Genomic DNA, 115,343 nt, shown 5'->3' on the forward strand with positions numbered 1-115,343 from the left:
GTTGTATATTTGCACCCGCTAAACGGATGAGTGACTACAAAACACGAGTTGCGTTGAGCGAAAAAGAGAGAACAAAAGTTCATTGATATATTGAATTGACAGTGTACAATACTAAAGGAAACTTTGGTGTTGAAACGAATAAACCGAGTAAAAATACCCTGAGAGATTTTTTTGGTCAAACTTGGATATAGTAGTTGTTTAAAATTATTTAAGATTAAACGATGAAGAGTTTGATCCTGGCTCAGGATGAACGCTAGCGGCAGGCCTAACACATGCAAGTCGAGGGGTAACAGGGAGTAGCTTGCTACTTTGCTGACGACCGGCGCACGGGTGCGTAACGCGTATACAATCTGCCTTGTACTGGGGGATAGCCTTTAGAAATGAAGATTAATACCCCATAGTATATGACTGTGGCATCACAGCCATATTAAAGGTTACGGTACAAGATGAGTATGCGTCCTATTAGCTAGATGGTGTGGTAACGGCACACCATGGCGACGATAGGTAGGGGCCCTGAGAGGGGGATCCCCCACACTGGTACTGAGACACGGACCAGACTCCTACGGGAGGCAGCAGTGAGGAATATTGGACAATGGAGGCAACTCTGATCCAGCCATGCCGCGTGCAGGAAGACTGCCCTATGGGTTGTAAACTGCTTTTATACGGGAAGAAACACCCCCACGTGTGGGGGCTTGACGGTACCGTAAGAATAAGCACCGGCTAACTCCGTGCCAGCAGCCGCGGTAATACGGAGGGTGCAAGCGTTATCCGGAATCATTGGGTTTAAAGGGTCCGTAGGCGGACGATTAAGTCAGAGGTGAAAGTCTGCAGCTCAACTGTAGAATTGCCTTTGATACTGGTTGTCTTGAATTATTGTGAAGTGGTTAGAATAAGTAGTGTAGCGGTGAAATGCATAGATATTACTTAGAATACCAATTGCGAAGGCAGATCACTAACAATATATTGACGCTGAGGGACGAAAGCGTGGGGAGCGAACAGGATTAGATACCCTGGTAGTCCACGCCGTAAACGATGGATACTAGCTGTTCGATTTTCGGATTGAGTGGCTAAGCGAAAGTGATAAGTATCCCACCTGGGGAGTACGTTCGCAAGAATGAAACTCAAAGGAATTGACGGGGGCCCGCACAAGCGGTGGAGCATGTGGTTTAATTCGATGATACGCGAGGAACCTTACCAGGGCTTAAATGTAGTGGGACAGGTCTAGAAATAGACCCTTCTTCGGACTCATTACAAGGTGCTGCATGGTTGTCGTCAGCTCGTGCCGTGAGGTGTCAGGTTAAGTCCTATAACGAGCGCAACCCCTGTTGTTAGTTGCCAGCGAGTAATGTCGGGAACTCTAACAAGACTGCCGGTGCAAACCGCGAGGAAGGTGGGGATGACGTCAAATCATCACGGCCCTTACGTCCTGGGCTACACACGTGCTACAATGGTAGGTACAGAGAGCAGCCACTGCGCGAGCAGGAGCGAATCTATAAAACCTATCACAGTTCGGATCGGAGTCTGCAACTCGACTCCGTGAAGCTGGAATCGCTAGTAATCGCATATCAGCCATGATGCGGTGAATACGTTCCCGGGCCTTGTACACACCGCCCGTCAAGCCATGGAAGCTGGGGGTACCTGAAGTCGGTGACCGTAAGGAGCTGCCTAGGGTAAAACTAGTAACTGGGGCTAAGTCGTAACAAGGTAGCCGTACCGGAAGGTGCGGCTGGAACACCTCCTTTCTAGAGAAAGACGACTATGATCTATATCATAAAACGGGTTTGTACTAAGATAACTTGCTTAAGAATTTTTACTTGGTTTACTGTCAATTTAAAAAAGTAGTATAAAGTACTTAGTACTTAGTATTTAGAGGGTTTTTGGCGATAAAATTTTTGCAAACACCTAAATACTAATTACTAACGACTAAGCACTACAATTAATGCAGTCTCATAGCTCAGCTGGTTAGAGCGCTACACTGATAATGTAGAGGTCGGCAGTTCGAGTCTGCCTGAGACTACGACGCAGCCTAGGGCTGCGAGTACTAAGTACCTAGTATTTAGTATTTAGAAGTTCATTGAAACTGAAATACTGGAAATTCTGGAAGTTGAGTGGGTAGACACTAACTACTAAATGCTCAATACTAATTACTAGTATATGGGGAATTAGCTCAGCTGGCTAGAGCGCCTGCCTTGCACGCAGGAGGTCATCGGTTCGACTCCGATATTCTCCACAGATAAATACTTTAAAAAAGTAGAATCGCAGCGCAGCAGCGTGTAGAAAGCTTACTTTCTTAAGCGCTACAAGCCAGATTCTTTTAAAGTATTTTCAAGATGGGAGTTTGAGGTTGGCTACCGCAGGTAGCACTCCGAAAAACGAGCAGCTTGATTCTTCGGAATTAGCTGTTACCATTTTGGGGATATTATTAAAGTATTTTCAAAATTGAAGTTTGAGGACGGCTGTCCAGCAGCACTCCGATATCAAGATTTTGACTCCCCCCGGAGTTTTAATTGAGTTATTGGCGATCATCTAAGAAACTGAAGATTTTGACAAAATATTTGGTCATTGACCTTATAAGGTATCCTAAACTACCTTTCAAGCGAGATCAGAAACGTTCATTGACATATTGGGAAAAGAAATACGAGAAAGCAAGTTATTTGTTTATAATCGATAAGGTTATAGACATCGAAAATAAATTTGAATCAAACTCATTAAGAGCAAAAAAGTACAATAAGCGAGATAAGGGCGTATGGGGGATGCCTAGGCTCTCAGAGGCGAAGAAGGACGTGATAAGCTGCGATAAGTTGCGGGGAGTGGCACATACACTTTGATCCGTGAATTTCCGAATGGGGCAACCCGGCTGTTTGAAGAACAGTCACCTTTAATTAGGAGCGAACCCGGAGAACTGAAACATCTAAGTACCCGGAGGAGAAGAAAACAATAGTGATTGCGTTAGTAGTGGCGAGCGAACGCGCAGTAGCCCAAACCAGTGTTGTTACGGCAATGCTGGGGTTGTAGGACTGCGATGTACTGTGCTGGATGAACTAGAACACGTTGGAAAGCGTGGCCAAAGACGGTGATAGCCCGGTATAGGTAAAGAAAGTTACAGTTAGCAGTATCCTGAGTAGTGCGGGGCACGTGAAACCCTGTATGAATTTGGCGGGACCATCCGCTAAGGCTAAATACTCCTGAGAGACCGATAGTGAACCAGTACCGTGAGGGAAAGGTGAAAAGAACCCTGAATAAGGGAGTGAAATAGAACCTGAAACCATACGCTTACAAGCGGTCGGAGCACGTTTACGTGTGACGGCGTGCCTTTTGCATAATGAGCCTACGAGTTACTTTTACTAGCGAGGTTAAGTTTTTAAGGAACGGATCCGTAGCGAAAGCGAGTCTGAATAGGGCGCTTTAGTTAGTAGTAGTAGACGCGAAACCGTGTGATCTACCCATGGGCAGGGTGAAGCTGTGGTAACACATAGTGGAGGCCCGAACCCGTTGACGTTGAAAAGTCTTGGGATGACCTGTGGGTAGGGGTGAAAGGCCAATCAAACTCGGAAATAGCTCGTACTCCCCGAAATGCATTTAGGTGCAGCGTTGATTTAGTTTTATAGAGGTAGAGCTACTGATTGGATGCGGGGGCTTCACCGCCTACCAATTCCTGACAAACTCCGAATGCTATAAAATGATGATCAGCAGTGAGGGCATGGGTGCTAAGGTCCATGTCCGAGAGGGAAAGAACCCAGACCATCAGCTAAGGTCCCCAAATGTATATTAAGTTGACAAAACGCGGTTGGATTGCATAGACAGCTAGGATGTTGGCTTGGAAGCAGCCATTCATTTAAAGAGTGCGTAACAGCTCACTAGTCGAGCGATCCGGCATGGATAATAATCGGGCATAAATATACTACCGAAGCTATGGCATCTGTAAAGATGGGTAGGGGAGCATTCTAGTTGTGTTGAAGGTGAACTGTGAGGTTTGCTGGAACGGCTAGAAAAGAAAATGTAGGCATAAGTAACGATAAAGGGGGCGAGAAACCCCCTCACCGAAAGACCAAGGTTTCCTCAGCTATGCTAATCAGCTGAGGGTTAGTCGGGACCTAACGCGAACCCGAAAGGGGTAGTGGATGGACAACCAGTTAATATTCTGGTACCTGCTCACGTTAAAAGTGACGGAGGCGTATATTTGGTGCGTGCTGACGGAATAGCACGTTGAAGCGAGTAGTAATACCGCGATAGTACACTAAGGCTACGGCTGCGGTGATAATCCAGAGAAGCGACTTCCAAGAAAAGCGAGTGAAGCAGCCCGTACCGTAAACCGACACAGGTGGTTGGGATGAGAATTCTAAGGTGCTCGAGAGATTCATGGCTAAGGAACTAGGCAAAATAGACCTGTAACTTCGGGAGAAAGGTCGCCAACAGCAATGTTGGCCGCAGTGAAGAGGTCCAGGCGACTGTTTATCAAAAACACAGGGCTCTGCTAAATTGAAAGATGATGTATAGGGCCTGACACCTGCCCGGTGCCGGAAGGTTAAGAGGAGATGTTAGCTTTTAGCGAAGCATTGAATTGAAGCCCCGGTAAACGGCGGCCGTAACTATAACGGTCCTAAGGTAGCGAAATTCCTTGTCGGGTAAGTTCCGACCTGCACGAATGGTGTAACGATCTGGACACTGTCTCAGCCATGAGCTCGGTGAAATTGTAGTATCGGTGAAGATGCCGATTACCCGCTACGGGACGAAAAGACCCCGTGAACCTTTACTATAGCTTAGTATTGACTTTGGATAAGTAATGTGTAGGATAGGTGGGAGACTTTGAAGTGGCGTCGCTAGGCGTTGTGGAGTCATTGTTGAAATACCACCCTTTACTTATTTGAAGCCTAACTCAGAAATGAGGACAGTGCTTGGTGGGTAGTTTGACTGGGGTGGTCGCCTCCAAAAGAGTAACGGAGGCTTCTAAAGGTTCCCTCAATACGGTTGGCAATCGTGTGTAGAGTGCAATGGCATAAGGGAGCTTGACTGAGAGACATACAGGTCGATCAGGTACGAAAGTAGAGCATAGTGATCCGGTGGTTCCGCATGGAAGGGCCATCGCTCAAAGGATAAAAGGTACTCCGGGGATAACAGGCTGATCTCCCCCAAGAGCTCACATCGACGGGGGGGTTTGGCACCTCGATGTCGGCTCGTCACATCCTGGGGCTGGAGAAGGTCCCAAGGGTTGGGCTGTTCGCCCATTAAAGTGGCACGCGAGCTGGGTTCAGAACGTCGTGAGACAGTTCGGTCTCTATCTGTAGTGGGCGCGAGAAATTTGAGTGAATCTGACTCTAGTACGAGAGGACCGAGTTGGACTAACCTCTGGTGTACCAGTTGTTCCGCCAGGAGCACTGCTGGGTAGCTACGTTGGGAAGGGATAAGCGCTGAAAGCATATAAGCGCGAAACCCATCACAAGATGAGATTTCTTTAAAGGGTCGTGGGAGACTACCACGTTGATAGGTCACAGGTGTAAAGGTGGTAACATCATAGCCGAGTGATACTAATAACCCGTAAGCTTATGTACGTCGACTTCCCTGATCTTCGGGTCAGGGAAGCCACTCTTTGCTTTAAAAAATTAATGCAGTTCAAATGAACTTGCTACACACTCTCGAATCTCTTTTTCCTTATATGTCAAAATATTAGTGTTTGCATCTTATTGCAAGCCAACGATTTAAGGTGGCTATAGCGATGGGGCTCACCTCTTACCATTCCGAACAGAGAAGTTAAGCCCATCTGCGCAGATGGTACTGCTATACCAAGTGGGAGAGTATGTCGCTGCCTTTTTTATCATAAAGTCCTTGTTCTTTTAGAGCAGGGACTTTTTTGTTGCGCATAATCTAAATCCAAGTGTATACCTTATTAACCTAAAAAGGCTAGCGACATGCCGGCCCCTCAGCGCTCGCCCGTCGCTAAAAATGTACACCGTACATTTTCTTTACGCTCCAGGGCCTTTTTTTCATTAAAGACCCGTTCTATTTTTAGGATGGGTCTTTTTGCTTGTATAAACTTCTCACATCAAGATATTGCAGTAAAAAGGCATATTGCAGCGCGGCAGGCTGGCAGCTCGGGTAATAGGTCTACCAGACAGCTTTGGCAAAAAAATATGACTAGAATTTACCGTGTTATTCGCTGAGTTAATTATCTGTTATAAGACAATAAGGAATAGTGTTGCGCTTAGATAAAGTAGGCAATAGCCATAGCTAAGATTACCGTGAGAAGCTTAATCAGATTAAAACTGTGATTCTTATTACTTTCAAACAATATGGTAGTGGAAACATGCAGAAAAATACCAACTACCAGGGCATTAAGATAGGGGAGATATTCTTGAATCTGAGTTGGGTGCTGACTCAAATAGCTGCCTAATGGGGTCATTAGTGCAAAACCACTTAAAAACAAGAGCGTGATCCACGATTTAAATCCAGATTTGATTAGAAAGATACCGAGTATAGCTGCAATAGGTACTTTATGAATCAATACTCCATAAAGCAAATGATCACTTGAAGCTACAGGTATCCCTTCAAGCAGCGCATGTATAGAAAGACTTATAAAAAGTGCGAAAGGAAAGTTTCGCTGATCGGAATCTATATGTATGTGCCCGTGTTCTGCTCCTTTAGAAAAGAAATCTAACACTAATTGAAGTAATATACCTCCCATTATGAAAATCCCCAGGGAATCTTTGGAACTTTGATACAACTCTGGCAAATACTCAAATACAGTGACAGAGAGTAAAAAGGCCCCACTAAAAGACAATAGCAGATTAAAACGCGAAGTTTCTCTGGTTTTCAAAGCATAGGCAACACCGTATCCTATAATTACCGATAAAAACAAGCTCAGGTACAACATCATTTAAATATCAGTATAAGACGTTCAGAAGTTTCTGGATCAAAGGAATCTAGCTGATAGTTTCCATAGGTTTTTGTCAACTCCACACCGGCAAGTTCGAAATAAGACTTGAATTGATCCAAGTCCATTGCAGAAACACGCTCGGCAAAAGAGTATTCCTTTCCTTGATCCTTAAAAGTAATAGTCTTGGTGATGAATTTATCATCGATTTTACGATTGATATTAAACCGAATACCGTCTATCGTTTTTTCTTCAGTTACCACCAGATGCTTCGCCACATAATTCACATTCAAGAAATCAATGACGCCAATTCCTTCAGAAGCCAAACTTTGTTTTATGGCACGTATTGCTCTCAAATTATCGTTAGCTCCTTCAAAATAACCAAAAGAGGTAAATAGATTAAATATGGCATCGAACTTTTGCTGAAACGGTAAACACATATCATGGATCACAAAGCGCAGCCCCGGTCTTTCATGCAACTTAGCAGCTTCAATATTCTTAGGCGATAGATCCGCTCCGGTCACTTGATAACCCATACCAGCTAAATAAATAGAATGTCTTCCGCGGCCGCAGGCCAAATCTAAAATTTGAGCAGTCTTAGGTAGGGCCAAAGCCTCCGTTAGATTATCCATAAAAACGGCTGCTTCGGAGTAATCCCGATCCTTATAAAGGATATGATAATAAGGCGAATTGAACCAGGAAGTATACCAAGATTCAGGAATCTCTTGCATGCAGATGGTTTAAAGGGCTAAAATAGTCTATTTTTGGGGCATCCTACAGCTAACTTATGGAAAAAAACTTTAATATGGTTGCTAAGACACTCTTCGGATTGGAAGAGGTATTGGCAGAAGAACTTAGAAAACTCGGGGCTTCCGGAGTGACTCCTGGGCGGAGATCGGTCAGTTTTATGGGCGACTTAGGCTTTATGTACAAGGCCAACCTCTGCTGTCGTACGGCGATAAAGATCCTTAAACCCATTTCCAGTTTTCCTGTATTTTCAGAAGACGACCTATACACAAAAGTTAAGCGTATCCCATGGGAGGATTTTATGGCTGCGGATGGGACCCTGGCCGTAGATGCTACGGTACATTCGCAGCAGTTCACGCATTCCAAATTCATCGCGCTCAAGACCAAGGATGCGATTGTTGATAGGTTTAGAGAACGCGAAAGCAGAAGACCTAACGTAGACTTGGCGCATCCCAATTTGCGGATCAATCTACATATAGATCGCAACCGCTGCACAGTATCTTTAGACAGTTCTGGCGGTTCGTTACACAAGCGCGGCTATAAAACCGCAATTACCTTAGCACCTCTAAACGAGGTCTTGGCGGCGGGAATTGTCTTGCTATCGGGTTGGCGTGGTCAATGTGATCTATTAGACCCTATGTGTGGTAGTGGAACCATACTCACAGAGGCTGCGATGATTGCTTGTAATATTCCACCGAATCTAAATCGCGATGAATTCGGCTTTGAGCATTGGCCCGATTATGACGAAGATCTTTTTGCGACCATTGAGCAGGCTGCACTTAATAAGATACGTGATTTTCAATACCGTATTCAAGGTTTTGACTTGGATGACAAGGCGCTGTCTGTGGCTCGATCTAATGTAAAGAATGCGAACCTAGGAGAGTTCATCAGTATTCAGAGGCAAGATTTCTTTAGCTCGGAGAAAAGCAGTGATCGCCCGAGTTTTATCATTTTTAACCCACCTTATGACGAACGCCTGACCATAGATGTAGAAGATTTCTATACCAAGATAGGCGATACTTTAAAGCGCGGATACCCCGGAACTCAAGCCTGGATGCTTTGCGGAAATTTAGAAGCGCTCAAATCGGTAGGACTGCGTCCTTCTAAAAAGATCAAACTTTTTAATGGGAAACTAGAAAGTCGTTTGGTACGGTACGAAATGTATTCCGGAAGTAAAAAGGCGAAGAAACAGGCTTAACGCTTAAAGATCGGTATCAGATAACTTATCGTATAGCCGTAACCCACACCGAAGCTCGATTCGTCATAGGTTCTGTTAAATCCGGGAATATAAAGGTTGTCAAAATTCTCTGGTTTGGTTTCACTAATGCGCCGTTTAAGCTGTACGTTCAAACTCAGGAATAGATTGTTAAAAAGTTCCGTCTTAACTCCAACCATTAGTTCTATCCAAGAAGCATTCAGACTTTCAAAGGTCTGAGGCTCCTCGCGCAGCTGAAACTCCTCATAACTCTGGTCAGTGGTGTAGATGCCGTAAGACAATAATTCTTGTTCAAAGGTTGAATATCCGTAGCGCAGTCCCGCAAAGATGCTGTTGTTTAGCCCTGGCCAATTGTCATAGGCATTAAAATCTGCTCCGATTTTAAAATAACTCCCGCGAGCAATTGAATTTAAATTCTCTTCAAGGCGTTCTTTTTCTTCTGTCCCAAGTTCTAGGGCGGCGTAAAATCGTTTGGAGATCCTAAAGTCCGCAGTGATCTCAAATCCTGTGTAGCCGTCTTCTATAGCGGTACGCAAAGGTTTGGCCAGATCAACTCCTAACCGTAAACCATATTTGTTGTCACGCTTTTTAAGGGCTAGGGTATCGGAAGGCGACTCCGTGGATTCCTGAGCGAAAACTGCAGCCGTGCTTAGTAGCATCAGACTAATGAAAAAGAGTGAGATGCGCTGCATTGTCGTCGCTAATTGTGGTTTGTAAAACTTCAAAACTAAAGAGCCAGTTGCTACCTTCCTCATTGATCAGTTGTCCACTTAGATCATTGTAATTGGTAATGAATCCGCAAGCGCGATTCAAATAAATATCTTCTGTAGTGTAAAGCAGATTGAATCGATCTGCGTTGGATTCGTCGGTTTCTGTGGTGTCTGCCTCTCGTACAAACAACAATTCGGTTCGCGTGTCAAAGTTGCGCAGAGGAATCGCTATGGAATCTGTGCTGCTCACGCTAAAAAGTACGATCTCTGAATTCTCCGCATCTCGCACCTCCAAATTTGGAACAGCCTTAGACAAAGTGCGATTTGCAAAATCCTTGAAGGTTATGATTAGCAGGGGAGTGGTCTGAGTATCTTCCGGACAAATATCATCTCGGGTACATCCCATGGCCAAAAGTAGGCAGCAAATAAGTGCTAGAGTTCTTTTCAAAAGAATAAACTATCGTTTGGTTAAAAGTACAACATTTTCTACATGATGCGTCTGCGGAAACATATCTACAGCTTGAGACTTTTGTACCTCATATTTTTCTGCAAGTAGTTGCAAATCTCGTGCCTGAGTTGAACTATTACAACTCACATATACGATCTTGGGTGCTTCTAATTTCAGTAACTGAGCAACCACATCTTTATGCATACCGTCACGAGGCGGATCTGTGATAACTACATCGGGTTGTCCGTGAGTAGCAATAAACTCCTCAGTAAAAACCTGCTTCATGTCTCCAACATAAAACTCACAGTTACTGATCTTATTGTGCTCGGCATTGGCCTTGGCAGCTTCGATAGCCTCTGGAACTGCCTCTACACCAATAACCTTGGCCGCTTGTTTTGAAACGAACTGTGCAATGGTCCCAGTGCCCGTATATAGGTCATACACTAGCTCGTTACCTTGGAGTCCGGCAAAGTCACGAGCTATCTTATAGAGTTCGTAAGCTTGCTCGGAGTTGGTCTGGTAAAAGGACTTGGCATTGATCTTAAATTCCAAGCCTTCCATTTTTTCGGTGATAAAGTCTTTTCCAGCGTAGCGCAAAATGTCTTGATCGTAAAGTGTGTCATTGGCTTTCTGATTGATCACATATAGCAGGGAGGTGATCTGTGGAAACTCCGCAGCAACTGCCTCTAGAACCATATAAATAGCTTCCTGATCATGGTCGTAGAACTGGATCAAGACCATAAATTCACCGCTGCTGGTATTGCGTATCATTAAGGTCCGCAGCAAGCCTTCTTGCGCTCTAGGATCAAAAAAGGCAAGACCTTTTTCTTTGGCAAAATCCCGAACAAAATTCCGAATCGCGTTAGAGGGGTCGGCTTGCAAGTGACATTTATCTATATCTAAGATCTTATCCCACATGCCCGGAATATGAAACCCTAAAGCGTTGCGATCTGCTATCTCCTGGCCGCTATTTATCTGTTCTAGTGTTAGCCATTTGTTATTGCTAAAAGAGAACTCCATTTTATTGCGATAGAAATAAGGCGTGTTGCAGCCCTTTATAGGTATGATCTCCTTAGGTTCAATGCCACCAAGACGCTTTAGGTTTTGGGTAACTTCTCGCTGCTTGTATTCCAATTGGAAGGGGTAACCCATATTTTGCCATTTGCATCCGCCACAGGTGCCAAAATAAGCACAGGCCGGCTCCACGCGCTTGTCCGAAAACTTGTCAAAGGAAATGGCTGTTCCGTGATAATATGCAGATCGTTTTTTGGTGGTCTGTACTGTGGCTATATCTCCCGGAACCGCATTGTCAATGAACACTACGCGTCCGTCTGGAGCTTTGGCAACTGCCTTTCCTTTTGCCCCTGCATCAATGACCTCTAGCCCTTCAAATACTTTTCTGTTGCGTTTTCTTGCCATGGGGGCAAAAGTAGTACAATTCCAACGTTTTTATGCTGACTTTTTCAACCCTCACGAACTAAATTTAGTAACTTGCTATCGCTTTAGGATGATTTCTCTCCTGCTGATAGATCTAGCCAAGAAGGAATTGCTCATGTATCAATTGAAAAATTATTAAAATGTCTGTTTTACAAGGATTGACATCGCAAGAGGCCATGGCTTTAGAAGACAAGTATGGCGCCCACAACTATCACCCATTACCAGTAGTATTGACCCGAGGCGAGGGTGTTTATGTCTGGGATGTAGAAGGAAAGAAATATTACGATTTCTTGTCGGCTTATTCGGCCGTTAACCAGGGCCACTGCCACCCTAAAATCGTCGGAGCACTAAAAAGTCAGGCAGATACGCTGACACTTACGTCGCGCGCATTCTACAACGATCTTTTAGGACGTTACGAAAAATACGCTACCGAGCTCTTCGGATTCGATAAATTGCTTCCGATGAACACAGGCGCAGAAGCCGTTGAGACTGCTGTTAAGATCTGTCGTAAATGGGCTTATGAGAAAAAGGGTATTGCCGAGAATGAGGCGCAAATTGTGGTTTGTGAAAACAACTTCCACGGCCGTACAACTACGATCATCTCTTTTTCAAATGATCCTGTGGCGCGCAAGAACTTTGGCCCTTATACACAAGGATTCATCAAGATCCCTTATGACGATATTGATGCCTTAGAAGCGGTGTTGAAAGACAATGATAAAATTGCCGGTTTTTTGGTAGAACCAATTCAAGGCGAGGCTGGGGTCTATGTCCCTGCCACCGATTATTTAAAAAAGGCCAAAGCCCTATGTGAGGCCAATAATGTTCTTTTTATCGCAGACGAGGTTCAGACCGGGATTGCAAGAACCGGACGCTTGCTGGCTACCTGCGGGAATTGCAGTTGTTCTGATAAGAACTGTAGCGGAACTCCAGAAGTGAAGCCAGACATGCTGATCTTAGGAAAGGCCTTAAGCGGTGGTGTATACCCGGTTTCGGCTGTATTAGCCAATGACGATATCATGGACGTGATTCGTCCAGGAAACCACGGTTCCACCTTTGGCGGGAACCCAATTGCTGCAGCCGTTGCCATGGCCGCACTAGAGGTTATACAAGATGAAGAACTCGCTGAAAACGCTTTTCAGCTTGGAGAGTTGTTCCGTTCGGAAATGAATAAGTATATTGCAAACAGTAAGATAGTGAAGCTAGTACGCGGAAAAGGTCTACTTAACGCCATTGTCATAGACGATCATGAAGAAGGAGACACCGCTTGGAACATTTGCTTGGCACTTAGAGATAACGGCCTATTGGCCAAGCCTACCCATGGAAACATTATACGTTTCGCTCCCCCATTGGTAATGAATAAAGAGCAGTTGTTGGATTGTGTAAGTATCATAACCAGCACGCTAAAAACTTTTGAGTAACCAATTTTTAAAAAACCTCACCTATAAAAAGAAAATTTCTCGGCCTATGTGCCGCTGCCTCGCTATTGGCATGTGCAGAACAACTGCAACCAGCTATAGAGAACCAGGCAATTGACAGTGCAAAGTTCGCAGCCCCCAGTGTCGCCACTCCAGACGCTACTTTAGACGGTACCAATTTGGGTATGTATCGCGGTATTTTTGTATCTGCGGATTCAAAATACCACGGGGAACTGATTATCAGTATAACTGATGTGGATACACCGCTTGCAGTAGTGGCCTTAGATAATGACAAGTCGCCGTATTTTGAGGGACAAGACTTGGGAGATGCGCAATATCGATTTAAATCGGACAATGCATTCTTTACTATAGATGTATCAGACAAAGACAATGTTATTGTCCTTGGGCCTGATCTGGAAAGCAGACCGATACATATTCGTTTGGTCAAAGATGAGGCTGCGAGCCGAGCCACAGTATCACTTGGTACTTTTGTAGATTCTGCAGATTCTAACTTTGCCGGCACCTGGGATTTTATCAGCACTTCGACCTCAGACATTACACAACCTATACCTTTTCCTCCATTTATTTATACCATCACAGTAGATAACATTGATGAATTGGTTATATGTTATGACAATGGAACTCCAGATGGGCGTATGTTCAACGACACTTCCCAAGAGAGTTTTACAGCTTCGGGATGCGGAGTGATCCCTGCGGGGACTTATGCGCCTTTCACCCTTGGGCCAATAGTTTTGGATTTGCCTTTAGTTGGGCCAACAGCCGTAGATGAGATCGCAGCCTTTGGTCAGACCACTGATATTTTAGGCAACAACTTGACCTGGAATCTTGGTTCTACTATAAATGGAGCAGTTCCCGGCGTGCAAGCTTATTTAGATCTAAGTTGTACAGATGTAGCTTCTGGAACTTGGTCTTGGAATGGAAGAAGTGGAACCATATTACTGTATTAACGTAAGGAATTTCTATTAGAAAAATCTAAATCTGGGTTAAAACCTTCAAAGAGTAGCTCGTCTATTTTTTGAAGGTTTTTTGTTTTAATTGACTTGTTTTCTCAAAAGAATCATTGAATGGAGCAGACAATCAGTGTTTTACCTTGAGAATCCATTAAAAACAGGAGATGAGCGAGACTTTTAATTATCATTTTCTTAAAAAATTGACATTTTTTTTCCATTAATCGACAAAAAACTTCGCTTAAATGATTATTTAAAATTTCCTTAACAATTTCATTGTCTTTTTCGAAAATGACTTTCTCTTGCCATTTGAAACTTTAGCGAACAAAAAAATATAACTTTTCTAAACCTCACAACACAAATGAAGAAATTTATTCTAATGTTTGCTCTAGGTGCAGTGATTTACTCTTGTAGTGAAGAAACAACTGAACTAGATCAAAATGAAACCAACGCATTTACAGAATCGGTGGATCCAAAAGCAACTCCAAGAGCTGAGTTTGACGATTCAGGCTTGGGAATGTACCACGGATTTATTGCCACTCTAGATTCTGACTTCAATGCCAAAATTTGGATTAATGCCGGAAACGACGGCAAATTCAATGCAACAGTTAAGACCTTAAACGGAGACAAATACTCATTTTTCTCTCACGAGGCAGATATGGCGGGAACTTCTTTTGCCTTTAAAGGTGTAAATGGAAATTTCAGCTTTGACATTTCAGATCCATCAAACCCAACTGTTAGTGATGTGACCATTAACGGGAAAGACGGTATCAGCCACGTGTACAAAGAATTTAGCACTCAGCGTGGTGTTGTATCTCTTGGCACCTATGTTGATAATACGGATTCCGCTTTTAATGGTGTGTGGAACTTATTAAGTGATGGTACGCCGCACCCTGCAGGAGCAGGAGTAGTTGTGACTGAGACTTTTGTGCTGTCACCAGCGGGTAACCCATTTACCGATACAACTACTGAGACTTTTAACTTTGCTTGTTTTGGACAAACAGGAATTCCAGGTTTGTTGTTGGTAACAACCGGGGTTGCTAACGAGATTTGGTTGTTTGAGCAATCTTCGATGTGGGGATCGTTTATGGCAACTTATGACATAGGAGTAAGCGCCATCTTAAGAGACAACAACAACCTTGGGTATGATTCATTCTCTAATGGAGATGGAACTCAGTGTCTTATTGCACAAGATCAAGGAACTTGGTCTTGGAACGGAAGAACTGGTACAGTGAGCTTCCCAAGTGATGTGCCACTACCAATTTTAGAATGTACTGATCCTATTAGCATTGCTGCCGATACAGGTGGACAGCTTTTGAACTACCGCAACAATGAGAGTGTAACGCGAGTTGTTACTACTGGAGACGGTTCTAACATGAGCTTGTATTTTACTGAATTTGATACTGAAGGTTGTTGTGATGACTTGTCTATATACGACGGTGCTGATGCATCTGCACCTTTAATTGGAACTTATTCTGGTTCCGAGCTTTTCCAAGTACAGGTAGACGGTACTACAGACTCACTTACTTTAGTCTTTAATTCTGATAGCTCCATAACGCGCACAGGATGGGCTGCAGAGGTATGTTAAACTGCGCCACCACCACTTGTGTGTGATGTAGACTACGTAGATTCTGGAGGAACTACTGGAAACTATAGTAATAATGAAGATGTAACACAAAGTTATGTTGCCCCCTTTGGACAAGTAGTGCTAGCCACTTCCCAAGTGTTCAACATTGAGAGCAATTGGGATTATATGCGTGTTTACAACGGTCCAATAGAAGACGCTGCTACAGAAGTAACTACTATTGGAGGTGTAACAGCGGTAACAGCCAATGGCAACTCTGGATTCACTGGAACTAGCTTGCAAGGTGAGGCTTTCCAAACCTCTGGACAAGACATTACTTTCGTATTCGAATCTGACGGTTCTGCTACTAGGGCAGGATGGGAGATCTGTATCCAATACGTAACTCCATTTACCGCGCCAGCAGCTTCAGACACCAAAGATCCTTCGGCTATCGACCTTCCATTTATGGAGGTAGAAGTTGAACCAACGACTTTGAAGAAATAAGAATTTCTTATTGATGTAATTCTGATAGAACACCCCCTTACTAAGGTTTGGGGGTGTCTTTTTTTAATTTCCCCGAAAGATGAGATCAATTATCCCATTGATAGTCGCTTTAATGTTAGGCATTAGCGCACAGAGTCAAGTATTATTTGAAGAATCCGCAGTCGCACTAGGCATAGATGAGATAAGAGATATCAGTGATGGTACAGGTGTTTCCTTTGTCGATTTTGACAATGATGGCTGGGACGATATCACTGTCTGTACCAATGCTGGAGAACCGGTAAGATTCTACAAGAATATTGAAGGAAGCTTTACCGAGATCAGTCTTGATCTTATAGATCCGCTAATTGCCTCTAAAAGCGTTACCTGGGTAGACTTTGACAACGATGGTGATAAAGATTTGTTTGTTGCTAGCGAAACTGCACCCAACACCTTTTATCGCAATGACAATTTTTCTTTTATCGATATAACAGCGGAGGCGGGACTACCAACGACCAACGTTTTCACAAATTCTGCTTCTTGGGGCGATTACGATAACGATGGCCTACTCGACGTATTCTTGGCCAATCGCGATCTGGCACAGGTAGAGGTGAATATGCTGTTTAAAAACAATGGCGATGGAACCTTTACCAATGTCAACTTAGAATCCAATATTGGGAATCGGTCTGTTTTGAGTTTCCAAGGTACTTTTTACGACATCAATAATGATGGTCAAATGGAGCTATATTTGATCAATGATCGATTGATCACCAAAAACGTGATGTACAAGAACAACGGCAGTGGGGTATTTTCAGATATCAGCTTCTTTTCTGGCTCAGACTATCAAATGAATGCCATGAGCTCGGCTATTGAAGATTACGACTATGACGGTTATGTGGATATGTATATCACTAACACTACCATCGATTCTAGCGATCCTGATCCAGGTAATTTTTTAATGAAGAACAACGGTGACGAGACGTTTACCAATACGGCAATTACCGCTGGAGTTCAGTTCGGTTACTTTTCATGGGGAGCCGTTTGGCTCGATGGAGACCTAGACGGTTATTTGGATCTTTACGTAAGCGGACAATTTGCCACAGATGGCGGTGGAATTCTTCCTGCGGCCTATTATGACAATCAGGGTGATGCCACTTTTGAACGGGTAATTGGTCAAGGCTTTGAGGATGATCTTGCGTTTTCTTATGGTAACGCCATGGGCGATGTTGACAATGATGGTTATCCGGATATAGTTGTTGCAAACAGAGATCTGTTTAAAGATTATTTGTGGCTCAACAAAACAGGCGAGCTTAACCCCAACAATTATTTCAAGGTTAAGTTAGAAGGTACTGTTAGCAATCAGGACCGGCAAACCATAAGTACGCTACAAGTTTATCCAAATCCTGTTACCGATCTGGTAAACATACAATTGTCAGATCAGCATATAACTGGGCTAAAACTTTACAATGCTCTAGGGCAATTGGTATTAAAGCAGGAATTAGATCGATTAACTACTGTATTGAACCTTGCGAATCTACAAGCAGGAGTCTACATGCTAAATATTCAGGGCGAGACCAATAACTTTACAAGCCGTTTGGTGAAACATTAGACTTATTAAGGTGCTAAATAACAGAAGGGAGAAAAGGGAATATTTCTGAGTCCCCAGAAAAGCAAAACAATAATCAAGACTACCTTTGGGAAAATTGGCTTATAAATGTAGTTGGTAAGTTGTTTATTGCTCAGCTCGTTGTAAACTGTAATTCCGAAGTTGTAAAGTACTACTCCGAGTGCTGGCAAGAATAAGAAATTATAAGAAGCCGTTTTGCCAAATTCTAAATGCACCAAACTGTGCAATGCACGTTGACTACCACAACCCGGGCAATAGACCCCTGTAAGGCTGTAGAAAGGGCATTTAGGGAACCAATCGAAATCCTCTGGGTTGTAAAAAAAATATACCAGCAGCAAAATTGCTACTGGTATACTTGCTAAAAGTATGTTCTTTTTACTAAAAGTCACCGGCGCTGCCTAGAATTGCAATTCCCATAACTAAATACAGGAAACCAACAATTACTACCCCTGCCAAGCCAATAATAAAGCCCCATAGGGTCCAGGTTTTAGCTTGTTTAGAGGCAGCTAATGCGCCTTCGTAGTTTCCTGCTTCATATTCAGAATTTACCTTGGCAGCGTTTACAATTCCAATGATCCCAAAGATCAGGCAGCAAAATATGGTTACTAGTATAGATTCTACTAGGTAATTTTTGGGTTTCTTTTGATTTTCTTCCATGGTTTGTTAGTTGATTGGTTATGACTAAATCGCCTTAGGGTTTGAAAATAATAAAAATCTCAAGCAAAAAAAAATCCCCACATAAAATGGGGATTTTAAATTTATTCGATCTTCTCTTATTTATTGAAGACGCGGATCTTTTCTGTCTTTACAGCACCGTCTTTAGTTTGTAATCTGAGTATATACACTCCATCGGCTAAAAGGCCAGTTGGATAAGCGTAGCGGGAGTCACCTCCAAGGTCGTTGCGTGTCCATAGGATACGGCCATTGATATCGTAAAGTGTAGCCGATTCTAAAACTAGAAGTTCATCATTTATAATTTCTAGCTGTTTAGTTGGATTGTTATGGAATACCTGCACTTTAGCTTCCACAGTGGCTGTTGCTGCCACCGCAGGATTATCCATTTTGGCAAAAGTGATAAAGAAACGGTCTTTATAAACACCAGGAGTCAATCCGTTGACTGTAGTGTACTCGTCTTTGGTAATAAGACTATACGTATTGTTTACAGCGTCGAATAGATACATGTCTTTGTTGAATTCCGAACGCTCTGTAATATAAAGTCTGAAGGTTGTTGAAGCCTCACCAACTTTAAAGGCCAAAGGAATCATGGCTTCTTGTTGGAAGGGTACGGTTTGAATAATGTATTCGTTGTCTGGATCGTCTGCTAGAGACCAGAAGATGTCATTTTCCAGATCTCTTGGACTTTTGGCGTCCATGCCTCTATCTTCTCCAAAAGTCGCTTTATCATAGAATAAAAGGGCCACTGGCGAAGCAAAGTTGTCATTCACAAAGGCTGTCAATCTAACAAAAGGGCGCTCTCTTAATCGCTCCGGATCTGCATCTTCAGTGTCAACCATTGCGGTAGAGTTACCAAAGGAAGCACTTTTGAATTCAGAAAAGTTTGCAGCTCCTTCAGGAACATATTCGCGGTAATCGTCTTTCATAGTAACCGTTCCGTCTACATCACCACGAACCATAAAGCCTTGGCCTATGGTGCATAACGGCGTTGAATCAAAGCCGTTCCACCGGTACCTGTCGGTGGTCCAGTAGATCCGTCTCAACCATAGGAGAGGAATATCGCTTGTTGATAGAATCCGTCTGCAGTGCCATCGGCGGTCCAAACCGCATAGCCACCTTGGTAAGCGTCTAAATAGTGCGAGTTCACAGCGTGATCTTGCTCCCAATAAAAGGCTTGGGCATCCACATCCGGGTTGTCATCAAAGAATTCTTGTAGATCTACAGCAGAAGGATAGGGGTTACCGATAAGTGTCAATTGGTCTGCAATAACACTATTGGTAATATCACCACTATTGGGTTTACCTCTAAAGTCGTACTCTTGCTGCGGAGTAGAAGGTAGGTCGGCTCCTACGTCAATGCCCTTCATGGTGAACCCTTGCCCGGGGTTTACCGTTTGAGAATTACCCACAAATATCCAATCTGAGTATGTTGTTCCGGCTATGAATTTCCAGATCCAACGTGTGGAAATGGTCAAAGGACTTGAAGTTCCGTTATAAGCGCCAGAATTTAAGGCCTGTGTACTTTCGATCACTCCAACAACATCATAAAATTTCGTTATTCCAAAATTCTCGTTGCCAACAGCGGCAGAAGCATTACCAACTGGAGAGGCCCAAAAGTTGTACTCGTAGCGGTCTGCAAAGCCTTGCTGGTATACAGAGAGAAACCCTGCACCTAGGTTTGCACCGGCTGCCGTATTCCTTGAATGAGCTGGCCATCACCTCTCAGGTAGATACTAGCTTCTGTGGCCGGATCGTTGGTGTTTAGTTCTAGATTGACCTCGTCATCTACATATAAAACTTGATCATTTACATAGATATAAGAGTCAGTAGATGAAGTAGGATTTGGTCTAACATAAAGCTGTGCCATAGCTGAAGTGAGACCAGCTACAAAACACGAAATAAACAATAGCTTTTTCATGATAATCATTAAGTTATGTTAGTACTCAAGGTGGGGGTACTGTAATTAGAGTAAACATAGGAAAAATCTAAGGTTCGAATACACTTTTTCGATAAATTGCAGGAAATTTCCGAGTAAGTAGGTTAAAATGGCAATAAAAAACAGAGAATCAGAGTTTTCCGTTGGTGATCTCGTAGAAGTTATAGAAGACAACATCCGTGGCAAGATCAAAGCTATAAACGGAGACATTGCTCTAGTAACAACCACCGATGGTTTTGATTTAGAATTCGAATGCAAGGCCTTGGTGCCACAGTTGGAGCAGCAGCCACTTAATCTATCCGCAGCACAACAAAAACAATGGGATTATAGTCGGGAAGCTAAGCAAAAAAACAAGCGAAAAATACAACCCAAACGCGAAAAGGTAATTCCACCAATGGAGGTCGATCTGCACATCGAAAAGTTGGTTAAAGAGCATTATCGACTCTTACCGCATGAGCATTTGGAGATCCAGTTAGAACGAGCCAAACGCAGTATAGACCTTGCAATTCAAAAACGGCTACCAAAACTGGTATTGATTCATGGAGTAGGAGAAGGGGTATTAAAAACTGAACTACAGTTTCTAATAGGTCGTTATGATGGCCTTAGATACGAACCCGCCGATTATCAAAAATACGGCCAGGGTGCTACCTTAATTAACATCAGTCAAAAAGCTAGTCGTTGGTAAAGACAGGCTCCACCAAAAAAGTGGCGTTGAAGGCATTGTCAATGGTTCCCAAAAACAAGGATTCTCTGATTAGTTCCTCAGATCCGTTGGTGAGTACAAGATCCAATAAGGTCACTGTAACCGACGTGGTAAGTGTAAATGCATGAGAGCGATACGCTTCTACAATAGTTTCAACAGCAACATCTGGATTCAAGAAATCAGGACCAACCGCAGGATCGGTAACGTCGTCTGACGGATCTAAATTGGCGTTGGTATCTTCATTACGGGTTAAGATCCCGTCTCCGTCGTCGTCCGGATCTAAATAATCTGGAATACCGTCGTTATCTGTATCCTTTGGGTTAGTATAAGGGTTGTCGTCTCCGTCTGCGTTCTCCGTATCTAGTTCGTTCGCCGTAGGTACATTGTCACCGTCGTCATCAAAATCGATATAATCTGGTATACTGTCGCCATCCGTATCAAGAGGGTTGGTAAATGGATCACCATCGCCATCTTCATCTAACTCGTCCAGTTCATTTGCTATATCGATTCCATCATTATCATCATTCACGGCAATCACCTCTAAAAGTGCATCTCCAGAATTTCCCGCAAAATCATTGATAATTTCAGGGGTAGAAGGAGTTACATTACTGCAAAAGAATTCCGAACCTATTTCCCCTGAATACGTCCGGTAGTTGACAAAATTCGTGCTTCCGTTGAGTGCATAAGTGCGGTCTTGAGTGCTTAGGTAAATCTCATCAGTAGTGCCTAAAACAAGTGAAATCGATTCTAAATTTGTATTGTTGATCTTGTAGAACACGTAGTCTCCGGTTTCTCCGCAGTTCTCCAATTGAATCTCGTCAAAATCAAAGGTAGTCACAATGATATCACCATCATCACAGGCTGTTGTATATACTAGTAGACTTAAAATCAGGAATAATTGAGCGGAAAATCGGTTCATATGAAGTAATAAAATACGTTCTCGGTATTGGGAACGAAAATAGTCGAAATATGTTATTTTTGCTATGGCGCGTTTTTAAACTTTTTAAATATAAGTTGAAAACGCTTCAACCATACTAACTATAACTAAACTTTAAGGCTCTGAAAACTGTATATCTAGATTCCGCAGCAACCACCCAACTGCGTCCGGAAGTTGTCGCGGCCATGACAGCGGTGCTTGCTGATTCCTTTGGGAATCCTTCATCGACACATCACAGCGGTCGCGCATCTAAATCACTGATAGAGAAAGCTCGAAAGGATATTGCCAAGCAGCTCAATGTACATCCGGGGGAGATTATCTTTACCTCAGGAGGAACAGAAGCTGATAACTTGATCCTTCAGTCTTGCGTGCGTGATCTGGGAGTGGAACGCATCATTTCATCTCCTATTGAGCATCACGCCGTATTGCATACTATAGAGGAGTTAGAGCAAGATCGTGGAATTCAAGCAGATTGGGTCCGCATTAAAAAATGTAGCAATATCGACTACGACCATTTGGCAGAACTTCTCGAAGATCGCTCCAAGACCACTTTGGTGAGTTTAATGCATATTAATAACGAGGTAGGGACAAAGTTAGATGTAGATCGCGTTAGTGAATTAGCTCGTAAAGCTGGGGCTTATTTTCATTCAGATACCGTGCAATCCATTGGTCATTACGAAGTGGATCTCGGAAATTCCGGAATCGATTTCGCCGCAGTAGCTGCGCATAAATTTCACGGCCCCAAAGGTGCGGGTTTTGCTTATATCCGCAAAGAAACCGGATTAAAACCCTTGATCTTTGGTGGTGCCCAAGAGCGGGGAATGCGGGCCGGAACTGAAGCTACTCATAATATTGTGGGTATGGCAAAAGCCATGGAGATCGCTTATGCGAATTTGGAGACCGAAAGAGCGCACATACAAGGAATTAAAGATCACTTCATTAAGCAACTTAAAGCAAACGTGCCTGGAGTGAGCTTTAATGGAAGCTGTGAAGATCCCTTAAAAAGCACCTATACCTTACTGAATGTCTGTTTGCCCTTGCCTCCACAAAAAGCGCTGATGTTACTTTTTCAGATGGACCTAAAGGGAATAGCTTGTTCTAAAGGAAGTGCTTGTCAAAGTGGTAGTTCTGGCGCCTCGCATGTGTTGTCGGCCTTTTTAAGCGAGGAAGATTTGAAAAAACCATCGCTGCGTTTCTCCTTTAGTGCTTTTACCACCAAAGAAGAGATAGACTTTGTGGTCAATGTCCTTAAAGAGTTCGTAGCTAGTTAGAATTTCATGCGTAACCTCAAGTTGAATACACGTGGGGTTAAGAAATTCGGGATAGAGAACTGTACTTTAGAATTCACATCTCTAACAAAGGTACTGGTAATGGAGTTTCTCACATCGAAGATGTTGAAGATCTCTGCTCCAAAACTCAATTCTTTAAAGTTGCTCAAAAAGCCAGATTCTCTTTTAAAATCTTCTTGATCTACCAATACATAAGACACACCAACATCTGCACGGCGATAGTCTCTAAGGCGTGTTTGGAAGTCATAAGGATCCGCGTAACTCGGAGATCCAGCTGGCAAACCAGTATTATAGACCAAATTCAAATAGGCTTTTAACTGTGGAATAACGGGAACATAGTCTTGAAATAAAATCGCTATTTTAAGACGTTGATCTGTAGGTCTAAAAATATAACCGCGATCGTCTATGTTCTCTTCAGTTTTCATGAATCCTAAACTCACCCAACTCTCGGTGCCTGGCACAAACTCTCCTGCTAAACGCATATCGAGTCCGTAAGCGTAGGCCACTGCGTTGTTTCTTGCTCGATATCGAATACGTACATTCTCTAAGGTGTACGGATTCACATCGGTTAGATCTTTGTAATAGAGCTCAGAATTTAAGGTAAATGGGCGCCCCCACAGATTAAAACTATAATCGTTACCCAGAACGATATGGATAGACTGTTGCGCCTTTACCCCCGGACGCACTGTTCCAGTAGAATCGCGTAATTCTCTGTAAAAAGGTGGTTGGTGGTAAAATCCTCCTGAAAGACGGAATAGCATGTCCATGTCCCAATCTGGTTTTATAGCCAGCTGTACACGTGGACTAACTACCGTTTGCGTTACCGATTCAATATTATCTCCCCCTACTGTCCAATTATGCGCTCTAACTCCTGCGTTGAGCCAAACGTCGCTGTTACCCCAAGTTGTTTTACGGCTCCATTGTGCATAACCAGAAAAACGATTGGTCTGCACATTGTTTTGTGCACGTATTGTATTGAACGGCACTATAGGCGTAGCGTTCGGATTGTAAGGCTGATCGTTTCTGAATTCAAACAAAGGCGGACGGATAGAGAAGCCAGCGGAGTCGATGATCTCGTATTCTTCAACACGATCTATGATATCTTCTCGGGTGTATTTAATTCCGTATTCGAACTTATTATCGCCTAGGGCGATATTCCCTTTGTGTTCTACATTCACTATTAAGGCGTCCAGATCATTACGAGCGTGGGTAAGCTGAGAGCCTATACCTTCGCTAAACTCAACCTCACCGAGGTTTTCATCGCCAATATTGTTATTTACCTGTCCTAAGCGATAATTGGCAAAGATGTCGAAATACTCTTGTTCCTGTGTTTGAAAGACGGAAGCGATGAATTTGGCCGTGTAATTCTCTGAAACCAGATAGGTTCCCTTTAAAGCTCCGAAGTAAGTGTCGTAGCGATCTTCTTCCTGACCCTCGTAAAAGATCAGAAGGGCAATAGGATCGGCAAGGGTTCCAAAGTTGGTCTGTCTGGTCTCCGGCTCAAAGCTGTATCTATTAATAGCAGCGTTTCCTAAAAAACTCAGATCGAACTTGCTGCTCACCTTGTAGTTCAAATACGCTTGCGCATCTGCAAAGCGCGGGCGGAAGTTGGTTTCGGTCTGCTTGGCATTAACAAATAAACTGTTGTCTCTGTAGCGCAAACCTACCATCCCACTAAAACGTCCATCCTTAGAAATACTTCCGGCAGAGACACTAGCCCCTAAAAAGCTGAAATCCGCACTGGCTTCAAATTCCGTAGGTTTCTTGTAGGTGATATCTAAAACAGAAGATAAACGATCGCCGTATTTAGCCTGAAAACCTCCTGCAGAGAAATCTACAGAAGAAGTAAGATCTGTATTGACAAAACTCAAACCTTCTTGTTGTCCGCTGCGGATCAAAAATGGTCGATACACCTCAATTTCGTTCACGTAGAGCAAGTTCTCGTCAAAATTACCACCGCGAACCGTGTACTGCGTACTGAGTTCATCGTTTCCACCAACTCCGGGCAGGGATTTGATCAGGTTTTCTACTCCGGCATTGGCACCGGGAATGCGACGTACAGTAGCTGGCGAGATGGTAGTAACACCTTGAACCTGCTTATTTTCGCGTCCGGTTATCACAACTTCAGTGATCTGCTCTACGTCTACTTGTAGCTGCGGATTGAATTCGTAATCTTCGTTGCGATCTAAATTCACTGTTACCTGTACTTGTTGGTGGCCAACGTGAGTAAAAGTGATCACAACATCTTGGTTGGCAGGGATCTCTAAATAATAAAAACCACTTAGGTCGGTTTGTGTTCCGCCGCCATCGACCAAAACATTTACCGAATCCAAAGGGTTGTTGTCTGGGTCAAAGACAATACCTCTTACGACAGCTGTTTGCGCTTGGATAAAATTAGTAAGCAGTAAAAAGAATAGGAAAAACGGGAGTCTAGAAGGTTTCAAACGCTTTGGTTATGATTGTTTTCTAAAAAAGGTTGCTTCAAATTTAGTACTATTTCCCACATTATCTACAACAACCAACTTCAATTTGTTTTCAGCATCGCTTATCACGGCATCGTCGAAATCATAAGTTAAAACGTCCTTTTTGTAATTATATTCCATAAGGATGAATTTGCCGTTTATCGTAGCGCGATAGGATTTGATTCCGCTATCCTCATCTTCAATTTTAATGCGCAGGTTCTTATTGTTGCTGATCCATTTCCCATCTTGAAAATTAACAGGCGTAATGGTAGGCGATTGCCTGTCTGATGCTAAGGCATAGGTGCCAAAAGTCCTGGTTCTGATAGAAAGCTTTTTTCCTTTGCGATAGGTAGTGTTGTAATAGGGTTCTCCTTTGTAATTGAGTCTACCTATATAGAGTTTGTCCAGATCAGCTTCAGCATAATTACTGGCATCAAAACTCAAAGTAATGTTTTTATGAATTGGGACTTCATCTACATGAAAATACAAGGTATCTGCCACTGCTTGAATGTCTAAGTAAACGTCCTCATACAAGCTATTACTCGGTATAAAGACCGAGAATTTCCCTTTGGTGATCGAGGTGTTCTCTACAGCGCTGACAAAATCTAGCCCTTCTTTATTACTTTCTTTTGGAGAGTTGCTGGGAGCCTCGCCTTCTATTGGAATGTCAATACGCACAGTGTTGTCCTGAAAATCTCTGACAACAATAGAATACACTCCTTGATAGCCAGGGGCAATGTCTATTAGACCGTCCGCATCTTGATTTTTAAAAAGGCTCAAGGGATTGTTAGGTGCTACAAATAGCCGTTGCACCCTGCTTTTGTTACGTTGCCAGTATCCGTAATCGATATATTGATTCAAATATCGGGTTTCGTTAAAACTGAAGCGATCAAAGAGCACATTGAGCTTAGATTCACCGTTAAAAGTGGTCTTTATCTGATAGACCCCATTCTTGTTAGAAGCACCGTTCATTTGGTCGTAGGCAGAAATACCAAACCCAATACGGCCTTGTGCTTTGACCTTTTCAGTTTTAAAAGAGCCATCTTTTTGCGGAATTAGTCTTAGCTTGACCGGATCGAAACCGTTGTTCACATGAGCACCCTCACCTTGAGGATAAGCAATTACGCTGTTAATAAGCGGTTTTTTATCATCGGGGATATCAATCCCAAATAGCATTGGGTTCATAGGGCGGGAGGCGCCATCTCTAATCTCGAAATGCAAATGCGGCCCGCCACTGCTTCCGCTGTTTCCTGAATAAGCGATAAGATCTCCTTTTTTTACAGCGAGCATTTGGGCCTCTGGGAAAAGCTCTATCTCGTAAGACTCCTTCTTGTATTGTTGTTTTTTAACATAATGCTGAATAGCTCCTGCATAATTACTCAAATGCGCATAAACAGTAGAGTAGCCGTTGTCGTGTTTAATGTACAATGCCTTTCCATAACCATAATGAGACACTTTGATACGACTCACAAAACCGTCAGCCGGCGCATAGACGGGGATACCTTCTCGCTGCTGTGTTTTTATATCTAAACCAGAGTGGAAATGGTTACTGCGGAGCTCACCAAAGCTGCCCGACAAAATAAGCGGGATCTCCATTGGGTTGGCAAAATAGTTCTCAGGCACCTCAGGCGCCTGTGAAAAAGCCGATGATATAATACAAAAGCAGAGGAGTAGCCTTAGCAAGGTTTGAGTCATAAGTTAAAGCTGTTATGAGGTTTTAATCCAGTTGTTCAATGATACGAAATATTCTAAAGCAGTGCCAATAGTAAAACCCTGAGTATATGAAAATGTAGCAAGCTTTTACCACTTGTGAAAAATAGGCATCCGCAGCTTTAAAAAAAATCTAAAAATATTGGCTTATTATCTGGGGTATGTTAACTTTGTGTAGTTAGCATTGAATGACTGGCCACTATGAGTGATCTTTCTCAAATTGTTGATTCCTTAGAAAATAGGATCAGTAAATTGCTTCACAGAAGCGATGTTCTGCGCAAAACCAATGCGGATTTGCAGCAAGAATTGACATCTTTAAGAAAACAAAAGCAAGAGATTCTTCAAGATATCAATACCTGGAAAGAAAAATATGAAACGCTCAAAACAGCCAATGCAATGCTTGGCAGCGACCAATATAAACGAGAAACAAAGCTCAAAATAAATGCATTAGTACGGGAACTGGATCATTGTATAGCCCAGATATCCGAATAAATATGGCTGAAACGCTAAAAATAAAGCTCTCTGTAGCAGATAGAGTATACCCGCTAACCATAAGCCCAGACAAAGAAGAGGGCTTGCGCAAAGCGGCTAAGAAGATCGAACAAATGATCCAGCGTTTTGAACAAAACTATGCGGTAAGAGATAAGCAAGATGTACTGGCAATGTGTGCCTTGCAGTTTGCGGCTCAAGTAGAGCAACGTTCTATAGATAAGGACAACAACCTAGAAGAGATCGAACAGAAGCTAGCTTCCTTAGATCGTTTACTTCAGGATCATATGTCCTAAACGTTCTTTAAATAACACTAGGTTACTGCCTACATTGATACATATTTGGTAAACTCAACAGGAATTCTTTAAAAAGGGTGAGTTGAAACTGTAAAAGCAAGCCGTCTTAGAACGGATCCTTGACCAGTTTGTTAGCCCTAAACTTGTTTTTAAGGAGTTTATACAATTTAAGCTATCGATGTAGGCTTTTTTTTAGGGATCCCAACTTCGAGTTTTCATTTCCTAAAAAATGGCCTTAGCCTGCTTTCCCTTCGTTATTCCGCTTACGCGTAGCGCTGCTATGCGTTGCGCAGAATGCCTCGGTTAACCATGCTAATGCTCATTTTCGGTTAAATAAAAACTCAAAGTTGCGCCCCTTAATTATATACTGAATAATCTGCTTTATCGGAGTGAATGGTTATTCTTAATCATACCATCAAATGGATACAACTATTATATATATTGCCTTAGGCCTTGGGGGGCTGATCATAGGTTTTCTTATCGCTAAAATGCTTGAAAAGTCTAAGGGTTCACAGTTGGTGAACGAAGCAAAAAAGACTGCAGGCGGAATCGTAAAAGAAGCAAAAAGCGAGGCAGAAAGTATCAAAAAAGACAAGATCCTTCAGGCCAAAGAGAAGTTCATCGAACTCAAAGCAGAGCACGAAAAGGTCATTCTCAATAGAGAAAAGAAAATATCAGAAGCGGAGAAGCGCACCCGTGATAAAGAATCTCAAGTATCCAGTGAGCTTTCTAAAAACAAAAAGCTCAACGCCTCTTTGGAAAGTAAAAAGAAAGAATACGAAGACCGCTTGAATTTCTTAGACAAGCGTCAGGCTGAGGTAGATAAAGTGCACCGAAGACAAGTAGAACAATTGGAGGTGATCTCGAGTCTGTCGGCAGAAGATGCCAAGGAACAACTTATAGAAAGCTTGCGTGAAGAGGCCAAAACAGATGCGATGGCTTACATTCAATCTGCCATAGAGGAAGCCAAGCTTACCGCCCAACAAGAAGCTAAGAAGGTCGTAATCAATACCATTCAACGCATCGGGACGGAAGAATCTATAGAAAACTGTGTCTCTGTATTCAACCTGGAAAGTGACGATGTAAAAGGCCGAATTATTGGTCGTGAAGGTAGAAATATCCGCGCTTTAGAAGCGGCTACTGGAGTAGAGATCATTGTAGATGATACTCCGGAGGCAATCATTCTTTCTTGTTTTGATTCGGTCCGCAGAGAAGTTGCTAGATTGTCCTTGCACAAATTGGTAACCGACGGTCGTATTCACCCTGCGCGTATTGAGGAAGTGGTTAAAAAGACCACCAAACAGATCAACGAAGAGATTGCAGAGGTTGGTAAGCGCACAGTGATCGATCTAGGTATTCACGGCTTGCATCCAGAGCTCATCAAGATCGTTGGGCGTATGAAATACCGTTCCTCTTATGGTCAGAATCTTTTACAGCACTCTCGTGAGGTGGCCAAACTCTGTGGCGTTATGGCCTCAGAATTAGGTTTAAACCCTAAGCTTGCCAAGCGAGCAGGTTTATTGCACGACATTGGTAAAGTGCCCGAAAACGAAACCGAAGTGCCTCACGCCTTATTGGGAATGCAATGGGCAGAGAAGTATGGCGAAAAGCCAGACGTCTGTAATGCAATTGGGGCCCACCACGACGAGATCGAAATGACTTCTTTACTTTCTCCCATTGTGCAAGTTTGTGATGCCATTTCTGGCGCAAGACCAGGAGCTCGAAGACAGGTCTTGGATTCTTATATTCAACGCCTTAAGGACTTGGAGGATATCGCTTTTGGATTCGGTGGTGTAACCAAGGCCTATGCAATTCAAGCGGGACGTGAATTACGCGTAATGGTAGAGTCTGAAAAGGTGAGTGATGATAAGGCAGCACAGTTGTCCTTTGAGATCTCTCAAAAGATACAGACAGACATGACCTATCCTGGGCAAGTAAAGGTTACGGTGATCCGAGAAACACGCGCCGTGAATATCGCGAAGTAATTATTTTGGTTTTCTAAGGATGCTCTCCAGCTTTTTACCACGGGCAAGCTCGTCAATAAGCTTATCCAAATAGCGCGAATTGCGTGTGGTCTCGTTGGTGATCTCTTCCACGCGATAGCCGCAGATAACTCCTGTGATCAAATGTGCATTCGGGTTTAGCGTGCAACCCGCAAAGAAATCTCTAAAGTTGGTTTTGTTTTCTGCATGCGCCAGAACTTGGGCTTTATCATAACCAGTAAGCCATTCCATGACCTGGTACATTTCCTCTTGTGTACGTCCTTTCTTTTCAACTTTGTTGATGTAATGCGGAAGTATAGAGCCAAAGACCATATTGGCGATCCGTTCATCGTGATGACTCGTGTCTGATTTGGCCATGGTTGTGCGTAATTGATCAGTTAAAGAACGATTTAATCATCGTAAATGTTCACATAACCCTTTTCTTGGTTCTCAAAGAATTTCCCATTCACATAACGGAAGTGACGATCCAATCCTGCGATTGTGTTCATATCCTCTTCTGAGAGTGATAGATCTGCAGCAGCGAGATTCTGTGCTTGTCGGCCTTTGTTAGTCGATTTAGGAATCACAGTATTCCCTCTGTTCACATGCCAACCCAACAGGACTTGAGCAGGGGTTACTTCATGCTTATCAGCTATGGCTTTTATCTCTGGAAGTTCAAACATATTGGGTTCATCTTCCGCTTTCATAGCATCAGATCGATCTGTAGAGCCTAAAGGAGAATAGGCCGTGATTAAGATCCCGTTGTCCTTGCAAAAGGAATGCAATTCTGGCTGTTGGAGTAGCGGATGCCCTTCTACTTGATTCATTTCTGGGGCCTCGGCGGCATTGGCCATCACGCGTTTAAGTTTTGGAATGCTAAAGTTAGATACGCCAATGTGTTTGGCCAAACCGTCTTTCTTGGCAGCTTCCATTGCTGACCAAGTTTCTTCCAATGGAATTTCATCCAGAGAAGCGTACTGGCTTGGATTCTCCGGAAAGGTCACCCCAGGCTGAAAAGCCACCGGCCAGTGAATCAAATACAGATCCAAATAATCTAGTCGAAGGTCTTTTAAGGTCTTTTCTAAGGCCGGACGTACATCGCTGCCTTTATGAGAATCATTCCACAATTTAGAGGTTACAAATAGCTCTTCTCGTGAGACCAATCCGCGGTCAAAAGCTTCCTGAAAAGCTTCACCAATTACCTCTTCATTCTGATATATTGCGGCACAGTCAATATGACGGTAACCCAATTCAATGGCGTCAAGTATTGCTTTTTTAACTACCTCCGGACTCGATTTCCAGGTTCCTAAGCCCAAGGCTGGTATACTTGTATCGTCTCTAAATTTTAGTGTTTTCATAGCTGTTTACTTCTAGGATGAAATTTACGGATAATTTCAGTCAAATGCGAACGGTCTACATGCATATAAACTTCTGTAGTGGTAATGCTTTCATGACCTAACATTTGTTGAATAGCCCGCAGATCTGCTCCATTCTCTAGCAGGTGGGTCGCAAAAGAATGTCTAAAGGTGTGTGGGGAAATACTCTTTTGAATTCCTGCGGATTCTGCCAAGCGTTTTACCAAGGTAAAGATCATGGCGCGTGTGAGTCCTTTTCCCCGGCGATTCAGAAACAAAGTGTCTTCGTGCCCGGGAGCAATACTGAGCTGAACGCGTTCTGTGGTTCTGTATAGATCAATGTACTTAACAGAGGCTTGACTCACCGGCACAAAGCGCTGCTTGTTACCCTTACCCGTAACTTTGATCACTCCTTCTTCAAAAAAGAGATCGGAGAGTTTTAGTTCTACCAACTCGGTAACGCGTAGACCACTGCCGTAAAGCGTTTCTAACATGGCGCGGTTTCTAGTTCCCTGCGGATGGCTTAGATCTACCGCCATAAGCAATTTATCTACTTCCTCTATAGAAAGCGTATCGGGTAATTTGCGTCCTATCTTAGGTGCTTCCAGTAGCTCTAAAGGATTGTCTTCGCGGTACTTCTCAAAAATGAGGTAGTTGAAAAACCCTTTCAAGCCAGAAATTATCCGGCTTTGAGTTCTCGGGTTCACCTCTTTAGCAATGGCATAGATAAATTCTTGAATCCGCTCCTGATCTATATCAATAGGGCCATCACTACAGGCGGTTTCATCCAACCAGCGCACTAACTTTTGTACATCAAGGGTGTAGTTGTTTATGGTATTGGAAGACAGTCCACGCTCTATCCTGAGGTAGGTAGCGTAATCTTTCAGGGCCGTTTTCCAATTCATCCAAAGTGTCGTTTACTGCTTAAAGATGCTAAGAAATCAACTAAAAATCTAATAAAGCCTAAAAGTTCTCGTTATATTTAAAAAACGAAAACAGACAAAAATGAAAAAACTTCTTTTAATCGCGTTGATAGGCCTTTGCGGACTATCTGCACAAGGACAAGGTTTAGACTTTGGTATTAAAGCAGGGGTGAACTTTGCCAATATCACAGACGCTACGGGACTCGATAATCGTACTGGCTTTGTTGGTGGACTATTCGTAGGAGCCAAACTTAGCGATAATCTAGGAATTCAGGTAGATGCACTTTACTCACAACAAGGTGCAGAATTCGATCTGGGCTCTTTTAATTTAGATTATATCAACATCCCTATGGTCCTTAAATACTATGTGGCTGGAGGTTTGAATATTCAACTTGGGCCTCAGTTCGGAGTACTCATAGACGATGACACCCAAACCGTAGTGGGTGAGGTTATTAACGATATCGCGACTAACGATTTTGACATCTCGGGCGTAGTTGGTCTTGGTTTAGACATTCCTTTCGGATTGCGCTTAGAAGGCCGTTATAATTTTGGACTTACCGATGTACCGGACGAGCCTGCTATAGACTTTGACAAAGGAAAGAACTCTGTGGTGACGTTGTCGTTAGGTTATTCCTTCCTGTAAGAGCTCCGCAGTAAATAAGAAATACTAAAGCGTCCTTTGGGGCGCTTTTTCTTTTTGTAAATTTGTGTAGTGTCGATTTAAAAAACACCTGCTATGAAAATGTTTAAATGTACTTTAATTGCCATGCTTATCACTGTTGCAAGCTGTGGTCAGCAAGGTTTGGAAGTAGGGGCGGCCTTTGGTTTACCCACTGGAGACGCTCGTTTCGCTGTAGCCGCAAATTTTGTGGTAGAAGGAGCCTATTGGGTTAATCTAGCCGACAAAGTAGCTTTAGGACCCAAAGTGGGGTATTCGTCCATGTCAGGAGATGAAGTGGTATTCTCAGATTTTTTGGAAGATGCACCGAATCAGAACTATCTGACAGTTGCTGCTGCTGGGCTGATTGAATTTGCAGACCGTTTTTGGGCAGGAGCAGACATCGGCTATGGTTTTGGCGCTAATGGATTCGATCAGAACGATCAGATCTTTGGAATACCTATAGAGAATGTGAACGGTTTCTACTACAGTCCCCGGTTGCGTTATCGATTTTCTGACAGATTGAACATAGAAGCAGCTTACCGCTCTATCTTGATCGACGATTATGACGCATCTTCTGTCACTGTTGGAGTGAATATCCAACTTTTAAAATAAGGACCTCATGACTATTTGTATCATTAACGGACCAAATTTAAACTTACTTGGAAAGCGAGAAACCAATGTATATGGCAGCTTGTCCTTTGAAGAGTTTTTAGATGAGCTCAAGGCCAAGTACCCTGAGGTAATTTTCGATTATTACCAATCTAATGTAGAAGGAGAATTGATAAACAAAATTCAGCAGGTAGGTTTTACCGCAGATGGCATACTGCTTAATGCAGGTGCTTACACCCATACTTCGGTTGGAATAGGCGATGCAGTGCGCGCTGTGAATACGCCAGTTGTAGAAGTGCATATCTCCAATACTTTCGCACGCGAAGAATTCCGTCACGATTCCTTTATTTCTGCTCATGCCAAAGGAGTAGTTATTGGATTTGGCCTACAGAGTTACGAACTCGGTTTACAGAGTTTTTTATAGCAGAAATTATTGACAACAAGCAATTGAATTCAAACATTTTGGTTTTCAGCTGAATTGAGATTAATCAAAATCGAATCAATTCATAAATATTCGCTTGGAATACTTTAACTGTATTTACGTTTTTGATAAATTAAATCGGGGAGGGGTTGATAGACCCCTTAAGAATTCGAATCAAGAAACTATCATCTTAAGCCAAAATCTAGAAGCAATAATATCCAAATTTCTTACGAGAATCATCGGTTTCGATTTAACATCCTACCATTAATTGAAACTTAGAGGTAATTCTAATTGGTCAAAAAAGTGCACATCAATTTTTCACAAGCACATAATTCAATCTTGGAGTATGTTGCAAATACTATCATTTCATAAATACGGTCAAAAAGAGTTTTTTAATAGCTGTAAAAATTGGTAGCTTGATTTGGGTAGGGGTTGGAAACCCCCAACAATTCGGTTACAAATAAATTTCCATTGCAACCACATTTATATCGACACAAGGCCTGAATAAAATCAACTTCCGCTCTAAACACAAAAAAGCACCCATTTCTGAGTGCTTTTGTTTAGTATTTTGTGACCATGGTGTACTAGAGATGTATCACTTCATCATATGCATCTGCAACGGCTTCCATTACCGCTTCACTCATAGTTGGGTGCGGGTGAACCGCTTTCAACACTTCGTGTCCTGTAGTCTCTAATTTACGACCCAATACCGCCTCGGCGATCATGTCCGTAACACCAGCTCCTATCATATGACAACCCAGCCATTCACCGTATTTAGCATCAAAGATAACCTTTACAAAACCGTCTTTATGCCCACCGGCGCTAGCTTTACCAGAAGCAGAGAATGGGAACTTCCCAACTTTAATATCATAGCCAGCATCTTTGGCTTGCTTTTCTGTCATTCCTACAGAAGCAATCTCTGGAGTTGCATAAGTACAACCAGGGATGTTTCCGTAATCGATAGGCTCTACGTGCATTCCTTTGATCTTTTCAACACAAGTAATACCTTCTGCGGAGGCCACGTGGGCTAGAGCAGGACCAGGTACAACATCGCCAATAGCGTAATAACCAGGAATGTTGGTCTGGTACCAGTCGTTCACAACGATCTTGTCACGATCGGTTACAATTCCGACGTCTTCCAAACCTATATTTTCAATGTTTGATTTGATCCCAACAGCAGACAATACAATGTCAGCCTCGAGGACTTCTTCGCCTTTCTTGGTTTTTATGGTGGCCTTAACTCCTTTCCCAGAGGTATCTACACTTTCTAAAGACGCATTGGTCATTACTTTGATACCCGCTTTCTTAAACGAACGCTCAAATTGCTTAGATACTTCCTCATCTTCTAATGGCACAAGGTTTGGCAAATACTCCACTATAGTTACTTCGGTCCCCATGGTGTTATAAAAGTGAGCGAACTCCACTCCAATAGCTCCAGATCCCACAACGATCATGCTCTTAGGTTGCTTGTCCAGGGTCATAGCTTGGCGATATCCAATCACTTTCTTTCCGTCTTGCGGTAAATTACCTAGTTCTCTAGAGCGAGCACCGGTAGCAATAATGATATGATCTGCTTTGTATTCAGTTCCGTTAACTTCTACCTTTTTTCCTGGTTTGAGTTTTCCGTGTCCTTCAATCACATCAATTTTGTTCTTCTTCATCAAGAACTGAACGCCTTTACTCATCCCATCAGCAACAGAACGGCTGCGCGCCACGACCTTTCCGAAATCCTTGTCTGCGTTATCCACAGTAAGGCCGTAATCTTCGGCATGTTTTAAGTATTCGAATACCTGAGCACTCTTAAGCAAGGCTTTGGTAGGGATACATCCCCAGTTCAAACAAACCCCACCCAGGCTTTCTTTTTCTACTACTGCAGTTTTAAAACCGAGTTGAGAAGCGCGGATAGCGGTTACATAACCCCCAGGGCCACTTCCCAGAACTATAACATCGTATTGCGTCATTTCGCTACTATTTTAAGGTGTTTTTTAGAGTCCTCAAAGTTACGAAATAACCTCAACCGAAGCCAACTTTTAAATCGAGAATTAAATTCGCACCAAGACGTATCCCTGTCGTGTCTTTTTGTAGTGCTTACCGTTCCAAGTGTAATAGCGCTGTCCGCGCACTACAACTATCTGGTGATTCTTTGGAGCAGTCTTTACCACAGTGACTTGGGTGCTAGGAGTTACCACCACAGATCTCGCACAAGAAGTAGTAAACAATAAAAGGGCAACAATAGCCAATAAAAAAGGTCTCATAAGCGTATAATTTGGTTATACCTACAAGACCTTTTGATGTTGTGAAGGTTTAACTAGTCCTGTCCGTCTTCGGGAATAAAATTCAGAGCTGCACCATTGATACAGTGGCGCTTACCAGTAGTGTCACTAGGGCCGTCGTTAAAGACATGGCCCAAATGTCCACCACAGGTAGCGCAGTGTTCTTCAGTACGTGCATAACCGATCTTGTAGTCCGTGGAGTATTCCACGTTCCCTTTGATCTCACGGTCAAAACTAGGCCAACCCGTACCGCTGTCAAACTTGTGATCCGATTTAAAAACTGGAGTTCCACATGCTGCACAAACATAAGTTCCTGCTTCGTAGTTCTTGTTCAATGGAGAGGTAAATGGACGTTCTGTCCCGGCTTGTCTCAGCACGTAATACTCCAATTCGGTCAATTCTGCTCGCCATTCGGAGTCAGTTTTAGTAACCGGATAAACCTTTGCTTCTTCTTTTTCTGATTTTTGCTGACCATTACACGCAAGTGTTACTGCGCAAAGGGCCATCATGGCAATTTTATTTAACATCTTTAATCAAGTTCTAATCGTTCTATGTTGTCTGTCGAGACGCTAAGGGCATCCATTACAGCTTCCATATCAAAGATATCGATATTTTCTCCAAAATCCGCAGGAACAACAGCAACTCTAAAGATCTGATTATCTGTAAAGACCGGGCCTAATAGATCCAAATTAAAATCAGCATAAAGATATACCGACATATCAACAGCGGTGTAGTCAAAGTTGTACACCAAGGTACCATCTGCAGTAAAGAAGGTCTGTGGCAATAAACTCCACACATCCAAGCCTTCTGGAGTGGTCTCTTCCAATAGGTAAACCAAGACCACATCGGAGTCAAATACCTGTAAACTGCTCGGGTATCCAAAGAAATTTCTGTAGTCATTACCGGCGTTGAAATTGGCATTTACCTCAAAAACAGTTCCTAGTAAACTGGTTCCGTCTAATCCTGGAGGTCCCGGAGGTCCTGGGTCTCCTTCGCAAGAAGTAAATACGGTTAGTGGTAAGGCTAGTAACAAGAGTAGTGCAATTCGTTTCATGTTGTTGTAGTTTTTGTTTTTTGCGTTTTTGATTTCTGATCCGCCCTAAAAGCAGTGGGAATTTATTCAACTATTCAAAAGTCGTTCCAAACTCGATAATCTAGTAAGAAATGCAATTAATCGAAATATTTTACTCACTGTCGATTTTCAAAAACATTGCTATACCAGCAATTCTGGTACTAAATTTGAATTGTAGATCTTTGAACAGATAATTTTTGTAACTTTTCTAATAGAAAATATACCATCTATGATATTCAAGAAATCACTAACTCTGGCTGCCTTTTGTGCCCTCATGGTAGCCTGTACTACTAATCCTTTCACTGGAAAAAAGACCTTGGCTTTGGTGCCAAATTCGCAAATACTACCTATGGCGTTTCAGCAATACGATCAGTTTTTATCTGAGAACAAGGTTGTAACAGGTACTGCGGAGGCCAATATGGTTAAAAATGTTGGTCAGAAAATCTCAACTGCAGCCGAGCGCTGGCTCAATGCGAACGGCTATGCCGGATATCTAAAAGACTACCAGTGGGAATTCAACTTGGTACAAGACGGAGCGGTAAATGCTTGGTGTATGCCGGGAGGGAAGATAGTATTCTACACGGGAATCATGCCTATCGCTTATGGCGAACGAGGCGTAGCGGCCATTATGGGTCATGAGGTTGCACACGCCTTGGCTAACCACGGCCAGCAGCGTATGAGTGCCGGACAGTTACAAGCCCTAGGAGCAGTTGCCGGAAACGTTGCCTTGAGCAAAGACCCTAAGAATCAGCAGATCTTTAATCAGGCCTATGGAATCGGATCTACCGTAGGGGTTATGCTTCCATTTAGTAGAAAACACGAGTCCGAAGCAGATCGTATAGGACTTACCATAATGGCTATAGCCGGTTATGAGCCTACCGAGGCGGTTCAACTTTGGAGACGCATGGCTGCGAATTCGGGCGGACAAGCCCCACCGGAATTCTTAAGTACGCACCCAAGTAATGAAACCCGAATTAACAATATCAAAGGTTGGGTGCCGGAAGCCAAGGCCGAAGCAGCTAAATTTGGAGTTACCTCTTTTAAATAGGTCTGCAGCCCAATAAATTTATTTAACTTAGAAGTCGCCTACACAAGGCGACTTTTTCGTTTGAGCAAACAACGACTAAACACCAACTGCATTGAAACAAACACTCCCTAAAGGCAGTAAGAAACTCATGCGTGCCTGGGCTTTCTACGACTGGGCCAATTCAGTTTACAGCTTAGTGATCGCCTCGGCTATTTTTCCAATCTACTACGGAGCCCTTTTCGAAATTGCCCAAGTAGATAGTGTAAACTTTTTAGGCTTTGAGATACCACAAACACCTTTTATAACTTATGTGACGGCTGCTGCGTTTTTGGTGGTTTCCATAATATCACCGATCCTATCTGGTATTGCAGATTACGTTGGGAACAAGAAGAATTTCATGAAGTTCTTTTGCTATCTGGGATCCCTGTCTTGTATGGCCTTGTACTTCTTTGATCTGGATTATCTCTACCTCAGTGCCACAGCCTATTTTTTGGCCCTAATTGGATTTTGGGGTAGTTTGGTGTTCTACAATTCTTACCTGCCAGATGTAGCCTATCCGGAGCAACAAGATCACCTGAGTGCTCAGGGCTTTTCCATGGGTTATATTGGGAGTGTACTTTTATTGGTGGTCAACCTGGTCATGGTGCTGGGAGCACCAGAAGGAGGAGAGATGGCGGCGATGAAATGGTCTTTCGTATTGGTGGGTGTATGGTGGATCTTGTTCAGTCAGTATTCTTTTTACCACTTACCCAAAGGGAACTCTGCCAGTGGTAAGATCCACAGAAAGATCTTAGGTAATGGCTACAAAGAACTAAGAGGTGTTTATCGGTCACTCTCTAGCAATCCTAGGCTTAAAAGGTTTTTGGCAGCTTTCTTTGTTTATTCTATGGCTGTGCAAACGGTAATGCTGGTGGCGACTTATTTTGGAGAACAAGAGATAGCTTGGGGTGGTAGTTCCGAAAAAACCATGGGACTTATAGTGAGTATATTAGTCATTCAACTGGTAGCGGTAATTGGTGCTACCCTTACGGCTAGGGCGTCAAAGAGTTTTGGCAATATTCAGACCTTAGTAGTCATCAATATCATTTGGGTTGCGATCTGTGTGGTCGCCTATTTTATCACTGAACCTTTTGAATTCTATGCTACGGCAGGAGTAGTTGGTTTGGTCATGGGTGGCATTCAGGCACTTTCCAGATCTACCTATTCTAAGTTCCTACCGGAGACAGAAGACACAACGTCTTATTTTAGTTTTTACGATGTAGCGGAGAAAATAGGTATTGTGATCGGGATGGGGGTTTACGGAGTGATAGATCAACTTACAGGTAGCATGAGAAACTCTGTCATTTTTCTAATCTTGTTCTTTGCTGTTGGCGTATTTCTACTCTTGCAGGTACCCAGAAAAGACCAGTCTGCAGAAAATAATTAAGTTTGCTTAAATAAATCGACCTACTATGATTAAGAAAATCTTGCCAGTCCTGGCGCTATGTATTTGCATTTTTGCTTGTGATAACGAACCTTTAGAAGGAGAATTTATAACCGATGATACCACAATGGATGAAGGATCTGACACAGATGATAGCGATACAGATGGCGATACCGATGGAACCGTTTCCTTCAATGCCGATGTTGATGGGGTAACAGTAAATCCAGACTCCTTAACTGCTTTCAGTATTGAATCAGGAGGTGTTACCAGTATAAATATTGGAGGGGTCAATACGGCTTCAGGAGCCTCTATGACATTAACTTTCAATGCTGCTCTAGAGGCGGGAACTTACGAGTTTAACAGTTTACCCTTACCAGGAAATACTATACTTACCTACGCGCCTGACCCTAGTGACGCAACTCTTATTTACAGTTCAGAAGCAGGAGGAACATTCGTTATTTCAGAAGTCACGGCAGAAGGCCGATTCACGGGTACCTTCTCGGCAACACTAAGCGTTTCAACAGACCCGAGTATTCCCGGTGTGGAAGTGACCAACGGAGCCTTTATTGTACAGCTTTAGCCCAATCAGAAAACAAAAACATAATAAAAAAGCCACGCTTGAACTGCGTGGCTTTTTTATTAGTTGATGAATGAAACCTTAGTTTCTGGCGCTGATGCTTCCAGAACCCGATACCTTCTTATCTACAGATGGGTTGCCGCCATAAGTGATATCGCCGGACCCATTAACTCTCGCCTTTAGATTAGCTTCTGCATAGACTTTGGCATCTCCGGAGCCAGAAATAGCTACTTCGGCATCTTGTGTACGGAACATGCGGCCGTCAAAGTCACCGCTACCGCTGATTTTTAAACTTGCGCTGTCTGCGCTCCCTTTTAGACGCATATCGCCAGAACCGGTAATCTTAAAAGTAGCCTTACGGGCATTTACTTCTAAGTTTACATCTCCGGAGCCAGTAATGGCGGCCTCAAAATTATCTGCGCTAATGGCATCTCTGGTCATTACGTCGCCAGAACCCGTTAGTTTAACGCCGCTAAGATCTTCAAAAGGAACAGTGACCTTGATAGGATTCTTAGACTTTAGGTAATAACCTTTTTTAACCTTAACAATTAGCTTGTCACCTTCGGTCTCTACTACGATATACTCGTGGAAGTTACTGTCTGCTTCTACGCTGATGCGACCTTCGGATCCGCTTACTAGGTAAACATCCATGGGTCCGACTGCTGCGATCACATCGTAGTCTCCAGTAGAAATAGTTTCTGTGGTCACATTGCCGTTTCCGTTTACCTTTTTGTTACCCCATTGGGCCTGTGCCGGTAGGGCACACAGTAAAAAAAGTACGCTTAATAGTTTGATTGTGGATTTCATGTTTTTTGATTTAGATGATTATTGTTTTTTTAGTGTTACGCCTCCATAAGAAGAGCGCACGTTTATCGTATTGCCGGAGTTTGCACTTCCGTGATAGCCTTGATAGCTTTTTTGACTTCCGTCTTTAGATTCCATTTTTACATTTAGATCATCCTTTCCGCTCAAGCTGGCATAAGATAGATTCACAATAAAGTCGAAATTGTATCCTGGGTCGTATCCCAATCGAATTCCCGCATAAGAGGACTTGATGGTCACATCTCCGGCAGTTGGCATTAAGCGATCTACCGTAATAGATCCATAATCCGAATTGATATTGAAGTTTCCAGAAACTCGGTCAAAGCTTGCGGGGATATAATCTCCATTTCCTGTGACTGTCCCTACATCGCCCACATTGAGCTTTCCGTAGTCGCAGTTGTAATTCAGTTCGCCTATCTTTTCAATACTACTTTTGGTATAATCTGCATTGAGCTCTAAGTATTCAATCTCGTCCAGGCTAAAGCTGCTGTAGTCTGCGTTGATACGCCCGCTCTTCATATAAGCAATAGATGAGTTGTTCGTATAGTCAAAGCTGAGTAGATTATTCTCGGCATTCAAACGTCCAATGTTTAGCTGTCCATAATCGCAAGAGATCTTTACATTACCGTCACTTTCATTCAGGTTGATGGCTCCGTAGTCGTTGCTCAGATCTAGTGAATTGGTCACTGGAACTTTCACCACATAGTTCACTTCTATAGATACGCCATTGTTCTTATTGTTCCACCAGCTCCAGGAACGCCCACCGCTACCAATTTTGGTTTTGGCGCTTACCAAAGAACCGTTGCCGGAAAACTCCACGTCTATATCGTCTAAGCGTTTTTGAACCTTCTCTTCGTTGTTTCCATTGGTTGTAATGGTTACTTCGATTACCGTGCGGTTCTGCCCCCAGGTCACTATGTCTAAGTTCCCGTAGGTATTGTCAATACGCAGGCCGGCATTAGCGTTTACTGTGTATTCTTTAGAGAGTTTTTTCTCCTTGGTGTATTTTCCTTTGAATTTGTCGTTGTTTCCAGCTACTGCCACTGCAGGCAATAACAAGAGTATTATTAGGGATTTAAATAGTGCTTTCATCAGTGTTAGATTGGTTGATTAATTCGATTCCTTCTATCGTAGAGATCACGTGTTGAAGCAGATCGATACGATTTTGAAAATTATTGATCATGGCGTGAATAACACGCTTGTCATTACCGCTTTCTACAAGGTCATCTTGGAGTTTCAAATATTCTTGCTCCAAGGTTTCCATTTGTAGCATAGCATCATTGATCAGGACTTTAGCTGCTTCGGATTCAAAGCTGCTCAAGCGTTCCAATTCGGTGTTTATCGCCGTGTTGAAAAATTCCTGAGTTTGAGCCATTTCTGGGGATACACTCGCCAAGCCTTCTGCTTCTGTCGCTGTCGGATTAAATACTCCAGTCAACAAAAAGGCTAGGGTTATCACTGCTGCAAAAGCAGAGACGATCTTCCAATAGGCAATCTTTGGCTTTCCGCTGCTCATAGGCTGCTCCTTATTCAGGCGCTGCATAAAGCGAGCGTTATGTCCTTCTGGAGTGCTTTTGGTGTCGAACTGGCCTTCTAAGCGCTCAAATAGGGCCTCTATATTGTCGTTTTCTTTCATACGCTAAGTTTCTGTCTTAAACTTTCTTTCGCTCTAGAGATCATAGTACGGCAATTTCCGTAGCTTATTTTCATGATCTCACAGATCTCTTCATGATCATATCCTTCTATCAGATGCAGGCTCAACACCTGTCTGTAATTGTCCTTTAAGGCACTTAAGCCTTCCATGACCGCTGCTACTTTTACTTGAGAATAATCTGCCTCTGTCAATGAGCTCGATTCTTCTACGGTTTCTGGTAGCTGGTCTACCGAAACATCGGTAAAACGTTTGTTTTTCTTGTATTGGGCAATACTGTTGTTTACCACTATGCGCTTCAACCAAGATCCGAAGGTAGCATCTCCTTTAAACGTGTCTAGCTTGTTAAAGGCAGCGATAAAAGATTCTTGCATAACGTCCTCGGCCTCCAGAGAATCCTTTACTATTCGAAAAGCAGTGTTGTACATCGCTTTCTGATATCGGTTATAGACCTCCAATTGCGCCAATTGATTACCGTCTCTGCAAAGACCCAAAAGGGCTTCAATGGGTTGGTCTGTATTTGGTTTGGTTAGTGCCAAGAAAAACTATTGTTTATGCTAAAGAAGGACTTACTGCTTTGATGTTACAGTTTACAACAAAAAAATTGTCGATTGGCACATTAATTGACTTAAAGTGATGGTCGTGTGTGCCGCTTAGCCTGTTATTTAGGGCCTTCGCCGCGAACATTAACCAAGAAATAGCTATTAAAAAGAATTCACCTACCACGTGGAGGTGACATTTTGACTTAACAACAATATATGTCGAAGCATCGATTTGTAAATATAGACAGTTTGTCATTGGACGATTTTAACGAAGAAGCGGAACTCATACCGCTATTGACCCCAGAGGATGAAGAAGCGATGAACAAGGAGGCCTTGCCGGAAGCCTTACCTATCTTGCCTTTGCGCAATACGGTCTTGTTTCCGGGGGTGGTGATTCCAATTACCGCAGGCCGCGATAAATCCATTAAGCTCATCAATGCTGCCAATAAAGGCAGTAAAGTGATCGGGGTGGTCGCTCAAAAGGACGAAGCCGTCGAAGATCCTACAACCAAGGACATACATCCGCAGGGAACTGTAGCGCGCATCTTGCGCGTGCTAAAAATGCCAGATGGGAACATTACCGTTATCATTCAAGGAAAGAAACGTTTCCAGATACGAGAGGTGGTACAAGAAGACCCGTATTTGCAAGCCAGTATCCAGGATGTGACAGAGACCCGTCCGCAGCCTGGCGATAGCGAATTCTTGGCCATTATAGAGTCTATCAAGGAATTGGCCTTAGACATTATTAAAGACAGCCCGAATATTCCTAGTGAGGCTTCATTTGCGATTCGCAACATAGAGAGTAGTTCCTTCTTGATCAATTTTGTCTGCTCTAATTTGAACGTTCCTGTTGCCGACAAGCAGAAGCTGTTAGAGATCGATGATCTCAAGGAGCGCGCTTTAGCTACTTTAAAGTATTTGAATGAGGAGCTGATGCGTCTTAATCTGCGCAACGACATTCAGAACAAGGTTCAGAGCGATCTGAATCAGCAGCAACGAGAATACTTCCTGCAACAACAAATAAAGACCATACAAGAAGAATTAGGAGGTGGCTCTTTAGAAGAAGAGATTGGCGCCATGCGTGAAAAGGCCAAGACCAAAAAGTGGGACGAGAAAGTTGCAGAGCACTTTGACAAAGAATTGGCCAAAATGCAACGCATGAATCCGCAAGTGGCAGAATACTCCATTCAACGGAATTATCTTGATCTGTTTTTAGAGTTGCCTTGGAACGAATTCTCTAAGGATAAATTCGATCTTAAACGCGCTCAGCGTATTTTGGACCGCGATCATTACGGATTAGACGATGTGAAGAAGCGTATCATTGAATACCTCGCAGTACTGAAATTGCGTAACGATATGAAGTCGCCTATTTTGTGTTTACACGGACCTCCTGGTGTAGGGAAGACCTCCCTTGGGAAATCTGTAGCCGAAGCCTTAGGGCGCGAATACGTTCGTATCTCTTTAGGAGGATTACGAGATGAGGCAGAGATCCGTGGGCACCGCAAGACCTATATCGGTGCCATGCCAGGGCGTATCATACAAAACATCAAAAAAGCGGGTACCAGTAATCCGGTCTTTGTTTTAGACGAGATCGATAAGCTAGCTTCCGGACATCAGGGAGATCCGTCTTCTGCGCTCTTAGAGGTATTGGATCCGGAGCAAAACTCAGCCTTTTACGACAACTTCTTAGAAATGGGCTTTGACCTTTCAAAGGTGATGTTCGTTGCAACTGCCAACAGTCTTGGACCAATACAGCCCGCCTTACGTGATCGTATGGAGATCATCAACCTAAGCGGTTATACCATAGAAGAGAAGGTAGAGATCGCTAAAAAACATTTACTGCCCAAGCAACTCTCCGAGCACGGTTTGGATCCGCAGCATTTAAAGATCAGGAAGCCGCAATTGGAGCAGATCGTAGAAGGCTACACCAGAGAATCTGGGGTTAGAGGCCTAGAGAAGCAAATAGCCAAGATGGTGCGCTATGCAGCCATGAACATTGCCATGGAACAGGACTACAAAGTAAAAGTAGACAAGCAGACTGTGCTTGATGTTTTGGGTATTCCAAAGTTAGAACGAGACAAATACGAGAACAATAAAGTAGCTGGGGTTGTGACTGGCTTGGCCTGGACCCGTGTTGGCGGGGATATTTTGTTTATTGAATCGATCTTGTCCAAAGGGAAGGGGACCATGAGTATTACCGGAAACCTCGGAAAGGTCATGAAGGAATCTGCCACCATTGCTTTGGAGTATATTAAATCCAATGCTGCCGATCTGGGAATAGCAGACGATATCTTTGACAAGTACAACGTACATATTCACGTGCCAGAAGGCGCCACACCAAAGGACGGCCCTAGTGCTGGGATAACCATGCTGACCTCTTTGGTTTCTTTGTTCACTCAACGTCGGGTTAAGCCATCGCTTGCTATGACAGGAGAGATCACTTTACGCGGAAAGGTATTGCCAGTAGGAGGGATCAAAGAAAAGATCTTGGCTGCCAAGCGGGCTCGTATCAAAGAGATCATTCTTTGCGAAGACAACAAGCGCGATGTGGAAGAGATCAATCCGCAGTATTTGAAAGGCGTAACATTTCACTACGTCAAAGAGATGGGCGAGGTGATCGACAAGGCCCTGCTGAAGCAAAAAGTGGTTAAAGCTAAAAAGCTGTAGTAGCAATTCGTTGGAATCGCCCAGATTGCAGGCCATTCGTTTTTTTCTGGCTCAAAAATAAATTATACTTGCAATCGTTAATGGAGTAACCGGTTTTTCCAATCCATGTCCAAAAGAATTGCTGTCTTTTTACTGATCCTTACTACTGCTGCCGCGAGCGCTCAGATTGGAGGCCGATATACGTATCAGTTTCTGAATCTGGTGAATTCTCCGCGACAAGCTGCCTTAGGCGGTAAAGTGGTCACCAATTACGACTGGGATCCGTCTCAAGCGCTTTACAATCCGGCGTCTATTAATCCGGAGATGGACAATCAGTTTCAACTCAATTATGTCAACTATTTTGACGACGTAAACTACGGAACAGCCTCTTATGCCTACCTCTGGGACAGACGCACCCAGGTTTTACACGCTGGGGTCACTTATATAAACTACGGCCAATTTGACGGTTTTGACGAGGCGGGTAATCCTACCAATAGTTTTAGTGGAGGCGAAGTGGCTCTTTCTGCGGGTTACGCCAGAAATATACCCTATACCGATTTTCACGTGGGTGCCAATGTAAAGCTTATCTCCTCTAAATTAGAGCAGTACAGCTCTTTTGGAGGCGCCTTGGATATCGCCATTATGTATGTGTATGAGCCTTGGGACTTACACATCGCGGCTGTGGCTCGGAATATCGGTACTCAGTTCACTCCCTTTAATGAGGTATACGAGCCCTTGCCGTTTGAGCTCATTTTCGGAATTTCTCAAACCCTGCAGAACATACCCATTCGCTGGCATTTTACCTTAGAGAATATGCAAGTCTGGAACATTGCCTTTGAGAATCCCAACAGATCCATCACAGATCTGGAAGGAGGTACGGTGACCGAAAACATCAACTTTTTCGACAATGCGATCCGCCATATGATCTTTGGTATTGAACTGTTTCCAGAGAGCGGTTTCAATATTCGTTTGGGTTACAATGTGCGCAGAGCGGAAGAACTTCGTATTTTAGAGCAAAGAGCTTTTGCCGGACTTAGCGCCGGTTTTGGAATAAAACTCAATAAGATCAGACTGAGCTACAGCTATTCGCAGTACAGTGCAGCAGCCAATGCCAGTTTCTTTGGTCTGAACATAGATCTGAATCGCTAATGCGCAAAATTACCATAGCCATAGACGGCTATTCTTCTACCGGAAAATCTACAGTAGCCAAGCAGTTGGCCGATTATCTGGGTTATGTTTACGTGGACACCGGAGCCATGTATAGAGCAATTACTTTATATGCTATTCGGGCGGGAATAATTACTGCGGAGGCATTAGATAAAGACCGCCTAATTGCGGCTTTATCAGAGATCACTGTGGCCTTTCATTACGATTCAGATTCCGCAACTTCTCAGGTTTTACTTAATGGCGAAAGAGTAGGGAGCGCCATCCGCACCCTAGAGGTCTCAGAACATGTAAGTCCAGTAGCTGCCATTCCTGAGGTGCGTAAAAAACTAGTTGCAATCCAACATCGAATGGGCCAAGAAGGCGGCATTGTAATGGACGGTCGCGATATCGGGACTGTGGTATTTCCAAACGCCGAGCTGAAGATTTTTATGACTGCGGATGCTGCGGAGCGCGCCAAACGCCGATACCTTGAACTTAAAGCCCGTGGTGATGACATTACTTACGATGAGGTCTATGACAACGTCACCGAGCGGGACCGAATAGACACCACAAGAGCCGATTCTCCGCTGGTAAAAGCAGTAGACGCCATTGAGATCGACAATACAGAAACCAACTTAGAAGATCAGTTCCACACCATTTTGCAATTGGCTAAAGACCGAATTGCGGGTAGGGTTTAGTTCTGCCCAATAGGCGGCGGTCCGTCTGGAATCAGAGCCTTGTATTCATAATCGCCTTTACGCTCTACGAATTCTGCTTTAACAGCTTCAACTTTTTCCGGATCTTCAAAAAGATCTACCATGGTCATGGCCATAGCGCGGGTAGCTTGCAGCATACCTTTATGCCCAATGCTCATTCCGCCACAGGCTACCACAGCCCAACTGTGCCAAGGAGTCCCTTTAGGAGCTACGGTCACCCCCAAGTTGATGTTGGCTACATTCCAGCTTACATCTCCAACGTCGGTAGAGCCACCTCCTGGATTCTCGCGAGTCTCAAGCAGCGGACTGATCTTGCTGTCCATGCCCACTTGCGGTTTGCCGGTCATTTCTTGGATCTTTTTACCAAAGGCAATTTCTTCTTGGGTGTACTCGATAGGGCCAAGTAGTTCTAAATTCTTTTGCATAATGGCTCCACCAGTGCGATTCACTAAAACTTCGTGAATTCCGGAGATCAGTGAAACTTTGTATTCCACATTGGCCATAATTGCGGCACCTTCGGCCATTTTCATTACCTGCTCGTAAACCGGCATCATACCCGCTCGGTCTGAATTTCTTACCCGCACCCAAAGTCTGGAATAATCCGGGACAACGTTCACCACTTGCCCGCCGTCTTGAATGTGGTAGTGCATGCGTACTGTGGGTTTAACGTGTTCTCTATAATAGTTTATTCCTTGGGTGTAGAGTTCCAAGGCATCAGAGGCCGAACGTCCGTTCCACGGGTCGGCAGCTGCGTGAGCGGCTTGTCCGTAGAATTCTACCATAAAGTCAACCAAGGCTAAAGAGCTCTGTACATCTGCCTCTGTGTTGGCACTAGGGTGCCAGCTAATATTCACATCTACACCATCCCAGGCGCCGGCTTCTATCATCCAGAGTTTACCAAAGAATTTTTCTTCGGCAGGAGTTCCCATGAATTTAACGGTTCCTGAGATCTTTCCGGCTTCCATCAATTCTTTAATAGCAATGGCCGCTCCCAGAGATGCAGTACCAAACATATTGTGTCCGCAGCCATGCCCGCCAGCACCTGCTTCCAAAGGCTCTTTGGTCGGTTGTGCCTTTTGAGAGATTCCTGGGAGAGCATCGAACTCACCTAATATACTGATCACTGGTTCTCCGCTACCGTAAGTAGCCACAAAAGCCGTTGGCATGCCGCCTATATTCTTTTCGACCTTAAAGCCGTTGGCTTCGGCATAGTCTGATAGGATTTTTGATGATTTGGTCTCTTGAAAAGCTAGTTCGGCGTTAGCCCAAATAGCATCTGAGATCTCAATAAGCTTTTTTTGGTGTTTAGCTACAGAGGCCATAATGGCTTGTTTGTTTTCGCTCATGCCTTGTTGAGCTACTGAATTACCTGCAAAAATCAGGCAGATGGCGAAGGTAAAAAGAACGCGCATATGGGTTGGATTTAGTGTTTGCTTAAAGATAAGCAATCTTTAAAAAATCCGAAGCAATACAAACCCTTGAAAAAGAGCGCAATAAAATTTAAGTATTCTTTGAAATTGTTAAAGAAAACAGTACTTTTGCCGTCCTTTTTGGCGGTATGGAAGCAACGAAAAGGAAAAACAAAGTAGAAAACTTCTGTGAGATTTGATCCGCAGCAAATGCTTCCCAGACACTTGCAGAATACAAACCCTTATTTTTCGACTGCTTGAGCAGCGAAGAATAAATTCAATTTATGGCTCAAAAAGCTAAAGAAGAAGCGGTAGTAGCAGAAGCTACTGAAGCTAAAAATGCCCCTGAGGCTCCAGCGGTATCTCCAGCTCAGGAGAACCCTGAAAAATTCCTAAAAGAATTCGACTGGCACAACTACGAAGAGGGTATCGACCCTATCGCAGATTCTAAACTCGAAGAGTTTGAGAAGCTAGTAGAAGAGAATTTTGTAGACACCTTAGATGATGAGGTTGTTGAAGGTGAGGTTATCCACATGACCGAGCGTGACGCGATCATCGACATCAACGCTAAAAGTGAAGGTGTTATCTCTCTAAATGAGTTCCGTTACAATCCGGACCTTAAAGTAGGAGACAAAGTAGAAGTATTGATCGATGTGCGTGAAGACAGCACAGGACAATTGATCCTGTCTCACCGTAAGGCGCGTACTATCAAAGCTTGGGATCGTGTAAACGAAGCTCATGACCAGGGTAGTATCGTTAACGGTTACGTGAAGTGTCGTACTAAAGGAGGTATGATCGTTGATGTATTCGGGATTGAGGCGTTCTTGCCTGGTTCTCAGATCGACGTGAAGCCTATCCGTGACTACGATATGTACGTAGGAAAAACTATGGAATTCAAAGTGGTTAAGATCAACCACGAATTCAAAAACGTAGTGGTTTCTCACAAAGCGCTTATCGAAGCAGATATCGAAGAGCAGAAGAAAGAGATCATTTCTCAATTGGAGAAGGGTCAAGTATTGGAAGGTGTTGTAAAGAACATCACATCTTACGGTGTATTCGTAGACCTTGGAGGTGTAGATGGACTAGTACACATTACCGACTTGTCTTGGTCTCGTATCAACCACCCAAGCGAGATCGTAGAATTGGATCAGACGCTGAACGTGGTAATCTTAGATTTCGACGAAAACAAAACACGTATCCAACTTGGATTGAAGCAGCTTAGCGCGCACCCATGGGATGCATTAGGTGAAGAAGTGAAGATCGGTGACAAAGTAAAAGGTAAAGTTGTTGTAATCGCAGATTACGGTGCATTTATCGAGGTTGCCGAAGGTGTTGAAGGTTTGATCCACGTATCTGAAATGAGCTGGTCTACACACTTGAGAAGTGCGCAAGACTTTGTAAATGTAGGAGACGAGGTCGAAGCTGTTATCTTGACACTAGATCGCGAAGAGCGTAAAATGAGTTTAGGTATCAAGCAATTGACTCCAGACCCATGGACTGATATCACGACCAAGTACCCGGTTGGATCTAAGCACAGTGGGATAGTTCGTAACTTCACTAACTTCGGTGTATTCGTAGAGTTGGAAGAAGGTATCGACGGATTGATCTATATCTCAGACCTTTCTTGGACAAAGAAAGTGAAGCACCCAAGCGAGTTCACCAATGTTGGTGATACGCTAGAGGTTGTTGTTTTGGAGTTGGATGTAGAAGGACGCAAGCTAAGCCTTGGTCACAAGCAGACTACAGAAAATCCTTGGGACAAATACGAGGATGAGTTTGGTGTAGGTACAAAACACACCACTGCCATCACTGAGATCGTAGACAAAGGAGCTACCATTACTTTTAACGAAGACATCGTAGCTTTTGTTCCACAACGTCATATGGAGAAGGAAGACGGTAGCAAGCTTAAGAAAGGCGAGGAAGCTGAATTCCAGATCATTGAGTTTAGTAAAGACTTTAAGCGTGTAGTTGCCTCTCACATGGTAATTCACCGCGAAGAAGAAGCCAAGAACGTTCGCGCTGCTCAAAAGAAGCAGACGGAGCAGGTTGATAAACCAACCCTTGGTGATGCTAACGCTAAGCTTCAAGAGTTGAAAGACAAGATGGACGGGAAGAAATAATTCCTGAACTCTTTTAAAATAGAAGCCCTCCGGTAACGGGGGGCTTTTTTTATTGAGGTTTTCCAGTAAGCACACATAATAAATTGGGTTTTTAGGCGGTTATTAAAAGAAAACTTCCATGAATAAAGTGTTGAGTAGCAAGGGGCTTACCCTAGCCAACTTAGTGATTGTTGCCTATTTTTCGCTCTTGTATCTGGTGAATTATTACCAATGGAAAAGTCAAGCCATTCAGGTGGTGGGAGAGCTGCTAACAATTCCTTTCTTGATCGCCTTGGTTGTATTTACAGCCATAGGTATAAAGTACCTCACTCAGCGGAAAAAACGTTCCTCTACAGTGGTAAGTATTATGTTACTTGGACTTTGTGCAATAGCAACGGTAAAGAGTTTCTTTTAATCGCTTCAGTAAGATGCCGATTTTTTAAACGTGGAGATTTAGCTATCTTTAATCACATCGACTAGCAAATCTCTACATGTATACCGGAAGAATTTATAGCTTTAAGGATATGGCGCGATGGATGCGCTTTGAATCCGTGTTTTTTTATCTTTAGTTTTTCAGACGAGCTTTAACTATTATCAGATGAAAACAATGACTTGCCGTCAACTGGGCGGTGCCTGTGATAAAACTTTTCAGGCCGCAACTTTTGAAGAGATGGTCGCTTTGAGCAAAGCACATGGCATGGAAATGTTTCAAAAGGGAGATCAAGCCCATTTGGACGCGATGCAGACGGTAAAGGCAATGATGTCAGAACCAGCCGCTATGAGGCGTTATTTCGATGAGAAACAAAAATTATTTGATGCTCTGCCAGACTTATATTAGAAAGCTGCTGTTAGGCTTATTGGTACTTTCCGCCATAGGCTGTAAAGAGCAGTCTAAGACCTGTGAGAGTTTTCATCAGGGTACATTTGAGATCAAACGACCTGCAGACAATTACGCCGTGCAAATAGCGCGCAAGGACAGTTTACAAATAGAGACCAATCTCAATACTGGAGCAGTAACCAAGGCGATCGTGCGTTGGGATAATATATGCAATTACCAACTGGAGTATATTGAATCTACAAGCGAACACGCCGTCAATCTAATAGGTAAAGTGCTTATTGTTCGTATTGTTTCCATCAGCGGAGATAGTTATACCTACGAGGCTGTCTTACGCGGAACCCAGACCGTGACAAAAGGAGTGATCACTGCCGTGGATTGAGCTTTTGTTCTTATCTTTAAGATATGGTTCGTTTTGGTATCATAGGATTAGGAAAGATCGCGGCTCGCTTTGCCCAAGATCTCACCCTGCATCCCAAAGCCAAATTACAAGCAGTGGCTTCTAGAAATGGAAGAAAGGCGCAGCAATTTGCAGATACCTACTCCGCAGCACGTCATTACGATAGCTACGAGAAATTACTGGCCGATCCAAAGGTCGACATAGTTTATATAGCCACACCCAACCATTTGCATTATAATCATACCATGCAGTCTCTGGATGCGGGAAAGCATGTCATTTGTGAAAAACCCTTTGCCTTAGATGCGGCGCAGGTCCGAAAGATGATCAACAAGGCCAAATCTAAAGAGCTTTTTCTCATGGAAGCCATGTGGACACGTTTCATTCCAGCTACAGAAAAAGTTTTGGAACTGATCGACGAAGGTGTATTAGGAGAACTTCAGTCTATACGTGCAGACTTTGGATTTGCTGCATCTCAAGATCCTAATGGAAGATTGTTTAACAGAGAGTTGGGAGGAGGATCATTGTTAGATATTGGGATTTATCCCGTATATCTGAGTTATCTCTTATTGGGAAAACCTGAGGCCATACACGCAGAGGCAAAAATGCATTATACCGGGGTAGATAGCAACTGCCATATTGAGTTTACCTATACTGATGAAAAATCTTCCATATTGGAATCGAGTTTTTTAGAAACCACACCTACAGAGGCCATAATAGAAGGAACACAAGGAGGGATCTATATGCATCCAAGATTCCATCATTGCGAAAAATTGAGTCTAGAGCAGGGAGGAACCTTAAAAGAAATAGAGGTTCCTTGCGTCGGATTAGGATACTATCATGAAATCGATGAAGTGATCAACTGTTTAGAGGCCGGTAAACTAGAATCCGCTAAGATGTCTCATAAAGATAGTCTGGCACTTATAGAGCTCTTAGATGCTGTGCGTTCCTTGATAGGTCTTCAGTATTAAATCATAAGTGTGTAAGCATTGCACAGCCCGAGAAAATGGTCTATTTTTGCATTAGAGTAGCAAACTATGAGTCAAAAAGTCCTGCTTAACCAAACCGAAGTGCACATTACTTTGCACCGTTTGGCCTGTCAGTTGCTCGAAAATCACTTGGACTTCTCCAACGCAGTTTTAATTGGTCTACAACCCAGAGGAGTGTTTCTCGCAGATCGCTTGGCGCAGATCCTTAAGGACGATTACGGGATCAAAGATCTGAAGTTGGGCTATCTAGACATCACCTTTTACAGAGACGACTTTAGACGTGGTGATAAGCCTTTGGCGGCCAATGCCACGAGTATAGAGTTCATTGTGGAGGATAAGAATGTGGTTATCATTGACGATGTGTTATACACCGGACGAAGTATCCGTGCGGCCTTGACAGCCATTCAAGCTTTCGGACGACCAAAGAATATCGAATTGCTTTGCCTGATAGACCGCAGGTTTAGCAGACATTTACCTATTCAGCCAGATTATCGCGGCAGGCAGGTAGATGCCATCAACGATGAAAAGGTAAAAGTTTGCTGGCAAGAGAATGAGGGCGAAGACGCCGTGTATCTAATTAATAAGTAACTGCATGAGTAGTTTAAGTGTCGATCACTTATTGGGAATCAAATACATCTCGGCAGAAGATATTCAGCTGATTTTTGAAACCGCCGATCAGTTCAAGGAAGTGATCAATAGGCCTATTAAGAAAGTGCCGTCACTTCGAGATATAACTATAGCCAATCTGTTTTTTGAGAACTCTACCCGAACAAGGCTTTCGTTCGAATTGGCAGAAAAGCGACTCTCTGCAGATGTGATCAACTTCTCTGCAGCGTCCTCATCTGTAAAGAAGGGGGAGACCTTAATAGACACTGTGAACAATATCTTGTCCATGAAGGTCGATATGGTCGTAATGCGACACCCAAATCCGGGTGCCGGACTCTTTTTGTCCAAGCATGTAAAGGCTAGTATAGTCAATGCAGGAGATGGTGCTCACGAGCATCCTACCCAGGCTCTTTTGGACTGTTTCTCCATACGGGAACGTTTGGGAGATGTGGCTGGAAAAAAGGTAGTGATCGTTGGAGATATCTTGCATTCTCGAGTAGCCTTATCTAATATTTTTGCTTTACAAAAGCTTGGAGCATCAGTTAAGGTGTGCGGCCCCAAAACGCTTATTCCTAAATACATAGATAAATTAGGAGTAGAGGTGGAGTTGAACTTAGAAAAAGCCCTTCAATGGTGTGATGTAGCCAATATGTTACGGGTACAGAACGAACGTATGGATAGCTCCTATTTCCCTTCTACACGAGAATACAGCTTGCAATACGGGCTCACCAAAGCCCATTTGGAAAAGTTAGATAAGGAGATCGTGATAATGCACCCCGGGCCTATAAATCGAGGGGTGGAGATCACCAGTGATGTTGCAGATTCTGAACAGGCTATTATCTTGGACCAAGTAGAAAACGGTGTAGCTGTGCGCATGGCGGTTATTTATCTTCTGGCCTCTAAAATCAATCGTGATGACCGTTAAAGAACAGGATACTTTTTTACTATTAACTGACGATTATAACGACCCAAAGGATTTTGCAGATTTTCTTACACGCGAAGTTCCGAAGACTTACGGCGATAAGAACTTGGTGATTGAGTTGACCAAATATGCAGATTTCACTTTAGGTCATTTACTGCATTTTTTAAAGGTCTCTAATACGCATCGGGCCAAAAAGCTATCCTTTGTAATGATTTGCACCGACGTTCCGGTAGATGATATACCTTTTGAAATGGTTGTTGTTCCTACGCTCACTGAAGCGGCAGATATCATTGAAATGGAAGCCATAGAGCGCGATCTGGGCTTTTAAACACTAGTACATTGAAACTTACCATCCTGGGTTGTTATTCTGCAACTCCTCGCACACATACACATCCAACAGCGCAAGTACTAGAGCTGAGAGGAAGCCATTTCCTAATTGACTGTGGTGAAGGTACTCAGGTACAGTTAAGACGCTCTAAGATCAAGTTTACACGGGTGCAACAGGTGTTCATTTCGCATTTGCATGGGGATCATTATTTTGGGTTGATCGGCTTGATCTCTACTTTTCAATTGTTGGGCAGACGCACGCCTTTAACCATTTACGCCCCAAAAGGCCTTAAGGAGGTGATTAGTCTACAATTGCGCTTGGGCAACTCCTGGCCGCAATTTGAACTCAATTTTGTGGAGCTTAGCAGCAAAGAATCAAGCTTGATCTATGAGGATGAGAGTGTTTCGGTTTACACCATACCACTAGATCATCGTATTTATACCAACGGATTCTTGTTTAAGGAGAAACCGGGTCCGCGAAAGCTAGATCCAAAGGCTGCAACAGCGGCGAATATAGACTCGGCTTATTTTAGAAAGCTTAAAATGGGGAAAGATGTACCCAATCGCAATGGAGTTCTAATAGATCACACCAAGGTCACTTTAGATCCAGATCCGGTAAAGTCATATGCCTATTGCAGCGACACCGCCTTTGCCCCTGAGATTGTACCCCTTATTCAAGATGTAGACGCCTTATATCACGAAAGCACTTTCTTGCAAGAGCACGAACATCTGTGCGAGGCTACCAAGCACAGTACAGCCAAACAGGCTGCCACCATAGCAAAGATGGCGGGTGTAGACCGGCTGATCTTAGGACATTACTCTACCCGTTATGAAGATCTCAGCGCTTTTAAAGCGGAGGCCCAAGAGGTTTTTACTGCTGTAGAACTAGCTGAGGATCTCAAAGAGTTTTCTTGGTAAATATCCGCAGAGAAAACACCTTAAAATACTTTTAATGCAAGCCGAATTCTCGTAACTTGCAGTAAAGCTTCACCCATGGATCAAGAGCTGTATAATTTCAGAAAGTCGTATGAAAAAGGTGCCCTCGACAAAGACAGTGTAGACCCTAATCCACTGCAACAGTTCCGCAGCTGGTTTCATCAAGTACAAGATGCCGGAGGCGTGGAGGAGGTCAACGCAATGACTTTAACCACCTTGAGTCTGGACGGCTATCCAAAAGGTCGGGTTGTGCTGCTAAAGAAGTACAACGAAAACGGTTTTTACTTTTACACCAACTACCACAGCGAAAAAGGGAAGGCTATCTTGGCCCATCCAAAAGTCTCGCTCGCTTTTTTTTGGCCCACTTTAGAACGTCAGGTTTTGATCAAGGGAAATGTTAGTACTACCAGCCGTATAGATACTGAAAACTACTGGGATTCTCGCCCATTGGGCAGTCGATTAGGGGCTATAGTCTCAGATCAAAGTAAAGAGATTCCCAACAGAGAGGTTTTAGAGGATCGGCTTAAAAAATTGGAAGCTACCTTCTCAGAAGGCGATACTGTTCCTTGCCCAGATCATTGGGGAGGGTTTTTAGTGTCCCCGGTAGAGATTGAATTCTGGCAGGGCCGACCAAACAGGCTACACGACAGAATTCTTTACAGATTACAAGAGGATATGAACTGGGAAATCGTAAGATTGTCCCCTTAATCTAGCAGTATGAAGACCTTGTATTTGGTGCGACATGCAAAATCTTCTTGGGAGCATAATCTCTCCGACAGGGAAAGGCCGTTAAAAGAACGAGGGCTTAACGATGCGGAGGCGATGGCCTTGGCTGTGTCTAAAGAAATAGCTACGCCACAGTTGTTTATATCTAGTCCTGCTAACAGAGCACATACAACCTTTTTGTTCTTTAAGGAGGCTTTTGGGGCGGCAGATGAGAAGTGTCTCGTAGATGAACGCTTATATGACTTTGGTGGCCAAGATGTGATGCAAGTAATTGCAGAGACCCCAGCGGAGCTGGAAACACTTATGATCTTTGGGCACAACCATGCTTTTACTAGTATAGTGAATATGCTCGGTGACAAATACATAGATAATTTGCCAACCTGTGGGTTTGCGGCCATTCGATTCCAACAGGACGATTGGGACAACTTAAGCGATGGCAAGACAATAATGACATTATTTCCAAAAGAAATTCGCTAATGAACGAACTTCAAGAACGATACATCAATAGGGAGATCAGTTGGCTCCAATTCAACGAACGCGTACTGCAAGAAGCTGCAGATACCACGGTACCCTTAATTGAACGGATCAGATTCTTAGGAATATTCTCGAACAACTTGGACGAATTCTTTAAAGTTCGTTATGCCTTTGTAAAGCGTATAGTAGATGCCGGAAAAGGCGGGCGCTCTGCCTTAAAGGGAATAGCGGCCCAGGATCTTTTGGAACAGATCACGGAGATCGTGATAGAGCATCAGTCCGAGAGTTTGAAAATCTTGGAAGGAATTTACAAAGAGCTTGAAAAAGAGAACATCTTTGTTATCGATGAAACACAGGTAAGTCAGCGGCAGCACGAATTCATAGCAGATTACTTTCAGAACAAGGTGAGTCCTGCTTTAGGGGTGATCATGCTGAGTGACAAGACAAGTTTTCCCAAAATGCAGGATGCCGCGGCCTATTTGATGGTGCGCATGGAAATGCGAGAAGACGAAAAGATACTGCACCAGAAGGTGAATTTCGCACTTATAGAGATCCCACGCTTTTTAGACCGATTCATTATTTTACCTCAAGAAGGGGACAAGCAATTCGTGATACTTTTGGACGATCTTATCCGCTATTCGCTGGGTACAATTTTCAGTTTGTTCAAATATGAATCCATAGAGGCGCATATGATCAAGATCACTAGAGATGCTGGTTTGGACATGGACAGTGATCTGAGTAAAAGCTTTATTGCCAAGATATCTAAAAGTGTTAAGGAACGATCTTCCGGAGAACCGGTGCGCTTTGTTTACGACAAATCCATTCAACAGGATACACTGAATTATCTACTGGAAAAAATGGAGGTAGACGCGACTGATAGTGTGATCCCAGGCGGACGTTACCACTACCGACGCGATTATATGAAGTTTCCGAGCTTTGGTAGGCAGGATCTGCTATACGATAAGATCAAACCCTTACCCGTACCAGGACTGCACGGCTCAGACAGTATACTCGACGCTATAGATGAAAAGGACGCGCTGCTTTATGCTCCTTATCACGATTTTACCTATGTGATCCGTTTCTTGCGAGAGGCAGCCTTGGATCCGCGAGTAGAAAAGATCAAGATCACCATCTACCGCTTGGCAGAGATCTCCCACATAGCCGGTTCCTTGATCAACGCCGCAAAGAACGGTAAAGAGGTCACAGTGCAGATCGAGTTGCAGGCGCGTTTTGACGAGGAAGCGAACATTCGTTATGCAGAACAAATGCAGCAAGAAGGGGTGCATCTTATATTCGGTGTCACTGGGCTAAAAGTACATAGTAAAGCTTGTGTCATAGAGCGTAATCACGGCAAGAAAAGCAAACGTTACGGCTTTATTAGTACGGGGAACTTCAATGAATCCACCGCTAAGATATATACCGATTACACCTTGTTTACGGCTAATCAAAAGATACTAAAGGAGGTCAATAAGGTATTTGATTTCTTGGAGGTAAACTACAAGATCAAAAAATACAATCACCTCATGGTCTCTCCGCATTATACGCGAAATGTGCTGTATAACCTTATTGAGGATGAGATAGAGAACCACCGCAATGGTTTGCCGAGTGGGATCAAGATAAAACTCAACAATTTGTCGGACTATCCTATGATAGACAAGCTCTACGAGGCTTCTCAGGCTGGAGTGCCAATAAAGTTAATCGCTAGGGGAATCTGTTGTTTGATCCCTGGGATGGTTGGCGTTAGCGAGAATATCGAGGTGATCAGTATAGTCGATAAGTTCCTAGAACACCCCAGAGTGTTTATCTTTGAAAACCAAGGCGATCCTAAGATTTACATCTCCTCGGCCGATTTTATGACCCGTAACCTCGACAGACGGGTAGAAATTGGCTGTCCAATTTACGATCCGGACATCAAGCAGGAGATCATGGACACTTTTGATATCAGCTGGCGAGACAATGTCAAGGCTAGGGTTATCAGCGAAAAACAAGACAACGCCTATAGAAAGCGCAACGGAGAAACTCCAATACGCTCACAATTTGAAATGTATTCTTATTACCAACAAAAGCTTGCGTCAAATTGATAGTTATTAAGAAATACGGAGCCATTGATATTGGGTCTAACGCTATAAGATTACTTATTGCGACGGTCACGCAATTGGATGACGGGCCGACCAATTTTAAAAAGACGTCCTTGGTTCGCGTTCCTATACGTTTAGGAGCAGATGTATTTGAACAGGGAGCTATATCCAAGGCCAATATTAATCGAATGATAGAGGCCATGAAGGCCTTTAAAATGCTCATGAATGTCCATAAGATAGAAGCCTACAGAGCCTGTGCGACCTCCGCTATGCGCGAAGCGCGTAACGGTCATGCCGTGGCGGAACGCATAGCTAACGAAGCCGGAATTCACATTCACATCATAGACGGTAAAGAGGAGGCGGCGATCATTGCCTCCACAGATCTTAAGACTCTGATCGACGACGAGCGCAACTTCTTGTATGTAGACGTAGGGGGGGGAAGCACAGAGTTCACGGTATATGGTGAAGGGAAAGTATTGGCTTCAAAATCTTTTAAACTAGGTACGGTACGTCTATTGAATGACCAGGTAGACGACGATCTTTGGGATCGTGTAAAACGCTGGATAAAGGCCAATACTTCGGAGCTAGACGATGTATCGCTGATCGGTTCGGGTGGAAACATCAACAGCATTTACAAGGAATCTGGAATAAAGATCGGTAGACCGCTGACTTATCTGTTTTTGAGTAATCATTACAAGATTCTTCAGAAGTTCACTTATGAGGAACGCATCGCTCGTCTTGGGATGAACCCTGACCGCGCGGATGTTATCATTCCTGCAACCCGTATTTACCTTTCGGCCATGAAGTGGGCCAAGGCAGATTATATCTATGTACCTAAGATTGGACTAGCGGACGGGATCATCAAGACTTTGCATCAAGAACACAGTGCGCATCAGCTGCAGGTAAAGTAATTAACCGTGTATGGTTTCTGATTTGCTAAGATCTTTCATGATCTCGGCTTCGAAATCTAAAAGCGCCTGCCATTTTTTGTCTACAGCTTCACGATCTCCGTACTTTCGGGCAAATTTTAAGAACATGGTGTAGTGATTGGCTTCAGAGGTCATCAATTTGCGGTAAAAGTCGGCTAGCTTTTCATCTTCCAATTCCTCACTAAGCAACCTAAAACGTTCACAACTACGGGCTTCTATTAGTGCCGCGTAAAGGAGTCTGTGTATCAATTGGTCGTTGCGACTTCCTCCTTTTGGAAAGAACTTCATAAGTTGATTTACATAGGCATCTTTGCGTTCTCTCCCCAGATGGCCTCCACGGGCTACTATACGATCGTGTACCATTTTAAAATGGCTCATTTCTTCTTGTGCCAAAAGGGTCATTTCTGCCACCAGTTCGGTGTATTCCGGATATCCGATAATCAGTGATATGGCCGTACTTGCTGCTTTTTGCTCGCAATAAGCGTGATCGGTAAGGATCTCGTCTATATTCTTTTCAACGATATTAACCCAACGTGGGTCCGTGGGTAGTTTAAGTCCTAACATAGCATTAAATTTCCAGGTCGAATTCTTGGCGCAAAGTATCCATTAACGGATTGATCTCTTTTAGCTTGTCGTATTTTTCTCTTGGAGTATACGCATATCGCTTTTGGATCTCTTCATTCACGCGAATATCGAGTTCTATATCGTAATTTTTAAGTCGCTTTCTTAAAAATGCCAACAGCTCGTGAGATGCAGATTCAAGTTCCACTTTTATAGTGGCATTCGGATATTCCAAGACCAAATGATTGTCTTGTTTCTGTGGCAGGGCCATGCTTAAGTGCGAAACCAAATTATAACGGCCCTTTTTCTCCATTTTAGCCGTGTAGGCTTTCCAATTCTCTTCTAAGGCTTCTTGAGAGAAATCTTCTTTTGGTAGGTCTGCAGCCTTGTCTTCTTTGGCGTTCTGTGCTTGTAGCTGCTGCTTTTCTTTGATAGACTTTAAAGACAGCGCAGATACTTTTTTGCCGGAGTTTGCTCCAATGTTCAGGGCTGGCTTTGCCTTGGGTGGGGGAGCAGTTTCTGGTTTTATGTCTGATTCTTGCTGCGGAGTTGCGAGTATTTCGTTTTGCTGCGGATTCGTTTGCTGCGGAGTTGCGAGTACTTCGCTTGGCTGGGGATTTGTTTGCTGCGGACTTGGTGCCGGCTTATTTTGTAGAGGAGCCTTAACAGGAGCTACTTTGGCTTTTGGCACATCCAGTCGCTCTACAGGGCGTACGGTCTTAAAGTGAGAGGCTGGAATTAGGTGGTCAGGAGACTTTTTTTTTTCTCCATCAAAAGTGATAGAGGCGAGTTGCATCAAACAGAGTTCAACCAATAAACGTTGATTTCTGCTACTGCGAAACTGCAGATCACAGCTGTTGGCCTTATCTATGGCTGTTATCAAAAATTGTTTGTCACAGCGCTGCGACTGGTCTAAATACTTGGCTTTGATGTCTGGGCCAACCTCTAATAGGTCGTTGGTTTGAGGTTGTTGTCCTACCAAAAGGTCTCTAAAATGAGATGCCAGACCGGCAATGAAGTGATGTCCGTCAAAGCCTTGGGAGAGAATGTTATCGTACTCCAAAAGCAATTCTGGTATCTTATTGGCTAAGATCAAATCGGTCACTTTAAAATAAGTGGTGTAATCCAGTACATTCAGATTTTCCGTAACTGCCTGACGGGTCAAATTCTTACCTGAAAAACTCACCACCCTATCAAATATAGACAAGGCGTCACGCAAGGCTCCATCGGCCTTTTGCGCAATGATCTGTAGGCCGTCTTCGTCCGCAGTAATACCTTCTGAGGCGGCTACGTGCATCAGATGCTCCTTGATGTCCTTAACGGTGATCCGCTTAAAATCAAAGATCTGACAGCGCGATAAAATGGTTGGTATGATCTTGTGCTTTTCTGTAGTTGCCAAAATAAAGATAGCGTGCTTAGGTGGTTCTTCCAGTGTTTTTAAGAAAGCGTTGAAAGCCGCTGCAGAAAGCATATGCACCTCGTCAATGATATAGACCTTGAACTTACCTACCTGAGGTGGGATCCGTACCTGATCGATCAAACTTCTGATGTCATCTACAGAGTTGTTAGAGGCTGCATCTAGTTCAAAGATATTGAAGGCAAAATCCTCGTCTTCCGCCGTGTTATCATCAGCATTAATACGCTTGGCCAAAATACGAGCACAGGTTGTCTTTCCAACACCACGAGGCCCTGTAAATAATAAGGCTTGCGCTAAATGATTATTAGCAATGGCGTTCTCTAAGGTATTGGTAATAGCGCCTTGTCCCACTACCTCTTTAAAGGTTGCAGGGCGGTATTTTCTAGCCGATACAATAAAGTGTTCCATCTGTAAACAAAGATAAAAACAAGGGGGTATTTTAGGGGCTGTATGCCGTTGTAATTCTGGTTTTTTATTAACATTATTTGTCAAAAAATGTACTTTTGCAGCCAGCAGACCGCCTTATCGCTCAGAAGTTTCTTCTGGGAGGAAAGTCCGGACACCACAGAGCAGCATAGCGGCTAACGGCCGTCACCCTAAAGTGAACTCGTTCTACTTTGGGGGAGGACAAGTGCAACAGAAAGCAAGTACAGGTAAGGCTGTAGTGAAATCAGGTAAACTCTATGCGGTGAAATGCCATGTAAACCTGCGTTTGAGAGCTGCTCGCGCGATGCAGGAGGGTAGGCAGATAGAAGGGTGCAGTAATGTACACTCCAGATAAATGATAAGGGCCCTGAAGTGAATTTTATTTACTTCGGGGTACAGAATCCGGCTTACAGGTCTGCTATTTTTTATTAAAGAAAGAAAAGCAACTGCCACCGTATCTGCGCAGTTCAAAAAAACCAAGAACTTCACTCAGGTCTAAGTGCTTGGGGTGTTCAACGATCAGGATGCCATCCGCAGCAAGTAAATCTCCCGCTAATACTTTAGTGACCAAATTGCTGAATGCCTCTTCACCCATGTCATATGGAGGGTCGGCAAAGATCAGGTCATAGGATTCCAAATGCTTTGCTACAAAGGCAAAAACATCACTTTTAATGGCGCGGATATTAAAATCCAATTCTTTAGATGTTGCATTAATGTACTTGCAACAGCCGTAGTGTTGATCTACCGCAGTGATGTCTTCGGCTCCACGGGAAGCAAATTCATAGGAGATGTTCCCAGTTCCTGCAAAGAGATCTAACACCTTAGTATCAGCTACATTAATGCGATTTCCAAGAATATTGAACAAGGATTCCTTGGCAAAATCAGTAGTTGGCCGAACAGGCAAGTTTTTAGGAGCTCTCAGGCGTTTACCTTTATGTGTTCCAGAAATTATTCGCATGCGCCGGCAACATTTTTAAGTAGAAAGGGCTGCTGAGAAGCCGACAGCACTTCAACATCTTTGATGTAGCGATACGCCAACTCAAAATAGGGGTCGTCTTCTTTGATCGTTCCACTGAGCACAGCAGTAACTTCTTTGGGATCCAACTGAAGTTGTTCCATGCAGAATAAGAGATAGTAGGCAAAGTCTTCCGGACAGTTCACGGCAAAGGCATTGATAAGGGCTACTTTGCGTCCGCTGGTTATGGCGACCAATAAGGTCTCTGCATCCAAGTGTGCGTTAACCTGTGCTTTGTTGGTATTGTTAGTACGCGCTATAGCTGCAAGCAATACGGTAGCACTGTGCAAAAAGGTAAAGTCCCCGTATCGGTCAAAGAAATAATTGTTGATGTTGGTAAAGGGAACATAGACATTGACCATTTCTCTTGACTTCAAAAGGTCATAATCCAGATAATCCTTAGGCAAGATCTTGGCGTTGTATTTCAAATAGTCGGCCAGATTACTTGGGTCAAAAAGTACTTCAGGAACAAAGGTGAAGGTTGTATGATGATAAATAACGACTACTTCGTCTGCCTTCGCCTCTAAACGCGGCTCACTGCTGATCAATTCCTGCAGCTCCAATAAGATATCTCCGGGATGCAAGCCAGACCGGAGCTTGTGCTCATAGCTCCAAGGCTCGGCATCCGAATATTCCAAGAAAAAAGAAAGTCCGGTCAAACTAATTTGAACGGACAGTCTTTTTATGTTTTCGGTCGAAACCGCTTTAATTCTTTCTTGCGGGTGTGTCATAGTTTTTAGGCCAGTTACCGTTGGTATTAACCTCGGTCATGGATCCTACTATAATGTGTGTTCCGTTAATATCTTCTACCGATACGATCTGGTTCTCCTGAGCTAATAAATCTGGATCTTGATCTGAAAGAATAACATTCTTAGCCACTTTAGCTTCGAACACAGGTAGTTTAAAATCTCCAGATTCGATCATACCAGCATCCATTTCGAACTTGGCATCTACACCAGTGATAGGAATGTTCATCATGGTCTTGTAGCGATCTGAATCTCTAAAAAGAGAATCCTTAACACTCTGGTATCCGATGGTATCGATAAGTGTCTCTTCAATGAAGTATCCTTCTGTAATTCCGAAAGCTTTGTTCTTTTCAACATCATCATAGATGGTGTCTCTACGTTGGGTAATGGCAAATTCAGCCGTATCTACAAAGGCTACTAAACCGTCAAAATCCTTAGCGAATACTCCGGTAACTTCTTGGTGAGCCAATTGAGCAGATCTAATATCCTTAAGGTTGTCGATTACTTTAGCGTAGCGCTTCTCTTTGACTTGGTTGAATTGAATTGGTCCGTAAATGGATTTAAACAATAAATACCCTAACAAACCAATGATTGCCCAAAGCACTAATTGAATTACTATTTTCATTCTTGAAGAGAGTTTTTTTGTTAAAACTAGGTCTAACGCAAATCTACAATTTTTTTTGTTTTGCGAAAGTAATATCCTATAAAATTCCCTTAGTTTTAGGGCAAAGAAATCATCCGGATGCAACCTCAAGAATTTTACGAAATTCTGCGTGAAAACTTTCCTCATCAGCCTACTTTAACACAGCAGAAAGCCTTACAATTATTGGCTTTATATTGCTGTAAATCAGCTCCTGATGAGTTGTTTGTGCTCAAAGGTTATGCCGGTACCGGAAAGACCTCAATTATGGCCACCTTGGTGAGTCAGCTTTGGAAGTTGAAAAAGTCGGCCTACTTATTGGCACCAACCGGAAGAGCGGCAAAGGTATTGGGTAATTACGCTGGTAGACAGGCACATACCATCCATCGTAAGATATATACGCCCCGAAAAAAGAAAGGCGGCGGTATCACTTTTGTAAAAAGACCAAACAAACACAGAAATACGATTTTTATCGTCGATGAGGCCTCCATGATACCCGACATGCAGCTCAACGCAACCTCTCAGGAACGATCGTCACTCTTAGAAGATTTGGTCCAATACGTCTACAGTGGGCACGGATGCCGATTGATCCTTATTGGGGATACAGCTCAACTACCACCTGTTAAATTAGATGTAAGTCCGGCCTTAGACGAAGACCTAATGGCTCGCTTTTTTGACAAAAAGGTGAATGTTATGGAGCTCAACGAAGTGGTGCGACAGCAAATGGATAGTGGTATCTTATTCAATGCCACTGAGATCAGAGATCGCTTGTCTCATGAGTTCTACGAGGGCTATCAGTTTAAACTCAGCGACTTTCACGATATGGTAAGGCCAACAGACGGCCAAGAGGTCATGGATGCGCTTAATGATGCTTATAGTGATCAAGGCACAGAAGGTGCTATTGTAATTGTACGATCCAACAAACGCGCAAATTTGTTCAATCAGCAGATAAGACAACGAATCCTTTTTAAAGAAGGGGAATTGGAGGCTGGAGATTTCCTCATGGTAGTTAAGAACAACTATTTCTGGTTAAAACCAGACAGCGCGGCAGGCTTTGTAGCAAACGGAGATATTATAGAAGTTTTAGAGATCCATGCCATTAGCGATCTTTACGGTTTTAGATTTGCAACCGTTAGCGTGCGCATGGTAGATTATCCAGAGATGAAGCCTTTTGAGACGGTCTTGCTTCTAGATACACTAATGGCAGAAACTCCATCTTTGCCTTATGAAGATTCCAACCGACTTTACGAAGCAGTAAAGGAGGATTATGAAGATGAAGTCTCCCATTACAAGAAGTTTTTGGCCATTAAGAACAACAAATATTTTAATGCCATGCAAGTCAAGTTCGCCTATGCCATTACTTGTCACAAATCGCAAGGAGGGCAATGGCCAACGGTTTTTATAGAACAACCCTATTTGCCAGAAGGCCCAGATAAGTCCTATTTTAGATGGTTGTACACCGCGCTAACACGTGCCAGTGAAAAAGTCTATTTGCTGGGGTTTTCAAGATCGTTCTTTGCAGAGGACTAACCCAATCGATCTTATAAATTATTGTACTTTTGACCTTCTAAAACACATCACATTGAACACACCACTGCGTATTATTGCAATGATACCCGCACGTTATGGCGCCTCGAGATTCCCAGGTAAACTCATGCAGGACTTGGGCGGTAAGACTGTTATTCGTCGCACTTATGAGGCCGCTCTGGATACCGGCTTGTTCCAAGATGCATATGTGGTTACTGATAGCGATGTGATTTTTCAAGAGATTACGGCTCATGGCGGGAAGGCCATTATGAGCCAAAAGGAGCATGAGTGCGGAAGCGACCGGATTGCAGAAGCTGTTGCAGATATGGATGTGGACATAGTGGTCAATGTGCAGGGAGACGAACCCTTTACCACTAAAGAAGGTTTGGAGCAAGTCCTGAATGTGTTTTATCAAGAAGATGCAGAAAAGATTGACTTGGCGTCTTTAATGACAGAGATAACAGACTGGAAAGAGATCAGCGATCCAAATTGCGTTAAGGTCATTGTAGATAAAGACAATTTTGCCCTTTATTTCTCAAGATCTCCGATACCGTATCCGCGAGATAAGAATACGGCGGTCAAGTATTTTAAGCACAAGGGAATCTATGCCTTTAGAAAGCAGGCGATTATGGATTTTTATCGCCTACCCATGCGCAAGCTGGAGGCTGCAGAAAAGATCGAGTGTATTCGTTACTTGGAATACGGACATAATATTAAAATGGCCGTTACTAAGGATCAAGGTGTGGAGATCGATACTCCAGAAGATCTGGCGCGAGCCAAGCGTCTTATCGAAAAGCAGGAAGCTCCGGTGGTCAACATGGGCTATCGCAACTTTCCTATGGTTCCCAAGGTGGTATTCGGTACGGGTAGTTTTGATCAGCTCAAACAGATCTTGGCTCCACAGCGTAAAGACCGATCTCCATTTGTCTTTTTGGTAGACGATGTCTTTGAGAACAATACCGAATTAACCGATAGAATTACCTTAGAATACAACGATAAGCTCATTTTTGTTTCTACCATAGAAGAGCCTAAAACGTCCCAAGTAGACGCTATAGTAAATCGCATACGAGCAGAGTACAAACAACTACCTTCCGGTATTATTGGTATTGGCGGTGGCTCGGTTTTAGATCTGGCCAAGGCGGTTTCTATACTCTTAACCAATCCCGGCGGAGCTGCAGACTATCAAGGTTGGGATTTGGTAGGAAAAAAGGCGGTATATCACGTTGGCATCCCTACTATTTCAGGAACAGGAGCTGAAGTGTCTCGAACTTGCGTTTTGACCGGCCCAGAAAAGAAACTCGGCATCAATAGTGATTTTACTCCCTTTGATCAAGTGATCTTGGATCCGGATCTGTGTATCGGTGTTCCCAAGAATCAATGGTTCTACACGGGTATGGATTGTTTCATTCATTGTGTGGAATCTTTACAAGGAACTTTTTTGAACGCCTTTAGCCAGAGTTATGGAGAAAAAGCTTATGATCTGTGTTTAGAGATCTTTTTAGGTGATGGTATTGCTGCGGATGAGTCTCGTGCCAAACTCATGATGGCTTCTTGGCACGGCGGTATGAGCATTGCCTATTCTCAAGTCGGGGTAGCTCATGCTTTGAGTTATGGACTCAGTTATGTGTTGGGTGCCAAACACGGCATTGGAAACTGCATCGTCTTTAATCAGTTGCAGGAATTTTATCCTGAAGGGGTAAAGCTTTTCAAGCAAATGATGACCAAGCATCAGATCGACCTACCTAAGGGAATTTGCTATCAATTGACCGAAGCTCAAATGGAAACCATGATAGATACTGCTTTGGGCTTGGTTCCGTTGTGGGAGAATGCTCTGGGTGACAATTGGCAAAAAATAGCAACGCGCGAAAAACTACGCGAACTCTACCTAAAAATGTAGCATGTGGTTCACTAAATTCATTTTCCACAAGCTTATGGGTTGGAAGATCCAGGGTAGCTTTGATCAGGAGGTCAAAAAATCGGTGGTCTTGGTAGTGCCGCATACACATTGGCACGATTTCGCTATTGGATCGTTTGCACGTAGAATTTTAAGGACCAAAATTAATTTTGTCGGTAAAAAGGAACTTTTTAAGTGGCCTATGGGAGCCTATTTTCGTTGGATGGGAGGCTATCCGCTAGACAGAACCTCTGGGCAGAACAAGGTTGAAGCTATAGCGGCTATCTTTGATAAACACGAAGAGTTCCGCATGGCTATTGCGCCAGAAGGCACCAGAAAGAAAGTAGATGCTTGGAAAACAGGATACTTTTACATCGCTATGGCTGCCAAGGTGCCGGTAATAGCGGTTGCCTTTGATTACAAAACCAAAACTGTAGTGGTACACCCACCTTATACCCTCACAGGAGATCTAGAATCCGATACGGCTGCCTTAATGGCAAAATTCAGAGGGGTAGTAGGGAAGATCCCAGAATACACACAAGATTTTTAGAAAAAGCAGCTTAGTTAATTCGTAACGCATCTACGAACAAGCGTCCGTTGCGACCGTTCCAGAACCATACTCCGGATTGTGCTGTAGGGGCACATCGCGTATCTGAATAGGTGCCACGGTTGTTCTGAAAACTGTAAGAAAGGTTCCAATCGCAGCGAAAACCGTTAAAGTTCGAGAATTGGTTTTTACCTTCCAATAAGGCGATATCGCCAGAAACCTGAGCTATATAAGGCCCGCGTACATCAAATCCGAAGCAACCTTCAAAATCTTCCGTAGTGTCTCTTTCCAGGTCAACATATACCTGTTCACCTCGAGAAATGACTACTTCGCTCAAACGGAATGCGCCAGGAAAATTAAACTCGCGTATACCGAAAGAGATCAGATCCCAATTTCCTTTAAAATCAGGTTCTAGAGAGTCGTCATAATGCCCAAGGGCTATAGAAATTCGTCTAGAAGATCGCTCCTTGTATGCCTTGATATATCCAGGTACTTCGTTGAGGACAACCTGAGTTGCCTTAGGATCATCTATATCTGCTACATTGAAAAAGAAGGAACCTTGGTTGTTTCTAAAAGCAACGGTGGTCAAAGTTTCTGTTTCTGCCATAAAGGCCATTTTTTGCCCGTTGATAAAATGAATGGCAGCTGCCATTTCACCGTTATTACTAAGATTGATCACAATTTCTCCGTGATACACTCCATCGTAAGTGGAGAATATTCCGCGGTATAAGCCTTGGCTGCTATTGTCTAAGCTAGCTCTAGGATCTTGCAGATCAATGTCGTCAAAAATCTCCTCATCGGTCGGATCCACACTAATGGTGGAATCCCCGGTGGGATTCGCGCCTCTTTCCTCCAGAAACGAGTCCTTTTGGCAAGACCAGATTACACTGCTTAACACAAAGTAAATCAGTAAATTACGCATTGATTTTTATTTAACCTACAGAGCTAAGTTAAGGAATTGAGACTATACTAACAAAATCAGCGAATTCTCTTACGTATCGCTGGGGTTATTAGTCGAGTTCGTTCATATTGTGGTAGACGTTCTGAACGTCGTCGTCTTCTTCGATCTTTTCCAGAAGTTTCTCTACATCCTCTTTAGATGCCGCATCCAATGTTTTGGTCACCTGCGGGATACGTTCAAAGCCAGAGGCTATGATCTCGATCCCTTTTTCCTCTAAAGCGGATTGTATCGCTCCGAAGCTTTCGAAAGGGGCATAAATCATAACGCCATCTTCATCTTCAAAGACCTCTTCAACACCGTGATCTATGAGTTCTAGTTCTAGCTCTTCCAGATCGATCCCCTCGCCGTTGATGCGAAAATTACAGGTGTGATCGAACATAAATACCACAGATCCTGAAGTACCTAAACTGCCGTCGCACTTATTAAAGTAAGAACGAATGTTAGCCACAGTTCTGGTATTGTTGTCTGTAGCGGTCTCAACCAAAATGGCAATCCCGTGTGGAGCGTAACCCTCGAATAAGACTTCCTTATAATCGCCCTGAGACTTGTCAGAAGCGCGTTTAATGGCGCGCTCAATATTGTCCTTAGGCATATTGACCGACTTGGCATTTTGAATTACCGCGCGCAGTTTGGAATTGGCGTCCGGATCAGGACCGCCTTCTTTAACGGCCATAACAATATCTTTCCCAATTCGCGTAAAAGCTTTGGACATAGCCGCCCATCGCTTCATTTTACGTGCTTTTCTAAATTCAAACGCTCTTCCCATAGATAAAAATTGATTCGAAGCGCAAATTTAAAAAAATGCAACTTCTTTTAAAATGATTATACCAGATCAGAAATACGCTTGGCAAGTTCTATATCTGCGGAGGTGATCCCGCCAGCTTCGTGGGTTTGCAAGGCTATCGTTATACGGTTGTAGACATTCTCCCAGTTCGGATGATGATTCAAGGCCTCAGCCTCAAAGGAAATTCTCGTCATTAGAGCAAAGGCAGCTTTAAAATCCTCACAGACTATCTCTGTTTTGAGAAACCCTTCTGTGTACTGCCATTGCGGCAGCTCTGTAAGCGCTTTATCTATTTCTGTCTCCGAAAGTTTCATTAGCCTGTCTTTTAAGAGTTCTTAGGGCTTAAGGTACTTATTTCTTCGTTGAGGACCACTTGGTTGATCAATTGAGCCACAGAACTTCTGTAGTGTGCAGGTAGTTTGTTGTATTTGGGCAAGAGTGCACGGTATTCATCTTCATTGGAGCTGTAATTGTAAGAAAATGCCATGGGTTGCAATCCCAATTTTTGGGCCAGTTCTATAAACAGGTCACTGTGGTGGATCAAATCTGTACTGCTTAAATGAAATACTCCCGTAGCCTTGCGATTCACAATATAATGGAGTTGTCTGGCCAGTTCTTGTTCGGTATTGATACCAATAATCTCATTGGGATGCAACTCAAAATGTGCTTTGTGAGCATGAGCGGCTTGCAGTTGTTTTATAAGCGGAGCACTTGGCCCTAAAAGCAAAGGCAATCGCAAAATACTATACAAGGACTCTGGCAGGTCCATCACTATACGTTCCAGCTGACTTAGGTGTTTGCCTTGAATAGATTGCGGCAATTGCTTGTCGGTCTCATAACTGGCATGAGAGCGCACGGCATCGAACACAGCAACTCCAGAGAAGAGAACCAGATGTGCTTCGGTTGCACGGCAATATTCCACAAGTATCTTTAGGATTTGCTGCTGCGCCTGCTGTGGCCCAGCTAGGGCATAAACAACCGTAGTAGGGTTTAAATTTTTAAGTAGATCAGCAACGGAATCCTTTTCTAGGTCAAAGTAATGCATGACCTGATTTTCAGTATAGTCTTTTGAGGAAAAATAAGTGCCGTGTAGATCAAAGTAAGGGGTGAGTTCCTTGTAGGAGATCCGCCCTAAATAACCACTAGCTCCAAGTATCAGAATCCGACGCACTATCCTTTATAAAACGGAAGTTTTACTACAGTGGCCGGTACTGCATTCTTTCTTATCTGAATGTGAATACGCGTTCCCGGATCGGCCATTACGGCAGGTACATAACCCATACCAATACCTTTTTTAAGCGACGGCGACATAGTACCACTGGTGACATTTCCAACCGTCTTACCGTTGCCATCGACTATATCATAGCCTTGACGAGGAATTCCGCGATCTTCTAATTCGAATCCTACGAGTTTGCGCTCCGGAGTTCTTTCTTTTTGATCTTTTAAGGCTTCGGAGTTTATAAAGTCCTTGGTGAACTTAGTGATCCAACCTAGTCCAGCCTCGATAGGAGAAGTGGTATCGTCGATATCGTTTCCGTACAGGCAGTAGCCCATTTCCAAGCGAAGGGTGTCACGAGCAGCAAGCCCTACAGGTTTTATCCCATAGTCTGCGCCAGCTTCTAAGACCTTGTCCCAAACTTGTTTTACTTCACTGTTTTTGCAATAGATCTCGAATCCGCCGCTACCGGTATATCCTGTGGCAGAGATTATGGTGTGCTCAATACCGGCAAAATCGCCCACAACAAAGTTGTAAAACTTTATAGAAGCTAGGTCAACGCTGCTTAGCGACTGCATGGCTTCTACCGCTTTTGGCCCTTGAATGGCGAGTAGGGAATAATCTTCACTAATGTCGCGTAAAGAAGCTCCCATGCTATTGTGCTTGTTTATCCAAGCCCAGTCCTTTTCAATATTGGAGGCGTTTACCACCAACAAGTATTCCTCCTCTTTAACACGGTAAACGATAAGATCGTCTACAATGCCACCGTCCTCATTAGGGAAACAGCTGTACTGCGCCTTACCAACGGTGAGTTTAGCCGCATCGTTAGAACATACTTTTTGTATCAAGGCCAAAGCATTTGGACCACTCACTAAAAATTCGCCCATATGAGAAACATCGAACACCCCAACGGCATTTCTAACAGTTTCGTGTTCTATGTTTACGCCTTCATAAGAGACAGGCATATTGTAACCGGCAAAAGGTACCATTTTGGCGCCGAGTGCCTGATGCGTTTCAGTAAGTGCAGTATTTTTCAAAACGATGTCTTAATTTAATTTAGTTCCGATTTTCGGTAGGATATGAAGCAGATATGCCTCAGACGCAACCGCAACAAATTTAAGTATTATCTGGGCAGTTTCCCCGAGAACTTAACGAGAATTTATCAAAAATAAATCCGCAGAAACTCTGCTTAAAATCCTACCTTTAAGCCTGCAAAAACCGCGCTAAAGCACCTCAGCATGAACATATTTTCTACAGAACAATTATACCAGGCAGATGCCATAACCATTCAAAAACAAGAATTGGGGCCAACCGACCTGATGGAACGGGCAGGAACTCAGGTTTTCAATTGGTTACACAGCAGAATGCAAGGGGCTCAAGTTCCTGTTAGGATTTTTTGTGGAATAGGTAATAACGGCGGAGATGGCTTAGTTTTGGCCAGGCATCTCATTCAGCACGGTTATAATGTTCACACTTATGTGGTCAACTGCAGTGACAAACGTTCTAAAAACTTTTTGATCAACTACGACAGAGTTAAGCAAGTCACTAAAAAGTGGCCCACACTTATAAGATCGGAGGCAGATTTTCCAGAAATACACCGCGATGATGTTGTAGTGGATGCTATTTTCGGTATTGGTCTGAATCGTTGTATGGAAGGTTGGGTAAAGGCCATGGTGCAGCATCTAAATGGTGCAGGAGCTTTTATATTGGCAATCGATATGCCCAGCGGGCTTTATCCGAACGCCCCAATTGAAGACCCAGATGCGGTTGTAAAGGCCAATCACACCTTGAGTTTCCAAACACCCAAGTTGTCCTTTTTCATGCCGTCTACCGGAATTTACACCAATACCTGGGAGGCCATGGATATCGGCTTGGATCCGGAATTTCTTATGACACAACCGCCCATAGCTACCTTATTACACAAGCAGCATATTTTAAGTTGGTATCAACCCCGAGCCAAATTCTCTTATAAGGGCACTTTTGGTCACAGTATGTTGGTAGGTGGTAGCAAAGGAAAGCTTGGAGCAGTAGTGCTAGCTACGCAAGCGGCCTTAAGGGCTGGTAGCGGTTTAGCTACAGCTCATGTGCCTGCCTGCGGGCTCACGGTTATGCAGACCGCTGTGCCAGAAGCTATGGCGTCTAGTGCCGATGAGAATACCTTCTTGGACAGTATTCCACAAAGTGAAGATCACACCTACGGAATCGGAATGGGGATGGGGATGGAAGAAGCCTCTAAAAACGCTTTGATCGGCTTTTTAGAACAACAGAAAAATCCGGTTGTTTTAGATGCAGATGCATTGAACCTTTTGGCTACATCACCAGAATCCTACGAAAAGATCCCAGCGCAGTCGGTGCTGACACCTCATCCAGGAGAATTAAAGCGGCTGTTAGGGGAGTGGACAGACGACTTTGACAAAGTTCAAAAGATTAAAGCATTTGCTGCCAAATACAATTTGGTGCTGCTTATTAAAGGAGCGCACACCTGCATTTGCTTTGAGCAGGGAATGCTTATCAACCCAACTGGGAACCCAGGAATGGCAACCGCCGGAAGCGGAGATGTTCTGGCCGGAATGATCACCGGGCTAATGGCACAAGGATACCCGAGTTGGCAAGCGGCTGCCATGGGTGTTTACCTGCACGGAAGCGCCGGAGATATTGCGGTCCAACAATTGGGATATCAAGCGCTGTTGGCTTCGGATATTACTTTGAACATTGGTAATGCCTTCATTGAATTGTTTAAGCCTGAGCAGGCTCCGCAGCAAGAAGAAGCACAAGAAGATTAAACAGACATTTGCTTTTGGTAGGCCCTTAATTATTGACACAGAAAGTGTATTTTTGAGGCATCAATTAACAGTATGGATGCCACCTATCAGATCGGTTCGTCTACCTTGGACTTACCGCTTTTAAAGAAACTAGCTGAACAGCCTCACCACTTACAACTCAGCGATGTTGCTCGGGAGAGAATTCAGCGTTCCTACGACTATTTACACGGCAAATTGGAGTCTACCAAGTCACCGGTTTACGGTATAAATACAGGCTTTGGCAGCTTGTGTAATGTTGCCATTTCTGAAGACAAACTGACCGAATTACAAGAGAATTTAGTTATGTCTCATGCTTGTGGTGTGGGCGAAGAAGTTCCCAAAGCCGTAGTAAAGACCATGCTACTACTCAAGATCCAATCTTTGAGCTATGGCCATAGTGGAGTGTCTTTAGAAACTGTAGAATTACTGATTGAATTCTACAACCACGAAGTATTGCCTGTGGTATTCCAACAGGGCAGTTTAGGGGCTTCTGGAGATTTGGCGCCATTAGCGCATTTGGCTTTGCCACTACTCGGCAAGGGAGAGGTTTATTTTGAGGGCGAGCGCCAATTGGCCTCAGAAGTATTAAAACAATTGAACTTAAGCCCGATAAAATTACAAGCCAAAGAAGGTTTGGCCCTGCTCAACGGCACCCAGTTCATGAGTGCTTACGGGGTAGAATTGCTGCTTCAAGGTTATAAAATGTCTTATTTGGCAGACCTTATTGCCGCTAGTTCTGTAGATGCTTTTGATTGCAACTTGAGTCCTTTTGATCCGCTGGTACATTTAGTTCGCCCGCACAAGGGGCAGATCAAGACCGCTGCGCGGATACTTGAATTCTTAGACGGAAGTGAAATAGCAGCAGGGGAGAAGTCCAATGTGCAAGATCCGTATTCATTTCGCTGTGTGCCACAGGTACACGGAGCTACTAAAGACACTTTGGATTTTGTGGCGCAAACGGTACTTACAGAGATCAATTCGGTAACAGACAACCCCAATATTTTTGTTGGGGAAGACAGAATCATTTCTGGCGGTAACTTTCACGGGCAACCCCTGGCCTTGGCCTTGGATTATCTGGGAATTGCCTTGGCCGAATTGGCTAATATTTCAGAGCGTCGTACCTATCAATTGGTTTCTGGCTTAAGAGGCTTACCAGACTTTTTGGTACAAAAGCCAGGTTTGCATTCCGGATTTATGATTCCGCAGTATACCGCAGCGAGCATAGTGAGCCAGAACAAACAATTGGCCAGTCCGGCTTCTGTGGACTCCATAGTTTCTAGCAATGGGCAAGAAGATCATGTGAGCATGGGAGCTAATGCGGCTACCAAATGTTACCGTATTGCCGCAAATGTTACTAAGGTGCTCGCTATAGAACTGATGAACAGCTCACAAGCATTGGCTTTTAGAGCACCGCTTAAGACCTCCGCCTTTTTGGAGTCGCTTTTAGAAGTGTATCGCGGTGAAGTGCCTGTGGTTTCGGAAGACAGGATACTATCCGAAGACATCCACAACAGCATTAGCTTTTTAGAGGGCCTACAAATAGATGCTGCGGAGCTATATTAATTTGGTTAGTTAGCGCTAGTTATGGCCTAAGAATATAAAGACAAAAGCCTACGAATTCGTAGGCTTTTTTTGTTTTTTGATCTTGATCTTCAGTTCTTCGGTCTTGCTGTCCAGGTCCATGGTAATGGTATCTCCTTCTTGCAGCGAAGTATTGATGATCTCTTCCGCTAGGGCATCTTCCACATACTTCTGGATGGCCCTTTTGAGCGGTCTGGCACCGTAGTCCTTGTCAAAGCCTTTGTCTGCAATATAGTCTTTGGCTTTTTCGGTAAGCTGTAGGGTGTAACCCAGGTCAGCAATACGGGCGATCAATTTATCTAGTTCGATATCGATGATCTTGTGGATGTCCTCACGCTCTAGGGCGTTGAACACCATTACATCGTCTATACGATTCAAGAACTCAGGCGCGAAAGTCTTCTTCAAGGCATTCTCAATAACACTCTTGGCGTGTGCATCGGCTTGGTTCATTTTGGCTGAGGTGCCAAAACCAACTCCTTGTCCAAAGTCCTTCAACTTGCGTGATCCGATATTGGAGGTCATAATGATGATCGTATTTCTAAAGTCGATCTTACGACCCAAAGAATCTGTCAAATATCCGTCATCCAATACCTGTAGCATCATGTTGAATACATCTGGATGCGCTTTTTCGATCTCATCGAGCAGCACGACCGCATAAGGTTTACGGCGGATCTTCTCGGTGAGTTGCCCTCCTTCTTCATAACCAACATATCCTGGAGGTGCACCAATTAAACGAGAAACGGCAAATTTCTCCATGTACTCACTCATATCGATACGGATCAAGGCGTTGTCGGAATCAAAGAGTTCGCGGGCCAATACTTTAGCCAACTGCGTTTTACCAACCCCTGTCTGCCCTAAGAATATAAAGGAACCGATCGGTTTGTTCGGATCTTTAAGCCCAGCGCGATTACGCTGAATGGCTTTAACCACTTTTTTCACTGCCTCGTCTTGACCGATCACTTTACCCATGATACGATCTGGGAGGGCAGCCAATTTCGTGCTTTCGGTCTGTGCTATGCGATTCACAGGAACTCCTGTCATCATAGAGACCACTTCTGCGACATTCTCTTCGGATACGGTTTCTCGGTGCAGCTTGGATTCGTTTTCCCAAGCTTCTTGAGCACGCGCTAATTCTCGTTCTAAATTCTTTTCGTCGTCGCGGAGTTTAGCAGCTTCTTCGTATTTCTGCTTTTTGACCACTGTATTCTTGAGTTCGCGAACTTCTTCCAGTTTGTTCTCAATGTCCAAAATGGTAGAAGGCACATTGATGTTGGTAATGTGCACACGTGAACCGGCTTCGTCCAAAGCGTCGATAGCCTTGTCTGGTAAGAAACGGTCTGTCATATAACGGTTTGTAAGCTTTACACAAGCCTCCAAAGCATCGTCTGTATAAGTCACATTGTGATGCGATTCGTATTTCTCTTTGATGTTCTTGAGGATTTCTATGGTCTCTTCTACAGAGGTAGGCTCAACCAATACCTTTTGAAAACGACGCTCTAGAGCACCGTCTTTCTCGATGTATTGACGATATTCGTCTAGCGTAGTGGCACCGATACATTGAATCTCCCCACGTGCGAGCGCTGGTTTGAACATATTGGATGCATCCAAAGAACCTGTGGCACCTCCGGCGCCAACTATAGTGTGGATCTCATCGATAAAGAGAATGATGTCGTCATTCTTTTCCAACTCGTTCATCACCGCTTTCATGCGCTCTTCGAACTGTCCGCGGTATTTGGTACCTGCAACTAAGCTCGCTAAGTCCAAAGTAACTACACGCTTGTCGTAAAGAATACGCGACACTTTACGTTGTACAATACGCAGGGCTAGGCCTTCTGCAATGGCAGATTTCCCAACCCCAGGTTCTCCAATAAGGAGGGGGTTGTTCTTTTTACGGCGACTCAATATCTGAGAAACACGCTGAATTTCGGCCTCACGTCCTACTACAGGATCTAATTTGCCTTCTTCGGCCTGAGCAGTCAGATCGCGTCCGAAGTTATCTAAAACAGGCGTTTTCGACTTTTTATTCCCCTTGGTACTTCCGCCACCAAAAGGATTGTCTTTACCACCGTCTTCTGCGGTTGCGTCATCTTCGTCACCAAAAGAGGATTCTGCCGTAGGCGAATCAATAAAGTCATCGTCGTTTGCGATCATAAATTTAAATTGGTCTTTAACGCCGTCGTAATCGATCTTGAGTTTGTTCAGCAACTTGGTCGTTGGGTCGTTCTCGTTTCTGAGAATACACAACAGCAAATGAGCCGTATTGATAGATGAGCTTTGAAACAGCTTGGCCTCCAAGAAGGTCGTCTTTAGGGCGCGTTCGGCCTGACGGGTCAAATGCAGATTCTTTTTATCGTTGGAGGTCGCTGCCGAATTTGGATTGGCAGGACTCAATATCTCAACCTTGCGGCGCAGGTTATTCAGGTCAATATCCAGCGCATTGAGTATGTTTATTGCTTTCCCATTGCCATCGCGCAGCAATCCCAACATCAAGTGCTCGGTGCCGATAAAATCATGGCCCAGACGCAATGCCTCCTCTTTACTATAGGCAATTACATCTTTTACTCTGGGAGAAAAATTATCATCCATAATCTAGAATTCCTTTCTGTCTAAAATTACTAAAACAATGATTAAGGAGCAAAAATTGTACCTCAAATACACCATTGTAAGTAAAAGGACGAAAAAACAAACGCATAACCAAACAAATCCCCCCTGAGTTATTAACGAAAACCCACTAAAAATTTGTTAATAAAATTGTAGGTAAAAGCGCTGCGAAGACCAATAAAAATGGGCTGAAAACCGTATCTTGCCTTGTTATAAATTTTGATTGAAAACTAAACGATTTTTTTATGGCTGAAGGTGAAAAATTAATCCCTATCAACATTGAAGATGAAATGAAGTCAGCCTACATCGATTATTCGATGTCGGTCATTGTGTCACGTGCGCTGCCAGATGTGCGTGACGGTATGAAACCGGTTCACCGCCGCGTGCTGCACGGAATGTATGAATTAGGGGTTCGGGCAGGTTCTGCACACAAGAAATCTGCGCGTATTGTGGGAGAGGTACTCGGTAAGTACCACCCGCATGGTGATACCTCGGTTTACGACGCCATGGTGCGTATGGCTCAGGAGTGGAGTCTGCGCTATATGTTGGTCGATGGACAAGGTAACTTCGGATCCATTGATGGAGATTCTCCGGCGGCAATGCGTTATACAGAAGCGCGTATGCAACGTATTTCAGAAGAAATGCTGGCCGATATAGACAAAGAGACCGTAGACCACCAATTAAACTTTGACGATACCTTAAAAGAGCCGACAGTGCTTCCTACCCGTGTTCCGGGCTTGTTGATCAACGGTGCCTCTGGTATTGCAGTAGGTATGGCGACCAATATGCCACCACACAACCTTTCTGAGGTGGTGGACGGAACCATCGCATACATTGATAATAATGACATCACTATAGACGAGCTCATGCAGCACGTTAAAGCTCCTGATTTCCCAACGGGTGGAACTATCTACGGATACGAAGGAGTAAAGGATGCCTTTCACACCGGTCGTGGTCGCGTGGTGATGCGTGGGAAGGCCAGTTTTGAAGAAGTGAACGGGCGTGAGGCGATCGTGGTGACAGAGATCCCGTATCAGGTCAATAAGGCCGATATGATCAAAAAGACTGCGGATCTGGTCAACGACAAGAAGATAGAAGGTATCTCTACTATTCGAGACGAATCCGACCGTAAAGGAATGCGTATCGTATACATCTTAAAGCGCGATGCTATTCCGAATATCGTGCTGAACATGCTTTATAAGTACACCCAGCTGCAATCCAGCTTTAGTGTAAATAATATTGCCTTGGTGAATGGGCGTCCGCGTCTATTGAACCTCAAGGAACTGATCCATTATTTTGTGGAACACCGCCACGAGGTAGTGGTGCGTCGTACAGAGTACTTATTGCGCAAGGCAGAAGAGCGTGCACATATTTTAGAAGGACTCATTATTGCTTCGGACAATATCGACGAGGTGATCAAACTCATCCGTGCTTCCGCCAATGCCGATGAAGCTCGTGAGAAGTTGATGAAAACCTTTGAGCTTTCAGAGATCCAAGCCAAGGCCATCGTAGAGATGCGTCTGCGTCAATTGACAGGACTGGAGCAAGACAAACTACGTGCCGAGTACGACGAATTGATGAAGACCATTGAAGATTATAAAGACATCCTTGCTAAAAAGGAGCGTCGTATGGACATCATCAAAGAAGAGTTAGGAGAAGTTCGTGAGAAGTTTGGTGACGAGCGTCGCTCAAACATCGAATACGCTGGAGGAGATGTAAGTATTACGGACCTTATCGCCGATGAGAAGGTGGTGATCACCATTTCTCACGCGGGATATATCAAGCGTACCTCGCTTACCGAATACAAGAAGCAAAATCGCGGGGGTGTAGGGCAGAAGGCCTCGGCCACAAGAAATGAAGACTTCTTAGAGCATCTTTTTGTGGGAACCAACCACCAGTATATGTTGTTCTTCACTCAAAAAGGAAAGTGTTTCTGGATGCGTGTCTTTGAGATCCCAGAAGGAAGCAGAACCTCTAAGGGTCGAGCTATTCAGAATTTGATCAATATAGAACCGGACGATAAGGTAAAAGCCTTTATCTGTACCCAAGACCTCAAGGACGAAGAGTACATCAATGGCCACTATGTGATCATGGCTACCAAAAAGGGACAAGTGAAGAAAACCTCATTGGAGCAGTATTCTAGACCTAGAACCAACGGTATCAATGCCATTACTATTCGCGAAGACGATGAGCTGCTAGAAGCTAAATTGACCACAGGCGACAGCCAGGTTATGTTGGCAGTACAATCTGGTAAGGCTATCCGCTTCGAAGAAGAGAAGACACGCCCAATGGGCCGTAATGCATCTGGAGTACGCGGTATCACGCTGGCTGGTCCAGATGACGAGGTAGTAGGGATGATCGCTGTGAACGATTTCTCTACCGATATCCTTGTTGTTTCAGAGAACGGATACGGAAAACGATCTAGTTTGGAGGATTACCGCATCACCAACCGTGGTGGAAAAGGGGTGAAAACCATTAGTATTACCGAAAAAACTGGTAAATTAGTCGCCATAAAAAATGTGAGCGATGCAGACGACCTGATGATCATCAACAAGTCTGGAATCGCCATTCGTATGGCCGTTGAAGATCTGCGAGTTATGGGTAGAGCTACCCAAGGAGTTAGACTCATTAAAGTGAGAGAAGATGACTCCATTGCTGCAGTTGCTAAAGTAATGCACGACGAAGACGAAGTGGATGAAGAGCAAATTGCAGAAGATGGCACGCCGATTGATACGGATACAGCGACCGATGAATCTAATGAGTAATTACTTTAAACCACGAACAATGAATCGTCTTCCCCAATTGTGAGGCGAGCCATTAAATTTTAAACACATGAAAACACGATTATTAATTGTTTTATTGATAGCCGGAACCTTGAGCAGCTTTGCGCAAAAGAAAGAGCTACGTGCAGTGAGCAAGGCCCTAAAGGGTGGCGATTATGCAGGAGCTAAGAATTTGCTGAGCACAGTAGAAGGAATGATGGGAGCTCTTAGTGATGATCAAAAGGTAGATTTTTACCTCTATAAAGCTCAGGCCTTATTTATGGATGGTGCTGTTACGGATTCCAACGATATGTTGGCCGCTGCAGAGGCTGTAAAGATGGGTATAGGCCTAGATGGAGCTAATCAGGAGTTAGCTACTTTGGCCAACAGCATTCGCACCGCCGTTGTAAATAGTGCAGTTGCCGATCAGAACAACAAAGCCTATGAGATGGCTGCTTCTAAGTTAGAGGCGATGTATCGCGTGAATCCTCAGGATACTTCCTTCTTGTATTTTGCAGCTTCTAACCTGGTTACGGGTAAGATGTACGATAAGGCTATCGAGTACTACAATGAGCTTCAGGATCTTGGTTATACCGGAATCACTGAGAAGTACGTAGCTACCGATAAGGAAACTGGCGAAGTAAAAGAATTTAACTCACCAGCAGAGCGCGAGCTTTACGTAAAGAGTGGAGATTTTATTAAGCCAGAGACCGTTAAATCGGAATCTCGTGCTACAGAGATCACTAAGAACATTGCTTTGATCTATGTGAGTCTTGGCCGTAACGAAGAAGCTATTGCCGCTATGAAGGCTGCTAGAGCCCTTGAGCCAGACGATATGGGTCTACTTATGACAGAAGCTGACGTTCAATACAAAATGGGGAACATTGATCGCTTTAAGGAGCTTATGAACGAAGCTGCAGAAAAAGAACCTAATAATCCGCAGACCCAATTCAACTTGGGAGTAGTTTCTGCTAAAGCCGGAGACAATGAGGCTGCAAAGCAATACTATATGAAGGCGCTAGAGATTGATCCAGATTTCGCAGACGCTAATGTCAATATGGCTTCCTTGATCATTGCTCAAGAAGGAGCTATAGTAGACGAGATGAATAATCTTGGTACATCTGCTGCAGACAACCGTCGTTATGACGAATTGAAAGCACAGCGCGAACAAGTATACCGTGAAGCTGCGCCTTATTTTGAGAAGGCTAACGCCGCTAAAGAGAATGTGGAGATAGTTCGTACACTAATGAACATCTATTCCATCTTGGGAGACACAGAAAAGTTTAAAGCCAAGAAAGCTCGCTTGGAAGAGCTTGGTGGATAACCAATACATCCCTGCTGTTAAAACCACCGGCCTTAGGCGGTGGTTTTTTTTGGCTTAAACGATGCGCTTTAGCACGCGCAACTTATGGGTATGGGTATTGCGCTCTGCATTGAAGATGCCTGTGTGGTCCAGACGGTCTATTCTAACCTGTCCGTGCGCATGAATGATGTAGTTGTCTTTGAGTACGATGCCCACGTGAATGATATCGCCTTCTTTATTATCAAAGAAAGCAAGATCGCCAGGTTCGCATTCTTCTATAAAACTAAAGGCATCACCCTGCGTAGCTTGCTGACTTGCGTCGCGTTTTAAGCGATAGCCATTAAGTCTGTATACCATTTGGGTAAACCCGCTACAATCGATCCCGAAAGGCGTTTTTCCTCCCCATAAATAAGGGCTGTTCAGATAAAGCAAGGCTGTATTTACAATATGGGCTTTTTCGATAGTGCCACTTAATGTATTGCCTTCGTGGGTGTGTCCTAAAAGATCACAAGCGTGTACACAACTGCCAATGGGTATTGGCATAAGCTGGCCATTGCTATGGGTCACAAAATCTACCAGATCTGCACTGAGAATATCAGGGGCCGCACTTAAGGCCTCGTATTGTTCCTTGCTTATGGAGACCAACTGTTTGTTGTCTATCCAGCCTTCATATGCATCCCATTCCAGACGGATTTTACTCCATTTGGCACGAGACTCCAAAACCTTAAAGTGTTCCCCGTAAAGCACTTGGGTTACCAATTCACTGGTATCCGCCGCAGCTTCTCTAACGGGAACTATACTTAAAGGACAGAGGCCGTAATTCAAGGTGGGAATTAATTAGGATTAGAGATTACCATGGCAGAAGCACCTCCGCCGCCATTACAAATAGCAGCAGCTCCTTTTTTTGCATTGTTTTGTCGTAATACACTGATCAAGGTAATCAAAATTCGAACACCACTGCATCCTAGCGGATGTCCTAAAGAAACAGCTCCTCCGTGAACATTGACATTGGAATCGTTAAGCCCTAAGAGTTTCATATTGGCCAAGCCAACCACAGAAAAGGCTTCGTTGAATTCAAAAAAGTCAATATCGTCTATACTGACACCTGCTTTGGCCAAGGCCTTGGGTAAGGCTTTTGCAGGGGCTACAGTGAACCATTTAGGCTCGTGGGCTGCATCGGCAAAAGATTCGATCACGGCCAAAGGCGTTAGTCCCATAGCGGCTGCTTTTTCTTCGCTCATTAAAACCACTGCACCTGCACCATCGTTAATGGTAGATGCGTTGGCAGCAGTCACGGTTCCGTCCTTGCTAAAGGCTGGTCTTAGCTGTGGCACTTTGTCGAAACGCACATTTTTGTACTCTTCGTCCTCGGCAACAATGATAGGATCTCCTTTGCGTTGTGGCACGCTAACTGGTACTACCTCGTCTGCAAATTTGCCGGCTTCCCAAGCTGCTGCAGAACGCTCGTAAGATTGAATAGCGAATGCATCTTGCTCTTCTCGGCTAAAATTGTGCTCTGTAGCGCATAGATCTGCACAAACACCCATAGCGTTTTGGTCATAGGCATCGACCAGGCCGTCTTTTTGCATACCATCTATCATGGTTTGTGGTCCGAATCTATGCCCTTTACGCAGTGGTAAATAATGCGGAATATTACTCATGCTTTCCATACCTCCGGCAACGACGATCTCGGCATCTCCGGTTCGTATGGCTTGTGCGCCTTGCATAACGGCTTTCATTCCAGAGGCACATACTTTATTCACTGTAGTACTAGGAACATGATCTCCAAGACCAGCTCCAATGGCCGCTTGGCGTGCAGGAGCTTGTCCAACTCCAGCCTGCACCACATTACCCATAAGTACTTCGTCTACCAAGCTCGGATCTAGCTCGATCTTATCTATCGCACCTTTAATAGCCACCGAACCTAATTGCGCGGCAGTAAGCGAAGAGAGTGACCCCATAAAACTGCCGATAGGCGTTCTGGCCATGGAAACGATAACAACTTTCTTTGTTGGCATAACAGTGATTTAGCTAGTTTTTTTGTCCTGCAAAACTACAATTTTTAAAAGGATTCAGCAACCAATTAACAGTCCGGATATTGCTATTAAAGAGCGTTGGCAAATTCAATTATATGGGTATCTTTGAATTATCTCAGATGGCAAAATTCAAGTTTAACTTCTACAGGAACCAATCCTTACTATACAAAGCGGTATTATTTATCGCGGCCACGGTATTGATCATTTATTTCTTTCCAAAAGGAGGGAAGTTCAAATACGATTATCAGAAAGGACAGGTATGGCAAGACGAGAACTTGTATGCACCTTTTGACTTCGCCATTAAGAAGGACACAGAGGCTCTGGCTACAGAGCAAGAAGAGATCCGCAATAATATCACTCCATATTTTGACTTGGACTCAGGTGTTGCCGAAAGGGTAAAGGCCAACTTCGCCAATAGCTTAGCTACCAATTTCGTGGATTCGTTAAGCAGCTATCCGCAGTCTGTATTGAGCAATTACGGCTTATCACTCATAGATAAAGTATACGACCCCGGAGTCTTGGGAGAAACAATGCCTTATGCAGCAGATAAGATGGTCTTTTTGCGAGAAGGCAACCAAGGATCACGAGTGGCCTTTGGCAGCCTACAAGTTTTGGGTGATATAAACACCAGCCTTACACAGCAGATCAATGCGAGTGTTTATGCTGCGGATGCAAATCTGCTTCAACAAGCCTTGATAGGCATCTTTGAACCCAATGTTAGCTATAACAAACGTTTCACCGAAACTACGCTAGAAGAAGCCTTGGCGGGAATCTCACCTACCAAGGGTATTGTTGAGGCGGATCGTCGGATCATTGCGCGCGGAGAAGTTGTAGAAGGCGAGAAGTACCAGATCTTGGAGTCGCTGCGGATGGAATACGAAAGCCAAGTTTGGACCAAGTCCAACTACAATTGGATCGTTTTTGGCTACGCCCTGTTGGTCTCATTGGCTCTAATGATGTTGCTTTTGTTCTTGCGCAAATACCGCCAAGAGATATTTGCCAACAACACCAAAGTGACCTTTATTTTTTTCAACATAGTGCTCATGGTTCTCTTGACCACTTTGGTGGTGAAGTATGACCCTAAATACGTCTATGTAGTACCACTTTGTGTGCTTCCGTTAATTCTCAAAGCCTTCTTTGACCCTAGATTGGGACTCTTTGTACATGTACTTACTGTGTTGCTACTCGGCTTTATCGTACCCAATAGTTTTGAGTATATGTTCTTGCAGATCATTGCAGGTATAGTCACCATACTCACCGTTTCTGAGCTGTATAAGCGGGCCAATCTCTTTATATCTGTTGGACAGATCACCATCATATATATGTTGGGCTATTTTGCCTTTAATGTAATACACGAAGGCGGTATTTCTGGTTTGGATGAGTTGACCTTTGGCTACTTTATACTTGCCGGCTTGGCGACTTTACTGTCTTACCCGCTTATATACTTTTATGAGAAGATCTTCGGATTGGTTTCTGATGTGTCGCTGCTCGAACTTAGCGATACCAATTCCAAATTGCTCAAAGAACTCTCCGATAAGGCCCCCGGAACTTTTCACCACTCCCTTAACGTGGCGAATTTGGCAGAAGCCGCGGCCAATGAAATTGGGGCCAATGCTATGCTTATTCGTGTTGGAGCCTTGTATCACGATATCGGGAAAATGGCAAACCCTACCTATTTCACCGAGAATCAGGCTACAGCAGTAAACTCACATGACGATTTGGAACCGGCAGAGAGCGCGCGTATCATCATCGATCATGTTATTAAGGGAATAGAGATCGCCAAAAAGAATAACCTGCCAGACCGAGTGATCGACTTTATACGAACCCACCACGGAACAAGCTTGGTGTATTACTTCTACAAAAAACAACAAGAAAAAGAAGGTGACGAAATAGACGCTACTCCTTTCCGCTATCCTGGGCCGATTCCCTTTAGCAAGGAGACTGCAATACTTATGATGGCAGACAGCGTAGAAGCGGCTAGTAAGAGTTTAAAGGAGCCCACCTACACCAAGATCGAGGCCTTTGTAGAGAATATTGTAAGCAAGCAAATGGAACAAGGCCAGTTCCTGAATGCCAATATTACCTTTAAAGAAATTCAAACCGTTAAAAAGGTGCTTAAAAAGAAGCTCTCTAATATCTATCACCTGCGGGTAGAATATCCGGAGTAAAAATCTAGACTATTCTTCTGAGGCTGCACGCTGTACTTCTTCCCACATGCGGTCTGCATTGATACGGTAGCTGCCTACATAATCAAAATTACATTCCTCTGGTCTAATGATAGACAAGAAAGGCTGCATTTGGCTATCGCGATACAAATGATAGACTTGGCCCAATTGCGGCTCAAAACTGAATTTGGCATTGTAGACGAGTTGATTGCGCTCGTACTGCTGGGTAAGTTCTTGATACTGTTTGTGAATATCCTCGAACTTGGCCTTGAAGCGCTCGTTCACTGTTTTTACGCTGGCTAATTTCCAGCCAGAATTGTCAGCAGCCGTAATAGCAGGAGCACCTACATTAGTGGCATAAGGTTTAAGAGCAGCGTCATAGCGCTGCTCTTCTTCGTTATAGACTACATTGTCCGGTTTTTTAGCTGCCATAGGGTAAAGGTAGCAAAAACGTCATTGTATGATTTATAAGCCTTGAATGTAATTCTGCAATTCTGCAATGCGCTGCGGACTGTTAAAAGCTCCGCCGTAATAAGAAGTAACAGTAGAGGAAGTATCGTCCTTAACACCACGGGAAGACACGCAGAGGTGTTTGGCATCTATAATAACAGCTACATCTTTGGTGTCTAAGGCAGTGACTAGTTCTCTAGCGATCTGATTGGTAAGACGCTCTTGCACTTGAGGCCGCTTGGCATAGTATTGAACAATGCGATTCAACTTAGATAGACCAATGACTTTGCCAGAAGATATGTAGGCAACATGAGCTTTCCCAACGATAGGAACAAAGTGATGCTCACAATTTGAGTAGAAACTGATGTTCTTTTCTACCAACATCTGGTTGTATTGGTACTTATTGTCAAAGAGTGCTACACGAGGTTTGTTCTTTGGATCGAGTCCGCAGAAAATCTCATCGATATACATTTTGGCAACACGCTCTGGCGTGCCTTGCAAGCTGTCGTCTGTGAGATCTAGTCCCATGACATCCATGATCTGAGCGAAAAGCTTTGCTATTTGGGCTTTCTTTTCGTTATTTGAAAGCGCAAAGGCATCTTCGCGCATGGGGGTTTCTATTCCAGTATAGAGGTGATCGTCACCAATTTCTTCGGTAGAGAATCCGTTAAGTTTATGACCGTTAATAAGGGTATTCAACATAATTTCTCGGTGTTTCGTAAAGGGTGATTTTTAATTCGGTGTCTAGGGGCAATTGCACTTTGAGTAATTCGTAGATAACACGGGCAATATTTTCTGCCGTGGGATTCAAATTGCTGAATTCTGCAACTTCTAAGTTGAGATTCTTGTGATCAAATCGCTCCAAGATCTGTTCTTTTATGAGGTCTGAAAGCACTTTAGCGTCCATAACATAACCGGTTTCCGGGTCACAATAGCCTATTACCTTCACTTCCAAGTCATAATTGTGGCCGTGATAATGCGGATTGTTGCATTTGCCAAAAACCGCTTGGTTCTTGGCTTCACTCCAGTTTGGGTTATGCAAACGGTGTGCCGCGTTGAAATGCTCTCTGCGCACAATGGCGGTCTTTAGCGCCGTTGGTTTTTCTAAAAGGGCTGAACTGCCTAGCATAGTGGTTTTCATCGGCATTATTTTTAGTAAAGATAGTTTATTGTTTAACTAAAAGTGTTAAAGATTAAACAAAATTTATCTATAGAACCATTGCAGCTGACAATGGTCATAGTTTTTGGGGCAGTTTCCTGCTAGATTTGAAATAGAACCTTAGAAATGACAACATGAAAAAAAGAGAACCCATTTCAAAGATTATGACCCCAAACATTAAAACGGTGAATCAAACCAACACACTTTACGATGTAAAGGATATGCTAGAAGAAGAACAATTTCATCATGTGCCTGTGGTGAGCGGCGATAAAGTAGTTGGGATGCTTTCTAAAACAGATCTTCAGAAGATTAGTTTTATTAATACAGTGGATGGACAGGGACTCACTACCGCAATGTACGATGCACTAACCATAGAACAGGTTATGACCAAAGATGTGGAGACCGTGCAAAAGACAGATACCATTCACGATGTGGCTGTTACCTTGGCCAAAAACCAATTTCACGCCCTGCCGGTAATGGATGGCGATAAATTAACGGGCATTGTAACAACCACCGATTTGATTGATTATCTGATAGAGCAGTACAACTAGTATTGCAGTTCCACAGCCGGATGAGAAGACCCGTTTACTGGGGGGTGAGCGGGTCTGTTCTTTTTTCTCTATTTAGGAGCGTCTAACTTTAGAATAGTGCTCAGTAATACGTTCGCTCCATTGGCTATATCTGCTGCGGATGAGAATTCTTGCGGAGAATGACTGATGCCTGCCTTACTTGGAATGAATATCATTGCCGTTGGAGTTATGATAGCCATGTCTTGGGCGTCATGACCCGCGCCGCTTGGCAGATACATATAAGACAGCTCGAGTTCCTTTGCAGAGGCCTCGATGATCTCTTGTATCTCAGGATCGGTCAAGGCTGGTTTTCCAGTGGTGCTCAGGGCTTCAAATTCAATTTTTACTCCGGATTCTTTGGCGATCACAGCTGCCTTCTCCTTTATGATATTGAAAAGCTGCTGTATAACTGCAGTAGAAAGGTCTCTAATTTCTAAAGACAAGACCACTTGGCCTGGAATCACATTGGGTGCACCAGGGTAAGCCGAAATCCTACCCACAGTTGCTACCTGTTTACCCGCTAAACTCAAGGCAGATTCATTGGTAGCCTGTATGAATTTGGCTGCCGCTAGTAAGGCATCCTTGCGATTGTTCATAGGAGTTGTCCCAGCGTGATTGGCAAAGCCGGTAAAAGTTACATCCCACCAATTAAGCCCCACTATACCTTCTACAATGCCAATATTTATTCCCTCTTGATCTAGATTGCCGCCTTGTTCTATATGCAGCTCCAGAAAGGCCAAGAGGTTCTTTCCTGATCTTACAACTTCACTTAGTCTGTCAGGATCGCCTCCGAGGCGCTTAATGCCCTCTCTCATAGAATAGCCTGTACTATTCACAACCGATAGGGCTTTTTGCGGCAGTTCCCCGCTAATTGCTCTACTACCCATAACTCCGCCTTCTTCATTGGAGAATATTATTACCTCTAGCGGATGATTGGTAACGATCTTATTCTCGTTTAAGATGTTGATGAGTTCAATAGCTGCCAAGGAGCCTACACAGCCGTCGTAATTACCACCATTGGGCACCGTGTCTATATGCGAACCAAAGGCGATGGTAGGCAGTGAATTATCTCTTCCTGCGCGTTTTCCGATAATGTTTCCGGCAAAATCTATAGAAACTTCCAAGCCAGCAGCTCTCATGAGTTTTACGACAAATTCCCGACCTTGAATATCGGAATCGCTAAAAGCCACACGCTGGGTTCCTTTGTCGTCAACGCCAATTTTACCTAGATCTAAAATACTAGCTTCTAGTCGTTTGGTGTTTACTTTTACAGGCTCTTGTGACAGCAAAGAAACAGGGGATAGTAGCAGTATTATACCCAATAGATTGCAGATGGCTTTCATAATCGTTTTGGTTAAGTGGTTATTGGCTTTTCGCTAAAATAAACCTCCAATATTAAGAGGAGTTGTTCGAAATGAGCAGCTTAGCCAAATTTATTGAATTATTCCTGATTCTGGACAATTGAGTGTGATCGCTGGTTGGGGCTGTCTGTGTTTGTTTTCAGGATTACTCGGCTTTGCCTCGTGATGCCTTTATAAACCTTACTGCAAATACAAAACCACGCGGCTGCGCCGCTTTGTTTTCCATTTATTCTCAAACACAAGCAAGCTTGGTTTGCTTCCAAATGAAAACCACACTTTTGTAGTGTGGCTTTGTGCTTGATAGCCTTAAATCAGGATTCATTGCTTTCACCTCCGCTAAAGCTACGGTGAACAAAGACGCAAAGTTCCTTCGCCATCCCACCAGAAAATGCAAACCTATGCAAGCTTCGCTTTCATGGTTTTCTCTTTGCCCCGCACTTGCAAGAGTAAACTCTTGACTTGCTTGCAAAATCAATTGTCCGGTGGACAATTGAGTGAGCTACACGGCGGTAGCCGCCTGGGACCGTCTGGACTACTGTTATTACAGGATTCTTTGCTTTCACCTGCGCTAAAGCTACGGTGAACAAAGACGCAAAGTTCCTTTCATCTCACTCCTGCAAAAAGAAAACTCGGCAACCTTGTTGCCGATGTTTTTACATCTGTCACAAAGTCGAAGTAAACTTCACTTTGTTCCAAATGAAAAAACCACACTTCTGAAGTGTGGTTTTCTTTTTGATGTGATCGCGCCAGGATTCGAACCTGGGACCGTCTGCTTAGAAGGCAGATGCTCTATTCAGCTGAGCTATTGATTTACAATAACTTATAATCTTGTTCATTATTGTGTGCAAATAATGTGCAAACTTTTGAGTGGGTATTTTAGCTTTAGGGTAGTGCTTCCTCAATGGCATAAAAGCGTTTCAAAAGCTGTAAATTAATAAGCTTTGAATTAGGGTGTGAATTAGCTACACAAGACTTGTTTTTACGCCATGCAACAGATGGTATGCTAAATCCAGAGTTTATAGTGTAAACACGCTTAAAATGGGTGATTCTGTAGATGATATTATATGTTCCGTCAGCTTTTTCCCTCCTCATGTCCAACGTTAATTTTACGTGAGCCATAAGCAAAGAATTTAGTGTTAGAAAATGTGCAAATAATGTGCAAACTTTTGGTTAAAATTGACCATTAAAGAGAAAAAACATAATCCTCCTAAAACAAAATAACCCTCTGAAAATCAGAAGGTTATTTTATAAAAAACGAATTAATTTTAGTTCTTACTACCAGACCAACTTCCACTCATCATAGCACTGGTGTTTACCCATGTGCCATTACCTGAATTTCCATTAAGCTGACCAGTAAACTCTCCCCCAGCCGAACTGGTCCCAAAGGTGGCTTGAAACTGCCCAGAAGAACTAACAGAACCCTCTAAAGAATAGGTGTCCGAAAAAGTGGTAGAGAAAGCAGTACCACTTACATCACCATTAGAGTTTATGCCTGCTGTCCATGTACCATTATCGTCTCCAGAAAATGTTCCAGACCATTCGCCCTGAAACTCTGAATTTGTAGTGTTACTGTTATCATCATCCCCTCCACTACAGGCAAAAAGGGTAAATACAAAAGTTAATAAAAATAATTTTTTCATAAAGGTTAATTTTTTTGACTAATACTAATGTATGAAAATTTGTGCAAACTATGTGCAAACTTTTGGTGAGAATTGACCATTATAAAGAAAAAACATAACCCTACTAAAACAAAATAACCTCCTGATAATCAGAAGGTTATTCGTGATCGCGACAGGATTCGAACCTGTGACCGTCTGCTTAGAAGGCAGATGCTCTATCCAGCTGAGCTACGCGACCGGTTAACTCGGGCGCAAATATACAATTTACGAATATTTTACCGCATATAGCCAATAGAATTTTTGAAAAGGATTCCGCGGTTTTTTCAATTGGTGGGCGGATTGAATTTTGATCAAATGTTAATTTTTTTTCGTAACTTAAACTAAGTCAATCGCTTCATTATCAACTAATACGTCAACATGAAAAAAGTAAGTATCCTTCTCGCAACAATGATTTGTGGCGCTGTTTTTATGGCCACAAGCAAAAATGAAGATGCAAAATTGGAAGAATCCCTGCGTGGGGTTTGGGAATTGAAGCATCAGACCTTCTATGAAAGTAATATGGTTACCGACACCATGTACAATCTCAACGGATACCGCCAGGTAAAAATGTATAGCAAAGGCCATATTATGTGGACCCGTTACGATGCTACAGACACCAACGACTGGTTTGGCTATGGTACTTATGAGGTAAAAGACGGTATGCTCATCGAATACATCGAATACGGATCTAAAGAAATGATGAAAGCGCTAGACACCGTTAGGCAGTTCGAGTTTAGATTGCTGATGGACAACAATACCTTTAGTCAAGTAGCCTACGACGATGAAGGCAATGCGACTTTTGCAGAGAATTATGTCAAAATAGAGTAGGACCGATTTGAACAGGCTAATTTTATCAGTACTCCCCAACAAACTATTTAATTGATATTTGCAGTTGTATGGGAGCAACCACTATTGATGCTGTAATTGCAGCACTGAAAGACATTGTTGACAAAGCCGTAACAGAGGAAGATCCTGTAGGCTATTTTGCCGCCTTGTATTTAAAAGTTACCCAGCGTGTAAAAGATAAGATCGCGCAGGGATATTTTGATGACAATCCGCGAATGGAAAGGCTAGACGTGGTCTTTGCCAATCGGTATTTATAAGCTTACAACAACTTCAAACAAGGCCAACCCACTACCCAGAGTTGGGAGCTGGCCTTTAATGCTACCGCAGAACAAAAAGTGATCGTTTTGCAACACCTATTGGCTGGTATGAATGCGCATATCAACCTGGACCTGGGAGTTGCAGCTGCTACTATAACTACCCCTGATAATATTGCTGACCTGCAGGGCGACTTTAATAAGATCAATGAAGTTTTAGCAGAACTCTTGGAAGAGGTAGAGCGAAGTCTGGCTCGGATATGGCCAGGCTTGTTGTGGATCTTACAAAAAACACGTAGAGTAGACGACTTTCTGATCAATTTCTCTATGACTGTGGCCCGCGATGGCGCTTGGGAGTTTGCCAATGAGTACGTAGTGCTAGCGGTAGACGAGCGGCGATTCGCCTTGTTGCAGCGCGACGAGACCATTGCCAATTTTGGCAAGAAATTGCTGAGGCCGGGGCGAATAGAACGCTTTGTGTTTTGGATAATACGCCTGAGTGAGCGCGGAAAAGTAAGTGAAAAGATAGGTGATCTTTTAAATTGAGCTAGTTGTGATTATAAAGTTTGAAGATCCATCCGCAGCAATTATAAAAACAATAGAATTTCTGGCTATGAGAGAATAAATGCGTTGCCAGTGTACCAATAATCAAAAGTATTTTCACGACGATTTGTAACGCAATAGTGATGAACTGCGTCTTACACACGTAATGAATCAAGAACTAACTACCAAACAAACCAACTACCAAGGATTTTTTTGACATTATACGTACAGATTTGCGCTATATTCAGGCGCTTTTGGGTCATGCAAGGCCTGAAACAACTATGGTTTACACCCATGTTAGCCGAAAAGATCTCTTGAACTTAAGAAGCCCATTGGATACGACTATAGACGCTTTAACCGAAAGTGATAAAAACAATATCGATACATTGTTATCCCGAAATTTTTGAGGAATTATTAGTATCTTTCGTTTGGATATAACCGTTAGGGGCAATTTTCGAACAAAAATTCGGCTAAATGAGAAAAACCGTAAAGAACATTAGACCGAATTTTCTATTTTGCACCTTTTGCGGATTTGAAACTGAATGAAAAGACAATTATTTTTTGGGAGCTTTTTGACTTTGCTTTGTAGCGGACTGATTTACGTGCTGTTCCGAACTGCAACGCTCAAAATGTTTGGTTGGTACGAAACCATTGGTTTAGGCGGACTGACCAACGGAATGCGAAAATTGACTTTTCAATTTGCTAATGAACTTCCCGAATGGATTTTGTTCTCACTTCCAGACGGGCTTTGGATTTTCTCGTATGTCTGCCTAATGTTGGCAGTTTGGCAAAATTCTGTTTCATTTAAAAACGCATTTTGGATTTTAATAATCCCACTTTTGGCAATCGGTAGCGAAATCGGACAATTATTTGGACTTGTAGTTGGAACGTTCGATTTGACCGACTTGTTTTTTTATATTTTCGGAATGACTTTACCATTCATATTTTTCACAAAAACCATTAACTTAAAATTTGAATTTCGATGAAAAAAAATCTACGACACCTGATTTCAGCTTCGGCTTTGGCATTATTTGTATTTATCGCGTTTGGAAGTATGGACGATGATAGTTCATCATCATCTTCAAGCTCGTCAAGTTCTGTGAGTTCAGACAACACAGCCACCGCAAAACAAGTTGGCGAAACATTATCGACACGATATTTTGATGTAACTATAAACAAAGTAAGTCTTCAAGACAGAGTAAGCACAGGAAATCAATTTGCAGACCTCAAAAAAGAAGAAGGCAACCAATATTTGATTTTAAACACAACTTTTAAAAATACAGACGGCGAAAGCAGAATGATTTCGGAAGGCGAAGTAATTATAAATTACAACGGGAAAGAATATCTTTTCGACAAATCCGAGACTGTTATGCTCGAAGGTTGGGGATTGATGTTTGACCAAATAAATCCTCTGACATCAAAAACGACCAATCTCGTTTACAAAATACCGAGCGAAATTACTGGGCCAGCTTATTATCGTCCTGGCCGTTCGAGTAGTGATGATTTGATAGTTATCGGAAACATCGAGTAGAAAAAACTGCCCCTAACACTGTATATAAAAAATAGGGCAATTAGTAGCAAAATCAATCGGTTTGGCGTGTTTGCAATGACCGCCAAATCTTTTGATTTGGCTTTTGAAAATTTAAGATAAAAGCAAAATGCAAAAGATTTGGCTCGTGGCTCAACCGAAAAAACATCGCTAATCACCTGCCCTACTTTTCATATACTTTACCGTTAGGTGCAATTTTAACTCCCCAATGTTAAATCTATATTTTGTTTAATTTTTATAAATAGATTATAGTTATGAAAAAAAAGTGTTTTGTTAACTTGTCTTGCTCTTGTGAGTATTTTTTTGATTCAAAGTTGTAGTTCTGAAAATTATACGTCCCGTTCAGGTGTAAATTTAGAAGCAAAGAAAACTGCCACTAAGGAAGTTCAAAATATTACTGGCCATCCAAAATTATCTACACTTTCTAAATCAGAGTATCTAGCCATGAGCGAAGAAGATCAGAAAAAATTTAAGGAAGAATATCTCATGGCATTTAGAAGCGGGGGTAGTTGTAGTTGCAGTACGACAGACGGTAATGGTGGTTCTAGTTCTTGTGAAGTAGATTGCCCATCAGGTACCAAACCCAAATGTCAAGATCTAGGTGGACGCTGTGATTGCAGTTGTGAACCATACGGTGATGGCGGAATCAATCAAAAGTATGAAATTGTAAAAAACACTGATAAGTCGAGAACTTTGATCAATAAAAACAAACCAGAATTGTTAACAGCATTTTTGAACAGTGATCTTCCAAATGTCAAAAAAATTGGGGATTTGTTTATACAGGAACCGGTTTTTGAAAGAGAAGTAAATGGTCAACTACGTCTTTCTGAAAAAGAATTTATTCAACTGGAATCAAAATTTCAGGTACTTATGAAAGATTACACTATAGAGCAATATTTTAAACTTGAATACGAGCTTTAGTGTTTAAACAGCACCTAACAACGCATACAAACAATGCACGTTTGTGCTATATTTATAGTCTCCCCGTTTTAATAAAAATTAATCTAGTCTGATCGTATTGGTCGTGTCAAGTTTGTGCACTATTTGTATACGGGGACGTTAGCAATAATTAAAGAAACATGAAAATAACACTTCTCATCATTTTAACTCATTTCGTATTTGGAATTGCTCAAGCATCCAATGATAATAGCAATTGTGGTTTAACAGACTACGTTGACAAATATTTGAAAGTAAAACAAGAAGAGTATCAAAACATTATTGAAATAAAAGACCTAAATGAAGAAGAATTAATTTCAGTGCGAAATAAGCTATGTGTATATGTTATGCATGCTTCAAATGTTGGCTTCAATCCAGAAAAGTTCAGAAATATCATTTTTAATGCTTTAGAATTAGATCCATTAATTGAGAATAATGACCAAATAATTTCTGACTTTTTGAATAAGTATAATAGCAAATTAATATGTCCTAGGAACACTAAAGACTTGACATCTCGTGATTTGCATTTATATAAGATTGCAGTAGATAATGGGGTGATTGACTTATTTGATTTTCTCTTAGATGTTGACAAATATCGTATAGATTTTAACGCTTATGAGATGGTTGACGGAAAAAAAGAGACTCTTATTGATTTCATAGAAGCATATATAATTGAACTTAAATTGAACTTTGGAAATAAGGATAATGATCAACTAAGTTTATTAGTAGATGATATAATTGATGCTGGTGCAAAAAGAGGCTCTGAATTATAAATACTATTGCTAACAACGCATAAACGCCAACGCTCACAAGGCCTTGGTTGTAGAGAAGAAAATTTAATTTAAAAAGATAAAACGTTACGTTTAGCGCGCGTCGGAGGGTTCGCACGGCGTTTATACGAAGACGTTAGGCAAAATATGTCGGAATGAATAAAATATGAATTTATTTAATAAACTATATCAAATTTTTCTATCTGAATACGCCAAAAAGCGGATTGAAAAAGTAATACTTTATGTTGCGCTAACAGGGTTTTTTATTCACTTAATTTTAATTTACCTATCAAAATTAGGCATGATTAATTTTCTTTCAGAATCAGAATTATTTAAAAATCCGATATCTGCAATTTACACCCCGTTCTCTTTTATACTTATCTATGAAGTTTACTTATTAATATATTACTTACCAAAGTCATTCACGAGCTATATAACCAAACAGTATGAAATAATAACACTTATTATTATTCGAAAATTATTTAAGGATTTATCTGGCCTTGAACTGTCATCAGATTGGTTTAATATTAAAGGAGATTTACAATTCACCTATGATATTTTGGCATCAATCATTCTTTTCTATTTGATTTATCAGTTTGTAAAACAAGGAGCTCGGAAATCGCAGATACCAGATGTAAATCAACTAAAAATTGAAAGATTCATCCGTAGAAAGAAGATAATTGCGATTGTTTTAGTTCCGATATTTTTTACAATGGCTTTAATTACACTTTTTAGTTGGACTTCTGATATCTCATTTACTTCAAATAACTTACCCAGTTTTGAAAAAATTAATAATCTATTCTTTGATGAATTTTTTACCGTTCTGATATTAGTGGATGTCGTTCTTTTGTTAATTTCCTTCTTTTACACAGATAAATTCCACAAAATAATTAGAAATTCTGGATTTATAGTTTCAACAATTTTAATCCGTATGTCATTCGGAGTAAGCGGATTAATAAGTACAATTTTAATTGTAGTAGCTGTTCTGTTTGGATTAGCAATAATAACAATCCATAATAAATATGAAAAAAATACTTTGCCTAACAACGTATATAAAAAATAGCGCGAGTCTTTGATAACACAAAGGTTTGGGCATTTTTAGGAAGTCGCCAAATTTTTAAATTTGACAAATTTCCAAAAATAAAATACGCCATCAATAATAAAGGAATGAACAATGAATCAGAGTATTTTAATTAAAAATTCTACAATAGTAAATGAAGGAAGATCATTTGTTGCAGACGTACTTTTATCGGATGGACTTATTCGTAAAATTGGCAATATTGATAGTGAGCCAAATCACAAAGTAATTGACGGTACTGGCAAACACCTATTCCCAGGAATTATAGACGGACAAGTTCATTTTAGAGATCCAGGACTTACACATAAAGGGGATTTGTATACCGAAAGTAAAGCTGCCATAGCAGGTGGCGTAACTTCTTTTATTGATATGCCGAATACGGTTCCGAATATTTTAACAGTTGAAAGCCTAAACGAAAAATATGAGATTGCTTCTAAAAAATCTTTAGCAAACTATTCGTTTTTTCTTGGTGTAAATGGAGATAATATTGATGATGTAATTAAGATGGATACCAGCAAATTTATTGGTGTTTCTGATGACGGCTTATATTTTACTAAAAAAGGAAACCTGTTGGCTGATAGTCCTGACACAATGGAAAAGCTTTTTGCGAACTGCAAATCAATTATCGCTATTCATTCAGAGAAAGAAGAAATTGTAGAAGCCAATGAACAAGCTTTTAGAGAAAAGTACGGAGAGGAAATTCCAGCGAAATCCCATCCCATTATACGAAGTGCTGAAGGCTGCTATGAGGCCACCAAACGTGCTATTGAATTAGCCAAAAAACACAATGCTCGCTTGCATATTCTTCACTTAACAACTGAAGTAGAAACACATCTTTTTCAGAATAACATTCCTTTAAAACAGAAAAAAATAACAACCGAAGTTTCGGTACACCATTTATGGTTCTCTGACAAAGATTATGAGCAATTAGGAATGCTCATTAAGTGGAATCCAGCCATTAAAACTGAAAAGGATAAACAAGGTTTATTAAAAGCACTTCTTGATGATAGAATTGATATTATTACTACCGATCACGCACCACATACATTAGAGGAAAAACAAAAACCCTATTTCCAATCTATGTCTGGAGCACCAATGGTGCAGCACACGCTAAATTGCATGTTGGAGTTTTACAAACAAGGTTTGATTTCGTTAGAAAAAATAGTGGAGAAAATGTGCCACAATCCAGCAATTTTATACAATATGATCAACAGAGGATTTATCCGAGAAGGTTATTATGCTGATTTAACTTTGGTCGACTTAAGTAGCCAATGGACAGTTACTAAGGACAATCTGCTATATAAATGTGGATGGTCGCCATTAGAAGGAACAACTTTTCAAACGGCAATTAAACAGACATTTGTGAACGGAAATTTGGTGTATGACAATGGTACTTTTAATGAAAATAACTTTGGAATGTCTATTGAATTTATTAATAACTAGCTGCAATTATGACCATCATTTCAAATAACATTAGTAAGGCTGTTAAAATCTTAAACAATGAAGATGTAGTAGCCATCCCAACTGAAACTGTTTATGGGTTGGCGGGGAATATTTACAGTGACAAAGCCATTCGTAAAATATTTGAAGTAAAACAAAGACCATTGTTCAATCCCTTAATTGTACATCTTCATTCTGTTGAACAATTAGATGAAATAGTAAGTGATTTTCCTCCTAAAGCACAATTACTTGCAGACGCTTTTTGGCCTGGTTCGTTAACATTAGTCTTAAAGAAAAAATCTACGATTCCAGATGTAATAACAGCTGGTAAAGAAACTGTTGCTGTCAGAATCCCCAATCATCCAGTCACTTTAAAGTTGCTAAAGAAATTATCGTTTCCTCTAGCTGCACCTAGTGCAAATCCGTTTAATAGAATTAGTCCAACGAAGGCATTACACGTTGAAAGCTATTTTAAATATTCTATACAAATGGTACTTGAAGGCGGAGAGTGTAAAAACGGATTAGAATCTACCATCATTGGATTTGAAAATAATGAACCTATACTTTATAGATTAGGAGCTATCTCCACAGAAGAAATTGAAAATGTAGTGGGGAAAATTAATGTGAAAAACAAGAAAGAAAAAACTCCCAACGCACCAGGTATGTTGGCCAAACACTACTCACCTAAAACAAAAACATACCTCGTAAACGATATTGATAAATTTATAACAGATTATGAGGATAGAACAATTGGTTTGGTAAGCTTTTCAGAAGCCATAACGGCTTCTAATATTAAACACAGAGAAATTTTATCAAAGTCCAGAGATTTAAAAGAAGCTGCTTCAAATTTATACAGTTCACTTCACACACTAGACCACTTAGGTTTGGATATGATAGTTGCACAAAGGTTTCCAGATATTGGATTAGGTAAATCCATTAACGACAGACTAGAAAGAGCTACAAAATAATTACTATAATTTGTATGAGCACTTCATTATTTGAAAATAGAAAACTTGTAATTGCAACTAAACATGAAAAGGAAAAAGTAATTGCTCCATTGCTAGAAAAAAATCTAGGAGTAACCTGTTTTACAAATGAAAGTTTTGACACAGATACTTTAGGAACTTTTTCAGGAGAAATTGAAAGAGAACTTGACCCAATTTCAACCGTTAGAAAAAAATGCCTTTTAGCTATGGAAGCGAGTAATTGTGATTTGGGAGTTGCAAGTGAAGGTTCTTTTGGTGCTCATCCTTCCATCTTTTTTGCAAGGGCAGACGATGAATTTTTAATATTCATTGACAAAAAGAACAACTTAGAAATAATTGCTAGAGAATTAAGTTTAGAAACCAATTTTGATGGAAAGGAAATTGAAACCGAGAAAGACCTTTTCGACTTTGCAAAATCTGTTAAATTTCCAACTCATGGACTTATACTTCGCAAATCCGAGAAAGATAATACTCATATCATTAAGGGGATTACAGATATGACTTTACTAAAACAAGCATTTAAAAAACTTCTTCACGAGTCTAATTCTATTTATGCAGAAACAGATATGAGGGCAATGTACAACCCTACCCGAATGACTGTAATTGAAAATGCGGCCAAAAAATTAGTAGACAAAGTAAATTCTCACTGCCCAGAATGTAACGCGCCAGGTTTTGACGTTACAGATGTAAAAAAAGGGTTAGAATGTAATTTATGTGGATTACCAACTAAATCAACGTTAAGTCATATTTATGAATGTCAGCGTTGTGAATATTCAAAAGAGAAAATGTATCCATCTCATAAAACAAAAGAAGATCCTATGTATTGTGATTATTGCAATCCATAATTACTATTAACGAAATGAAATAATAACAAGAAAATAGAAACAAAGCCGCTAACAAGGTGTATAGTTAATGGCGGTTATATGCTAATTAACAATGTTTTAGCATTTAATAAACTAAGTGCAAAACTGAAAGTTAAGTGCTTCGAAATCCGCCACTAACCATACACAAACCGTTGTAAAACATTATAAGAAACATATGAAAGGTTATATTATCCCTATATTAATTTTGATTTCTTTTAAAGGGTTTTCTCAACAGGATGAAATTAATCAATTGGAAAGTCAAAAGGAAAAATTGACAATGCAAGTCCAAGTATTGAATGATTCGATTAAAAAGCTTGATATTAAAATAATAGCCTTAAAATCAAAAAAAATTATAAAAACTGTCAACGATTCTACTTTAAAAGGAATTGTAAGAAGTGGTGCAAAATTAAAGAAAACAGCTCATCCCTTGGGGGAGTTAATTACAACATTAACGGCTGACGAAGAAGTCCTTATTTTAGACTACAAAGCTGGATATTTTGGAGTCTGCATTGATTCTATTTGTGGCTATATGAATGAGTTGTGGATTGTGAAAGACCAACTGATTATTGATTTTAAGAAGTTCAAAGAGGCAGAAGAACAAGAATTGAAGAAGTTAGAAAGACAGCAAAAACTTAAAACAAAAAAAGCCGAGTATGCTGAATTAGAAAAGGGTTATATTAAAAAATACGGAGAACGTATTTACAACAAGTTAAAACAGGGTCATTACTGGATTGGAATGAATAGAGAAATGGCGACTATATCTTTAGGTAGGCCTAATGATATAAACAGAAGCGTTGGACCCTGGGGTGTACACGAACAATGGGTATATGATAGTTTGTATTTATATTTTGAAAATGGAAAACTTACATCATTTCAGGAATAAATAACATTTTACAACAGCGCATAAACTAAACAGCTGTTAGAAAAGGCCTATGCTGTTTAAGGATGTATCTTGAAAGGATTCATTGCCTTCGGCAATGATCCTAAGAGGGGGATGTTGCTAGAGAAAGCCAGAAAGCTCCGCTTTCTATGGCTTTTTTGTTTCCTTCGCTCAATGGAAACAAGTTTCCGTTCGTAAAGAAAAGCAACTCACAAAAGGATTATGCTCCCTTTGGTCGCATGATCCTCTATTTTGTTCGTTGCTAAAAGAAAAAGCCCGTACCGCTTAAGAAAGTAAACTTAAAGGATTCATTGCCTTCGGCAATGATCCTAAGAGGGGGATGTTGCTAGAGAAAGCCAGAAAGCTCCGCTTTCTATGGCTTTTTTGTTTCCTTGGCTCACTGGAAACAAGTTTCCGTTCGTAAAGAAATGCAACAATCTAAAAGGATTACTCGCTTACGCACGTGATCCTAGTTTTGGTTTGTTGCAAAATTGCAACTCACAAAAGGATTATGCTCCCTTTGGTCGCATGATCCTCTATTTTGTTCGTTGCTAAAAGAAAAAGCCCGTACCGCTTAAGAAAGTAAACTTTCTACGCTGTACAGGCTTTTTCTTTTGTCGGGGTGGCAGGATTCGAACCTGCGACCTCCTGCTCCCAAAGCAGGCGCGATAACCGGGCTACGCTACACCCCGATAAGAAGGCTACATTTTGCGGACGTGTCCGCCGTAGCCCTCTTTTCTTTATTCCCTCCTTAGTTCTACAAACTTCGGAAGGTGAAGGCGGAGAGACCGGGATTCGAACCCGGGCAACGGTTACCCGTTGACAGATTAGCAATCTGCTCCATTACCACTCTGGCACCTCTCCAATAAACACTAATACCGTTGCCGATTTTAGCGGAGGCAAAGTTAACTTTTCGAATTAGATAACACAACCTATTTTCAGATTTTTTTACAAAATGGGCTCGGCTTCTAAAACCACGCGATGTCCGTCTAGCAAAGTGGTAAAAATGAGGTAATTATTTCCGGCATCCTTGATCTTATACTGCTGTCGCAGCTTGGCTACAGGGAGCGGAAAATTCTTGGAAATGACCAAATAGTCTTGCTTCGAATATTCGCGCATGGTCTTTTTTGCATAAGGCAATTGCTTGAGCAATCTAAAACGGCGCCCGGGGAACTCAACCAAATCGTCAGCAGTAAAAATATGACTGTTAACAGACAGTTTGTCCAGCTTGTATTGACCGGCGACATAATCAAAAGCCTGTAGTTTCATTAGCGCAGCATGCGGCAAGTACAAATACGTTTTGGGGTCAGCATACGTAATAGGTTCATTAATAACACGGATTTCATCTATATCCGCACCCGCTGAGGTAAGGTTTACGGCCGTACGGGTTAGGGCAGTGGCCTGTGCTTCACAGAGCAGTAGCAGTTCTTTTACCTCGCCCTTTACAGCGAGCACAGTGACCTGCTTTAAATTAGGCAGTTGTTTCTTAGCCAGATCCAGATCTAACATAGGGGCCGCCTTAATCAGTAAACGGTCTGTATGCCTTAAAAGTCGCTCCTGTAAGGCTACCACGTTAGGCTCACAGTCTTCCAAACGAAAAGCTCGCTGCACCTTAGAGCGCCTGTCCGGATCGCAATAGATCATATCCCAATGGGCACTCTCCAATACTCTTAAACTATCTCCAACATGCACGGTGATATTATCAAGCCCAAGCGTTTTAAAGTTATGCGCTGCTATGGCCGCCAGTTCGGCATTGTGTTCGCAATAATGCACTTCTTCAAACTGTTGGGCAAAAGCCATAGTATCTATACCAAGCCCTCCTGTAAGGTCCAGAAGACGTTTGCCGCTATGGGGCTGTGCTTTATAAGTGGCTGTTTCTGCGGAGGAGCTCTGTTCTAAATTGAGTTTAGGAGGAAACACCAGCCCACTTTTGTCATAGAGTGCAGGGAGTTTGGTTTTGATCCGTTGTCGCGCGGCGATCTGAGAGGCAATGTCTGCCATAGACACGTTTTCAAAAACAGCCTTTTTTAGGGCAATAGTTGCGGGTTCAGCCTGGAGATTCTCCAATATATATTCTTGTACCTCTGGGCTAACAAGTGCGCTTAGCAAGACCTAGAGATTTTTGGTGAGCTTCTGTACAACCTTGTATTCCCACAAGAACTCCTTAGCGATCACCTTTATGGCTGTATAGGCAGGAACGGCCACTACCATACCGACAATGCCTAATAACAATCCGCCAATAATTATGATCAGAAATATCTCTAACGGATGCGACTTTACACTAGAAGAGAAGATTAGAGGCTGATTCACAAAGTTGTCTATAAGCTGTACTACCACAAAGCCGATCATCACGTAAATAGTGGTCGGTAATATGACTGTTTGAAAGTCTGCCCCAATATTACTGGACATACTCAGCAGCAGCATCAATGCACCACCGATAAGCGGCCCTACATAGGGGATCAGATTCAATAAGGCACAAAGAAATGCTATAACCACAGCGTTTTCAATACCAAAGATCAATAGGATTATAGTGTAGAGCACAAACAGCACCGTAACCTGGCCTAGAAGCCCTAAAAAGTAACGGGTTAGTAGGTTGCGGATCTTGGTAACGCTGTTCTTAAGCCGACTCTCATCAGAATTCTTTACCAAACTCATCAGCGAGCGGTCAAACATAGAACTGTCCTTTAAAAAAAAGAAAGAGATGAACAGCACCGTGAATAGCCCAATGCTAAAAGTGCCCAAGGCGCCGAAAATATGATTCAAAAAGTCAGGCACGGCCTTGTAGTCTATTTTAGAGAGCCAGTCCATTTCTTCTAAGGTGGTCAATAAGTCGATCCCACGCGCAGAGAAGTAATTCTTCGCCTGGTTGAACAGCTCCTCAAAATTACTTTGAAGGCCATTCATATTAAGCAACGAAAGGTTCTTGCTCTGTTTGGCTATCAGCGGAATAAAAAGCGACATTATTCCCAAGAATACAGCAAACATCAAACTAATGGTGGTGACCACCGCTAAGCTATTGCCAAATTTTAAGCGTCTTCTCAAAAATACCACTACCGGACGACCAATAAGTGCAATAACTGCTGCCAGACAGATATAAACCAATACCGAACGTATCTGGTATAAGAACCACAACAGCAAGGCTACAGCTACAAGTACCCCCACAGCCCGTAAGATTCCGTTGGCAATTGTTTTCGATGTCATAGTGGTGGTTTTTTGTTGTGTTTTAAAAATAGGCAATTAACAACAACTACAAAAGCTGCTGGCTAATACTATACAAGGCAATTGCCGTAGCCTGCGCCACATTCATGCTACTGTTGTTACCATACATAGGTATATGCGTGGCCATCTGGCATCGCGCTAGCACTTCTGGAGACACGCCTTGGCTTTCGCCTCCCAATATTAAGGTAATAGGAGCGGAGCTGTCTAAATCTAGATGTGCCAAGGGGACACTATTGGTGGTTATTTCTAAAGCGATTATTTGGGTGTTGGGAGTCTCGTTCATTAAGTGCTCAAGCGCAGCAAGGGTAGTGTCAAAACTATGTATCGTGACTGCGCGCTCTGCACTTCTAGCGGTGCGTTTTAAGCGGGAGGAGTTCAGATCTACTGCGGATTCACACAAGAAAAGTTCTCCAATACCAAAAGCCTCCATAAGCCTAAGAATACCGCCTATATTGGCCGGCGACTGTAGCCCGTCAGTAACAATACATATGGGAAATTTCTTAGCCTCGAACTGCGTTTGTTGGTGAGTTAATTGTGCCACCCCTATTGATTAAAGGCAAATTTGACAATATTGGCACCCATCTGTAAGGCTTTTAACCGCACAGCAGGCGGATCGTTGTGAATGTCCGGGTTTTCCCAGCCATCGCCAATATCGGATTCGTAAGTATATAAGACAAGTAACCTGTCATTCTGGAAAATGCCAAAAGCTTGGGGGCGGCCATTGTCGTGCTCATGAATTTTGGGTAAGCCTTGCGGAAAATTAAAATGGATACTGAATAGGGGGTGAGAGGCCGGTAGTTCTTTCAACTCTTTGTCTGGGAAGATCTTGCTGAGTTCTTTTCTCAAATAAGGGTCCATACCGTAATTGTCATCGATATGTAAAAAACCACCACTCAGCAGATAGGTTCGTAGATTTTCAGCTTCTTCATCGGTAAAAAATACATTTCCGTGCCCTGTCATATGCAATATCGGGTAATTGAAAAGATCAATGCTACCAGGCTTAACACTGTTTACGCGGTCTTTCATAACTGTACCGATCTCTTGATTACAAAAGCGGATCAAATTCGGAACCGCCGTTGGGTTGCTGTACCAATCGCCACCACCGCCGTATTGTAGCACAGCAATTTCTTGAGCAATAATACTTGTGGTGAGACTAAAGAATAGCAGACAACTTATACTTATTATACGAATCGGTCTCATGCCCTAAAGGTAGTATTCCTTTCTCTTAAATAAATGCCAAAAAGGGCTAAAATTGTAGGGTAAATTCCGGGTAAATTGTTGTAAATTAAATGAGGATCTTTAATAATCAAGAATTTCTGAGCTTTGAATGTTAAAATCTTGGTAGTTTTACAGCAGCGTTGTATATATTTGCTATTCAGATATTTATAACCATTTCCTGATAAAGATTTACTGGTAAACTTCTATCGGGATGTACCGTCCGCTTTTATTTTACATTGCTGAGGCTTATCTTTAATTGAAAATTCTGCTATGCTAACCATCCAGGCAAAATTCAAAAAAATGATCGTGCTGCTGCTCCTAGTTTTGAGCGGCACGACTTCTTTTGCCCAGATCTCATCGGCACATATGCAAGAAGAAGTACAGATCGACTCTGTACTTATGTTTAGGGAGTTAGCATTTAAAGCGGCCAAGACCAACGATGCAGAGACCGCTGCTATCTATATAGACAAATACGTTAAACGCACCTTAGACTTTCACTTTGTAGAGCACAGTTCTTTCAATTATATCAGTGAGGCACCGGCTTATCAAAGTCTGGTAGATCAATACGTACCACAATTCAAGTGGATAGCCCTCTTTTATATCTATTCCGGTTTAATCGGTTTCTTTATAGTGCTGATTATCAATATTAGAAAGAAAAAAGATCAAATGGCGGCGCTGCTGCTTAGTTTGTTCCTCTTGATTCACTCCGTGTTCATCATACACGTAGGGCTGTATACCATGAATTACACTTTCGAACTACCGCATACCCAAAGCATGTCGACGGTATTTTCATTCCTTTACGGACCGCTGCTTTATTTTTACTTCAGACGGATCAAGACGGGTTATAAACCCAAATGGATTGATGCGCTTCACCTTGTGCCAACACTGGCTTTGGTTATCATGTTCTTGCCAATTTACGCCCTCTCCGCAGAAGAGAAGCTGCGGATGATGCTCGGTCTAGGTAATTACAGTTCCAATCCATACGGACAATTGGTCGCGGTCGGAAAGATCCTATCGCTTGTCGTTTACGCAACATTGACCTTATTACTCTTTTTAAGGACCAGGACGCATCGCACACAAGTGCAAACACCGCTTTATGTCTGGCAGCGCAATATAGTTGGCTTTCAGATCCTATACGCACTAGTGTATTTGGTGTATGGTATACTGCTTATGGCAGATATCAATACCGGGCCGGTTTTCAACTCCCAGTTGATCCTCATGTCTGGGATGGTACTTTATGTGGCCTATGTCGCTTACTCTCAGCCTAAGGTTTTAATGGGCTTCCATTTAGAATCCAACTACCTTAAATACAAGAATTCTGGGCTTACAAACAGTTACTCCTTAGAATTAAAGAATCAGCTGGTGAATCTCTTGGACGAAGAGAAGATTTATCGGGAGAACGACATTAACCTCGATTCCCTTGCAGACCGTCTAGGCACTACACGGCATTCTGCCTCACAGATAATTAACGAGCATTTCGGACAGAACTTCTTTGAGCTTATTAATAGCTACAGAATCAAGGAGGCTATGAAGATCTTAAAAGCCGATACCGAACGCGAAAAGAACATTATAGACGTGGCATACGAGGTGGGTTTCAACAACAAAGTAACCTTTAACAAATCGTTTAAAAAGATCAACGAGGTTACGCCTTCGCAATACGTAAAGGCCTTATATTCATAAGGTTAATTCACCTAAAAGGTAAAGAGTAAGGCCCGTTCGGGCTTAAGTAAACTTTAAAAAGGTAAAGGGTAATTCTTATAACCTTAACCCAGTTATCCAACCCAAATCTTAATCTTTGAACCAATGGCTAATTCACCGCTATTAGAGCATAGGGGTATTTTTTTCAGTTATGGTTGGTTAGCGAAACCCGGGGCTCAGGCTCTGGGTTTCCATATTTAAGACCGAACCAAAGCCGCAGTATGACAAGCCACTAGCGCAGCAGTCTCTGTGCGCAGACGCTGCTCCCCCAGACTTGTAGCCTCAAAGCCTGCCGTAACCGCTTTCTCTATCTCCGCAGGGCTAAAGTCACCTTCCGGACCAATTAGCACAAGTATATCCACAGATTCTTGCTCGCCTAGCAAGGTTTTAAGTGGAGTTTTGGAGCTTTCCTCACAGTGGGCTATAGCTTTGATTCCTTTAAGGGCAGCCTGCTCATCGATGAAATTTGAGAAAGGGGTAAGCTCGTTCAATTCAGGTAAGTGCGCTTGCAAGGATTGCTTCATGGCACTCACCAAGATCTTGTGGTAACGCTCCCAATTGATCTGCTTGCGTTCGCTGTGGTCACACAACAACGGCGTAATTCGACTAATACCTATCTCCGTAGCCTTCTCTAAAAACCACTCAAACCGATCGTTGGATTTTGTAGGCGCAACCGCCAAATGCAGTCGATAAGGCAATGCCGGTAATTTTTCAACCTTGGTAATATAAGCCTCGCAATGTTTGGGTTCTACCAGTCCCAATTCCCCTTGGAACATCAATCCTTTCCCATTGGTAATGTGAATAAGGTCTCCGGTAGACTTTCTAAGCACGCGAGTAATGTGGCGACTCTCTTCTTTGTCAAAGCCTACACTGGTACTGTTGGCGTCTAATTCAGGTTGATAGAATAGCTGCATGGTTCAAAGGTAAAAAAAGCCCTAGATTTCTGCCGGACGGGTAAAGGGCATTCTGGCTTTGGCGTGTAACTCATAACCCGCAAAGTTCTCGCGCTCGTATTTGAGTTGGCCTACCATAGCGATCATGCCTGCATTGTCGGTACAAAATTGGAAGGGCGGAATAAAGGTTTCCCAGCCCAGTTCCGTTTTGGCATCTACCATGGCTTGACGAATGCCACTGTTTGCAGAAACTCCGCCGCCTATGGCCACACGCTTAATACCTGTGTCGCGAACGGCATTCTTAAGTTTATCCATAATGTAATCCACTATGGTGTACTGTACACTGGCGCAGATATCTTTAAGGTTCTCTTCTATAAACTTAGGATTCTCTGCTGTATTCTTCTGCACAAAATAAAGCACAGCTGTCTTAAGGCCGCTAAAACTAAATTCATAGGGGCCTACCTTGGGCTTGGGAAAAGGAAAGGCTTTCGGATTCCCCTGTTGAGCCAATTTATCAAAGAGCGGGCCTCCTGGGTAGGGCAAGCCTAGAATCTTTCCGGATTTGTCAAAGCATTCGCCTACAGCATCGTCTATGGTCTCTCCTAAGAGTTCCATATCGAAATAGTCATTCACACGAACCAACTGGGTATGACCCCCACTTATGGTAAGGGCAAGAAAAGGAAATTCAGGCGGCGCTTGGCCTTCTACCTCTATGAAATGTGCTAAAATATGTGCCCGCATATGGTGCACATCGATCAGGGGAATGTTTAATCCCATAGCCAAAGACTTAGCAAATGAAGTGCCAACCAAGAGCGAACCCATTAGTCCAGGACCACTAGTAAATGCTATGGCGCTTAGGTCTTTTTTTTCGATATTTGCTTGAGCTAAGGCCTGATGAACCACTGGAACAATATTTTGCTGATGCGCTCTGGAGGCCAGCTCTGGAACAACCCCGCCATACTGCTCGTGTATTTTTTGTGTAGCAACAACATTAGAAAGCATTATACCGTTTGCAATGACAGCGGCACTAGTGTCATCACATGAAGATTCAATTCCCAAAATATAAGTTGGCTTAGCCATAATATGTGGTACATTTATTGAATACAAAATTACGACTTTGAGCGCTCTGAAAAAATACCGAAAACGAATCCAGCGGATCTTTTTGTTCCTGCTGATCTTTTTGGTGTCGCTCATTATCCTTATCTCGCTGCCTCCGGTACAAACGGCCATAGCTAAAGAGATCACCAAATCAGTAAATGAGAAGTTCAAGACCGACATCAATATAGATCGCGTAGGCCTCAGCTGGAATGGCGATCTGGTACTGCGCAAATTGCTCATAAAGGACCATAAAGCAGACACTTTGCTTTTTTCTGAAAAGGTTTCCGCCTCTATTCTTAGCTTTAGAAGCATCTACGAAGGCAATCCAGACCTTAGTCATGTGGATTTTGAAGGCCTGGATTTTTATCTGACCACTTATAAAGACGAACTAGACGATAACCTGACCTTGTTCATAGAGCGATTTGAAAGCGACAATCCACCAAGCGGAGAACCCTTTGTCCTTATGGCAGAGGAGGTAAATATGGAAGATTCGCATATTCGTATCCGGGATGAGAACCAGGAACTTGAATTGCTTTTCGATTTTAGAGATCTGATCTTAAATGCCCAAGACCTCAAGATCGTAGATGATCAAGTCAGTTTATGGGTAACCCATTTGTACTTTAACGAAAGGAACGACATCTGCGTCAATCATATGAGTGGACATTATACGTATGGGCCGGCGCATATGGAGATCAAAGACCTCCGCCTTCAGACGGCTTATTCGAATATTGGCGCTTCTGTAATGTTGGACTATCCAGAAAAATTGGGCGATTTTATCAACAAGGTGACCATTACGGCACGTTTTGAGCCTTCTGCCATTAGCACCAACGATCTAGGCGCATTTTACGACGAATTTGGTCGTGACGAGACTTTAATTCTATCCGGAGAATTCAAAGGAACCTTGAATGACTTTGTATTTAACACGAACAATACCAGATTCAGATCTACACGAATCCGCGGAAGATATCAAGGGAAAAATCTTTTAAGTATTGAGAACGGTTTTAGTGTCTCCTCGGGCAACCACAACATATCTACCAGCTATACAGATCTAAAACGGTTGTTGCCGAATACCTTTGCAGATCTTCCTCAGGAGCTTATGAGCCTTGGCGTTTTTGATGTTAACGGGAATTCTACTGTGACAGGAACCACATTGGAATCTGATGTTTATATAGCTACTGGTTTAGGAGATCTACAAACTGTCTTTGAAATGGGACAGATAAATGAAATTGAGAACGCTACATACAAAGGTTTTCTGCGGATGGATCAGTTTAATCTAGGCACCTTTGTGGGCACCTCTACCATTGGGATTTTGGATGGCTCCCTGAACTTCGACGGGCGTGGTTTTAATGTGGAAACTGTGAAATCTAGCATCAATGGTCGCCTTAACACCTTAGAGATCATGAATTATCCTTATCGAGGTGTCTCGGTGAGTGGTACGCTACAAAAACCGGAATTCAATGGTGCATTCACAGTAAATGACCCGAATCTACAAATGGATTTCGAAGGACTAATCGATGTCTCTGAGGCTATTAATCGTTATGATTTTACAGCCAATGTTGACTATGCTGATCTGAACAAACTCAATCTGGTTAAAAGAGATTCCATCAGTATTTTTTCGGGTTCCATCCTTATGGATATGACAGGTACTAACGTAGATGACGCTGTGGGTATGATAGAGTTCAAAGAGACCATCTATCAGAATTTGGAAGACTATTATTATTTCGACGATCTGATCGTGGAAGCTGGAAATCTTGGAGAAGAGCGCGAAATAAAGATCATTTCCCCAGATGTGGTTAACGGGCGATTGATAGGGAAATTCAAGATCATGGATTTGCCCAATCTGTTTCGCAATGGCGTAGGGAGCATCTATGCCAACTATCAGCCCATCGAGGTTACCACCAACCAATATCTTGACTACGAATTTGAGGTTTTTAGTAAGATTGTAGATGTCTTTGTACCCGAGATCAAACTCGGCGAGAATTCTAGAGTTACGGGTTCTGTATCGTCAGATGAGTCGGAGTTCAAGCTCAACTTCAATTCCCCAGAAATAGGAGTCTATGGTAACTATTTGGGCAATATCAAACTTCGTGTAGACAACGACAACCCACTTTTTAATACCTATATACAGGTAGATTCGGTAGACCTAGGCTTTTACGATCTCAAGAATATGGAGTTGATCAACTTCACGCTTAAAGACACCCTTTTTATCAGGTCTGAGTTCGCGGGCGGAAAAGACAATACAGACAAGTACAATCTGTCTCTGTATCACACCATAAATCCCGAAGGAAAATCTGTAGTAGGGGTTAAGCGATCTTCTGTAGAATTCAAGGATAAAACCTGGTACATCAATAAGAATAACAACAGGCTCAACAAGATCGTCTTTGACAATAATTTTAAAGATGTACGGATTGATTCCTTGGTCATGAATCACAAAGAACAGTACATTCAAATGGCTGGCTTTTTAAGGGGGACCGACTACAAGGACTTTAAGTTGAACTTTACCGATGTGGACATTGGCAATATTACACCAGTGGTAGAGAATTTAGACCTCTACGGAATTGTCAATGGGCGTTTGAATTTTCTGCAACGTGATGGTGCCTACTACCCGGATTCTAACGTAGAGATCTCGGATGTGAGTATCAATGATGTTTACTACGGATATCTTATAATGAAGGTGGCCGGTAACGAAGATCTCTCTCAATACGATGTGAATTGTACCTTGAGTAGCGGGAACGTAAAGGCTATTTCTGCTGTTGGTGGAATAGACTTGAGGCCAAGAGAACCACAGATCGCTCTAGATGTGCGTTTAGATCGATTGAACTTGAGTGCACTCACTCCATTTGGAACAGATGTGATCACAGATATCCGAGGCTTTGCAAGCGGTTTTGCCAAAGTAAGTGGTAGTTACAAAAATCCTGATATTAAAGGAAAGATCAGCATGGATTCAGCAGGCCTAGCGATTCCATATCTCAATGTGGATTACGCATTTGCAGATGCTGCGGAATTATTCATTAACGGAGGCCGATGGGATCTTGGCAACATACCACTTACAGATACCAAGTACGGCTCAGGAGGTATTTTGTCTGGTTATGTAACCCATCAAAATTTTCAAACATGGAATTTGAATCTCAAGGTCATTACCGACAACTTATTGGTGCTAGACACCCCATTCGAAGAAGATGCTTTATACTACGGAACCGCCTTTGTTAGCGGCGAAACTGACATATATGGCCCTACCGATGCCTTGACCATAGATGTCATAGCAACTACAGAACCCAATACTGTTTTCAATATTCCACTGAGTGATGTGGAAGCACTTGGAGAAGAGGGTTATATCCGTTTTTTGTCTCCGGAAGAGAAGGCAGCACGTCTTAGAGGAGAGGCCATAGCCCAAGAAAAGATCACTGGTTTGGAGATGAACTTCGACTTGGATATTAATGAAAATGCGCTCTTGGAGGTTGTTATAGATCAAAAAAGTGGCTCCAAGCTCAGAGGGCGGGGAGCGGGAATCATACTGGTAGAGCTCAATACTCTGGGTAAATTCAATATGTGGGGTGATTTTAGGGTGATAGAAGGGAAGTACGACTTCAAATACCAGAACATCATCTCTAAGACCATAGACGTGGATGACGATGGCCTTATTACTTGGAACGGAGACCCAACCCGTGCCAATCTTGACATTAAAGCTCGCTACAAGACCACGGCAAACCCGTCGGTTCTCTTAGATAATCCGGGAGCCAACAGAAAGATAAATGTAGATGCTGTTGTGGCCTTAAGTGGAGAGATCCTTAAGCCAGAGCTAGATTTCTTTGTGGAATTCCCGCGCGCCAATAATGTAGTGGCAGAAGAGCTTAAAGACAAGCTGCGTTCTAAAGAACAGCGCGAGCAACAAGCGATCTTCTTATTGGCCATAGATCAGTTTCAAGATACGGCCGGTGGTTTCGACAATCCGGTTGGAAGCGTGGTGTCTCAAGCGGTGGGCTCTGTACTTAACGATCTGCTTAACGACAAGGACGCTAAGCTAAATATAGAAGTGGCTTACGATGTGGGAGACAGACGTCCGGACCTAGATACCGGCGACAGGTTCAGAACTACTATCTCTGCAAATATTACAGACAGGATTATCATTAACGGTGAAGTTGGAATTCCTGTTGGAGGAGTTAACGACACCCAAGTGGCGGGTGACGTAGAGATCCAATGGCTTATCAATGAGGACGGTTCGCTGCGGATGAATTTCTTTAACCGTCAGGCGCAGATCCAGTTCATTGGGGAGCAGCTGAACTTTGAGCAAGGAGCAGGTATTTCTTATACGGTAGACTTTGACACCTTTAGAGAATTGGTCA

The 115,343-nt window shown here is 42.8% G+C and carries 104 protein-coding genes, 6 tRNA genes, 3 rRNA genes, 2 other RNA genes and 2 pseudogenes (1 of these 117 running past the window's edge); 63 read left to right on the top strand and 54 right to left on the bottom strand.

Annotation, left to right across the window (positions count from 1 at the left end; translation table 11 throughout):
* Positions 1–218 precede the first annotated feature (218 nt).
* The 5 genes from AC0J2F_RS00005 (at position 219) to rrf (ending at position 5,809) form a co-directional block, all read left to right on the top strand.
* Positions 219–1,742: ribosomal RNA gene (locus tag AC0J2F_RS00005) — 16S ribosomal RNA — on the top strand.
* 201 nt (positions 1,743–1,943) lie between these two features.
* Positions 1,944–2,017, top strand: a tRNA-Ile gene (locus tag AC0J2F_RS00010).
* Between the two features lie 139 nt (positions 2,018–2,156).
* A tRNA-Ala gene (locus AC0J2F_RS00015) sits at positions 2,157–2,230 on the top strand.
* A gap of 495 nt (positions 2,231–2,725) precedes the next feature.
* A 23S ribosomal RNA gene (locus AC0J2F_RS00020) occupies positions 2,726–5,549 on the top strand.
* Between the two features lie 148 nt (positions 5,550–5,697).
* Positions 5,698–5,809, top strand: a 5S ribosomal RNA gene (gene rrf / locus AC0J2F_RS00025).
* The 16S, 23S and 5S rRNA genes sit together here with 2 tRNA genes alongside, the layout of an rRNA operon.
* A gap of 390 nt (positions 5,810–6,199) precedes the next feature.
* Here rrf and AC0J2F_RS00030 read toward each other — a convergent pair.
* The gene (locus AC0J2F_RS00030; protein WP_473008028.1) at positions 6,200–6,871 is read right to left on the bottom strand and encodes a ZIP family metal transporter; all 672 of its coding nucleotides are present in this window, start codon (positions 6,869–6,871) and stop codon (positions 6,200–6,202) included.
* The gene (locus tag AC0J2F_RS00035) at positions 6,868–7,599 is read right to left on the bottom strand and encodes a class I SAM-dependent methyltransferase (RefSeq protein WP_473008029.1); all 732 of its coding nucleotides are present in this window, start codon (positions 7,597–7,599) and stop codon (positions 6,868–6,870) included. Before AC0J2F_RS00035 ends, AC0J2F_RS00030 begins: the two co-directional genes overlap by 4 nt.
* A gap of 56 nt (positions 7,600–7,655) precedes the next feature.
* On the opposite strand from AC0J2F_RS00035, the gene AC0J2F_RS00040 reads away from it, so the two are divergent.
* Positions 7,656–8,813 carry a THUMP domain-containing class I SAM-dependent RNA methyltransferase gene (locus AC0J2F_RS00040; protein WP_473008030.1) on the top strand — a complete coding sequence of 386 codons (1,158 nt, stop codon included), beginning with the start codon at positions 7,656–7,658 and terminating at the stop codon, positions 8,811–8,813.
* Here AC0J2F_RS00040 and AC0J2F_RS00045 read toward each other — a convergent pair.
* The 3 genes from AC0J2F_RS00045 to rlmD are packed head-to-tail and all read right to left on the bottom strand — an operon-like array spanning position 8,810 to position 11,408.
* Positions 8,810–9,523, bottom strand: coding sequence for a DUF6048 family protein (locus AC0J2F_RS00045; RefSeq protein WP_473008031.1), 714 nt, complete (start codon positions 9,521–9,523; stop codon positions 8,810–8,812). The two genes, AC0J2F_RS00040 and AC0J2F_RS00045, sit on opposite strands and share 4 nt — an antisense overlap.
* Positions 9,495–9,989: a DUF6452 family protein gene (locus tag AC0J2F_RS00050; RefSeq protein WP_473008032.1), complete on the bottom strand. Its 495-nt coding sequence runs from the start codon at positions 9,987–9,989 to the stop codon at positions 9,495–9,497. Before AC0J2F_RS00050 ends, AC0J2F_RS00045 begins: the two co-directional genes overlap by 29 nt.
* Positions 9,990–9,998: 9 nt before the next feature.
* Positions 9,999–11,408 (bottom strand): 23S rRNA (uracil(1939)-C(5))-methyltransferase RlmD, encoded by a 1,410-nt coding sequence (gene rlmD, locus AC0J2F_RS00055; RefSeq protein WP_473008033.1) that lies wholly within the window; start codon positions 11,406–11,408, stop codon positions 9,999–10,001.
* 158 nt (positions 11,409–11,566) lie between these two features.
* On the opposite strand from rlmD, the gene rocD reads away from it, so the two are divergent.
* The 5 genes from rocD (at position 11,567) to AC0J2F_RS00080 (ending at position 17,462) form a co-directional block, all read left to right on the top strand.
* Positions 11,567–12,844 carry an ornithine--oxo-acid transaminase gene (rocD, locus tag AC0J2F_RS00060; RefSeq protein WP_420379305.1) on the top strand — a complete coding sequence of 426 codons (1,278 nt, stop codon included), beginning with the start codon at positions 11,567–11,569 and terminating at the stop codon, positions 12,842–12,844.
* A 65-nt stretch (positions 12,845–12,909) separates the two neighbouring features.
* Positions 12,910–13,809: a hypothetical protein gene (locus tag AC0J2F_RS00065; RefSeq protein WP_473008034.1), complete on the top strand. Its 900-nt coding sequence runs from the start codon at positions 12,910–12,912 to the stop codon at positions 13,807–13,809.
* A 361-nt stretch (positions 13,810–14,170) separates the two neighbouring features.
* Complete coding sequence (locus AC0J2F_RS00070) at positions 14,171–15,397, top strand: CUB domain-containing protein (protein ID WP_473008035.1); 1,227 nt, start codon at positions 14,171–14,173, stop codon at positions 15,395–15,397.
* 18 nt (positions 15,398–15,415) lie between these two features.
* Positions 15,416–15,877: a hypothetical protein gene (locus AC0J2F_RS00075; RefSeq protein WP_473008036.1), complete on the top strand. Its 462-nt coding sequence runs from the start codon at positions 15,416–15,418 to the stop codon at positions 15,875–15,877.
* A 79-nt stretch (positions 15,878–15,956) separates the two neighbouring features.
* Positions 15,957–17,462: a T9SS type A sorting domain-containing protein gene (locus AC0J2F_RS00080; RefSeq protein ID WP_473008037.1), complete on the top strand. Its 1,506-nt coding sequence runs from the start codon at positions 15,957–15,959 to the stop codon at positions 17,460–17,462.
* 5 nt (positions 17,463–17,467) lie between these two features.
* On the opposite strand, the gene AC0J2F_RS00085 is transcribed toward AC0J2F_RS00080, so the two are convergent.
* The 5 genes from AC0J2F_RS00085 to AC0J2F_RS00105 form a co-directional block, all read right to left on the bottom strand.
* Positions 17,468–17,818, bottom strand: a complete 351-nt coding sequence (locus AC0J2F_RS00085; RefSeq protein ID WP_473008038.1) for a DUF2752 domain-containing protein — start codon at positions 17,816–17,818, stop codon at positions 17,468–17,470.
* 40 nt (positions 17,819–17,858) lie between these two features.
* The gene (locus tag AC0J2F_RS00090) at positions 17,859–18,137 is read right to left on the bottom strand and encodes a CD225/dispanin family protein (protein WP_087525433.1); all 279 of its coding nucleotides are present in this window, start codon (positions 18,135–18,137) and stop codon (positions 17,859–17,861) included.
* A gap of 116 nt (positions 18,138–18,253) precedes the next feature.
* Positions 18,254–19,198, bottom strand: coding sequence for a T9SS type A sorting domain-containing protein (locus tag AC0J2F_RS00095; RefSeq protein ID WP_473008039.1), 945 nt, complete (start codon positions 19,196–19,198; stop codon positions 18,254–18,256).
* The gene (locus AC0J2F_RS00100) at positions 19,195–19,686 is read right to left on the bottom strand and encodes a hypothetical protein (protein WP_473008040.1); all 492 of its coding nucleotides are present in this window, start codon (positions 19,684–19,686) and stop codon (positions 19,195–19,197) included. Before AC0J2F_RS00100 ends, AC0J2F_RS00095 begins: the two co-directional genes overlap by 4 nt.
* A 140-nt stretch (positions 19,687–19,826) precedes the next feature.
* Positions 19,827–20,072 carry a hypothetical protein gene (locus AC0J2F_RS00105; RefSeq protein WP_473008041.1) on the bottom strand — a complete coding sequence of 82 codons (246 nt, stop codon included), beginning with the start codon at positions 20,070–20,072 and terminating at the stop codon, positions 19,827–19,829.
* Between the two features lie 127 nt (positions 20,073–20,199).
* Here AC0J2F_RS00105 and AC0J2F_RS00110 point away from each other — a divergent pair, with 127 nt between their 5' ends.
* Positions 20,200–20,775: a Smr/MutS family protein gene (locus tag AC0J2F_RS00110; RefSeq protein WP_374958521.1), complete on the top strand. Its 576-nt coding sequence runs from the start codon at positions 20,200–20,202 to the stop codon at positions 20,773–20,775.
* Here the strand turns inward: AC0J2F_RS00110 and AC0J2F_RS00115 are convergent.
* Positions 20,762–21,712: a hypothetical protein gene (locus AC0J2F_RS00115; RefSeq protein WP_473008042.1), complete on the bottom strand. Its 951-nt coding sequence runs from the start codon at positions 21,710–21,712 to the stop codon at positions 20,762–20,764. The genes AC0J2F_RS00110 and AC0J2F_RS00115 overlap by 14 nt on opposite strands.
* 140 nt (positions 21,713–21,852) lie before the next feature.
* Here AC0J2F_RS00115 and AC0J2F_RS00120 point away from each other — a divergent pair, with 140 nt between their 5' ends.
* The gene (locus tag AC0J2F_RS00120) at positions 21,853–23,001 is read left to right on the top strand and encodes a cysteine desulfurase family protein (RefSeq protein ID WP_374959784.1); all 1,149 of its coding nucleotides are present in this window, start codon (positions 21,853–21,855) and stop codon (positions 22,999–23,001) included.
* On the opposite strand, the gene AC0J2F_RS00125 is transcribed toward AC0J2F_RS00120, so the two are convergent.
* A complete protein-coding gene (locus tag AC0J2F_RS00125; RefSeq protein ID WP_473008043.1) occupies positions 22,998–25,463 on the bottom strand; it encodes a TonB-dependent receptor in 2,466 nt (821 codons plus the stop codon). The two genes, AC0J2F_RS00120 and AC0J2F_RS00125, sit on opposite strands and share 4 nt — an antisense overlap.
* 9 nt (positions 25,464–25,472) lie before the next feature.
* Positions 25,473–27,176, bottom strand: a complete 1,704-nt coding sequence (locus tag AC0J2F_RS00130) for a M23 family metallopeptidase (RefSeq protein ID WP_473008044.1) — start codon at positions 27,174–27,176, stop codon at positions 25,473–25,475.
* Positions 27,177–27,392: 216 nt separating this feature from the next.
* Between AC0J2F_RS00130 and AC0J2F_RS00135 the strand changes: the two genes are divergently transcribed.
* The 4 genes from AC0J2F_RS00135 to rny all read left to right on the top strand — a co-directional run bounded on the left by AC0J2F_RS00135 (position 27,393) and on the right by rny (position 29,961).
* Complete coding sequence (locus AC0J2F_RS00135) at positions 27,393–27,683, top strand: hypothetical protein (protein WP_087525426.1); 291 nt, start codon at positions 27,393–27,395, stop codon at positions 27,681–27,683.
* 2 nt (positions 27,684–27,685) lie between these two features.
* Entirely contained in the window at positions 27,686–27,976 is a 291-nt protein-coding gene (locus AC0J2F_RS00140) for a cell division protein ZapA (RefSeq protein ID WP_087525425.1), read from the top strand.
* Positions 27,977–28,028: 52 nt separating this feature from the next.
* Positions 28,029–28,136, top strand: a non-coding RNA gene (ssrS, locus tag AC0J2F_RS00145) — 6S RNA.
* A gap of 259 nt (positions 28,137–28,395) precedes the next feature.
* On the top strand, positions 28,396–29,961 hold the full coding sequence (rny, locus tag AC0J2F_RS00150; RefSeq protein WP_374958816.1) for a ribonuclease Y: 1,566 nt from the start codon (positions 28,396–28,398) through the stop codon (positions 29,959–29,961).
* Here rny and AC0J2F_RS00155 read toward each other — a convergent pair whose 3' ends face one another.
* Genes AC0J2F_RS00155 through xerD form a run of 3 tightly spaced genes read right to left on the bottom strand, consistent with a single transcriptional unit; the run spans position 29,962 to position 32,218 of the window.
* Positions 29,962–30,336 (bottom strand): DUF2200 domain-containing protein, encoded by a 375-nt coding sequence (locus AC0J2F_RS00155; RefSeq protein WP_374958817.1) that lies wholly within the window; start codon positions 30,334–30,336, stop codon positions 29,962–29,964. It lies immediately after the preceding gene.
* A gap of 32 nt (positions 30,337–30,368) precedes the next feature.
* Positions 30,369–31,316 carry an aldo/keto reductase gene (locus AC0J2F_RS00160; RefSeq protein WP_374958818.1) on the bottom strand — a complete coding sequence of 316 codons (948 nt, stop codon included), beginning with the start codon at positions 31,314–31,316 and terminating at the stop codon, positions 30,369–30,371.
* Positions 31,313–32,218, bottom strand: coding sequence for a site-specific tyrosine recombinase XerD (xerD, locus tag AC0J2F_RS00165; RefSeq protein WP_374958819.1), 906 nt, complete (start codon positions 32,216–32,218; stop codon positions 31,313–31,315). Before xerD ends, AC0J2F_RS00160 begins: the two co-directional genes overlap by 4 nt.
* 100 nt (positions 32,219–32,318) lie before the next feature.
* On the opposite strand from xerD, the gene AC0J2F_RS00170 reads away from it, so the two are divergent.
* From AC0J2F_RS00170 to AC0J2F_RS00180, 3 genes are all read left to right on the top strand, one after another.
* Positions 32,319–32,879, top strand: a complete 561-nt coding sequence (locus tag AC0J2F_RS00170; protein ID WP_374958820.1) for a porin family protein — start codon at positions 32,319–32,321, stop codon at positions 32,877–32,879.
* A gap of 93 nt (positions 32,880–32,972) precedes the next feature.
* Positions 32,973–33,509, top strand: a complete 537-nt coding sequence (locus tag AC0J2F_RS00175) for an outer membrane beta-barrel protein (protein ID WP_374958821.1) — start codon at positions 32,973–32,975, stop codon at positions 33,507–33,509.
* A gap of 7 nt (positions 33,510–33,516) precedes the next feature.
* A complete protein-coding gene (locus AC0J2F_RS00180; protein ID WP_374958822.1) occupies positions 33,517–33,930 on the top strand; it encodes a type II 3-dehydroquinate dehydratase in 414 nt (137 codons plus the stop codon).
* Positions 33,931–34,511: 581 nt separating this feature from the next.
* On the opposite strand, the gene lpdA is transcribed toward AC0J2F_RS00180, so the two are convergent.
* From lpdA to AC0J2F_RS00200, 4 genes are all read right to left on the bottom strand, one after another.
* Positions 34,512–35,888 carry a dihydrolipoyl dehydrogenase gene (gene lpdA / locus AC0J2F_RS00185; RefSeq protein ID WP_473008045.1) on the bottom strand — a complete coding sequence of 459 codons (1,377 nt, stop codon included), beginning with the start codon at positions 35,886–35,888 and terminating at the stop codon, positions 34,512–34,514.
* Between the two features lie 81 nt (positions 35,889–35,969).
* A complete protein-coding gene (locus AC0J2F_RS00190; protein ID WP_374960226.1) occupies positions 35,970–36,182 on the bottom strand; it encodes a DUF6515 family protein in 213 nt (70 codons plus the stop codon).
* A 53-nt stretch (positions 36,183–36,235) separates the two neighbouring features.
* Positions 36,236–36,727 carry a peptide-methionine (R)-S-oxide reductase MsrB gene (gene msrB, locus AC0J2F_RS00195; protein ID WP_473008046.1) on the bottom strand — a complete coding sequence of 164 codons (492 nt, stop codon included), beginning with the start codon at positions 36,725–36,727 and terminating at the stop codon, positions 36,236–36,238.
* A gap of 2 nt (positions 36,728–36,729) precedes the next feature.
* Positions 36,730–37,254 (bottom strand): collagen-like protein, encoded by a 525-nt coding sequence (locus tag AC0J2F_RS00200; RefSeq protein ID WP_374958737.1) that lies wholly within the window; start codon positions 37,252–37,254, stop codon positions 36,730–36,732.
* Positions 37,255–37,501: 247 nt separating this feature from the next.
* Here AC0J2F_RS00200 and AC0J2F_RS00205 point away from each other — a divergent pair, with 247 nt between their 5' ends.
* The 3 genes from AC0J2F_RS00205 to AC0J2F_RS00215 all read left to right on the top strand — a co-directional run bounded on the left by AC0J2F_RS00205 (position 37,502) and on the right by AC0J2F_RS00215 (position 40,302).
* Positions 37,502–38,320, top strand: coding sequence for a M48 family metallopeptidase (locus AC0J2F_RS00205; protein WP_473008047.1), 819 nt, complete (start codon positions 37,502–37,504; stop codon positions 38,318–38,320).
* Between the two features lie 91 nt (positions 38,321–38,411).
* Positions 38,412–39,725, top strand: coding sequence for an MFS transporter (locus AC0J2F_RS00210; RefSeq protein ID WP_473008048.1), 1,314 nt, complete (start codon positions 38,412–38,414; stop codon positions 39,723–39,725).
* A 25-nt stretch (positions 39,726–39,750) separates the two neighbouring features.
* Positions 39,751–40,302, top strand: coding sequence for a hypothetical protein (locus AC0J2F_RS00215; protein WP_473008049.1), 552 nt, complete (start codon positions 39,751–39,753; stop codon positions 40,300–40,302).
* A 78-nt stretch (positions 40,303–40,380) separates the two neighbouring features.
* On the opposite strand, the gene AC0J2F_RS00220 is transcribed toward AC0J2F_RS00215, so the two are convergent.
* Genes AC0J2F_RS00220 through AC0J2F_RS00235 form a run of 4 tightly spaced genes read right to left on the bottom strand, consistent with a single transcriptional unit; the run spans position 40,381 to position 43,311 of the window.
* Positions 40,381–41,106 (bottom strand): head GIN domain-containing protein, encoded by a 726-nt coding sequence (locus AC0J2F_RS00220; protein WP_473008050.1) that lies wholly within the window; start codon positions 41,104–41,106, stop codon positions 40,381–40,383.
* Positions 41,107–41,124: 18 nt separating this feature from the next.
* Entirely contained in the window at positions 41,125–42,213 is a 1,089-nt protein-coding gene (locus AC0J2F_RS00225) for a DUF4097 family beta strand repeat-containing protein (protein ID WP_473008051.1), read from the bottom strand.
* Positions 42,197–42,757, bottom strand: coding sequence for a hypothetical protein (locus tag AC0J2F_RS00230; protein ID WP_374958733.1), 561 nt, complete (start codon positions 42,755–42,757; stop codon positions 42,197–42,199). Before AC0J2F_RS00230 ends, AC0J2F_RS00225 begins: the two co-directional genes overlap by 17 nt.
* Entirely contained in the window at positions 42,754–43,311 is a 558-nt protein-coding gene (locus AC0J2F_RS00235; RefSeq protein WP_473008052.1) for an RNA polymerase sigma factor, read from the bottom strand. The genes AC0J2F_RS00230 and AC0J2F_RS00235 overlap by 4 nt, the downstream gene beginning before the upstream one ends.
* Positions 43,312–43,530: 219 nt before the next feature.
* On the opposite strand from AC0J2F_RS00235, the gene lon reads away from it, so the two are divergent.
* The 3 genes from lon (at position 43,531) to cmk (ending at position 47,804) form a co-directional block, all read left to right on the top strand.
* On the top strand, positions 43,531–45,981 hold the full coding sequence (lon, locus tag AC0J2F_RS00240) for an endopeptidase La (RefSeq protein ID WP_473008053.1): 2,451 nt from the start codon (positions 43,531–43,533) through the stop codon (positions 45,979–45,981).
* A 105-nt stretch (positions 45,982–46,086) separates the two neighbouring features.
* Positions 46,087–47,109, top strand: coding sequence for a type IX secretion system protein PorQ (gene porQ / locus AC0J2F_RS00245; RefSeq protein WP_374959645.1), 1,023 nt, complete (start codon positions 46,087–46,089; stop codon positions 47,107–47,109).
* Positions 47,109–47,804, top strand: coding sequence for a (d)CMP kinase (gene cmk / locus AC0J2F_RS00250; protein ID WP_473008054.1), 696 nt, complete (start codon positions 47,109–47,111; stop codon positions 47,802–47,804). Before porQ ends, cmk begins: the two co-directional genes overlap by 1 nt.
* Here the strand turns inward: cmk and AC0J2F_RS00255 are convergent.
* A complete protein-coding gene (locus tag AC0J2F_RS00255; RefSeq protein ID WP_473008055.1) occupies positions 47,801–49,234 on the bottom strand; it encodes an amidohydrolase in 1,434 nt (477 codons plus the stop codon). The two genes, cmk and AC0J2F_RS00255, sit on opposite strands and share 4 nt — an antisense overlap.
* A gap of 281 nt (positions 49,235–49,515) precedes the next feature.
* Between AC0J2F_RS00255 and rpsA the strand changes: the two genes are divergently transcribed.
* The 13 genes from rpsA to AC0J2F_RS00320 all read left to right on the top strand — a co-directional run bounded on the left by rpsA (position 49,516) and on the right by AC0J2F_RS00320 (position 60,531).
* Positions 49,516–51,351: a 30S ribosomal protein S1 gene (gene rpsA, locus AC0J2F_RS00260; RefSeq protein ID WP_374959647.1), complete on the top strand. Its 1,836-nt coding sequence runs from the start codon at positions 49,516–49,518 to the stop codon at positions 51,349–51,351.
* 118 nt (positions 51,352–51,469) lie between these two features.
* Positions 51,470–51,745 carry a hypothetical protein gene (locus AC0J2F_RS00265; protein ID WP_473008056.1) on the top strand — a complete coding sequence of 92 codons (276 nt, stop codon included), beginning with the start codon at positions 51,470–51,472 and terminating at the stop codon, positions 51,743–51,745.
* Between the two features lie 183 nt (positions 51,746–51,928).
* Complete coding sequence (locus AC0J2F_RS00270; protein ID WP_473008057.1) at positions 51,929–52,168, top strand: DUF1059 domain-containing protein; 240 nt, start codon at positions 51,929–51,931, stop codon at positions 52,166–52,168.
* Complete coding sequence (locus AC0J2F_RS00275) at positions 52,146–52,547, top strand: hypothetical protein (protein ID WP_473008058.1); 402 nt, start codon at positions 52,146–52,148, stop codon at positions 52,545–52,547. Before AC0J2F_RS00270 ends, AC0J2F_RS00275 begins: the two co-directional genes overlap by 23 nt.
* Positions 52,548–52,570: 23 nt before the next feature.
* Positions 52,571–53,533: a Gfo/Idh/MocA family protein gene (locus AC0J2F_RS00280; protein ID WP_473008059.1), complete on the top strand. Its 963-nt coding sequence runs from the start codon at positions 52,571–52,573 to the stop codon at positions 53,531–53,533.
* 66 nt (positions 53,534–53,599) lie between these two features.
* Positions 53,600–54,139, top strand: a complete 540-nt coding sequence (pyrR, locus tag AC0J2F_RS00285; protein ID WP_473008060.1) for a bifunctional pyr operon transcriptional regulator/uracil phosphoribosyltransferase PyrR — start codon at positions 53,600–53,602, stop codon at positions 54,137–54,139.
* Between the two features lie 4 nt (positions 54,140–54,143).
* A complete protein-coding gene (locus AC0J2F_RS00290) occupies positions 54,144–55,082 on the top strand; it encodes an aspartate carbamoyltransferase catalytic subunit (protein ID WP_473008061.1) in 939 nt (312 codons plus the stop codon).
* Positions 55,072–55,407, top strand: a complete 336-nt coding sequence (locus AC0J2F_RS00295) for a ribonuclease Z (RefSeq protein ID WP_473008063.1) — start codon at positions 55,072–55,074, stop codon at positions 55,405–55,407. The genes AC0J2F_RS00290 and AC0J2F_RS00295 overlap by 11 nt, the downstream gene beginning before the upstream one ends.
* A gap of 11 nt (positions 55,408–55,418) precedes the next feature.
* Positions 55,419–56,324 carry a ribonuclease Z gene (locus AC0J2F_RS00300; protein WP_473008064.1) on the top strand — a complete coding sequence of 302 codons (906 nt, stop codon included), beginning with the start codon at positions 55,419–55,421 and terminating at the stop codon, positions 56,322–56,324.
* A 75-nt stretch (positions 56,325–56,399) separates the two neighbouring features.
* On the top strand, positions 56,400–57,050 hold the full coding sequence (pdxH, locus tag AC0J2F_RS00305; RefSeq protein WP_473008065.1) for a pyridoxamine 5'-phosphate oxidase: 651 nt from the start codon (positions 56,400–56,402) through the stop codon (positions 57,048–57,050).
* A gap of 9 nt (positions 57,051–57,059) precedes the next feature.
* The gene (locus AC0J2F_RS00310) at positions 57,060–57,545 is read left to right on the top strand and encodes a SixA phosphatase family protein (RefSeq protein WP_473008066.1); all 486 of its coding nucleotides are present in this window, start codon (positions 57,060–57,062) and stop codon (positions 57,543–57,545) included.
* Entirely contained in the window at positions 57,545–59,623 is a 2,079-nt protein-coding gene (ppk1, locus tag AC0J2F_RS00315; RefSeq protein ID WP_473008067.1) for a polyphosphate kinase 1, read from the top strand. Before AC0J2F_RS00310 ends, ppk1 begins: the two co-directional genes overlap by 1 nt.
* On the top strand, positions 59,620–60,531 hold the full coding sequence (locus AC0J2F_RS00320) for a Ppx/GppA phosphatase family protein (protein ID WP_473008068.1): 912 nt from the start codon (positions 59,620–59,622) through the stop codon (positions 60,529–60,531). Before ppk1 ends, AC0J2F_RS00320 begins: the two co-directional genes overlap by 4 nt.
* Here AC0J2F_RS00320 and AC0J2F_RS00325 read toward each other — a convergent pair whose 3' ends face one another.
* Complete coding sequence (locus tag AC0J2F_RS00325; protein WP_473008069.1) at positions 60,532–61,113, bottom strand: MiaE family protein; 582 nt, start codon at positions 61,111–61,113, stop codon at positions 60,532–60,534. It lies immediately after the preceding gene.
* A gap of 4 nt (positions 61,114–61,117) precedes the next feature.
* Positions 61,118–62,935, bottom strand: coding sequence for a DNA polymerase III subunit gamma/tau (locus AC0J2F_RS00330; protein WP_473008070.1), 1,818 nt, complete (start codon positions 62,933–62,935; stop codon positions 61,118–61,120).
* A gap of 101 nt (positions 62,936–63,036) precedes the next feature.
* Between AC0J2F_RS00330 and rnpB the strand changes: the two genes are divergently transcribed.
* Positions 63,037–63,379: RNase P RNA component class A (rnpB, locus tag AC0J2F_RS00335), an RNA gene on the top strand.
* Here the strand turns inward: rnpB and AC0J2F_RS00340 are convergent.
* Genes AC0J2F_RS00340 through AC0J2F_RS00350 form a run of 3 tightly spaced genes read right to left on the bottom strand, consistent with a single transcriptional unit; the run spans position 63,372 to position 65,339 of the window.
* On the bottom strand, positions 63,372–63,911 hold the full coding sequence (locus tag AC0J2F_RS00340) for an RsmD family RNA methyltransferase (RefSeq protein ID WP_473008071.1): 540 nt from the start codon (positions 63,909–63,911) through the stop codon (positions 63,372–63,374). The two genes, rnpB and AC0J2F_RS00340, sit on opposite strands and share 8 nt — an antisense overlap.
* On the bottom strand, positions 63,902–64,699 hold the full coding sequence (locus AC0J2F_RS00345) for a DUF3822 family protein (RefSeq protein ID WP_473008072.1): 798 nt from the start codon (positions 64,697–64,699) through the stop codon (positions 63,902–63,904). The genes AC0J2F_RS00340 and AC0J2F_RS00345 overlap by 10 nt, the downstream gene beginning before the upstream one ends.
* Positions 64,674–65,339, bottom strand: coding sequence for a hypothetical protein (locus AC0J2F_RS00350; protein WP_473008073.1), 666 nt, complete (start codon positions 65,337–65,339; stop codon positions 64,674–64,676). The genes AC0J2F_RS00345 and AC0J2F_RS00350 overlap by 26 nt, the downstream gene beginning before the upstream one ends.
* Before the next feature lie 117 nt (positions 65,340–65,456).
* On the opposite strand from AC0J2F_RS00350, the gene AC0J2F_RS00355 reads away from it, so the two are divergent.
* From AC0J2F_RS00355 to AC0J2F_RS00370, 4 genes and pseudogenes are all read left to right on the top strand, one after another.
* Positions 65,457–66,884: an ATP-dependent DNA helicase gene (locus AC0J2F_RS00355; RefSeq protein WP_473008074.1), complete on the top strand. Its 1,428-nt coding sequence runs from the start codon at positions 65,457–65,459 to the stop codon at positions 66,882–66,884.
* Positions 66,885–66,963: 79 nt separating this feature from the next.
* Positions 66,964–67,677 (top strand): annotated as a pseudogene (gene kdsB, locus AC0J2F_RS00360) (3-deoxy-manno-octulosonate cytidylyltransferase); the annotation flags it as partial.
* 42 nt (positions 67,678–67,719) lie between these two features.
* Positions 67,720–68,778 (top strand): iron-containing alcohol dehydrogenase family protein, encoded by a 1,059-nt coding sequence (locus tag AC0J2F_RS00365; RefSeq protein WP_473009348.1) that lies wholly within the window; start codon positions 67,720–67,722, stop codon positions 68,776–68,778.
* A gap of 1 nt (position 68,779) precedes the next feature.
* Positions 68,780–69,325 carry a 1-acyl-sn-glycerol-3-phosphate acyltransferase gene (locus tag AC0J2F_RS00370; RefSeq protein WP_473008075.1) on the top strand — a complete coding sequence of 182 codons (546 nt, stop codon included), beginning with the start codon at positions 68,780–68,782 and terminating at the stop codon, positions 69,323–69,325.
* 10 nt (positions 69,326–69,335) lie between these two features.
* Here AC0J2F_RS00370 and AC0J2F_RS00375 read toward each other — a convergent pair whose 3' ends face one another.
* From AC0J2F_RS00375 to gcvT, 5 genes are all read right to left on the bottom strand, one after another.
* Positions 69,336–70,244, bottom strand: coding sequence for a hypothetical protein (locus AC0J2F_RS00375; RefSeq protein WP_473008076.1), 909 nt, complete (start codon positions 70,242–70,244; stop codon positions 69,336–69,338).
* A gap of 88 nt (positions 70,245–70,332) precedes the next feature.
* Complete coding sequence (locus AC0J2F_RS00380; protein WP_087525378.1) at positions 70,333–71,049, bottom strand: YebC/PmpR family DNA-binding transcriptional regulator; 717 nt, start codon at positions 71,047–71,049, stop codon at positions 70,333–70,335.
* 56 nt (positions 71,050–71,105) lie between these two features.
* Complete coding sequence (locus AC0J2F_RS00385; protein ID WP_473008077.1) at positions 71,106–71,381, bottom strand: 4a-hydroxytetrahydrobiopterin dehydratase; 276 nt, start codon at positions 71,379–71,381, stop codon at positions 71,106–71,108.
* Positions 71,382–71,392: 11 nt separating this feature from the next.
* A complete protein-coding gene (locus AC0J2F_RS00390) occupies positions 71,393–72,238 on the bottom strand; it encodes a sugar nucleotide-binding protein (protein WP_473008078.1) in 846 nt (281 codons plus the stop codon).
* Positions 72,238–73,320: a glycine cleavage system aminomethyltransferase GcvT gene (gcvT, locus tag AC0J2F_RS00395; RefSeq protein ID WP_473008079.1), complete on the bottom strand. Its 1,083-nt coding sequence runs from the start codon at positions 73,318–73,320 to the stop codon at positions 72,238–72,240. Before gcvT ends, AC0J2F_RS00390 begins: the two co-directional genes overlap by 1 nt.
* A 201-nt stretch (positions 73,321–73,521) precedes the next feature.
* On the opposite strand from gcvT, the gene AC0J2F_RS00400 reads away from it, so the two are divergent.
* Positions 73,522–75,066 carry an NAD(P)H-hydrate dehydratase gene (locus tag AC0J2F_RS00400; RefSeq protein ID WP_473008080.1) on the top strand — a complete coding sequence of 515 codons (1,545 nt, stop codon included), beginning with the start codon at positions 73,522–73,524 and terminating at the stop codon, positions 75,064–75,066.
* A gap of 72 nt (positions 75,067–75,138) precedes the next feature.
* The gene (gene hutH, locus AC0J2F_RS00405; RefSeq protein WP_473008081.1) at positions 75,139–76,647 is read left to right on the top strand and encodes a histidine ammonia-lyase; all 1,509 of its coding nucleotides are present in this window, start codon (positions 75,139–75,141) and stop codon (positions 76,645–76,647) included.
* A 48-nt stretch (positions 76,648–76,695) separates the two neighbouring features.
* Here hutH and AC0J2F_RS00410 read toward each other — a convergent pair whose 3' ends face one another.
* Positions 76,696–79,251, bottom strand: a complete 2,556-nt coding sequence (locus tag AC0J2F_RS00410; protein WP_374960160.1) for an ATP-dependent Clp protease ATP-binding subunit — start codon at positions 79,249–79,251, stop codon at positions 76,696–76,698.
* Between the two features lie 260 nt (positions 79,252–79,511).
* On the opposite strand from AC0J2F_RS00410, the gene gyrA reads away from it, so the two are divergent.
* Entirely contained in the window at positions 79,512–82,031 is a 2,520-nt protein-coding gene (gyrA, locus tag AC0J2F_RS00415) for a DNA gyrase subunit A (protein ID WP_473008082.1), read from the top strand.
* Positions 82,032–82,098: 67 nt separating this feature from the next.
* Positions 82,099–83,352, top strand: a complete 1,254-nt coding sequence (locus AC0J2F_RS00420; protein WP_473008083.1) for a tetratricopeptide repeat protein — start codon at positions 82,099–82,101, stop codon at positions 83,350–83,352.
* A 54-nt stretch (positions 83,353–83,406) separates the two neighbouring features.
* Here AC0J2F_RS00420 and AC0J2F_RS00425 read toward each other — a convergent pair whose 3' ends face one another.
* Entirely contained in the window at positions 83,407–84,156 is a 750-nt protein-coding gene (locus AC0J2F_RS00425) for a C40 family peptidase (RefSeq protein ID WP_473008084.1), read from the bottom strand.
* Positions 84,157–84,164: 8 nt separating this feature from the next.
* Positions 84,165–85,349: an acetyl-CoA C-acyltransferase gene (locus AC0J2F_RS00430; protein WP_473008085.1), complete on the bottom strand. Its 1,185-nt coding sequence runs from the start codon at positions 85,347–85,349 to the stop codon at positions 84,165–84,167.
* Positions 85,350–85,486: 137 nt separating this feature from the next.
* Between AC0J2F_RS00430 and AC0J2F_RS00435 the strand changes: the two genes are divergently transcribed.
* The gene (locus AC0J2F_RS00435) at positions 85,487–87,535 is read left to right on the top strand and encodes an HD family phosphohydrolase (RefSeq protein ID WP_473008086.1); all 2,049 of its coding nucleotides are present in this window, start codon (positions 85,487–85,489) and stop codon (positions 87,533–87,535) included.
* Positions 87,536–87,544: 9 nt separating this feature from the next.
* Here the strand turns inward: AC0J2F_RS00435 and AC0J2F_RS00440 are convergent, their stop codons facing one another.
* The 3 genes from AC0J2F_RS00440 to AC0J2F_RS00450 are packed head-to-tail and all read right to left on the bottom strand — an operon-like array spanning position 87,545 to position 89,123.
* Positions 87,545–87,964 carry a DUF2452 domain-containing protein gene (locus AC0J2F_RS00440; RefSeq protein WP_087525366.1) on the bottom strand — a complete coding sequence of 140 codons (420 nt, stop codon included), beginning with the start codon at positions 87,962–87,964 and terminating at the stop codon, positions 87,545–87,547.
* Positions 87,965–87,997: 33 nt separating this feature from the next.
* Entirely contained in the window at positions 87,998–88,684 is a 687-nt protein-coding gene (gene folE / locus AC0J2F_RS00445; RefSeq protein WP_473008087.1) for a GTP cyclohydrolase I FolE, read from the bottom strand.
* Positions 88,665–89,123, bottom strand: coding sequence for a 6-pyruvoyl trahydropterin synthase family protein (locus tag AC0J2F_RS00450; RefSeq protein ID WP_473008088.1), 459 nt, complete (start codon positions 89,121–89,123; stop codon positions 88,665–88,667). Before AC0J2F_RS00450 ends, folE begins: the two co-directional genes overlap by 20 nt.
* A 152-nt stretch (positions 89,124–89,275) precedes the next feature.
* Between AC0J2F_RS00450 and AC0J2F_RS00455 the strand changes: the two genes are divergently transcribed.
* Complete coding sequence (locus tag AC0J2F_RS00455) at positions 89,276–89,692, top strand: CBS domain-containing protein (RefSeq protein WP_087525364.1); 417 nt, start codon at positions 89,276–89,278, stop codon at positions 89,690–89,692.
* 68 nt (positions 89,693–89,760) lie between these two features.
* Here the strand turns inward: AC0J2F_RS00455 and AC0J2F_RS00460 are convergent, their stop codons facing one another.
* The 5 genes from AC0J2F_RS00460 to AC0J2F_RS00480 all read right to left on the bottom strand — a co-directional run bounded on the left by AC0J2F_RS00460 (position 89,761) and on the right by AC0J2F_RS00480 (position 92,928).
* On the bottom strand, positions 89,761–91,053 hold the full coding sequence (locus AC0J2F_RS00460) for an allantoate amidohydrolase (RefSeq protein ID WP_473008089.1): 1,293 nt from the start codon (positions 91,051–91,053) through the stop codon (positions 89,761–89,763).
* Between the two features lie 759 nt (positions 91,054–91,812).
* Positions 91,813–91,875, bottom strand: a tRNA-Arg gene (locus AC0J2F_RS00465).
* Positions 91,876–91,953: 78 nt separating this feature from the next.
* Positions 91,954–92,190, bottom strand: coding sequence for an Arm DNA-binding domain-containing protein (locus AC0J2F_RS00470; RefSeq protein WP_473008090.1), 237 nt, complete (start codon positions 92,188–92,190; stop codon positions 91,954–91,956).
* Positions 92,191–92,336: 146 nt separating this feature from the next.
* Positions 92,337–92,711: a hypothetical protein gene (locus AC0J2F_RS00475; protein WP_473008091.1), complete on the bottom strand. Its 375-nt coding sequence runs from the start codon at positions 92,709–92,711 to the stop codon at positions 92,337–92,339.
* A 143-nt stretch (positions 92,712–92,854) separates the two neighbouring features.
* Positions 92,855–92,928, bottom strand: a tRNA-Arg gene (locus AC0J2F_RS00480).
* Positions 92,929–93,107: 179 nt separating this feature from the next.
* Between AC0J2F_RS00480 and AC0J2F_RS00485 the strand changes: the two genes are divergently transcribed.
* From AC0J2F_RS00485 to AC0J2F_RS00535, 11 genes and pseudogenes are all read left to right on the top strand, one after another.
* Positions 93,108–93,557, top strand: a complete 450-nt coding sequence (locus AC0J2F_RS00485; RefSeq protein WP_473008092.1) for a hypothetical protein — start codon at positions 93,108–93,110, stop codon at positions 93,555–93,557.
* Positions 93,558–93,625: 68 nt separating this feature from the next.
* A pseudogene (locus tag AC0J2F_RS00490) lies at positions 93,626–94,375 on the top strand (DUF5995 family protein).
* Positions 94,376–94,914: 539 nt separating this feature from the next.
* Positions 94,915–95,358, top strand: a complete 444-nt coding sequence (locus tag AC0J2F_RS00495) for a hypothetical protein (RefSeq protein WP_473008093.1) — start codon at positions 94,915–94,917, stop codon at positions 95,356–95,358.
* Complete coding sequence (locus AC0J2F_RS00500) at positions 95,355–95,903, top strand: DUF4352 domain-containing protein (RefSeq protein WP_473008094.1); 549 nt, start codon at positions 95,355–95,357, stop codon at positions 95,901–95,903. The genes AC0J2F_RS00495 and AC0J2F_RS00500 overlap by 4 nt, the downstream gene beginning before the upstream one ends.
* Positions 95,904–96,212: 309 nt before the next feature.
* A complete protein-coding gene (locus AC0J2F_RS00505) occupies positions 96,213–96,842 on the top strand; it encodes a hypothetical protein (protein WP_473008095.1) in 630 nt (209 codons plus the stop codon).
* A gap of 158 nt (positions 96,843–97,000) precedes the next feature.
* Positions 97,001–97,630: a hypothetical protein gene (locus AC0J2F_RS00510; RefSeq protein ID WP_473008096.1), complete on the top strand. Its 630-nt coding sequence runs from the start codon at positions 97,001–97,003 to the stop codon at positions 97,628–97,630.
* A gap of 163 nt (positions 97,631–97,793) precedes the next feature.
* Positions 97,794–98,690 carry a hypothetical protein gene (locus AC0J2F_RS00515; RefSeq protein WP_473008097.1) on the top strand — a complete coding sequence of 299 codons (897 nt, stop codon included), beginning with the start codon at positions 97,794–97,796 and terminating at the stop codon, positions 98,688–98,690.
* A gap of 111 nt (positions 98,691–98,801) precedes the next feature.
* The gene (locus tag AC0J2F_RS00520) at positions 98,802–100,148 is read left to right on the top strand and encodes a dihydroorotase (RefSeq protein WP_473008098.1); all 1,347 of its coding nucleotides are present in this window, start codon (positions 98,802–98,804) and stop codon (positions 100,146–100,148) included.
* 8 nt (positions 100,149–100,156) lie between these two features.
* Positions 100,157–101,113: an L-threonylcarbamoyladenylate synthase gene (locus tag AC0J2F_RS00525; RefSeq protein ID WP_473008099.1), complete on the top strand. Its 957-nt coding sequence runs from the start codon at positions 100,157–100,159 to the stop codon at positions 101,111–101,113.
* 14 nt (positions 101,114–101,127) lie between these two features.
* Positions 101,128–101,976, top strand: a complete 849-nt coding sequence (locus tag AC0J2F_RS00530; protein ID WP_473008100.1) for a DUF6671 family protein — start codon at positions 101,128–101,130, stop codon at positions 101,974–101,976.
* Between the two features lie 193 nt (positions 101,977–102,169).
* Positions 102,170–102,877 carry a hypothetical protein gene (locus AC0J2F_RS00535; RefSeq protein ID WP_473008101.1) on the top strand — a complete coding sequence of 236 codons (708 nt, stop codon included), beginning with the start codon at positions 102,170–102,172 and terminating at the stop codon, positions 102,875–102,877.
* Between the two features lie 614 nt (positions 102,878–103,491).
* Here AC0J2F_RS00535 and AC0J2F_RS00540 read toward each other — a convergent pair.
* From AC0J2F_RS00540 to AC0J2F_RS00565, 6 genes are all read right to left on the bottom strand, one after another.
* A tRNA-Pro gene (locus AC0J2F_RS00540) sits at positions 103,492–103,566 on the bottom strand.
* An 88-nt stretch (positions 103,567–103,654) separates the two neighbouring features.
* Positions 103,655–103,738: transfer RNA gene (locus AC0J2F_RS00545), tRNA-Ser, on the bottom strand.
* A gap of 84 nt (positions 103,739–103,822) precedes the next feature.
* The gene (locus AC0J2F_RS00550; protein ID WP_473008102.1) at positions 103,823–104,983 is read right to left on the bottom strand and encodes a THUMP-like domain-containing protein; all 1,161 of its coding nucleotides are present in this window, start codon (positions 104,981–104,983) and stop codon (positions 103,823–103,825) included.
* A gap of 3 nt (positions 104,984–104,986) precedes the next feature.
* The gene (locus AC0J2F_RS00555; protein ID WP_473008103.1) at positions 104,987–106,075 is read right to left on the bottom strand and encodes an AI-2E family transporter; all 1,089 of its coding nucleotides are present in this window, start codon (positions 106,073–106,075) and stop codon (positions 104,987–104,989) included.
* A 46-nt stretch (positions 106,076–106,121) separates the two neighbouring features.
* A complete protein-coding gene (locus AC0J2F_RS00560) occupies positions 106,122–106,634 on the bottom strand; it encodes a TrmH family RNA methyltransferase (RefSeq protein ID WP_473008104.1) in 513 nt (170 codons plus the stop codon).
* A gap of 2 nt (positions 106,635–106,636) precedes the next feature.
* Positions 106,637–107,293, bottom strand: a complete 657-nt coding sequence (locus AC0J2F_RS00565; protein WP_473008105.1) for a DUF4159 domain-containing protein — start codon at positions 107,291–107,293, stop codon at positions 106,637–106,639.
* A 318-nt stretch (positions 107,294–107,611) separates the two neighbouring features.
* Between AC0J2F_RS00565 and AC0J2F_RS00570 the strand changes: the two genes are divergently transcribed.
* Positions 107,612–108,991, top strand: a complete 1,380-nt coding sequence (locus AC0J2F_RS00570) for an AraC family transcriptional regulator (RefSeq protein ID WP_473008106.1) — start codon at positions 107,612–107,614, stop codon at positions 108,989–108,991.
* Positions 108,992–109,206: 215 nt separating this feature from the next.
* Here the strand turns inward: AC0J2F_RS00570 and AC0J2F_RS00575 are convergent, their stop codons facing one another.
* Both AC0J2F_RS00575 and tsaD read right to left on the bottom strand, forming a co-directional pair.
* Positions 109,207–109,923, bottom strand: coding sequence for a 16S rRNA (uracil(1498)-N(3))-methyltransferase (locus AC0J2F_RS00575; protein ID WP_473008107.1), 717 nt, complete (start codon positions 109,921–109,923; stop codon positions 109,207–109,209).
* 21 nt (positions 109,924–109,944) lie between these two features.
* Positions 109,945–110,982 carry a tRNA (adenosine(37)-N6)-threonylcarbamoyltransferase complex transferase subunit TsaD gene (tsaD, locus tag AC0J2F_RS00580; protein WP_473008108.1) on the bottom strand — a complete coding sequence of 346 codons (1,038 nt, stop codon included), beginning with the start codon at positions 110,980–110,982 and terminating at the stop codon, positions 109,945–109,947.
* A 37-nt stretch (positions 110,983–111,019) separates the two neighbouring features.
* Between tsaD and AC0J2F_RS00585 the strand changes: the two genes are divergently transcribed.
* Positions 111,020–115,343, top strand: the 5' portion of a protein-coding gene (locus tag AC0J2F_RS00585; RefSeq protein ID WP_473008109.1) for a translocation/assembly module TamB domain-containing protein. Its footprint extends 119 nt past the window's final position; the window shows 4,324 of its 4,443 coding nt (coding positions 1–4,324); the start codon lies at positions 111,020–111,022; its stop codon lies beyond the right edge, outside the window.

Source organism: Gilvibacter sp. CC01, assembly GCF_055755295.1.

Coding starts and splice junctions, on each gene's coding strand:
- AC0J2F_RS00030 (WP_473008028.1), bottom strand. CDS start 6,871: ATGATGTTGTACCTGAGCTTGTTTTTATCGGTAATTATAGGATACGGT.
- AC0J2F_RS00035 (WP_473008029.1), bottom strand. CDS start 7,599: ATGCAAGAGATTCCTGAATCTTGGTATACTTCCTGGTTCAATTCGCCT.
- AC0J2F_RS00040 (WP_473008030.1), top strand. CDS start 7,656: ATGGAAAAAAACTTTAATATGGTTGCTAAGACACTCTTCGGATTGGAA.
- AC0J2F_RS00045 (WP_473008031.1), bottom strand. CDS start 9,523: ATGCAGCGCATCTCACTCTTTTTCATTAGTCTGATGCTACTAAGCACG.
- rlmD (WP_473008033.1), bottom strand. CDS start 11,408: ATGGCAAGAAAACGCAACAGAAAAGTATTTGAAGGGCTAGAGGTCATT.
- rocD (WP_420379305.1), top strand. CDS start 11,567: ATGTCTGTTTTACAAGGATTGACATCGCAAGAGGCCATGGCTTTAGAA.
- AC0J2F_RS00070 (WP_473008035.1), top strand. CDS start 14,171: ATGAAGAAATTTATTCTAATGTTTGCTCTAGGTGCAGTGATTTACTCT.
- AC0J2F_RS00080 (WP_473008037.1), top strand. CDS start 15,957: ATGAGATCAATTATCCCATTGATAGTCGCTTTAATGTTAGGCATTAGC.
- AC0J2F_RS00090 (WP_087525433.1), bottom strand. CDS start 18,137: ATGGAAGAAAATCAAAAGAAACCCAAAAATTACCTAGTAGAATCTATA.
- AC0J2F_RS00105 (WP_473008041.1), bottom strand. CDS start 20,072: ATGAAAAAGCTATTGTTTATTTCGTGTTTTGTAGCTGGTCTCACTTCA.
- AC0J2F_RS00110 (WP_374958521.1), top strand. CDS start 20,200: ATGGCAATAAAAAACAGAGAATCAGAGTTTTCCGTTGGTGATCTCGTA.
- AC0J2F_RS00115 (WP_473008042.1), bottom strand. CDS start 21,712: ATGAACCGATTTTCCGCTCAATTATTCCTGATTTTAAGTCTACTAGTA.
- AC0J2F_RS00130 (WP_473008044.1), bottom strand. CDS start 27,176: ATGACTCAAACCTTGCTAAGGCTACTCCTCTGCTTTTGTATTATATCA.
- AC0J2F_RS00135 (WP_087525426.1), top strand. CDS start 27,393: ATGAGTGATCTTTCTCAAATTGTTGATTCCTTAGAAAATAGGATCAGT.
- AC0J2F_RS00140 (WP_087525425.1), top strand. CDS start 27,686: ATGGCTGAAACGCTAAAAATAAAGCTCTCTGTAGCAGATAGAGTATAC.
- rny (WP_374958816.1), top strand. CDS start 28,396: ATGGATACAACTATTATATATATTGCCTTAGGCCTTGGGGGGCTGATC.
- AC0J2F_RS00155 (WP_374958817.1), bottom strand. CDS start 30,336: ATGGCCAAATCAGACACGAGTCATCACGATGAACGGATCGCCAATATG.
- AC0J2F_RS00160 (WP_374958818.1), bottom strand. CDS start 31,316: ATGAAAACACTAAAATTTAGAGACGATACAAGTATACCAGCCTTGGGC.
- xerD (WP_374958819.1), bottom strand. CDS start 32,218: ATGAATTGGAAAACGGCCCTGAAAGATTACGCTACCTACCTCAGGATA.
- AC0J2F_RS00170 (WP_374958820.1), top strand. CDS start 32,319: ATGAAAAAACTTCTTTTAATCGCGTTGATAGGCCTTTGCGGACTATCT.
- AC0J2F_RS00175 (WP_374958821.1), top strand. CDS start 32,973: ATGAAAATGTTTAAATGTACTTTAATTGCCATGCTTATCACTGTTGCA.
- AC0J2F_RS00180 (WP_374958822.1), top strand. CDS start 33,517: ATGACTATTTGTATCATTAACGGACCAAATTTAAACTTACTTGGAAAG.
- lpdA (WP_473008045.1), bottom strand. CDS start 35,888: ATGACGCAATACGATGTTATAGTTCTGGGAAGTGGCCCTGGGGGTTAT.
- AC0J2F_RS00190 (WP_374960226.1), bottom strand. CDS start 36,182: ATGAGACCTTTTTTATTGGCTATTGTTGCCCTTTTATTGTTTACTACT.
- msrB (WP_473008046.1), bottom strand. CDS start 36,727: ATGTTAAATAAAATTGCCATGATGGCCCTTTGCGCAGTAACACTTGCG.
- AC0J2F_RS00200 (WP_374958737.1), bottom strand. CDS start 37,254: ATGAAACGAATTGCACTACTCTTGTTACTAGCCTTACCACTAACCGTA.
- AC0J2F_RS00205 (WP_473008047.1), top strand. CDS start 37,502: ATGATATTCAAGAAATCACTAACTCTGGCTGCCTTTTGTGCCCTCATG.
- AC0J2F_RS00215 (WP_473008049.1), top strand. CDS start 39,751: ATGATTAAGAAAATCTTGCCAGTCCTGGCGCTATGTATTTGCATTTTT.
- AC0J2F_RS00220 (WP_473008050.1), bottom strand. CDS start 41,106: ATGAAATCCACAATCAAACTATTAAGCGTACTTTTTTTACTGTGTGCC.
- AC0J2F_RS00225 (WP_473008051.1), bottom strand. CDS start 42,213: ATGAAAGCACTATTTAAATCCCTAATAATACTCTTGTTATTGCCTGCA.
- AC0J2F_RS00230 (WP_374958733.1), bottom strand. CDS start 42,757: ATGAAAGAAAACGACAATATAGAGGCCCTATTTGAGCGCTTAGAAGGC.
- lon (WP_473008053.1), top strand. CDS start 43,531: ATGTCGAAGCATCGATTTGTAAATATAGACAGTTTGTCATTGGACGAT.
- porQ (WP_374959645.1), top strand. CDS start 46,087: ATGTCCAAAAGAATTGCTGTCTTTTTACTGATCCTTACTACTGCTGCC.
- cmk (WP_473008054.1), top strand. CDS start 47,109: ATGCGCAAAATTACCATAGCCATAGACGGCTATTCTTCTACCGGAAAA.
- AC0J2F_RS00255 (WP_473008055.1), bottom strand. CDS start 49,234: ATGCGCGTTCTTTTTACCTTCGCCATCTGCCTGATTTTTGCAGGTAAT.
- rpsA (WP_374959647.1), top strand. CDS start 49,516: ATGGCTCAAAAAGCTAAAGAAGAAGCGGTAGTAGCAGAAGCTACTGAA.
- AC0J2F_RS00265 (WP_473008056.1), top strand. CDS start 51,470: ATGAATAAAGTGTTGAGTAGCAAGGGGCTTACCCTAGCCAACTTAGTG.
- AC0J2F_RS00270 (WP_473008057.1), top strand. CDS start 51,929: ATGAAAACAATGACTTGCCGTCAACTGGGCGGTGCCTGTGATAAAACT.
- AC0J2F_RS00275 (WP_473008058.1), top strand. CDS start 52,146: ATGCTCTGCCAGACTTATATTAGAAAGCTGCTGTTAGGCTTATTGGTA.
- AC0J2F_RS00280 (WP_473008059.1), top strand. CDS start 52,571: ATGGTTCGTTTTGGTATCATAGGATTAGGAAAGATCGCGGCTCGCTTT.
- pyrR (WP_473008060.1), top strand. CDS start 53,600: ATGAGTCAAAAAGTCCTGCTTAACCAAACCGAAGTGCACATTACTTTG.
- AC0J2F_RS00290 (WP_473008061.1), top strand. CDS start 54,144: ATGAGTAGTTTAAGTGTCGATCACTTATTGGGAATCAAATACATCTCG.
- AC0J2F_RS00295 (WP_473008063.1), top strand. CDS start 55,072: ATGACCGTTAAAGAACAGGATACTTTTTTACTATTAACTGACGATTAT.
- pdxH (WP_473008065.1), top strand. CDS start 56,400: ATGGATCAAGAGCTGTATAATTTCAGAAAGTCGTATGAAAAAGGTGCC.
- AC0J2F_RS00310 (WP_473008066.1), top strand. CDS start 57,060: ATGAAGACCTTGTATTTGGTGCGACATGCAAAATCTTCTTGGGAGCAT.
- ppk1 (WP_473008067.1), top strand. CDS start 57,545: ATGAACGAACTTCAAGAACGATACATCAATAGGGAGATCAGTTGGCTC.
- AC0J2F_RS00325 (WP_473008069.1), bottom strand. CDS start 61,113: ATGTTAGGACTTAAACTACCCACGGACCCACGTTGGGTTAATATCGTT.
- AC0J2F_RS00330 (WP_473008070.1), bottom strand. CDS start 62,935: ATGGAACACTTTATTGTATCGGCTAGAAAATACCGCCCTGCAACCTTT.
- AC0J2F_RS00340 (WP_473008071.1), bottom strand. CDS start 63,911: ATGCGAATAATTTCTGGAACACATAAAGGTAAACGCCTGAGAGCTCCT.
- AC0J2F_RS00345 (WP_473008072.1), bottom strand. CDS start 64,699: ATGACACACCCGCAAGAAAGAATTAAAGCGGTTTCGACCGAAAACATA.
- AC0J2F_RS00350 (WP_473008073.1), bottom strand. CDS start 65,339: ATGAAAATAGTAATTCAATTAGTGCTTTGGGCAATCATTGGTTTGTTA.
- AC0J2F_RS00355 (WP_473008074.1), top strand. CDS start 65,457: ATGCAACCTCAAGAATTTTACGAAATTCTGCGTGAAAACTTTCCTCAT.
- AC0J2F_RS00365 (WP_473009348.1), top strand. CDS start 67,720: ATGGTTCCCAAGGTGGTATTCGGTACGGGTAGTTTTGATCAGCTCAAA.
- AC0J2F_RS00370 (WP_473008075.1), top strand. CDS start 68,780: ATGTGGTTCACTAAATTCATTTTCCACAAGCTTATGGGTTGGAAGATC.
- AC0J2F_RS00375 (WP_473008076.1), bottom strand. CDS start 70,244: ATGCGTAATTTACTGATTTACTTTGTGTTAAGCAGTGTAATCTGGTCT.
- AC0J2F_RS00380 (WP_087525378.1), bottom strand. CDS start 71,049: ATGGGAAGAGCGTTTGAATTTAGAAAAGCACGTAAAATGAAGCGATGG.
- AC0J2F_RS00385 (WP_473008077.1), bottom strand. CDS start 71,381: ATGAAACTTTCGGAGACAGAAATAGATAAAGCGCTTACAGAGCTGCCG.
- AC0J2F_RS00400 (WP_473008080.1), top strand. CDS start 73,522: ATGAACATATTTTCTACAGAACAATTATACCAGGCAGATGCCATAACC.
- hutH (WP_473008081.1), top strand. CDS start 75,139: ATGGATGCCACCTATCAGATCGGTTCGTCTACCTTGGACTTACCGCTT.
- AC0J2F_RS00410 (WP_374960160.1), bottom strand. CDS start 79,251: ATGGATGATAATTTTTCTCCCAGAGTAAAAGATGTAATTGCCTATAGT.
- gyrA (WP_473008082.1), top strand. CDS start 79,512: ATGGCTGAAGGTGAAAAATTAATCCCTATCAACATTGAAGATGAAATG.
- AC0J2F_RS00420 (WP_473008083.1), top strand. CDS start 82,099: ATGAAAACACGATTATTAATTGTTTTATTGATAGCCGGAACCTTGAGC.
- AC0J2F_RS00430 (WP_473008085.1), bottom strand. CDS start 85,349: ATGCCAACAAAGAAAGTTGTTATCGTTTCCATGGCCAGAACGCCTATC.
- AC0J2F_RS00435 (WP_473008086.1), top strand. CDS start 85,487: ATGGCAAAATTCAAGTTTAACTTCTACAGGAACCAATCCTTACTATAC.
- AC0J2F_RS00440 (WP_087525366.1), bottom strand. CDS start 87,964: ATGGCAGCTAAAAAACCGGACAATGTAGTCTATAACGAAGAAGAGCAG.
- folE (WP_473008087.1), bottom strand. CDS start 88,684: ATGTTGAATACCCTTATTAACGGTCATAAACTTAACGGATTCTCTACC.
- AC0J2F_RS00450 (WP_473008088.1), bottom strand. CDS start 89,123: ATGAAAACCACTATGCTAGGCAGTTCAGCCCTTTTAGAAAAACCAACG.
- AC0J2F_RS00455 (WP_087525364.1), top strand. CDS start 89,276: ATGAAAAAAAGAGAACCCATTTCAAAGATTATGACCCCAAACATTAAA.
- AC0J2F_RS00460 (WP_473008089.1), bottom strand. CDS start 91,053: ATGAAAGCCATCTGCAATCTATTGGGTATAATACTGCTACTATCCCCT.
- AC0J2F_RS00470 (WP_473008090.1), bottom strand. CDS start 92,190: ATGGCTCACGTAAAATTAACGTTGGACATGAGGAGGGAAAAAGCTGAC.
- AC0J2F_RS00475 (WP_473008091.1), bottom strand. CDS start 92,711: ATGAAAAAATTATTTTTATTAACTTTTGTATTTACCCTTTTTGCCTGT.
- AC0J2F_RS00485 (WP_473008092.1), top strand. CDS start 93,108: ATGAAAAAAGTAAGTATCCTTCTCGCAACAATGATTTGTGGCGCTGTT.
- AC0J2F_RS00495 (WP_473008093.1), top strand. CDS start 94,915: ATGAAAAGACAATTATTTTTTGGGAGCTTTTTGACTTTGCTTTGTAGC.
- AC0J2F_RS00500 (WP_473008094.1), top strand. CDS start 95,355: ATGAAAAAAAATCTACGACACCTGATTTCAGCTTCGGCTTTGGCATTA.
- AC0J2F_RS00510 (WP_473008096.1), top strand. CDS start 97,001: ATGAAAATAACACTTCTCATCATTTTAACTCATTTCGTATTTGGAATT.
- AC0J2F_RS00515 (WP_473008097.1), top strand. CDS start 97,794: ATGAATTTATTTAATAAACTATATCAAATTTTTCTATCTGAATACGCC.
- AC0J2F_RS00520 (WP_473008098.1), top strand. CDS start 98,802: ATGAATCAGAGTATTTTAATTAAAAATTCTACAATAGTAAATGAAGGA.
- AC0J2F_RS00525 (WP_473008099.1), top strand. CDS start 100,157: ATGACCATCATTTCAAATAACATTAGTAAGGCTGTTAAAATCTTAAAC.
- AC0J2F_RS00530 (WP_473008100.1), top strand. CDS start 101,128: ATGAGCACTTCATTATTTGAAAATAGAAAACTTGTAATTGCAACTAAA.
- AC0J2F_RS00535 (WP_473008101.1), top strand. CDS start 102,170: ATGAAAGGTTATATTATCCCTATATTAATTTTGATTTCTTTTAAAGGG.
- AC0J2F_RS00555 (WP_473008103.1), bottom strand. CDS start 106,075: ATGACATCGAAAACAATTGCCAACGGAATCTTACGGGCTGTGGGGGTA.
- AC0J2F_RS00565 (WP_473008105.1), bottom strand. CDS start 107,293: ATGAGACCGATTCGTATAATAAGTATAAGTTGTCTGCTATTCTTTAGT.
- AC0J2F_RS00570 (WP_473008106.1), top strand. CDS start 107,612: ATGATCGTGCTGCTGCTCCTAGTTTTGAGCGGCACGACTTCTTTTGCC.
- AC0J2F_RS00575 (WP_473008107.1), bottom strand. CDS start 109,923: ATGCAGCTATTCTATCAACCTGAATTAGACGCCAACAGTACCAGTGTA.
- tsaD (WP_473008108.1), bottom strand. CDS start 110,982: ATGGCTAAGCCAACTTATATTTTGGGAATTGAATCTTCATGTGATGAC.